Source organism: Cryobacterium sp. CG_9.6 (assembly GCF_029893365.1).
In the GTDB taxonomy this organism is placed as follows: domain Bacteria; phylum Actinomycetota; class Actinomycetes; order Actinomycetales; family Microbacteriaceae; genus Cryobacterium.
In genome coordinates this window covers 1,497,698-1,613,040 of record NZ_JARXUZ010000001.1, presented here as the reverse complement: position 1 = coordinate 1,613,040, position 115,343 = coordinate 1,497,698, and the positions used below count along the sequence as shown (strand labels likewise).

The window sequence follows — 115,343 nt, the reverse complement described above, 5'->3', positions numbered from 1 at the left end:
GGTGCAGGGTGATCCTGCGTGCCGAGGTGGAGATGCGGGCGGGGATGCTGATGAGTTTGCGACGAATGGTGCCGCTGCGTGCCTTGCCGAGATCGCTGCCGGCCAGCGAACCAACGGCGCGCGAAAGGTTGAAGGCGATCGTGGCCAGCACGAGCCAGGCCGCGTTGGCCGTGAACACACCTGATGGCAGGTGCGCCAGCGCGCTGTCCTTAAGGTCGGCGTTAATCTGCTCGATGATGGCGTGCTGCCGGTGGGTCTGGTCCGCGGTGACAGTGTCCAGGTCGCTGGTGGTGAAGAACGCATGAAACCGATGCGTGTCAAACAGGGTCGGCTGCCCTTCGGTCGCCTTCTGATTCAGTTCCGGGATCCGGCGCACGACCAGGCGCCCCACGATGCGTTCGGCCTTCTTGCGCGAGCTGAACGCGGTGAACACGACTTCCGCGACCTCGGCGGACGATATCCACGCGCCGGTGGCCTCGTCCCGGATCGCATCGGTGTAGTTGATGGTCGTCCATTGGTCATCGGTGATCGTGCCGATGGCGCGCTTAACGGCCGGGTCCATGCGTGCCGTGATGGACACTTTTGCGCCAGCCCGGTGCGCGGCGGCGACGACCGCGTGCCCATAGAACGCGCTGTCCGCGCGCAGCAGCACGAGGCCGGTGGCCGTCTGGCTGCGGAGGCGTTTCACGGTGGCGAGGACATCCCCGACGAACTTTCCCGCGCCGCGCGGGGAACCTGCCGCGCCTTTCCGCAGCCGGGAGCCGACGATGATCGGTGCCGCCTGGGGTGTGGAGACGATGCCGATCAGAGCGTTCAAGCCGCGCACTCCGGAGTAGCCGTAACCGGAGCCTTGCTTCTGATATCCGTGGACTTCCTTGATCGTGTCGTCGATGTCCACAAGGGCATAGTCGTCGATGCCCGCCACGATCGGGGTGTGTGCGGCGACGTTGACCAGCCACCGCCAGGCGACGGCGTCCAGCTGCCGGACGTGACCAAACGTGAACGACCGCAGGAACGACCCCAACGTCGACGGGGCATACGTCCCGACGAAGAGTTTCTTCATACCGCCGTGCCGCAGCAACGCCATGTCATCGATCGAATCGGCACCAGCGAGCATCCCCGCGACCAACGCGGTGACTTTCAACCCCGAGTTCGCGCCGAAGTACCCCGGCAAGGTCAGCCATGCATCGGCGAGGTCGCTGAGGCCGGTTTTCACCGCCAACGCCATCGCGGGGACAAGCCCCGCGGCCGACACGAGATTCGTGTCATCGAAGGTGGCTGACAAGCGGCTGGAACTGTGGAAAAGTTGCATCTACGAGATGCCTCTCGAATCGGTTGAAATGAACCCTAAGTAAGTTCTATTTTTCCTGATCCGAGTGGCATTCTCTGTTTAACGCGCCGCTACGACCCTAACTCGACCGGTGGATCGAGGGTAAAGGATTGCAATGATCCCGAATGCTAGTCCCAGCCCGATCGTATCGGCGGCAATGCCGCCGAGCAAAGCTCCGAACGGCACACCGGCCCAGCTGCCGGCATTGATGAGTCCAAAAACTCGGCCGTGCATGTGTGCGGGAACGCGTTCGAGCTGCACGGTACCGAGGATGGGGTTGATGGCCCCGGCTGCGAGGCCAGAAATGGCCGTCATTGCCACGAGCATGGGCAGTGGCGCCCCGAGGGCAAAGGCTGCACAGGAGGGGCCGCCTGCTAGCGCAAAACACACGGCCAGAGTGACGCGTCGAGGAACTTTGTGCGCAACGAAGCCAAAGGCGATGTTACCTACGAGCGCACAGCCCCCCATGACCGCGACAAGAAGTCCCAATGCAGCCGCTCCGCCCAACCGGTCATTGGCGTAAAGCGGCATCAGCGTGGACATGCGGGCGGCATCGAGGAGGTTGGTGAAGAGCACGAGCCCAACAATCAGTCTCATCAGCGGGTCACTGATAACGAATCGAAAGCCCTCGGCTAGGTCGGACCAGTACGAGGCGCGGGGTCGCACCACGCTGCGTTCGATTCCTTGCGTGTCGGCCGATGCTGGAATAGCGGTCACGAACGCCCCGGTCAAAATAGCCGAAACAGCGAAGGTGGCCGCATTAACAAACAGCGCCGCGATCGGTCCCACGAATGCCACGAGCAATCCAGCAATCGAAGCGCCGATCAATTTCGCAAAGCGTTCCGAACCGTCAAGGAGACCAACACTCTGCTCAAGTCGAATGCCCGCACGGGCTGTCAGGTTGGGGAGCATGACGCGTCGTGCCGTTTGGCCAGGAGTGTCGAGCAATCCGCCGGCGAACACCAGCATAAGTAGCGCCCAGAACGGGAGACCCACGGTGAAAGCCAGAATTGGAATGGCGAGAACGGCTACGCCGCTGACAATGTCTGCAACTATTGCTGCCTTGCGATGGCCGACTCTATCGATGACGACACCACCGAGGGCTCCACCAATGACCACCGGTGCCGTAGCGAAAAACGCTGCGATTCCCACCTCAGTGCCCGAGCCACCGAGACCGAGGACATAGAACGGAACGGCAAATGCGGTGACTACATTGCCCGTTTGCGAGATCGCGTGGGCGGCGAGGAGAGCGGAAAGAGAGGCGGTAGCCCTGCGGTGACCCCGGTCATGGTCCATGGTTTCTTTCCCCATTAGCGTGTTGGCTCAGGGACGGCGATAGGCCTGATAGACGAGAACAACCCGCTCGGCACCATCTGCTCTGGCCGCGTCATGCGCGTCGCTCTTATCAAGCCACCGGTCAACGAGTGCCTCGAGCTCAGTGCGCATGGCGGTCATCTCGTTGACGGTGAGAAGCAGGCTGCGGTCACCGCTCGCTCCGGCCGCGATCCACTCGCGTGGGAAGGTTGGGGCCGCATCAACATACTCAGTGAAGCGCGCAGCGTAGGCCTGGGCTATCGATTTTTGCAAAGTGGATGATGCTGCGAGCTTGTCGGGATCGTCCAGCAGCTCGGCCGGGTCCCAATTTGTGAGCAAAGTGGCGGCCTTCCACCAACGTTCGCGTTGGTCGGTACTCCGAGTGACCGCGGGCTCGATCAAACCGATCGATGCAAGTTTGCCGAGATGGTAACTGATGGTGCCGGGCGCTTCGTCGATGACTTCCCCGAGCTGCGCCGCAGTCTGTGGTCCACTTTCGCGCAGCAGACCCAGAAGACGAAGACGAGTCGGATGGGCCAGGACGCGCATCGAGGCCGCCGAGGTGAGCGTATTGAGCGAATCGTTGCGGGATGTCATGGACACCATGATATATGCACAAGACTTCTTGCGCAATGCTTATTGTGCAACAAATGTTGTGCTTATCGATGTAGTCGGCAGATGACCGTAATGCTGAAGGCCTCGACAATTTTTCAGACGAATCCGCGCCGCAACCGAAGAAAGTGGAATCCTACGTCAGCTGTAATCGGCGCTGACCGTTTGGGTACTGCCGTCCAGGCGAACAGTGCCGCCGTGTGGAACGATCCATTGCGGTCGGGTGTGTCCGAATGGCACTCCAACACAGATGACGGTGTCCGGGTTGTATCTGGTGACCTGGTCGATGATGGTGTCGCGCTGAACTTCGCGAAGCCGCACGCGTTCGTCCGCCGACGGGACGGCTGAGTTCAGTCCGCTCACGGGCGGGCGGGCGACAAGAACGCCGGCAACGGATGCGAGGATGCCCCGCTCTCCGAGAGCGCGCACCCAGCGTTTCACGTCGTCCGCCGCGGGAAGCTCCTCACTCGTTTCGAGCAAAAGAATAGCCCCCGCGAGATCGGCGACGCTGGGCATTCGGCCAGCGAGAGCGATCTGATCAATGACTTCGATACAACCACCCCAGGTGCGCCCTTCGACAACGGCGTTCGGCCCGACCCATGTCCACGGTTCGGTCGGTTCCCGCACTCCAAACTCCGTCAGTGCACGCGGATCGGTCCACGGCAGTCCAAAGTCCTCCGACTCCCCCGGATCGGTGATCGTCATGACGCCGCCCGACAACAGCGCGGCACGAAGTGATGCGAGGTGCACGTCATCAAGGTGCGGGCCAGGCCCGAGATGCACCTGCGTTGATCCGCCGTAGAAGCTGGGCACCCCGAGACTCCACAGGAGATTGTGCAGATTCATATTGTCGCTATAGCCGAGGAACGGCTTCGGGTTTGCAGCGAGAACATCAACGTCAATGTGCGGGATGACGGTGATCTGGTCGTCGCCACCAATCGTTGCGAGCACAGCCCGGATAGTCGGGTCGGCAAACGCCGCCGTGACATCCGCGGCCCGCGCCTCGGCACTGGCTCCGAGCTGCCGCGTCGTCTCGTACTCCACCGGTACCAGCCCGGTCACTTCGTTCAGCCGTCGCATCGCCTGCTCGTGAACACCCTCAGACACCGCGGGTGCCGCGAACGCGGGCGACAAAATCGCGACTCGATCACCGGGCTGGGCCTTCGGAACGCTGGCGAATGTAAGGACTGTCATTTCGGTACTCCAGCTGCCTTCCAACACAGAAACTCCGCTAGAAAATCTTCTTTCGGAACCAATGGTTTGCGTATGGGTCGTCGTTGTGTGCTGCCCCTTCGATGAAGCCCAACGACCCGTACAGGCCTCGCGCTTCGAAAAGATCAGAGCGTGTATCCAACCGTAGGGTTTTGATGCCGAATCCGCGCGCCCTCTGTTCTAGGTCTCCCATGAGCAGCCTGCCCACACCCTGCCCCCGACAGTACTGCGGGCGCAGCCGAGCACAATGAACTACCGGCAGACGCCGCCACAGAACTTTTCAGCGGATGCGCTCAAGGATCTCCCTTTCCTCGGATACGGTCAGCCCCGATCGGCGATCGCGGTCCAGCCCGCGCATCTGCTCGTCCTGAAGAATCTGTGTCATCGAATCCCGCAGCGGACGGATGAGTCCACCGGCGGCCAGGAAGGCGGCATTGCTTCGCAGGCTGAACGCTGCGTCGGAGGCAGGCAGCCACAGCGGAAGGGATCGTGGTCCGGCCCAATAACGAACGTCGTTCTCACGCAGCAATTCGTCGCTGACATGCACGGCTTCACCCTCAAAATCGGTGATCTCAGCGGCCCACGCGAAGAACTCCTCAAACGCATGGGCATGGCCCACAGCGTTCACCGTCCCCGAAAGCCTGTCACGGCCGGCGCTGACGATAAACGCCGCCAGATCCAAGACGTCAATCACCTGCACGAACCGCCCCACACTCTTGGGCATGAGCACCTGGCCGCCGCGCCGCAGTCGAGCCAGCCAATACCCGAATCGATCACTGGCATCGCCCGCACCCACAATCAGGCCCGGTCGCATGACAAGCAGGCGTTCGCCAAGACGCTCTCTGCTTGCGAGTTCGGCCGCTACCTTCGCATCCGCGTACTCGGTCAGCTCTTGTGGTTTCACAAGCGCAGCACTCTCGTCTGCTCCAGGTTCGTCGTTGCGCTGATAAACGGAGACGGTCGACACAAGAGTCCAGTGCCGCGCTCTGCCTGCCAGAGCGTCCAAGGCGGATCCAACTATGTCAGGGTCATATGCAAGTTCAATGACCTTATCCCAGTCACCGTCCACCTGCCCGTATGCTCCCGGCACTGTTCGATCCGCCCGAACAAAGCGCGCCCCTTCGGGCGCAGTACCAGAGACGCCTCGCGCAAGACACACCACGTCCGCACCAGCTCTCACCGCTTCCCGTGCAATCGTGTTTCCGAGCCAGGCAGTTCCTCCGAGTATCAGCACACGTCGCATGACCTCATGCAACCACACGTCAGCTGATCCTGCATCGCTCCCGGTTGGCGGCGCAGCGAGCCCTGTTCATCACTGCAATCGGTCTTGACCTGCCGCAGAGGACGGTGACCGTCAAAACGGCTCGGGGACAGTGACGGACATGGGAGGCTCGTGTCATGCTTCGGAATCTTGCACTCCCCGTCATCCTTCAATCGCGTGTGGGGCCGGTGACGCTGCGTCGCGCATCACCAGGCGATCTGGATTCGCTCATGATGCTCCTGTCCGATGACCCCGTGAGCGCCTCTCGGGGCGACACGGCCGCACTGGCCGATCGACCCGCGTATTTATCGGCGCTCACGCAGATTACCGCTGACCGTTCTAACGATCTACTTATCGCTCTTGACGGGGAGCGACGCATTCTGGGAACGATGCAATTGACCCTGATCCCGGGAATGGCCCGGCGCGGCAGCACACGTCTGCTCATCGAGGCCGTCCGAGTTCGCAGCGATACCCGCTCCTCGGGCATCGGGTCTGCCATGATGCGCTGGGTCACAGATATCGCTGCCCCGTCCTTGGACGCGGGCCTCGTGCAGCTCACTTCTGATGCCGTGAGAACGGATGCGCATCGGTTCTACGAACGTCTTGGTTTCGTCAAATCGCACGTCGGATTCAAGTACCAGGTGTTGTCGGACGCCGAATAGCGCCTACCTACCCACTGCCTTCCGAGACAGAAACTCCCTCGCGCAACGTTCACCTCCGCGAGTACTGCAAATGCCCCTATCGTTTAGGGATGCGACACCTCCTGAGACTTGACGACTGGACGCAGACGGACCTGCAAGACATCTTCCGCCTCGCCGATGCCTACGGTGCGGGAGACGGCCCGCAGGTCGTCGGATGCGCGGCGCTGTTCTTCCCTCCATCGAGTTTGCGCACCAGAGTGTCATTCGAACGAGGTGCCGCCCTCATGGGATTGCAGCCGATCTCGTTTCCACCAGAAACGCTTGACAAGCCCGAAGCTCTCGAAGATGTTGCGGGCTACCTAGCCTCTTGGGTCGATGTGCTCGTGGTGCGGCACCCGGATCTGGAGGTTCTCGAAGGGTTAGCAGCATCGAACGCCCTTCCGGTCGTCAATGCTATGACTGCCGACAACCATCCCTGCGAGGTTCTAGCCGACCTTTACGCGATCTCGCGCACGCGCGATCCGCTCCAACTTCGTTTCCTTTTCGTCGGTGCGGATGGAAACATCGCCAGGGCTTGGTCCGAGGCCGCCCGGGCTTTCGGCTTGGATCTTGTTCAGTGCTGCCCCGAATCCCTGGCTACCCCCGGCATGCTGTGGACGGATGATCTTGACACGGCGGTTGCCTCGGCCGACGTTATCCTCACGGATGCGCCTGGCACGCACGCCGACCAACTGGCACCGTTCATCGTCACGGCTTCATTGCTCAAACGTGCCGCACCCGGCGTGCAGTTCGCCCCGTACCCACCCTTCCAACGCGGTCGCGAAGTGTCCTCCGACGCCATCGCGAGTACCGCCTTCGTCGGCTACGGATTCAAGGCAGCACTTCAACCTGTACAGCAAGCCGTCCTCGCCCGTGTTCTCGGGAAAGCATGAACAGCAGCTGCCAGCGAGGGTGACAAAAATCGCTCTATTGTGAGCGGTCCGGCATGAGCATCAACGAGGCTCACCGCCGCCGCTCCAGGCTGGACGCTGGCGCTTGTCCTCTTTGTCATGAGGTTCTTGTCGGTCTACAAGCCTCGCGGGCGCACCAGGTACGGGCTGCGCGCCACACGAGTGAGCTGACACGGCGCCATCACTCGCTCAAGCAATTTCGCCGGAGATTTGCCCAAATTCGATCGTGACAGCTACACAGCTGATGTCACGTCCGCGGTCCAATCCGATCGAACCGCAATACTCTTCGCCAGTTCAATCGCTGATGTCGTGGCGCTCGCGTGCCAATCGGGCGACATGTCCATCGGTTCGGCGTTGACAAAGTCGAGTGCAGTGATGCCGACAAAGCCGAATATGGCGCGCAGGTACGGCTCTTGAAAGTCATATGCATGCATTGGACTCAAAGCCGAATAGTCACTCCCGCGAGAGGTAATGCACAACATTTTCTTTCCGTTTACGAGCGGCACCACGTGTCCGAGCTCGTTGTACTGGAACAAGTAGCCAGGCTGCACGATGCAGTCGATGTAGTACTTCAACGCGTAGGGGATACTGAAGTTCCACATGGGCGAAGACACCAGATAGGCATCCGCTGAGAGGAAATCTGCGATCAGCAGCTCGATCTGCCTCCAGGAGGCCTCGTGGCTTTTGTCGATGGGCTGACCCATCATCAACGTGTACTTGGCTTGAATATTATCGCCCGCCAAAGCTGGCAAGTTGTAGTTGAACAAATCAATTTCGTGGATAGCGAGGTCAGGAACGGCACCCGACAGAGTCTCGAGAAATGCGCTCGAAATTCGGAGAGTGTTGGACTGGCCGCGTGGACTAGCGATGATGTGGAGAAGTTTCACTGTGTCCCTCCCGGGGCCTGATAACGCACGTGTGAATCACGTCACTGACATTTAACACTCGTCAGAGCGCAGGTCAAGAAAATATCTATCGCTCAAACAACGGCAGACCGTTACCCCGCGTGTCGGGGGTCGCGTCGCGGATGCGGCGAGGTGTCACTACCGCGCTGATGCTGGCAAAGAGGATTCACGTCGTTCAGCTTCTCCACGTCAACCGTCGATCGGTCGGCGAGGCCGCAGAACACGTAACTGCCTATCTAAAAGAGAACAACCTGACCTGGGCGATCGTTGTCGCCCACAGCAAGGGCGGACTCTTCGGAAGGTAGGTCATGCTTCAGCCCGCCGCGACGAACCGCGTGCGAGGAATGGTTACTGTTGCCGTGCTCTTCGGAGGTTCGCTCTAGGCCCATTTCATGCTCCCTCTCATCTTCGGATCTCCTCGCCAAGCAACGCCACAATCCGTGCCCTAACCCGTGAAGAAGCGATCAACGTCCGACTTGTTTACGTTTATGGCCTGGTCGATCCACACATTGCTGGCGGGAGCTCACTTCCGAGTGCGAAGAACGTGCGCTTGGACACCGGCGGCCACTACCGTGGCCAACCGGTATCAGTCCAGGCCGAGGTAGGCCTCGATGACCTTCTCGTCGGCAAGCAGTTCGTGGGCCGGTCCCGAATGGGTGATCTCTCCGGTCTCGAGCACGTAGCCGTAATCCGCTGCTGCCAGGGCACGCCGGGCATTCTGCTCGACCAGCACGACCGTCGTGCCGGTGCTCCGAATCTCTTCGATCACCGCGAACACTTCATCGACGATCAACGGTGCGAGCCCCATGGAGGGCTCGTCGAGCAGCAGGATTTCAGGTTCGGCAATGAGGGCGCGCGCGATGGACAGCATCTGCTGCTCACCGCCCGAGAGAGCGCCCGCCTGCAGCTTGCGTCGCTCAAACAGCACTGGGAACCGGTCATACACACTCGCCACATTTTTTTGCAACGTGCTGCTGCGATGCCAGCCACCAAGACTCAAATTCTCGGCCACCGTGAGCGTGCCAAGAATCTCCCGACCCTCCGGCACCTGAACCAGCCCCGCCTTAACCAAACGGTGGGCAGGCCACTTCGTGATGTCCTCGCCCTTAAACCGAATGACACCGGAACGCGCACGCAACAGACCCGAGACAGCGTTCAAAACGGATGTCTTACCAGCGCCGTTCGCCCCCACCAGCGTAACCAGAGAGCCCGTTGGCACGTCGAAAGAAACGTTGCGCACGGCCTCAATGCGCCCGTAGTTCACCTGCAGGCCTTCCACACTCAGGATCGTTTCACTCATCGCTTGTCCTCCGGCTCAATCGTTCCCGTGGGCTCCGCCTGATTGACCGTCTCGTCGTGCGTGTCATCGTCGTGCCCCAACTGGTGGGTACGAGAAGTTTCTATGACAGCCTCGGCAAGATCCGCACTCGCCAACGCGGCTGCACCATCGGCATCCGCATCGGAGCCGCTGGAACCGAGGTAGGCCTCGAGAACCTTCGGGTCGCGGGCGATATCTCCGGGCGTGCCCGATGCGATCACCTCTCCGAAATTCAGCACCATAATTCGGTCACAGGTAGCCAGCATCATGCGCACGTTGTGCTCGATCACCAGGACAGCGATTCCATCGGCGGCGAGCGAACGAATCAGCTCAGACAACCGACCAGCCTCAACGTGGTTCATGCCCGCCGCTGGCTCGTCCAGCACCAACAGGGACGGATGCGAGGCCAACGCTCGAGCGATCTCCAATCGACGCTGGTCGCCATAGGAGAGGTCCCCCGCGGCATTGGCCGCTTTGTCTCCCAGTCCCACTCGAATCAGCTGAGCGGATGCCATGGCCACGGCCTCCCGCTCAAAACGACGCGCTGAGGGGAGAAAAATGAGGCGGCGCAGCAGTGTGTCCTGCGTGATGCGATAGCCGCCGACCAGCACATTCTCCAGCGCGGAGAGCCGGTTGAAGAGCTTGATCTGTTGAAAGGTTCGCGCAACCCCGGCCTGGGCAAGACGGTGTGCCTTCGTGTTCTCGGTGAGGGAAATACCCACCACGGTGCCGCTCCCAGAACTCGGCGGTGTCAACGCGGTCACCATGTTCACGAGCGTCGTCTTGCCGGCGCCATTGGGACCGATCAGCCCGAGAACCTCACCGGCTGCCACGGTGAGATCAACCGAGCGCACCGCGTGCACTCCACCGTAGGACTTGCCGAGGCCCTGCAGGCGAACGAGCTCGGTACCCATTTCGGGCAACGGCGGCAAGGTGGGGCGTGCGGCTGCATCGACAATGAGACGCGTGGCGGATTTCCTCCGCGGGATGAGCCCGGACAGCCCTCCCGGCAGAAAGAGAATAACGACCAGCAGCAGCACTCCCGACACCGTGGGACGAATCCAGCCAGCATCAATGCCAATCACGCGCTGCACCTCGGGCAGCAGGGAGAGAAATATCGATCCCAGAACGGGGCCCACGAAGAATGTCACGCCGCCCACGACCGCCGTAACCAGACCGTCGACGGCGGCAACGAAGGAGAATTCGTTGGGGTCGGCAAACCGGGAGAAGTAGGCCAGGAGCACGCCGTAGAGGCCGGCAACGGCACCCGCAATAACGAAGGAGGCCATGCGGTAGCGGGGCACGTCGATGCCCATGGTGGAGGCGGCTAGTTCGTCTTCACGGATCGCCGCGAAGGCGCGTCCCATCCGGGAGCCGGAGAGGCGCCAGAACCAGAAGGCCACAACAGCAAGGGCAATCCAGGCAATTTGTATGCCCACGAGCTTGGGAAAGCTCATTCCCTGCGCGCCGTTTGTCCACGATTGGTTGATCAGAAAGATTCGCACCATCTCACCGAAAGCGAGGGTAGCGATGGCAAGAAACACCCCGCGCAAACGAATGACCGGCAGGCCCAGGATAAAGGCCGCAATGATGCCGACCCCCATGCCGAAGACGATACCGATGATGAGCGGCGGGATGAAGCCGAACAGTGGTTCGGCTGGAACGACGAGTGAGGAGGTGAAGGCGGCTAGCGAGGCTAGGCCCACCTGGGCGAGGCTCAATTGCCCGGCGATCAAAACGGCATAGAAACTGAAGGCGAGGATTGCCGTCAATGCGAGCAGGGTGATCAGGGAGCTGTACTCGGTCAGCATGATCAGACCTCCCGCGTCTTGCGGGCGCCGAAGAGGCCCTGCGGTCGAAGGATCAGAATGAGAAACAGCAGCCCAAACGCCACCATGTCGCGCCAGGAACTTCCGATGTAGTTCACGGCGAGAACCTCAGCCACGCCAAGGATCAAACCGCCGATCAGGGCGCCGGGCAGGGACCCCATTCCGCCGACCACGATGACGGCGAGGGCTTTGAGTTCGACGGCGTGGCCAATTCCGAGCGAGGCTGCGTTGACGTTCAGGGTGAACAGTACTCCGGCTACCGCGCCCAGCGCCGAAGACAGGGCAAACGTCGTGCTGCTGATGCGACCCACGTTGAGCCCCAGCACTGCGGCGGCGTGCGGATTTTCGGCGATGGTGCGCATGCCGCGACCGAGCTTGGATTTAGCGACCAACCAGGTCAGCACGATCATCAGCGAGACGCTGATGATGAGAATAACGACCTGCAGAAGAGATACCGTCGCGCCGAGAATCTCCACGCGCGTGCTCGGAAACGCGTCAGCTGGAAAACGTCTGGTGTCGGCACTGTACAGTGCCTGCAGTACCGAGAGAAGGATGGCCCCGAAAGCGATCGAGGAGATCAGCCCTGCGAAGTGAGCATCGTGCCGCCCAGCCAGCGGGCGGAAGGCGATTCGTTCGATCAGGATTCCGAGCACCGCACCGAACACGAGCACCATGGGGATAAGCAACCAAATCGGTACGCCCAGCCGGGTCACGATCTCGATCCCCACCAGAGCGCCGGCCGTGAAGACCGCAGCGTGGGCGAGGTTGAGCCGGTCGAGAATGCCGAACACCAGGGTGAAGCCGATGGCGAACAGCGCATAGATGGAACCGAGAAAGATCCCGTCCAGAAAGAGTTGCATTGGTGACGTCCCTGTTATTGGCCGTGTGCCGCCCGCGGGCAGCACACGGCCAGTATTTACGTGTGATGCGGTGCGGGCTAGTTCAGAATGGTGAACTTGCCATCCTGAACAATCTGAACAAGCGCATCGTGCACGGCGTCGCGGTTCTCGTCCAGTCTCACGTTGCCCAAAACGGTTGCAACGTCGGTCACGTTGCCAAGGCTCGCCTTGAGGTCTTCACGCTCGCCCGAGCATCCCGAGCGAACGGCGTGGTCGATAATCTGCATGCCGGCGTAAGCCTGCGCGGCGAACTGGTCGGGGGCGGTATCGTACGCGGCCGTGTAATCGGCGATGAATTTCACGTTTTGCTCGTTATCGGAAGCCGAGTTCCAGGCGGCTCCCACAATCACACCCTCGGCGGCGGCGCCGGCGCCGGCGAGCAGCGCCGGTGAGTTAAAGCCATTCCCACCAATGATGGGGGTGTCGATGCCGATTTCACGGGCCTGGCTGACGAGCGGGACGGCGGCATCGATCAGGCCAGAAACCACGATGGCGTCGGCAGCGGACTGCTTGGCCTTGTTCAGGAGGGCACGGAAGTCGGTGTCTGACTTCGAGAACGTCAGGGTGTCGACCACCTCAACATTCTGGTCCTCCAACGCCGCAGCGAACGCCTGGTAACCGGACTCCGTGAAAGCGTCATCGTTGCTGTACATCACAACGACCTTTTTCACGCCGAGAGTGTCGACAGCAGCCTTCACGGTCTGCGGAATGACGGCGTCTTCGGTCAGGGAATTACGGAAGATATAGTCGCCAATTTCAGTGATGCCGGCTGCCGTGTTCGACACGCCGAGCACAGGAACCTGAGCATCTTGCGCGATTGGGTCCGTCTGCTTCGCCGTGTTGGAGAGGGTCGGGCCGACGATAATACTGGCATCCGAGGCGATGAAGGAGTCAAATACCTGGATGGCTTGTTTGGGGTCGGTCGCGTCATCCTCGATGGTGAGTTCGTAGCTGACGCCACCGACCTTGTTCAGGTCAGCAGCAGCGAGTTCGAGTGCGTTCTGCTGACCGGCGCCGTACTGGGCGGCAGCTCCGGTGAGGCTGAAAGCGGCGCCAATGGAAACGGGGGAATCGATGATGCAGTCCGCCCCGGATCCCGAGCCGGTCAAGCCGCCGCTGGTGGTTGAATCCGTGGAGCTGGTGGCGGTGCAACCGGTGATGGCCAGCAACAGTGCTGAACCGCAGACTGCAGCAGAGAGCAGTTTTCTTCTCATTAGGTGGACCTCCTGGACCAAGTGGAGCGATGGTGCCACTTGGTGTTCAAGCGGTGATCCCTTCCTCTTGATGGAGACTACCGTTCCGGCACAACCCCGGCAACCGTTCATGCTCGGTGTGACGGCGCCCCGCTTCTGTTCCTGCTCGGAGCTACAGGCCCCAGCCGCGGCCGAACATCCCGTCGAACTCGCCAGAACCTGCACTTGCCGGCCCCTGTCGAGAGCTGAGGTAGGAACCGACCACTGCGGCGCCAAGATCGTCGAGCTCCGGTGCCACGACGGTACCGCCCACGCGCCTGGCCATCGAGTCGATGAATCTGGCGAGGCCGGCATCGTCCCCGAGTCGGAAGAACGTGGTCTGGGCTCCGAGCCGCATCGATCCGTCGAGCTCGCGCACCGAGTGGGCGATGGTGAGCGGATCGGGTGGGTAACGGAAGTAGACCTCGCCGCCGGGTTCGATATGGGAGGTGGGCTCACCGTCGGTGACGATGAGAAGCACCGGCTGCGCAGTCGGGTTCCTGCGGAAGTGACGGTTAGCGAGCATCAATGCATGGTGCAGATTGGTGCCCTTCTCGTAAGCGGCGTCCAAAGCGGTGAGCTGCTCGATATCGAGCTCCTGCGCGTGACGGCCGAACCCGATGAGGGTGAGGTCATCCCCGCGGAACCGCGTGCTGATGAGGGTGTGCAGCGCGAGTGCCGTTCGCTTCATCGGCACCCACCTGCCATCCATGGCCATGGAGAAGGAGGTATCCACGAGCAGGGCGACACAGGCCTGAGTGCGGGCTTCGGTCTCGTGCACCTCCACGTCGCCGATCTCGATCCTGACGCCCGATCCGGTCACGCTGCCCTGCCCGGCGATGCGCGTGATCGCGTTGGTGATAGTGCGCGTCACATCCCACGGCTCGGTGTCGCCGAAGTTCCACTCTCGGGTGGCACCGGAGCGCTCTCCCGCACTCCCCGCCCGGCGGAGGTCTCTGGCACCCTGGTGACCCGACATCCGCTCGGCAACGTCTCTCAATAGCACCTTGCCGAGCTGGCGCATCGCCTTCGGCGTGAGCCGCAGCGAACCGTCGGTTCCGCGTTTCAGGGTGCCCGAATCGCGCAGCGCTTTCTCGAGCTGTTGGAGTGCGCGGGCGTCGGTTCTGGCCTCGTCTCCGAGCTGACGGGCCAGGAGGTCAAGGTCAAGATCTTCCATGCCCGAACCGGCATACGACTGAGAGAGTTGCTCGGAGAGATCGTCAAGGTCGGCGATGTCCTGGAAGACCCCGGTGCCGTCTCCGAGACCGAGGCCATCGGTGCCGTCCATCCGCTCTCCTCCTCCCCAGTCCTCGCCCGGGCGCAGGGACTGGAGCGCCCCGTCGAGTCGGGAGAGCGATTGCATCAGCTCGGGAGAGCCGAAAGCCTGTTGAGAGAGAGCGTCGAGTTCGTTGCGCTGCTCCTCGGTCATCGAATTGCGCATGCGCTGGGCGGCAGCAGCCCGTTGGGCGAGCGAATCGAGAAGCTCGTCGACGTTGGCCGGATTCTCGGGAAAGTTCTGCCCGTGCTTGGCCATGAACTGCTCAAACTGGGCGGTGGTGTCCTCCCCGCGCCCGTGGGCCTCGAGCAGGTCGTTGAGGTCGTTGAGCATCTCGGTGATGGCCGCGCGGTCGTCCTCGGTGGCGTTCTCGAGGGCCGTTTTCATGCCGGCAAAACGCTGGTCCAGCATTTCTCGACCGAGTAAATCCTTAATCTTCTCGAAGTCGGCGCGGGCTTCAGCACTCTGCCAGTCGTAACTCCCGAGTTCGCTCACGGCCGCCGCGGGCGAGGCCGGGAGGTTGTCCAGCTGCATTTCGGCGAGCGCACGGTCGACGTCGTCGAGATCGACGTCACGGGCGAGCTGGGCACGCTCGGCCCGCACCGCCTTGTCGAGCAGTTCACGAATTTCCTGCAGAGTGCCGTCGAGGTTGTGTTTGCTCGTCAGCTCGCGGCGGCGCTCTGCGACGCGACGGGCGAGGTCATCGAGCCCGGGGCGGTCCGCGCCTCCGCGGCGCAAAAACTCGCGCATGGCACGTTCGGGGGAATATCCGGCCATCACATCCTCGCCGATGGCGTCGAGGGCTTCGGCGATGTCGACGGGCGGGGCGAGCGGATCGGGACCGCCCGCGTACTTCCCGTAGCGAGAGGAGTGGGTGAGTCGGCGATTCGTCCTAGCCATAGATAACCTCGCCGCTGACGGTCTCCTTGCTGATGCGGCGCGTCAAGTAGAGCCCCTCGAGAGCAAGTTCGATCGCGCCGGCCCGCTGCCCGTCGTTGGTGGCGCCGAGGCGGGCGAAGATCTCGTCGTACAGTTCGGATTCGCCGAGAACGGGCAGCCCGGCAAGTAGGGCACTGGCCGTAACCTGCTCACCGGTGACAACCATCACCCCGCTCTCGATCGCCTCCACGAGAGGATCGAAGTCGAGCCCGCGCAGGTGAGCCCTTACCGTCTCCACCGTGGCCGAGCGCAACAGGTGGTCGAGGATCTCGTCTTCCCGTCCGTCTTCGCCCGACTCGAGTTCGATTTTGCCGCCGAGCACATCGACAGCCGTTTCGAGGTCGACGGGGCGCGCAACGGCATCCGCTTCTCCCTGACGAGTGGCCCGGTGGATCGCCGACGCCGCAATGGTCTCGGCGGCCGCGATGGCGACTCGTGCGCTGACGCCACTTCGCTGGTCGACTGCAGAAGACTCGCGCAGTCCCCGTGTGAAGCGGGCGAGAATTTCGATGAGGTAGTCGGGTACCTGAGCCATGAGCTCCGATTCCTGGCGGATGATCGCAACTTCATCGAGAAGGTCGATTGGATAGTGGGTGCGGATCTCAGCACCGAAGCGGTCTTTCAGCGGCGTGATGATGCGGCCGCGGTTCGTGTAGTCCTCGGGATTCGCGCTCGCGACGACGAGCACGTCGAGCGGGAGGCGCAACACGTAGCCGCGAATCTGGATATCGCGCTCCTCCATCACATTGAGCATCGCCACCTGGATGCGCTCGGCGAGGTCGGGGAGCTCGTTGATGGCCACGATGCCGCGGTGGCTGCGGGGGATCATTCCGAAGTGGATCGTTTCGGGATCGCCGAGGCTGCGTCCCTCGGCAACCTTCATCGGGTCGACGTCGCCAATGAGATCGGCAACGCTCGTGTCGGGGGTCGCGAGCTTCTCGGCATACCGCTCGTCGCGTCCGCGCCAGGCTACGGGCAGGTCGTCGCCGAGCTCTTCAGCACGGCGAATGCTCGCCGCGGTGATCGGAACGTACGGATGCTCACCGAGCTCGGATCCTGCGATCACCGGCGACCACTCGTCGAGCAGACCCACCATCGTTCTCAGCAAGCGGGTCTTGCCCTGGCCTCTCTCACCGAGAAGCACGATGTCGTGGCCGGCGATGAGCGCCCGCTCCAGCTGCGGGATCACGGTGGTGTCGAACCCGTGCAGTCCCGGCCACGGGTTACGGTGCTCGCGCAGGGCACCGAGCAGGTTATCGCGCAGCTCGGCGCGGAGGGTCTTGTGGATGTGCCCCAACGCTCGCAGGTCACCCACCGTTGTCGCGGTTGGACGGTTCATCCTGCTGATGGTACGCCGCAAGGAGATCATCCCGTGAGTGCGCATCAAGATGGTCAGGCAACTGCCAGCGCCGCCACGATGGCCCCTGTGAATGAGGCCAGATTCACTGTGCTCGCTGCGCCAATTCTATGAGCAGGGTTGATGTCGCAAGGGATGGGCACTAGGGTTTCGATTCCGTGCACAATCCTCGTCTCAGCAGATGTCGTCAGTTCAGCCGGTCCGTATTCACCCTCACTCCCAACGAAGGGGATGCTCCGTGTATTCATTGAGAAGGCTCACAACCGTCGCGTTGGCGGGAATATCCTTATTCGCTCTGACCGCCTGCGGAACCGGCACAGCAGTAATCCCCAAGTCGTCCGGTGCGTTCGGTGAGACGGCGCAGGTCTCCCTCATAAATGAGGGCGCGAGGTTCACGGCCGGTGCGGCTGGAAGCGGTGACGAGTATTTCCCCAACGCCGGCAACGGCGGGTACGACGTGCAGAACTACGACCTCGCCCTGCGCTACCTGCCGCCGACGGAGCCCACGGTTCTGACAGGGCGCCTCAGCGGCGTCGCCACCATCACCCTTCGCGCGAAGCAAGATCTGCAGTCGCTGAACTTCGACTTGCGTGGCCTCGACGTCTCCTCGGTGCGCGTGGACGGCAAGGCCGCACCACACGGGAATGCGCAAGGCAAGAACAGCGCCGTGTGGTCACAGAAGCAGGACGATGAAAACCGATACTGGGAGCTCACCGTTGGGATGCGGCCGAAACTCAAAGCAGGACAAACGACGACCATTGTGATTGAGTACGGTGGGGCAACCGGGCAACCACTCGACACCACCGGAGCCCTGTATGGGTGGGTCACCACTGCTGATGGAGCGATGGTGGTCAACGAGCCCGATGGCGCGGCGACCTGGTATCCCGTGAACGATGACCCGGAAGACAAGGCCACCTACACGTACCGCATCACGGTGCCGGCCGGTAAGACAGCTGTGGCAAACGGGCTGCCCGTCGGGGCACCGACGACGAAGGCCGGCTGGACAACGTGGACGTGGCGGGCATCCGACCCGATGTCCAGCTACCTGTCGACGGCAAGCGTAGGCGACTACGCCGTATCCCGCGACGCGGGCCCGAATGGTCTGCCGATCATCAATGCGATCGACAATGCGGTGACAGGCGCGGCCCTCACAGAGACGACGGCGGCACTCGCACTGCAGCCCGAGATGATCACCTTTCTTGAGACCCAATTCGGGCGTTACCCGTTCGAGTCTTTCGGCGCCATAGTCGACGACGACTCGGTCGACTACGCCCTGGAGACCCAGACCCGCCCGGTGTACTCCGAGGTCGCGGACGAAAGCACCGTGGTGCACGAGCTGGGGCATCAGTGGTTCGGTAACTCTGTGACCCCCGCGGACTGGAAAGACATCTGGCTGAACGAAGGCTGGGCCACCTATATCGAGTGGCTGTGGCAGGAACATCAGGGCACCGCATCGCTTCCCAATCAGTTTGCCGACACGGTGGCATACCTCGACGAGAACGACGGCTGGGCACTCAGCATTGCAGACCCAGGTCGCGACAATCTCTTCGCGGATCCGGTCTATCTGCGTGGCGCAGCGACCCTGTACGCATTACGCGCAAAGATCGGTGACGACGCTTTCTTCGCCGGCGCCCGCTTGTGGCTGACTCAGTACGACGACTCGAATGCAACCACTGCGGACTTCGAAGACGTTATGGAACAGACCTCGGGCCAGCAACTCCACACGTTCTTCGACGACTGGTTGCGCGAAGCAGACCGCCCGGCCATGCCCTAGCCCTCAGCGCATCTCCCTGCAAGGAGAACCCTACGTTCACGGCACGGCTTGCCCTTAGCAGTGCTCCGACGATCATCAGGCGTCGCAGCCAACACCATCCCCGTCGCGGTCAAACTTGGGTTGGAAGCCCGGTGATCCCGCGGAGAGCGGTGCCGCTCCCGCAGCGCGCACAGCGTCGCAGTTCTCGTAGTAGACCTCGGCTGGTGCAGGTGCCGGTGCAGGTGCCGGTGCCGGGGCTGGTTCAGGGGCCACGACGTCAGGGACCGGGGCTGGCGCCGGAGGGGCAACAACAACTGGAGCTGGTGCCGGCGTGAACGAGGACGTCAGCGCCATTTCACCCGCACAGGAACCGAGGATGCGGGCCATGGCGTCGTGCTCGGCCTGAGTGACCCACAGACCATACGTTGCTTTGACGGATATCTGACGAGCAACGTAGCCGCAACGGATTGCTTTATTGGACGGCAGCCACGTTGCAGTGTCGCCGTCGCCCTTCTGCGCGTTGGAGCGACCATCGACGGCGAGGAGGTTGAGGGGATCGTTTGCCAGGGAAACGCGCTGAGCTTGCGTGAGCTGCTGGGCACCCGTCTGCCATGCGTTCGACAGGGCCACGACGTGGTCGATCTGCACGAGAGCTGACGTGTCCTGTCCACGCACGAAGGCGATTGACGTGGCCGTGTACGGCGAGACGAGATAACCGGTCATCACGCGGCAGGTTCCCGACTTCGTGATGGGGTTCAGATCCCGGGCGAGAATGTCGTTGCGGGTGTCGCATCCGTTTCGGTCGACGTCGATCCAGGCGGAGCCGAACATTCCGGTGCGCTCGTAGCCGGTCTTGACTGCCTTGCCCTTCACGGGGATGGTCGCGAGCAGCGCGACCGCCGTCGTCTCGGTGGAGCTGGTGTCAGCAGCTACGACTGATGCGGCTTCAGTCGGAGTAGAGACTGTTGAGGGGTCGACCGGTGCTTCTTCAGAGAATTCCGGACCAGGCGTTGGAGTCGGTGTGGGGGTTGGGGTTGGCGTGGCACTTGCTGACACGCTGGCCGTGGGCTGCCCAGCCAGGGCAGTTTCACCTGCATCTGGTGCCGCAGAAGCGACCCCACCCGAGATGAAGAATACGAGGCTGGCTGCGAGCGCAATCGTCGTTGTCTTGCGGGCTGAAACGGATGCCCACGGTCGGCGACCAGAGATTGTGTAGACGCCCGTCACTAGGGCAGTCATTCCGAGAATGACGAGAACAGCGGGGAATCCACCCACGATTGCATACATCAAAGCAAAAAAGGCCACCGTGCCGCCGAGGATCCAGATACTAAACGTCGGCTTGGACCACGTCGTTGTGGCGCTGGATGCCGGGACGGGAGGCGCTTTCACTGGCTCGGGCTTGTTCTTGCCAAATTTCATCATCTGATCCCCCATTTCACTGCACTCACCCCTGAATGCATACAAGAATGATCTAAATGTACGGGAGCCAAGGCCGGGTCAAAGACCGAGCGCACACCCCAGAACAGGGAACCTTACTGATATTGCGGTCTGCCGCCGCGCCCGTCGCAAACGCACCCTAAAAATCCCCCATTGACAGCACTGCGTGGGCGTTGCCCCATGCACGGAGATCACAAATCAGTCGGGCCCAAAGGGACCCGATTCGGATGCCACCCAAATAAGGGTAGACAGAAGTGAGAATTTGTTAGATATTTGACGCCGTCCACAGTTACGATGAGAGAGCCGGGACAGGGCAGCATCTGCTGGTCAACTTTCTAGGGACGCAGATGGATATCCACGCAGGCCCTCAGACTCCGCCGCGCCCCCGCAGCCCCCATGGCCTGCGCAGAGCACTGACCGCCCTACTGACAGCCCTCGTTCTCGTCGCTTCAGTACTCGTAGCAGCCCCCGCCGCCTACGCTGGCACCGACGACTACCCGGCCAAATGGCGCGATATCCCTATCGACTCCGTGTTCGACACCTGGCGCATGTACAACCGCGAGTGCACCTCCTTCGTGGCCTTCCGGCTGAGTTCCCGCAACGGCTTCGAGATGCCGTTCTACAACGATGCCAGCAGGTGGGGCGCGGATGCCCGCGCTCGCGGCTACACCGTCGACACCACTCCAGCGGTGGGCGCCGTTGCCTGGTGGGAATACGGCCACCTGGCCTGGGTGGAGGCGGTGAACAGGGACGGCACCATCGTCACCGAAGAGTACAACTGGCGCATCAACGGCGTACCCGACGGCGCCTATCACCGGCGTACGATCAAGGCCTCCGCCCCCACCGGCTACATCCACTACAAGGATGCCGGGTCGCCGCTCTCCCCCGGCGTCTTCGTGCTGTACGGCGGCCACGTCTACCGCATCGTCGGCGGCGCCCCCGTCTACGTCTCCGACTGGGCGGTCTTCGGCGGGCCGCAGCCGCTGATCACCCTCTCCGACGCCCAGTGGGCCAAGCTGCCGCAGCATCCCGCCGACGGCACCTTCGTCACCGCCAAGCCCAGCGGTGAGGTTTACCGCGTCGCGGGCGGCGCCCCGATCTACGTATCAACCTGGGCAACCTATAGCGGCGAGCAACCGACCGTTGCGATTGGCGACGACGCCATCCGCAAAGCCGGAACACCGGATGCCGCGGGCCGGTGGAGCCACCTGCGCCGATATCCTGCAGACGGCACCTTCGTCACCGCCAAGCCCGCCGGTCAGGTCTACCGGGTGGATGGTGGCGCACCAAGCCCGGTGACCGACTGGGCCAGCGTTGGCGGGGTTCAGACCACGGTAATCATCGGCGACGACAACATCCAGAAGGCCGGCACGGTGGACTCGGCCAGCCGGTGGAGCCACCTGCGGGCCCGCCTGGCGGGCAGTGACCGCTTCGCCACGTCTGCGGCCATCTCCGCCGCGAACTTCAGCCCGGGAGTCTCTGTGGCGTACGTCGCCAGCAGCACCAATTTCCCGGATGCCCTCTCGGGCGCCCCGGTCGCGGCCAAGAACAGCGCCCCCGTGCTGCTCGTGCAGGCCGACAACATCCCCTCCATCATCCAGGCCGAGCTATCCCGCCTGAAACCCGGGCGCATCGTTGTGCTGGGCGGCGAGAACTCCGTGAACGTCACGGTCGCCGAGCAGCTGGCCACCTTCTCCCCCACGGGTAACGTAACCCGGCTCTTTGGCCCTGACCGCTTCGCCTCCTCAGCTGCCATCTCGTCCGCCAGCTTCGCCCCGGGCGCGCCAGTGGTCTACGTGGCGAGCGGACTCAGCTTCCCCGACGCCCTCTCCGGCGCCCCCGTCGCGGCCACGAACGGCGCCCCGGTGCTGCTCGTGCAGCCCGACGCCATCCCGACCGAGATCCTGACCGAACTCGAGCGCCTGAGCCCGACGCGCATCGTGGTGCTCGGCGGAGTGAACTCCGTGAACCAACTGGTCGAGGCGCAGCTGGCGACTCTGGCCCCTCAGGGGGTCACCCGCCTGCACGGGCCCGACCGGTTCGCCACCTCCGCCGCGATCTCCGCCGCAACATTCGCCCCCGGCATCCCGGTGGCCTACCTGGCCAACGGCCACAACTTTCCCGACGCCCTCTCCGGCGCCCCCGTCGCGGCCAGGAACGGCGCCCCTGTGCTGCTGGTTCAGGCTGGCGACATCCCCGCCGTCATTCAGGCCGAGCTGAACCGGCTGCGCCCCACCCGCATCATCGTGCTGGGCGGGGAGAACTCCGTGAACAGCGCCATCCTGCCGTAAGACGAGTCCGTAACCCTGAACTGGGGCAGACCGCATGTTGAACAACACGACACTCCACTCGATTGCGTCGGGCCGTGAGTATCCGACGAAGAAGCTCTCGAGTCTGCCGTTGGTGGCGACGCCACTAAAGCCACACCTAGCTTCATCCATAAGAGCAGCACGGTCACGCAGCAGCTCCGTCACGGATCAGGGTGTGAATCGTTGTCGGGGGTTCCGGGACCAGGAGAACTGCTTCGGTCGCGGCCTGCACCTCGTCCACGGTCACCCCAGGCGCAACCTCACGCAGCACCAGACCTTCGGGCGTCACGTCGATCACGGCCAGGTCGGTGATGATGCGGGTGACAACCGCCTTGCCCGTGAGTGGCAGGTCACAGACTGTCTTGATCTTGAGGTCACCGGTTTTGGTCACGTGCTCCATCACCACGATCACGGTGTCAGCACCGTGCACGAGGTCCATCGCTCCGCCCATGCCCTTGATCATCTTGCCGGGCACCGCCCAATTGGCAATGTCACCGGCCATCGACACCTGCATCGCACCGAGCACAGCTACATCGATGAGGCCACCCCGAATCATGCCAAAACTCTGCGCCGAGTCGAAATAGGCCGCCCCCGCATTCACGGTGACGGTCTCCTTACCGGCATTGATCAGCTTGGGGTCCTCCTCACCCTCCCCGGGGTAGGGCCCAACGCCGAGCACACCATTTTCGGAGTGCAGCACCACATGAACCCCGTCGGGTAAAAAGTTGGGAATGAGCGTCGGCAAACCTATGCCCAAAGTGACATATGAATCCGGTGCAAGTTCCTGCGCGGCGCGCGCAGCCATTTCGTTGCGGGTCAGGGCCATTAGTGTGCTCCAGTTTCGCTGGCGGATGCCGCTGGTCGCGGCCGAGTCGTGGTCTTCTCGATCGGCAGGTCGGCGGCATCCGCTGCCCCGAGCTGCACGATGCGATTCACATAAATGCCGGCGAGGTGCACCTCGTCGGGGTCGATTTCACCCGGTTCGACGAGCTCACCGACCTCGGCAATGGTGATGCGACCGGCCATGGCCGCGACCGGGTTGAAGTTGCGGGCCGATTTCTCGAACACGAGGTTGCCGTGACGATCCCCCTTCGCAGCGCGCACGAGGGCGTAATCGGTGACGATGGCCTCTTCAAGCACGTACTCCGTCTTCCCGCCGCCGAGCGATGAGAACAGCCGGGTCTCCTTCGGCGGCGATGACACGGTCACCTCACCGTCGGGTCCGTAACGCCACGGCAGGCCGCCCTCGGCAACCATGGTGCCCACGCCACTGGCGGTATAGAAGGCGGGGATACCGGTTCCGCCTGCACGAAGCCGTTCGGCCAAAGTTCCCTGCGGGGTCAGTTCGACTTCGAGTTCCCCGCCGAGGCCCGCCGGGCGAAGTCCTTGTTCTCACCGATGTAGGAGGCAATAACCCGGCTGATGCGCCCCTCCTGCAACAGCTCACCGAGGCCCCACCCGTCAACGCCGCAATTGTTTGACGCGACGTGCAGGTTGGTACTGCCGAGGGCGAGCAGTGCGCGAATGAGCACAATGGGAACACCCACCAGGCCGAAACCACCTACCGCGAGCGAGGCACCGTCAGGAATATCGGCCACAGCGGCCGCTGCAGAGGGGTAGGTCTTATCCATGGTGCAAATCCTTTAGCTGGGACGAATGGCAGTGTCGGCGGTGGGGTACTGCTTCGCTTCGCTGCTTTCGGCGCGGGTGAGTCCGTTGGTCAGGGCAGCGATGGTGAGGCAGCTGCGGGTGCGGCGGTCGCAGCATCCACGTGTTGATCACCGAGAACCGCCCGTCGTATGGCCATACCGTCAGCGTAAGCGGATGCCGCGGTGAGGTACGTCAGCAGCGCCGGGTCGCGTGAGGACGAGCGCCGCGAGTCCCGCCCGGGCGAGCTCGATGGCCGCGGTAATCCCGGCCGGACCGGAACCCACGACAACGACGTTCTCGATGGTGCTCAGACGTTGAGGCCCGTCGGTTCGACTCCGAGGAGGGTCAGCATCTCGATCACGTGCGCCGTGATCTGGTCTCGGACCGCGCGAACGTCGTCGAGGGACAGGTCTGCGGGATCCGCGAGATTCCAGTCCTGATACCGCTTGCCCGGGTAGATCGGGCAGGCGTCCCCGCAGCCCATCGTGACGACGACATCTGCTGCTTGCACCACGTCATCGGTGAGTGGCTTCGGGAAGGCCTCGCTGAGGTCGAGCCCAAGTTCCGTCATCACGTGCACGGCAGCCGGATTCAACTCATGCGCTGGCGACGAGCCGGCCGAGCGCACGTGCACGGCACCATTCGAGAGCGCGCTGGTCAGCACGGCCGCCATCTGCGAGCGACCCGCATTCTCGACGCATACAAAGAGCACCTCCGGAACGGGACGAGCGACCGCGCCTTTCGCCTGCGCCAGGGCCGTCAGACGGTCTGTAGCAAAGCGGATGGTGTTTGTCGCCAGATGCGCCTTAACCGTCGCCGTGCGGAGGAGTGCGGTGTAGGACTCGAGCACGTAGCGCTCGACTGTCTCGCTGCCGAAGACTCCCGCGAACTTGCGGGCCAGATCCTCGGCGAGACGCTTGAGATACTCCTCTGGATAGGCCAGTCCGGACAGGCTGCGACGAGCACTCAGATCTGTCATGACCTAAACCGTTTCGACGGCGGCGGGGAGGATCTCCGCGAGGAGCGCCTCAACACGAGCCTCGATATTGTCGCGAATCGGACGCACGTCATCGATCCCCCGGCCGGCGTTGTGAATGCAGACGAACAGGACGGTGGACTTGAGGGACATGACGAATTCCTTAATCTCGACGTCCTCAAAGCATAGGTGAGCGTCTATGCTTCGACGGGCAATCGGACCCGGAATTCACACCCCGTTCATGTAGAGGCGCCAACACCCCGGTCGAATTCGGCTCACAGCGCCTGCACAAGCACGTCGATCTGTTCGCCGTGTCGATGAGCGGAGACGCGACTCTAGGCTCATCGACCACGGATACCTCAGGCGGATTGGTGCGTGTCTGCCGTCAGGCCCGCGAGCCGGTCCACTCCAATCGGTTCCTGGGCAAATAACGGCACGACCGCCACCCGCCCGGACCGCGACCGAACCCGATCAATGAGTTCTCTCTCACTCGCGGCGCGCTGTTTCAGAAATGGAGACTCTGGACGAGCCGCGGCCACAGATCCGTTCACGACCCAGCCCCACGGGTAGATGCCCGCACGCTTGAGGTCATCCGCTAAGCCCTCGGCCTCAAGAACCGGTGTCGTCTCGGCGAGAGTGACCAGAACGACCTTGGTGAGAGCCGGGTCTTGCAGACGCATCAGTGGCGTCGTGAAGTTCAGCGAATCGCCAATCTGCCGAGCCATCTCGCGGTGATACGACCCGGTCGCGTCGAGAAGAAGCAGAGTGTGCCCGGTCGGGGCCGTGTCGACCACGACGAATGTGCGGCGGGATTCGTGCACGATCCGGGAGAACTGCTGAAACACCGCCACTTCTTCCGTGCACGGCGACAGCAGGTCTTCGGCCAGGGCAGCCCTACCATCCGCATCGAGTGCCTTGCCCTTGGTTGACATGACGTGTTCGCGGTACGCCTGAACTGCTTCGAGCGGGTCGATCCGCGAGACCGCGAGACCGGGAACGCTGCCGTGGAGAGTCTCGGTGAGATGCGCGGCGGGATCCGTCGTGGTCAAGTGCACGGCGTGCCCGCGACGGGCCAGCGCCACGGCGATCGCAGCAGCGACGGTCGTCTTTCCCACACCGCCCTTCCCCATGCACAGCACAAGTCCGTGACCGTCCAGTTCGAGCTCGTCCACGAGCGCCGCCAGTGGAGCATCAACCAGGTCATCATCGCCAGACACATCCGGGAGGCCCGTATCCGGCGCACTCACACTCCTGGTGAAGAGCGATTCGAGGGCACCGATACCCACCATGTTGAAGGCCTTCAGTTCCAGCTCATCGAGCGGCAAAACCGACAACGTCTCCGGCAGAGCGTCGAGGACAGCACGTTCACGGGCGCGAACGGCCATCGTGAGCTCATCGTCCCCGACCATGTCGGGCAGCACCCCGTTCACCACGAGGGAACCACTGGTGATCCCGATCTGGTTCAACTCACCATACGTACGTTCCAGCTCGGCAAGAGCGGATGCCTGAGCGCGGGCAACGAGAACCAGTCGAGTACGAGTCTGGTCGGTCAGGGCATCCACTGCGGCAGCGTACATCGAACGGTGCTTGTCGAGTCCAGACAGCGGGCCGAGGCAGGACGGGTCCCCCTTGCCGGCCTCCAGAAAACTCGTCCATGAGCCGGGCAGCTGGAGCAGACGAATAGTGTGCCCGGTCGGGGCCGTATCGAAGACGATGTGGTCATACGCACCGAAAACGGTCTCATCGGCGAGCAGGCTCGTGAACTCGTCGAACGACGCGATCTCCGTCGTGCAGGAGCCGGAAAGACTCTCGACAATGCCCGCAATCTCCTCAGCGGGCAGCAGGTCACGCACCGGTGCGATGATGCGCTCCCGGTAAGCCGCGGCCGCCTGCTCGGGGTCGATTTCGAGGGCAGACAAGCCGGGAGCGAGGGGAATAGGCGTTACGGTGTTGCCAATCGTGACACCGAAGACCTGCCCCACATTGGACGCGGGGTCGGTACTCACCAACAGGACGCGCTTGCCCTCCTGGGCAAGCGTGAGGGCGGTGGCGCACGCGACGGAAGTCTTGCCGACCCCGCCTTTGCCCGTGAAGAACAGAAAGCGGGGTGGGTTCTCGAGAAACTTCATGACCGTTAGCAGCAGCCTGCCGGGCCGCCACAGCATCCGCTGGCGTCCGCGGAAGCCGGCGCAGCCGTTGCACTGGTCAGACCCAGATCGACTCGGCCTGATTCTGGCTGCAGACTGGCTGCAAGACCCGCAAAATCAAGCAGCTGCTCCCGGTCCAGGTAGCGGCCAGTGGCGACGGTAACGCCATCGACCACGGTTAGAGGAAGGCCCTTGGAACCGACCGTGTGCATAAAGGCACGCACCCCCACGTCATCCGTGAATGCCGTCGGGTCGGTGGCCAGATTGTGGCGTTCGATGTCGGCACCAAGGTCTTTCAGACGTCGCACGTCGGCAGTGACGGTCACGAGCGACGCGTCAGAGTCGGGGCCACACACCCCGGATTCGCAGCACAGGGCCGGTTCGTAGATCCGAATGGACGTCATTTCGTTTCCTCATCTCACTGTATTGATTTCTATCGATATTTAAGTATGGTGCTCTGCATCGATGGAAGTCAATACAAGAGCAGGCGACAACTCTGCGCACACGCACTGTCTGCAGGTCGAAATTCGGAGAGCGGATGTCCGTGGCCAAGACCTCGACCATGCTCGCGGAAGCGGTGATTTGGTGACAGGTACGTGCCCAGAGAATAATGCGCGTATGCGCATTTCGGACTTCCCCTTTCCCGACACCCCTGCCGTACGCGGGGCACTCGAGGTCGTCACGAACTATGGCACGAGCGCCATCGTGAATCACAGCATCCGCTCCTGGCTGTGGGCCTGTGCTTTCGGAGTCGTGGAGAACCGCGATCAGTTCGACGCGGAGCTGCTGTGCGTGTCCGCGCTTCTTCACGATGTGGGTCTCTCCGAGGAGTTCGATAACGACCGTCTTTCCTACGAGCACTCTGGTGGGCACGTTGCCTGGGCAGTGACCGCTGGTGCAGGCTGGGATAGACACCGACGGACGCGGGCTCTCGACGTGATCGTTCGCCACAACTGGCCCTCGGTCGACCCCGTGCAAGATCTGGAGGCGTATCTGCTCGAGATCGCGACCAGCCTCGACATTTCGGGCGCTCGTCCCGATGCCCTGCCCGAGCCATTCCTGCGCGACGTTCTCGCAAAGCACCCCCGACTCGACCTCGCACGCGACTTTGGCACCTGCGTCCACGACCAGGCACTCCGCAAGCCGGATACCGCAGCGGCTCGTCTCATAGCGGGAGGCCTTGCCGCCAAACTGGCGAGCCATCCGTTTGAAAAGCTCTAAACATCACGTCGTAACCGCGCCACCGTTGAGACGCTATGGCCTCAGGCAAGTCTCACTTGCTCGTGCTGCTTTCCCCTGGTCGTCGCAGACCGACCACAATCAGGATGACGCCAATGATGACGACAATGAGTCCGATGGAGAACCACATCTGGCTACCCGTCATGAAGCTTCCCGGGATCAGATTCAGACCCTGCCCGACCCAGGTTCCACCAAGAATGAGTGCAATCACGCCGACGGTGATCAGGGTGCTGCGTCCAATACGACTCATCATGTTTCTCAACATACCCTGACCGACATACGTGTCGGCCGATAGAACCCCCGCGAGGCGTGTCAGTGGTCGGAAATAGACTGAATGCAAGATCAGAGCGCGAGGGCGGGCTGGTCGCCGGCTTGCGCGGGGGCAAAATCATCTACCAAAGTAACTAACTTTAAAGTGAGCAACCCTCGTCTTTATGTGCCATTCAGGGTAAAATGGTGTCATGTATACGACGATGAAGTCCGGATCCGGGGTGGTCGCCCTGTTGGGGCAGGCCCGAAGCCTCGTGGCGGATGCTGTCGCGGGTATGCAGTTCGGGCTCTTGGATGACGCCGACGCGCTGAGCGTGATGGACGCCATTGAGACGTTGGGTCGTCAGATTGATGGGGCCCGAGTGGGTTCGGCGACTGATGTGGGGGTGAGGGCAGATCGAGGCTTGGGGCATGAATCCCTCGCGTGGAAGAACGGATGCCGCGGCGCATTCGACCTCATCACCGCCGTCACCCGCATCTCCCACTATGAGGCGAAGCGGCGGATGCGCCTTGGCGGCCTCATTACCGGGGTCTCAGCTGCTACGAGCGGGTTGGTGGGGCTGCAGGTTCCCGTGCGTCACCCGGCCGTCGCCGACGGTCTGTCGTCCGGGCTCCTCGGTGTGGATGCGGCTGAAATCATCGTGAACGTGCTGGAGCAGATGAGCTCCCGTGTCTCCCCCGATGACGTGGACCGGGCCGAACGCGCCCTCGTGGCATCGGCCACCGGGGCGATCACGCCCGAAACCGACGGACTGCCCGGAGCAGGCATCCCGTTCCCCGCCGATCTGATTCGGGAGCAGGCTCACCAGTGGGAAGCAGTCCTAGACCCCGACGGCGCCGCACCGGGTGATGAGGCGACGTCCTCGAGAAGCACCCTCACGTTCGGGCGCTTACGCAACGGACTCCACCCGTTACGGGGTGGTGTCACCCCCGACCTGCTCGGCGTGATGACCGGCATCTTCAACACCTATACGTCCGCTCATGCCACGCCCGCCTTTCCCTCTGCAAACGATCAAGCCCGCATGGACGCCGGGGAACTCATCCCCGGCGCTGAGGAGGCCGTCGATGACCGCACCGGCGGCGAGAAATGGGCCGACATCCTCCGCGCAATCTTCGACAAGACCGCCCGTGACCCGCAGACCCCGAGCATGGGCGGCGCAGCCCCCACCGTCATGGTGCACGTGAACGCCCGCGATCTGAAGAACGGTCGCGGCGTCGGCTGGATCGACGGCGTCGAAGCCCCCATCAGCCTCCGCGCCGTTCAACACAAGCTCTGCGCGGGCGGCTACCAGCAGGTCATCATCGGCGACAACGGGCACATCCTCCACCTCGGCGGAAAAGAACGCTTCTTCAGCCCCGCACAACGACGCTCCATCGCCTCCCGTGATGGCGGATGCGTCATCCCCGGATGCCAAATCCCCCCAGCCTGGTGCGAAGTGCACCACGTCATCCCCTGGAAACTCGACGGCCCCACCAATATTGAGAACGGTGTTCTGCTCTGCTGGTTCCACCACGCCACCATCGACACGGCCGGCTGGGAAATCACAATGGTGCAGGGCCGGCCCCACGTTCGAGGCCCCGTGCTCTTTGACCCCACCCGAACCTGGCGACCCGCCAGAAGCCACCGAGCCAACACCCCCAGCACCGACCCACCATGGCACACGTCACAACAATAGAGCCAGGTCTGGCAGAGCCAGCTGCAGCAGGCCGCTCACACTACCGAGCGCACGCTGGCGTCGAGCACGTTCCGGTCGCGTCCAGACCGGGCTCGCCGCCGCTGGGGAGGACTCCGAGCTCGGGCAATGCGCCGTCTAAACTTGGTCTGGTACCCACGAAAGGAACCACCATGAGCATGGAAGGCGCGGCCTGGAGCTCGCTCTACAAAATCTCGACCGTCAGGGACGGCAAGCACGGCATCTCCGGTGAATCCGTTCGACGAATCATGACGTTCGCGGTCCCCTACCGGTCCAAACTGCTGATCTTCATCACCCTCTCCATCGTGGGAGCCTTCCTCGCGGTCGCGACACCGGTACTCGCCGGCCAGGTGGTCGACGTTATCGTTGCCCAGGGCGAGGTCACGACAATCGTGTGGATCGCCGTCGTCATCGCCCTCGTGGCTGTGGCCGATGCCGCCGTCTCACTCGTGACGCGCTGGTACTCGGCGCGGATCGGCGAAGGCGTGATCCTGGACCTCCGCACCGCCGTCTTCAACCACGTGCAGAAGATGCCGATCGCCTTCTTCACCCGCACACGGACGGGCGCCCTCGTGAGCCGCCTCAACAACGATGTGATCGGCGCTCAGCAGGCCTTCAGCGGCACGCTGTCCGGCGTGGTCACGAACCTCGTGGCGCTGATCCTCACCCTGATCGTCATGCTCAGCACGTCCTGGATCGTGACGGTTCTCGCCGTGATCATGCTCCCCATCTTCCTGGTACCCGCCCGCCGCATGGGCAGCCGCCTCGCCGCGCTGCGCCGCGAGGCCGCCGATCACAACTCCGCCATGAGCACGCAGATGACCGAGCGCTTCTCGGCGCCCGGCGCCACCCTGGTGAAGCTGTTCGGCCGGCCCGACGAGGAGGCCGAGGAGTTCCGCGTCCGCGCCGCCCGTGTCCGCGACATCGGGGTCCGAACCGCGATGCTGCAGTTCGTCTTCTTCACCGCCCTGATGCTCGTCTCCGCTCTCGCCCTCGCGCTCGTGTACGGCCTCGGCGGCTTCCTCGCACTCGCCGGCCAACTGAACACCGGTGACGTGGTCACCCTGGCGCTCCTCCTCACCCGCCTCTACGCGCCGCTCACCAGCCTCGCCAACGCACGGGTGGAGATCATGAGCGCGGTGGTCAGCTTCGAGCGCGTCTTCGAGGTGCTGGACCTCGACCCGCTCATCAAGGAGAAGCCCGACGCCATCGCCGTCCCCGAGGGCCCCGTGGCCGTCGAGTTCGACAACGTCCGCTTCGCCTACCCGTCCGCAGACAAGGTCTCTCTCGCCTCTCTCGAGGAGGTTGCCACCCTCGATACCCGTGGCGGCGAGGAAGTGCTGCACGGCGTGTCCTTCAGGATCGAGCCGGGGCAGACCGTGGCCCTCGTTGGTTCGTCCGGTGCCGGCAAGTCCACGATCGCGCAGCTCCTCTCGCGCCTGTATGACGTCGACAGCGGTGCCGTGCGCCTCGCCGGGACGGATGTTCGCGACGTCACCTTTGCCTCCATGCGGTACTCCCTGGGCATGGTGACGCAGGACGGCCACCTGTTCCACGAGACCATCCTCTCCAATCTGCGCCTCGCGAGGCCGGAGGCGTCCGACGATGAGGTGTGGGACGCCGTCCGCCGTGCGCGGCTCGAGCCGCTCATCCGGTCTCTGCCGGACCAGCTGGACACCATGGTAGGAGAGCGTGGCTACCGGCTGTCCGGAGGTGAGCGCCAGCGGATGACCATCGCGAGGCTCCTGCTCGCCCAGCCGCGTGTCGTCATCCTCGACGAGGCGACGGCGGCGCTGGACTCGACGTCTGAGGCCGCCGTGCAGGCGGCGCTCAGCGAGGCCCTCGAGGGACGGACGGCGATGGTGATCGCACACCGCCTCTCCACCATCCGCAGCGCGGACCTAATCCTTGTGGTTGAGGATGGCTCGATCGTGGAGCGTGGTACGCACGAAGAACTGCTGGCTATGGGTGGCCGGTACGAGGAATTGCACCGCACCCAGTTCGCCGTGCAGAAGAATGCTGTGGCGGATGAGGAAGCGCTGAGCGGGGTCTAGTCACTGAGCTCGGTGCCTCCGCCCCGAGCGTCTCGGAAAGACGTTTCATCACGTTTCGTGTCTCACCTCTATATATGGGGTTCTTCGAAGCGGAACAAAATAGAGACGTCCGACGCCCAATTGGGCCGCGCGCGGGCATCTGAAACACTCGACGTCCACGCGCATCATCGGCCGCTGTGGGGCCCTTCCGAAGGATCACGTCTCCGGAAACAGCGTGGGAGCTCGCTCACCCGCACGTGACGCAGCGACTCGTAATCGAATCAACTCGACTGTGGTCTCGGCGTCCCTCATAGCTTGAAGAATGGCCGCATGGTTGCGCCAATGTTCGTCCCACAGTCGCTCACCGACAACAGACGCAAAGTCGATAAGGGTAGGTGTCTCCCAATCTTCGTAGTCTGCGAGGCGGTTCGCCCTCTGCTCTAGCCCGGCGACACCACGGGACTCAGGTGAAAGTCGTGCCGAGCTGAACATCCATGTTCGCCATGGCTTATTGCCCTTGCTCTGATTGCATTTGCCGCAGGCTGGCACAAGATTATGAATCTCCGAGATGTAACCCGTTGGTTGCTTGCCTATGACGAGGGGACGCAGATGGTCCCATTCTGATGCGGGATCGCCACAGTACGCGCAAACCACCGTGTCCTCCATGCCAAGGATTCGCAGAGCTTCATCAATCTGCTCAAGAGTCGGCGGCACGACCGGAATGATGCCATTCACGAAAGAATTTGTGATGCTCGAAGAACGACCAGAAATGCGCACCGGCTTGGGCATAGCGAATCGAAACACAGCAAGGTGGTTCATAAGGTTGATCTTAGGTGACGGCCCCCAACGCAAGCCCGACTGCCACCACTCCCAACGAGTGGCTGAAGGTCATGTCCCGATCAGTGGTCCTATCCCCTATACCGTTCAGGTAGGCGTTTCGGACTGTCTTCTAAAAGGTGTTTCCGGACTGACGCGCTGGACGAGGGTCTGGCGGGAGTGGCGTCGCAACGACGTCAGCCTCGTCGCCCCAGGACTCAACAAGCGTGATTCGCCCGCGCGAATCGCGAATCGAAAGCACGAGAGCAATGATCGCTGTCGCGATGCCGATAACGCCCAGGGGGTTCGCGATACCGATAGCGATATCCAACGCAGGCTGTGTGGGGCCGGTGATGATTGTCTGCAAACCGCGAGGTGTTGAATCTGGAAGCGTGAGTCCCAACAAGAGTCCGATAACGCCTGATGCAATGAGAAATGCGTGTGTGACCCCGCGATTTTCAAACCCTCGACGTGCCGTGCGTCGTACCGCGAGCCCTGTGAGCGACAGCAGGGTGGCAAAAATCACGCCCAGCGTTGTCGCGTAGATGATGGTGAGGTCGCCACCGATCCCGAAGAGGTAGCGGCCGAAAGAGATCCACGCGGCCACCGCGATACCAGCAGCCACCACCACCACGCCTCTGTGCCCGGAGCGCGAGGCACTAGGCGTCGCGCGAACTCGAATTACGCTGTACGTCATCACGCTCTCTCAATCACTGTGCTCTCCACAATCGTATGGCCTTGACCGCATTCAAGCGGCGTCGGCGGCACGCTTACCAGTGCGGCGGGCACGGTGGGCGAGAGTTTCGCGGGGGTTATTCAAGCCGAAGAAGCGCGGCTAACTGTACCCGGCCAGGACGTCCGTGGCGTTTTCGTTCTTGACGTGAGGCGGCCACGGTCGAGTGTGTGATTCGTTCACAACCGACACCCACCAGAGGCACTCGTGTCCCGGCGATTCACGGTCACGACCGGGTGCGGAAGCCGCAGAAAACAGAAATCGCTCCTGAGAATCCACAAGAGCGATTTCTTCTTGTTCCAACCGGACCGTTTCGTGAACAGTTTCGCGAACGGCCTTTCGGTCGGGCTGACAGGATTTGAACCTGCGACCCCTTGCTGGGCCGACCCCTATAAGGGTCCATGTCGAAAATCGCGGAATCTCGCGGATTCCCCCGTCTTGGAAGAGAACCGACCGGTCCACACAATTTGATCATAACCGGATTATCTTGGTCTATCCCGACCGATTTAGGTAGGTAAATGGTGGGCACCCCAATCACGAACTGGTCTGACCGCGTTGCCTCACCCAGGGACGAATCGACTGCTGCTTAACGAATGTTCCCGAGGACGAATGACGTGACGGACGCAGGCTCCGTGACAAAATTCTGTGCGCTCTGCTCGTTTCGTCGGCTAGATGAACGCGGACATCAATCCGCCCATCGTATTCACCGGCCGCCATCACTTCACGTGGATGGCGGCCTCTCCGTCATTCGCGGCTATTTCTGCGCGTTTGCCGTCGAAGCGGATGCCGGCTGAGCCTCGGCTGTGGATCTCCTCCATACTGGTGCGGGTGCAGCCACCTCGGAATGCGTCTCCGGTCTCAGTACGAATCAGGACTTCGCACGGGTGCGACGATGGTGTCGGCAAGAAGAGACTGAAGGTCAACGACAGTGTCGTCATCGACAGGCCGCACGATCAGGCTTCCGACAAGGGCGGGCGCGAACGTCACCCTCAGAATCGTCCCGGCATGCAGGAGAGCAACCTCATATGCGCGAACTGTGAAGCATCTCGTCAGGCCGCGGGAGACCCCGACGCCTGCCACCTCGCGCCTGGCCAACCGAGCGGCCACGAACGGTGCTTTCACGGGGCCGTCCCAGAATGTGATCGCATCGGCGTCGATCATGACCACGGCGTAGACCGTGCGTTTGCTCCACGGTGCGCCCCGCAGCTCGGGAGTCAGGGTTGCTACGTCTGCTTGCAAACCCTCGGTTTTCAAGATGGCGAACGCCTGGCCCTGGTGTTCCTCTTCCAGCACCGTCAGCAGGCGCTGGGTGGATGTCGACGCGGCACGATACGTCAGCACCACGATGGCAGCCACCACGCACAAGGCAATAATCAGACTGCCAAAGAACACCAATGCCTTCAGAGGATCGTCGCCCGAGGCCCGCAGGATCCGATGGATGCTGAGGCCCATCATGGCCGCGCCGAACACAGCCCCCGGTGCGATCACCGCCCAGCGCGGCGAACACGCCTTCACGAGTCCACGAGGCTTGCCTTGTATGCCTGAACTCGAGTGCGGTGCTCCTGCCGCGATATCAAGGGTTCCCCGGCGGCACGCACTATGAGACCGGTCGACTCATCCACCTGCTCCAAATTCGGATACCCCAACCGACTGGTCGTGTACCCCGCCGCAAATTCCCGCTTCATCTGCTTACCCAAAAGAAATACCGTCAGGAAAGACCAAATAAGGCTTGCTGATGCAGCGCCCCAGAACGCCACCAACCAAGGGTTCTCAAAAAGCACACCCGAGACCAGGATCATCACTGAACCCGAAATACCTCCCACAACCGTTACAGCAGCGAAAAATAGTGCGCTGAGGGCCAAGTGCCACATGGAGATCCCTGCAACCCTCGCGCGAACACGAAACTCGTCGGATTCACTCACTGTGACCACCCGCTGTATGCCCCGCCGGCCGAGTCGACCGAGCCTAAGGTACCACCCATCGTCTGCCCGACGCCGAGTCCCCCGGACTGCCGCTCGACCGGCCGAGCGAGTTCCTACTACCTCCCGGGCGGCCTTACCAACTATCTTTCCAGCGGCACCGAATTGGCCAAGTCCCGCAATATTTGGGAACTCCTCGCAACCGTCCTCAAGAACGAGGCGCAACTTTATGAGGGAGCAGGCATGGAGGAATTTTCTGTTCAACTAGGTTCACCTGGCCGATTCTGCACCCGAATTCTTTTGCCGGCTTCCTGTAGGTCGGCTGCGGACAGGTTGTGGTGGTGGAAGTCTCGGAGATTGAGTTGGAGTCGGTTACTCCGATTCGCCGTACGGAGCGTGAGCTCGATCGCGGGATGACTCCTGTAGCCGTCGCTGACGGTAGCGACAGTCGCCGCTGTGAAGTTAGACGCAGTCAAAGTGAGCGTCGGGCCTTCCACACCCGCCTCCCAAAAAGTCACGCCGGTATCGCCAATACCGACTCCAATCGCAGGTACAGAAAGATATGCCGGCCCGTGAAGACGCCAACCAAACCTAACGAGTTGATCCTTGACTGTTGGATACACAAAAGTAATGAAAAGGGTTGAATCCGGATCAGTCTGCGCCATCAGGCACCACGTGCGGCGCGACTTCCGACGGCGTAGCCACGCTGCAAGCGCCATGAGACTCAGCAGCACAACCAGTCCCGCCAACACCCGGAAAAAGAACGACCGGACTGCGCTCGATGCTCGAGGAAGCATGACAGCGCCGAGCCAAACTAGAAACGCACCAAGTAGCAGCATCGGGGTCACGGCCCGCCAATTTAGGCCTCTCATTTGCCAGTCTTAACGTAGGTGTACTGGCCGGCGTTGCTGACGCCTCCTTCAACCGGGTCAACGGAGAGGAACCGTCCGAGCGCAGGAACGTACTGCCTTGCCCCCATTTCGATGGTGGCGATGTTCCCCGTGTGTTCGGTGAGTTTGCTGGCACCGCTCACACCGCCCCGCGGGACGTGACCGGTATAACGTGACCAAGGTGCACCTGAATACTGACTTTGATGGGCATGAGAGGTGGCGTCCACAAGAGCCAATATTCAAATACTCGGCGACCCAGAAACGGTCCGCGAGTCACAAGGGGTGCAGGATTTCACACCATGTTCCATGGAAAACAAATCGTTTCAGATCCCACCTCATTCTCTCCTCCGCGTGTTTTCGTTGCGATCGAACCTGATGCGATCTCCATGGTCACGAACACGCAGGTCGTCATGGAGGTCACCGCGGGGCGGTCAAGAGCGAATCGCTAGACCGAGCCGCGTCGCATCTCGTTGGGATCATGCACCTTGATAATTTCTGCTTCCTGGGTTTTCTTGTTGAGCCAAGGATCGAGCAAGTGTGTCACGGCCAGGACGACGATGAAGAGGAATACATAGAAGACTGGAATTTGGAAACCGAATGCACAGGAAATGAGCAGGCTGACGAGCAGACTTGTCAAGCTGGATGAACCGGCAATGATCACTCTGACCTGACCGCGCCGACGAAATGAACGTGCAACGACCAGCTTGGCGAGACCAAAAGCAGCTTCAGCGCTGAGCGCTCCAGCCACCAGCCCGAAGGGCACAAGAAACACTCCGTACCCGGCACCCCAGAGTGACGCATTCAAGATATCCACGGGCTTTGGTGATCCGTTGTCATCGAAAAGAACCATCACGAATCCGATTCCGTAGAAACCGGATAGGACAACCATGAGGAACACGCCAACACACGGGCCGAGTACGCGGTAGCGCCACCCGGAAGGCTTAATAAATTCGGCCGCTCTCATATGCTCACAGCGATGTCCATAAATTCAACTCCAACTGGGAAACTACCCGTGGTGGTCCGTGTATGGTGCCTTAGCGTGTCCCGCGGGATGTTCTCGACGGCGTCAAGTCCAGCTGAATTCCTTGACGGCCAAGTCCTTGCTCGTATGACTCTCTGGGCAAGGACTTGGCCGTCATGGGAGCGCTGATGGTGAAAGACACACACCCCACAATTTCAATGAATCCAGCATCCGCGTGTGCCGCGATTGCTCACCTACACGTTCAACCCAATTTCGAACGACAAGGTGTTCAGAATTGCGCGTTAACCACAGCTTTGCAGATGAATCGAGGGAAGCCACTCAAACACACTGGGTTATAGAAATCGTTCCTGTAAATCAGGTAGGCCTGGGACGCATAGGCACCATACCAAAGCTGATGAACAGGCATCCTGTCGTGCGTTCCAACCACGCTGGAACCACCCTGTCGAATATTCCACTCCATCGTTCCGTTGATGGCTGGAGCCGGGAAGAGTGGGATCGTCGAGTCCACAACCATGGTTGCCGTGGCACTATTTGGATACGATGCGAATGTGCCAGAGATGGAGTCAAGTGGTGCACTCGCACTGTCGGTTTGGGTGCAATTTTGGAGTGCCATATCCGCGCACTTGTATTTCAGAGTCTCCCCAATCTTCTTGTAGAGGCTCCCCGTGTGCGTAGAGCCGAACGTAAAGAATTGATTCAGGAGAGTCCGAGCCTTATTATTTTCCATGCCCCCGTCAAGTGAATACCATGCCCTGCCATCACCGTGAAAGGCAATAATCGGTTTGGCCCAGTCACCGGTGAATCCCGGAACGGCGATCATGGGCTCTGGAATGTACGTTTCATAGATCAAGACCAGCGCAGACCCTGACTCAGCGGAGTTCCGAGCCGTTGAGTCAGTCGTTGCGCTTCCTCGCACAACTTGGGGGTCCTCTGACGATCGCGAAAGAGCTCCCGCTGATGATTCAGATGTTGACATAGAACGAGCAATAATCGTGTCAGCGACGGTGTAACCCGGGCGGGCCGCAAGGCTGTCAGGACTGGACGATCTTGAGTATTGAGACCAATCCGGAAGTTCTGTAGCCGGGAGAGTGACAACGGACCTCGGCAAGTCCACCAAACCAGAATCAACCTGATCACAGCTTCGCCCGGACGAGCTCATCACGTCAACTTGGTAGATCCATTGTTTCGTCTTGTCTGCCGGCCCGTCAAAGTACTCCGTCCCACATGTGATCGCTACAACCTCTCGCCTTTCGGGGTCCCCAGGGGGATTGAACGGATCGTCGGCGAATGGATCCACCATAATCCGAGAGACAAGCCTGGGGACTGACTCTGTACTCTGCCATTTTAAGTGGTGGTATCCGGCACGAACTGAACCAGAGAGCGCCGTGGCTCCTGAATTGGCGTCGCCAAACTCGTTCTGACGAAAGACGAGAGTGTCGAGTTCTGTACCGGCACTGTCTTTGGCAATGAAATATGTTGGAACCCCTGCACTGCTGGGGATAGATATGTCTGCGGATGTAGAAGAGCCGAGCAAATCAGTGTTCCATGCTTCGTAAGTCGCGGCTCCTGCAACGCTCACTAGTCTGTAAAGGGAATCTGTGCCAACAACTTGTAGATCTTTCACGTGCCAGCCAGTTGCGGTAGCACGGGTGACTCGCGCAGCGCTGGCGAGAGACTCAAGCATCGTGCCGGTCACCTGAACTCCCGCAAGAGTAACCGATTTCAACTCCGGTCCCCAGGCGGCGAGATACTCATGAGCAGCGCTCTCGGAGGCGAAGGAGGCTGAGGTGCCAGCCGCTATGAAGGTTCTACCCGACGTCGAGGCTGCTAGTGCGGAAACCGAAATGTTCGAAATGGAGTCGCCGACGGCCACGATAGTTTCAGTTCCGTCAGCGCCTCCTGCCACAGCCTGTACTGCCGCTTTCCAGAAGGATTCCTTGAGTGAGTCCGTGCGTAAGTACCCAATACTTTCTGCCAGTTGGGTCGGCAGCAGAGATACATCGAAAGATTCCAATCCACCCGCCACGGTGACCATTTGTTCGCTTCGACTTTCGAAGAAGCTTGATATGGACGCGTCGGTTTCCGTACCGTTCGTAAGGATAAGAGGAGTTCGCGCAGCAATGGCGAAGGCCGTAGCGTCAGCGAGGGTCCCTACCCCGGATACCACGCTGGGTCGCTGTTCGATGAGATTGGCGGCAGCGACCGATCGCTCGAATGGACTTGAACTTGCGATTTCCTGTGAAACAACGACCGTTGACGTGAGGTTGGAGCGAAACTCGGAAGTGAACGATCCCTCTGCGCCAAACAGATAGACACTGGTCGCGCCGAGCGAGCCTAGCCATGTGTTAATCATTCCAGGATCTGATCCTGAAGGCGACACCAGCACGGCGGCATCCATGGTCGCAGCAAGGACAGAGGCTTGGGCTATAAGTTGGTCGTCACCATCCGGAACAAGAACCACTTTCTCGCTTCCCGAAGGATGACCTTCATTTGCCAAGGAGGCAGAAAGGTCTGGCAGAGATTCCTCTGTAACAAGTTTCTGTGTCACTAAGGCGTCGGCACCCTCAGCCTCAATTACGGAAGTGATGCCGGATGCCAAGAGAACACCGACCCCCACCATCCCGACCAGCAGATTTCTCAAGCGTCCTATTCGTTGGTAATGCAAGAACTCCCCCTAGTTTCGTAGCAATACATAGCCTTTTGATATCTAACGTAGCAGAATGGCTGGCTAACGACGGATTCCGTCCGAGAGTCTGGAGGTTCCCTCACTAAACGCGGTGCAGCTGCCCGAGCGCGGCTACCATTTCGGCGTGCACGATCACACGACTGCGAGCGACGTGAGCCACAAAGAGAGGACTGATCGACAGTGCTCAGGACTCGAATTGCAGCTCATCGTGCGGTCTGCCTCGACCCCCTCGAGACAGAGCATGCCGGGGTGCAGCGCCCCCAAACGTGTCGACAGTAGGAAAGGCGATGATATGTCGAGGGTTCCGTGAAGGATATGCGATGGCACGATTAATTCGAAAGTGGTCCAACTCCAATTGAGCCACGGTCGCGCATCCGAGACGCTTGACGTCTAAGCGCAACTCTGGCCGGATCGACTGGATGGCATTTCCGACGCCGTAGAACGGGCCCGGAACATTACATTGAGTACGTAGTTCCCATTGACATCATGACTCAATCATGACTCCATCGAAAAAAACAAAACCCCGGACCACGCGAGTTCCGCGTGATTCCGGGGTAATTTGTCGGGCTGACAGGATTTGAACCTGCGACCCCTTGACCCCCAGTCAAGTGCGCTACCAAGCTGCGCCACAGCCCGCCGCTTCCACAATACGATTTCAACCTTCAAAACCTGCGGAAGACAACTTTAATAGCTTACCGCCTTCTGTGAGCCGTCACTGACACAACGCCCCCTTCGCGCACACATCCGTTCAGATTCCGTGGAGCTCGGAGCGGCGAGAAATGCCTGACCGAGCAGCATGCCAGCAGGTTATTCGGCGCTTGGGGGCCGCACGCCGGCATCCGCTGTGGGCGAGGCCGAACAGCATCGCCCACCGCAGGTCACACGGCCGGTGGCCTCGTTTTGCCGAGGTACATGAGCTCCCACAGACCGGTGGATTGCGTGTATTCCTCCACCAACACTCCATCAACGTAGTGGCGCAGCACGATGGTTCCTGCAAAACGTAGATAGGCCGCATCGAATCGGGCCAACCGGGCCAGAATCCGCGTGAACCGCGGCACAACATTGATGAACTTGGTTCGAAGGATCGTCTCGGCACGCTCAAAGGAGATCTCGAAATGCTCGCTCCCGTTCCGGTAGTCGTAACTGAGCACATCCGCTACCGGCTTACCGGTGATGGTGTCGGTGACCACACGCGCGGTGCGCACCGTCACTTTGGTGCCGTCCTCGGCGACCACCACCCCGTCACGCGCCAACAGCAGCGTGGTGAACGACTGGTAGTCATAGGATTTCTCGCCCGTAATGTGCGCGGCAATGAGGCTGTACGGCCCAACCTGCGCTCGACCCCAGTACCAGTCATGCATGAGCTTCATCATGGGCGCATCGCCCCAGTTGTGATCGTGATAGCCGATGCCGGACGCGGTCGTGAGCTCACCGTCCACGGTGTACTCCACCTCTGCGTGCCCCACCGGCACCGCCACGAACCACGCGAACGTCTTCTCCTCCCCCGCTTTCTCAAACATTTCATGCCCGGTTTCGGGTCGCCAGGCCGGCACTGTGCCGGTGAGGGTCACGTCCACGCTGACGTTGTCGATCGTGGCCTGAATGCGATAGGTATGCAGGTCACCTGCGAAGGTGTTCTTGCCAATCGTCACGTCGCACCGCTCCGACGCCGCCGAGAACAGCGCCGGCGTGGTCGCAAAGGTCTTGTCGAGCGAACGCCCGTCGGGAAGATCCAGGTTGATGGTCACGAACGGGGCCAGGCCCGCTTTGGGTGCGGCCGGATTCTTGGTGTAAAAACCGACCACAAGCTTGGCACCGTTGTCGAGGGTGGCGTCGAAATACCACCACTCGTACGACCCGGCCCGCGCCGGATCACTCCGCAGTCCATCTTCAAACGGCGCGATCGCCGTGGAGTCAAGACCGAGGCGGGTGTAATCCGCCGGGGTGTTGGCCAAACGGATGCGAGCCGGTGTGGATTGGGTGCGTGCAACAGGCATGACTACCTCTTCAGAGAGCGTGTTTAGGTTCTCCCAACAGTCTGGCCGATCTTCTTGGACTATTTCTGTGCCGAGTGTTGCCGCGGGTCACTGACTCACTGTGAAGCGGATGTCCCCACTCACCCACGCGCAACACCCCCGAACGCGCCCCCTCGCGATCGCTCCGCGCGGCGTATGCTCTGGGCAACGAGTCGCTTGGGGGACGCAGATGTCACGACGGCTGTTTAGCAACATCTCCCCATTCACCTATCGCCTCTCGGTGCGCAAGATGATCGCCCTACGACAGCTTCGCAATCTGATGCACCCGGTGCGATTTGCCACGAGCCGCGCAGATCTCCTGCCGGTCATTTTGTACCGACACAATTCCTTGATTCGGCGAAAACTCGGCAACGTCGACGGCCAGCTCCAGGAAAACAAGGCCGTGAACCTGAGCATTGCGGCTCCCCTGGTGTGCGGAATCGTGATTCGGCCGGGAGAAACATTCTCGTTCTGGAAGCTGGTGGGGTCCACCACCGCGGCGCGGGGGTATCGAGACGGGCTCACGATCAGCTCCGGCCGGGCAACGTCCGGCATGGGTGGCGGAATCTGCCAGTTCACGAATCTGCTCCACTGGATGGTGCTGCACAGTCCACTCACCATCGTGGAACACCATCACCACGACAACATCGACCTGTTCCCGGATTTCAACCGACAGATTCCGTTCGGGACCGGAACCTCGGTGATGTACAACTATCTCGACTACCGCGTGCGCAACGACACCGAACAGGACTTTCAGTTTTCGGTCACCACCACCGCCGAGTATCTCGTGGGTGAGCTGCGCACCACGCGCGCGCTTGACGTGAAATTTCACATTCAGGAAGCTGATGCGTATTTTTACGAGCGCGACGGCGACGTGTATCGACACAATCGCATCTATCGGAGCATCCGCTCAAAGGCCACGGGGCTCGAGGTGGAGCGCACGCTCCTCGGCGAAAATGATGCGCGCGTAGCCTACGACCGTGCGCTGATCACCGCCGAGATTCTGCCCGCACGCCCGGTGGCGTTGGAGGCCAGGTAGCGGCTCGCACTCCGAGACGGATGCTGCCGCCCCGCCCCGCCCGCGGCATCCGCTGGTCATCGTGTTGGGCATCGTGTTGGGGAACCTGCCGCTGGCTCGCCCAGGCTCGCGGCAATTACACCCTCCCCTACCCCGGGAAGGTGTAAACGACACCAGGCAATGCCGCCGGCCAGCCACTCACGTTCTGACTCGCGCCAAACACACCCTCCCCAGCCTCGGGAAGGTTCAAACGCCACCACGGATGCTCGCGGCCAGGCTCACCTAACCCGACTCGCGCAGAACACGCCCTCCGCGATACCACCTGGGGATCCCGCCAACCGAGCCCCCGGCAGGCTCGCGCCAAACACACCCTCCCGGGTATCGGGAACCTGTAAACGACACCAGAGGATGCCGCCGACCGCACGCACCGACCCTGACTTGCGCCAATTACACCCTCCGGAGCCCCGGGAACGTGTAGAGGGCACCACGTGGCGAGTAGGGCTTGTGGGTAGCGCCAGTCCGGCGACCTGGTAGCGCGATTCCGGTTACACGGTAGCGCGGGCCGGGGTGATCTGCTCTGCTGTGAGAGGGCCACGCATCAGGCGTGGTCCTTTTCAGTAAGGGGCGGGTTATGGCGGACTATCGAAGAATCTTGGGGTTGTTGCTGGAGGGGCGGAGTTACCGCGAGGTCGTGGAGATTGCGGGGTGCTCCCACCGCGACGTGGCCCGGGTCCGGCAAGAGGTCCAGCGACGCGGTTTGATCTCGACGGTCGCGGTTAGCGACGCCGAGCTGGCCGAGTGGTTCCCCGACGGTCGCCGGAACGTGTCGGAGGAGTATGACCAGCCCGACTTATCGCGTGTGCTTGCGTCGATGAAATCGAACCGGCACTTCACGTTGCTGTTGGCGTGGCGTCGTTACGTCGACACCAAGGACGCGGGGAAGAAGTATGGGTATTCGCAGTTCTGCGCCCTGTTCACCGACTACCTCCGCACCCATGACCTGGTCGCGGTGCTGCGCCATGAGCCTGGTCGGGCGATGCTGGTGGACTGGGCCGGCGACACGATGGACGTCGTCGACACCATCACCGGCGAGGTCGTCAGAGCAATTCTGTTCGTCGCGGTGCTGCCGTATTCGGGACTGATGTTCTGCCGCGCCTACGCGGATATGAAGTCTCCGGCGTGGCTCGACGCGCACGTTCAAGCGTTCGCGTTCTTCGGCGGTGTGACGCAGATCGTCGTGCCGGATAACCCAACAACGTCCACCCACCAGACTCATAAGGGTGATGCGGAGCGGATCGTTAACGCCAGGTATCAGCAGCTCGCTGATCACTACCAGACAGCAATTGTTCCGGCCAGAGTGAAAAAGCCCCGCGATAAAGCGGCTGCCGAGAATGCGGTGAACGTGGTCAACAAACGCGTCATCGGCTACCTCGAGGACGACGTCTTCACGACGCTGGGCGAGTTGAACGCGGCGATTGAGGAACGGGTGCGGGAGATCAACCATGACATCCGCCGCGCTGACGACACCACCCGGTGGGAACGCTTCGACAGCGAGGAGCGGGAGCTGCTGGGCCCTCTTCCAGATGCGGGGTTCGAGGATGTCGAGTGGAAGGAGCTGAAGGCGGCCCGAAATTACCATGTCACCGCGGACACGCAACGGTATTCGGTGCCGTTCGCTCTGGCGGGCAAGCTGCTGCGGGTTCGGCTGACGTCGTCACGGGTGACGGTCTTCGACGGGCACGAGAGCATCTGCGAACACCCGCGGCTGACGGGCCGCAAAGGCCAATACTCGACCCTGCCGGACCATGTCCCGCCGCAGCACCGCGATATCGACGGGCTGTGGTCGAGGCGCTGGTTCACCGACCGGGCGCGCAGCGTCGGGCCGGCCACCGTCACCGTGATCGAGCAGATCCTGGACAGCCAGGCGATCGAAGCGCAGGGCTACCTGTCCTGCCAGAACATCCTCGACGGGCTTGGCAAGAACAACCGGGAACGGCTGGAGGCGGCCTGCCAGGAGCTCGTGAACCGCAGCGCGCATCCGACCTATTCGACGCTGAAACGGTTGATGGCGGCCATCGACAGCGACACGAAAAAGCCGCGGGCGAAGGTCCCGGCCGCCTCCACGCGCAAACACGTCAGTACGGTCGTGTTCCGCGACACCATGCCGGATGTTTATGTGCGTGACGCCTCGCACTATGCCCGCGACGAGGAGGTCAAGTGATGTTCACCAGCGTTGATTACGACAAGTTCCGGGCCCTGCGGGTGACCCATGTTGCGACTCGGCTGGAGGAACTCATTCAGGACGAAGCCAACGACATCCTCACCCCCGAGCAGCTGTTCCTCACCGCGGTCGACGACGCGTTGGAGTCTCGCCGGATCAATAAGGTCGACAAGCTCATCCGCCAGGCTGCGTTCCCGATCCCGGGCGCCACCATCGCCGAGGTCGACTATCGCGAGGGACGCGGCATCACCCAGGTCAGGATGCGACGCTATGCCGCTCATGACTGGCGCTCCGATGCGACGAATCTGCTGATCATTTCACCCACCGGAGGCGGGAAAACCTATCTCGCCTGCGCGTTGGCCATCGGCGCCTGCGAGAGCGAGCATTCGGTGCTCTACTACCGGATGGACGACCTCGCCCGAAAGCTCGTCATCGCTCGCGGTGATGCCATCGCTCACCAGAAGCTGTTGAACGAGCTGTCGAACGTCGACCTGCTCATCATCGATGACTTCCTCACCGTCGGCATCGACAGCGACGCTGGCAACGACCTATTCGCGATACTCGCCAACCGGGAACACCGCCTCCCGACGATGATTGCCTCGCAGACCGGACCCGCGCACTGGGTCGTCGAGCTGCCCGACCGCGTCGCAGCGGACTCGATCGTGAACCGCCTCGCCAACAACGCCCGCATCATTAAGCTCGGCCAGATCGACATGCGCCAGCAGCGCAACGACCAAGCCCGCGCCCACGAGAGCTACTGGGAATAACACCAAAGCGGCCCGGGCACCACTCCCGGGCCGCTACCACCTCGTCAGAAATTTGTTACCAACTACCTGGATGTGTTCACGCATCAGGTTGTTTACTCATGCTCTCATGAGGTTGTTTACAACGTGTCTTACGACGTTGTTTACACTCGTGCTCGCGACGTTGTTTACATCCGATCTCATGACGTTGATGACACCCGGTGGCGGGCCGCGCAGCCGCCGGGTGCGACCGGGCGGTGCGGCTATTCCTCGGGGAAGTGCTCGAGTTCATACGACAAATGCTTGCTCAGCCATGCTGGTTTGGGGTCACGTATTTTGGCTCCTCTCACCTGCCAAAGCGCGACCTGGTCCCGCGTGGACGCGGTCTGCAACGGCAACGGGAAATAGATGCTCTCGTCGCCGCTGCTCCTGTCGAACATCGCGTATTCAGTCTCGGAGCTGACAACCTCGTAGCTGCCCACCAGATGGGTCGGGACCTTGATTCTCAGGCCCCGGAAGTAGATCTGCGGGTTGGTGCGGGTGATGACGACCTCGTCGGAGCCGTCACGCAGTCTGCCGCCGCGCGGCGCCAGCTGTTCACTCTGCGCGAGTGTGGCCGCGGGCAGAGCCTCGGCACTGTTACTGTCGGGTTCAGCTGCCTGCTTGGCCAGTGATTTGTCCCGGTAGGCGTCGGCACGCGCTTGAAGTTCCTTATGACTGATCGGTGTTCCGTCCGAGGGCTGGTGTTCGGCCGCGTCCCAGGCCTGGCCCGGTGTCATAGAGCCGGGCAACGCTTGGTGCCGGCGACGGTAGTTGTAATAGTTGCGGTAATCCACGATGAGGGTGGCGAGCTGTTCGAGGCTCTCCGGGGCGCGGGCATCGAGGAACCGCAGCAGCGTTTGGTGGCTGCGTTCGTTTTTCCCTTGCGTCTGCGGGTGGCCGCCCCGGCCGCTGATCCCCAAGCACCCACGGTCGGCCAGGAAGCGTTCCGTCGCCGAGATGTTGCCGCGCCGGCTCTGGTTGAAAGCGGTCCCGTTGTCGCTGAGTAACTCTTTGGGCACGCCGTGATCGTCGATCGCGGCGCTCAGGGTGATGATGGCGTCGGTGCCGTTCTCGGGCTCGGCGAAGCACATACTGCCCACGTCGAAACGGGTGGAATCATCCAGCAGCTGGTAGACCGTCACTTTCGGGGCCAGCTTGGTCGCCAGGCGATACTCGAATGCATCCAGCTGCCACATCTCCATCGCCGGCGAGCGCGCGAAGCGCAGCCAAGCCGTCCGTGGCCGTTTACGCGGGTTGGAGTTCGTCACGCCGGATGATGACAGGATCCGGGCGATGGTCGCCACCGACGGAACCGGTTGACTGAATTCATTCGTGTCCACACCGGTGAACCAGATCGATTTGGGACCGTTATCCCAGCCCTCCTTTTTCAGCCGAGCACGGATGCGCAGGACAATTTCCGTCGTCTTCTTGTCGAACGTCCGCACGGGATTCTTCGGGGCCGACGAGTGCGGATTCAGCGCCTTATTTCCCTCCTGGAGGAAGCGTCGCCGGATGTTATAAAACGACGGCCGGCTGATATTCAGGCGTTGGCAGAGTTCGGAGATACTGGGGCCATCGGCGGCAAGAGGATCAAATTCGATGATCTGGCGGCGGACGGAAGGTGGAAGAGATTTGGGCACTCTCCATCAAAACCGAGGCCACGTGAGGATCCCGTCCACCGCTCAACGTGTATGCAAAGTCGTGAGACATCCTGTAAACAACGTCCTGAGACATAGTGTCAACAAGGTGGTGAGACAGGCTGTAAACACTGTGCTGAGACAACACATACCAACTACCTGGACTGGCGCTACCATAAAGCGCTACTCGCCAACCACGGAACACCGCCGGCCGAGCGCATCCACCCTGACTCGCGCCAATCGCACCCTCCCCCGCCCCGGGAACGTGTAAACGACACCGGACGATGCCGCCAACCGCACGCACCGACCCTGACTCGCGTCAAACGCACCCTCCCGGGTCTCGGGAACGTGTAAACGGCACCACGGGACGCCGCCGGCCGAGCCCCCGCAGGCCGACTCGCGCCAAACGCACCCTCCCGTGCCCCGGGAAGGCGCTAATGGCACCGGTTAACGGGAGAGACCCCCCACGCACCGAAGTGTGTGAGGGTCTCGACCACCGAAGGTGGTGCAGGCGACTAGCGCTTGCGCTTCTCGCGCACGCGCATGCTGAGGTTGATCGGGCTTCCTTCGAAGCCGTAGATCTCGCGCAGACGACGCTGAATGTAACGACGGTAACCCGGGTCCAGGAAGCCCGTGGTGAACACCACGAACGTGGGCGGACGGCTCGAGGCCTGCGTTCCAAAGAGGATGCGAGGCTGCTTACCACTGCGCACAGGGTGCGGGTGGGCTGCAGCCAGCTCGGCGAGGAAGGCGTTGAACTTGCCGGTGGCGATGCGGGTGTCCCACGACTCGAGCGCGAGCTCGAGGGCCGGAACCAGCTTTTCCATGTGGCGACCGGTGAGGGCGGAGATGTTCACGCGCGGAGCCCAGGACACGTGGGCCAGGTCCTGCTCGATCTCACGCTCCAGGTAACGGCGACGGTCGTCGTCGATCTGGTCCCACTTGTTGAAGGCGAGAACCAGGGCGCGGCCCGACTCGATCACGAGGTCGATCACGCGAATGTCCTGCTCGCTGATGACCTCGGTCACGTCGAGGAGAACCACGGCGACCTCGGCCTTTTCGAGGGCAGCACTGGTGCGCAGCGAGGCGTAGAAGTCGGCGCCCTGGGCGAGGTGCACGCGACGGCGAATACCGGCGGTGTCCACGAAACGCCACACCTTGCCGCCGAGCTCAACCTGCTCGTCAACCGGGTCGCGAGTGGTGCCGGCGAGGTCGTTGACGACCACGCGCTCTTCACCGACAACCTTGTTGAGGAGGCTGGACTTGCCCACGTTCGGGCGGCCGAGGATAGCTACGCGGCGGGGGCCACCGACTTCCTGCTTGGCGACAGCGGAGACCTCGGGGAGAACCGTGAGGATCTCGTCGAGCAGGTCGGCCACACCGCGACCGTGCAGCGCGGACACCGGCCACGGCTGGCCGAGTCCGAGGGACCACAGGCTGGCCGATTCGGGCTCCTGGCGAACGTCGTCCACCTTGTTGGCGATGAGGAAGACCGGCTTGCCGCTCTTACGCAGCATGCGCACAACGGCTTCGTCAGTGGATGTGGGCCCCACGTTCGAGTCCACGACGAACATCACGAGGTCGGACAGGTCGATGGCGATCTCGGCCTGGGCGGCAACGGACGCGTCGATGCCCTTGGCGTCGGGCTCCCACCCGCCGGTGTCGACGAGGCTGAAGTAGCGTTCGTGCCACTCACCCTTGTAGGTGACGCGGTCACGCGTCACACCGGGGGTGTCTTCAACGACGGCCTCGCGGCGGCCGAGAATACGGTTGACGAGGGCCGACTTGCCCACGTTGGGGCGGCCGACAATCGCGATGACCGGCAGAGCCGGCAGGTACTGAATGGCGCTCGGGTCGTCGGTGATCGTCGACAGTACGTCGAAGTCCTCGTCGTCCAGATCGTATTCGTTGAGGCCGGTGCGCAGCGCTTCGGCTCGTTTGGCGGCCAGCTCCTCGTCGAGGTTCGCCAGCCTTTCCGCCAACTCATTATCGAGCGCGGAGCCCGTGTCGTCGTATTCCTCAGTCATGCGATGCCCTAGCCGTGCGTGTGTGGATGACGTCGATGACCGCAATAATGGTCTGTTCTAAGTCAAGGTGGGTGGAGTCAACGGTGGTGACACCGTCTGCGGCGCTCATAAAATCGACGACCTGTGAGTCAGCACGATCTCTCGATCGCAACTGATCTGCCACGGTTTCGGCCGACTGGGTGGTTATTTCCGCAGAGCGCCTAACCATTCTAGCCTCTTCCGATGCCGTGAGTAGAATGCGCACCTCGGCATCGGGTGCCACGACGGTGGTGATGTCGCGTCCCTCCACCACAACACCGGGCCGATCCACGTTGCTGGCCAGGCTCTGAAAGAGCTCGGTCAGGTGCGCACGCACTTCGGGAACCCGGGCCACGGCGCTGACAGCCGCCGATACTTCGGGCGAGCGGATGGCGTCGGTCACGTCGGTCTCCCCCACGAGAACGAAGTATTCGTCGGGATCGGTGCCGATGGAGTAGTCAAAGTCGGCCAGGGCCGCTGTCACGGCGGCCGCGTTCTCGGTATCGACCTTGCGGTCGAGCACCAGCCACGCGAGTGCGCGGTATGCGGCACCGGTGTCGAGGTAGGCGAAGCCGAGGCGGCGGGCGGCAGCGCGACTAACGCTCGACTTTCCGCTGCCGGCGGGTCCGTCGATGGCCACGACGGTGGGAAGAGAGTGACGTGCCATGTTTTAACCAGCAATCCGCCAGCCGCGGGCGGCCAGCTCAGTGGTGAGGCGAGAAACGGCCTCGGGAAGAACGGATATTTCAGCAAGTCCTAGTTGAGCACCCGGTGAGTGCTCGAGCCTCAGGTCTTCGACGTTCACGTCGAGGTCACCGATGTCGTTGAGCAGAGCCGCGATCTGTCCGGGGCGGTCGTCCACCATCACGGTCATCGACACGAAACGGCGATCCTGCCCGTGCTTGCCGGGCAGGCGCGCGACTCCGGCGTTACCACCGGCAAGTTCCTCGGCGATGCGACGCTTTGCGCCGGGGGCTGCCGGGTCGGTGAGGGCTCCGATGAACCGGTCCAGGTCTTCCCGGTACGCCACGAGGATCTCGCGAACCGGCGCCGCGTTGGCGCCCAGAATCTGCACCCAGAGGTCCGGGTCGCTCGCGGCCACGCGCGTCACGTCGCGCAGACCCTGGCCGGCGAGATTCAGGGACGAGTTGGCGGCATCCGTCAGTCGCCTGGCCATGAGAGTGGCGATCACCTGCGGTACGTGGGAGACGAGAGCCACCCCGCGGTCGTGCTCCTCGGGGGTCATCTCCACCAGCACGGCGCCGAGGTCGAGAATGAGGTCGTCGATGGCGCCGGCCTGCTGATAGCTGATGTCGTCGTGGGCAGCCACCACCCAGGGACGCCCAATGAACAGGTCGGCACGGCCCGACAGCGGCCCACCCTTTTCCCGACCAGCAAGCGGATGCGAGCCGATGTAGCGGCTGACGTCGGCTCCCCGAGCGCGCAACTCGGCCAGCGGCGCGAGCTTCACGCTCGCCACATCCGTGACGATGGCGCCCGGAAAGTTCGCGAGTTCGCGGGCGACAACCTCGGCGGTCACGTCGGGCGGAACGCACACGACGATGAGCTGCGGGGCATCATCGGCGGCGGCGGCGCGACCGGCGCCGTAGTCGATCGCAATGCTGAGGTGCGTGGGCGATGCGTCGGCCAGAATCACCTCGATGCCGCGATTGCGCAGGCCAAGACCCACGCTGGTGCCGAGCAGGCCAACGCCCACGATGCGCACCGGGCCGACGAGTCGGCTCTCACTGGGCGCGCTCACGCCGGGCCGCGCGTCGCGCTCGGGCGACAAAGCGCGTGCGTCAGTGAGCTCGGTGTCAGTGAGCTCGGTGTCAGCAAGCTCGGCGGGAGTGGGCATTAGCGAGCATCACGACGGTCATCACGCGAATCCCGGCGCTCGTCACGGTCATCGCGCGAATCACGGCGGTCATCACGGTCATCACGGTCATCGCGCTGCTCGGCGGCGGGCTCGTCAACCGAGGGGCGCTTGCTCGGCGCCTGACGCGACACGGTGAGCAGCAGTCCGAGCTCTTCCCGGGTGAGTTCGCGCAGCGCACCCTGGCGCAGCGTGCCGAGGTGCAGGGGGCCAAACTGGCGACGCACCAAGTCGATGACGGGATGACCCACGGCCTCCAGCATCCGTCGCACAATGCGGTTACGCCCCGAGTGCAACCTGACCTCAACGAGACTCACGCCCTCACCGGGAGGGCTCGTGAGGATACGTGCCTTGTCGGCCTTGATGGGGCCGTCTTCCAGCTCGATACCGGTCTGCAGCATGCCGATCGTCTGCGCCGACACCCGGCCCTCAACCTTGGCAATGTAGGTCTTCATCACGCCAAAGGACGGGTGCGCGAGCACGTGTGCCATGTCGCCGTCGTTGGTGAGAATGAGCAGACCACTGGTCTGGGCGTCCAGCCGGCCAACATTGAACAGGCGCTCGTCAAACTGGTCGGTGAATTCGCGCAGGTCGGGGCGGCCGTTTTCGTCCATCATGGACGACACCACACCCACGGGCTTGTTCAGCATGATGTAGCGACGGGTCGTGTCCAGCTGCACGGCCACGTTGTCCACAGCCACCTGGTCGGTGTCCGGGTGCACCCGGCGTCCGAGCTCGGTGACAACCTTGCCGTTCACGCGCACGCGGCCCGACGTGATCAGGTCTTCCGACACGCGGCGCGACGCAACGCCCGCCGCAGCAAGCACCTTCTGCAAGCGGATGCCGTCGGCCGCCGCCTCGGGGTTCGTGCCCGCGTCGGGATTGTTCGTGAATTCAAAGTGGTCATTCGTCATCGCAGATCCTCGAATCCGTCGGAGCCGTCGTCGAGCAACGGCGATATGTGTGGCAACTCGTCGAGCGAGTTGATTCCGAGCTGGGTCAGCAGCAAGTCTGTGGTGGCGTAGTTGATCGCGCCGGTTTCCGCGTCGGTGAACGCTTCGGTGATGAGTCCGCGGCCGAGCAGGGTGCGCACGACGGAGTCAACGTTCACCGCGCGAATCGACGCCACCGCACCGCGCCCGATGGGCTGCTTGTAGGCAATCACCGCGAGGGTCTCGAGCGCCGCTTGCGAGAGGCGACTCGGATTCTGGGTGAGCACAAAGTCGGCCACGAGTGGGTCGTGCACGGCACGCACGTAGATGCGCCACCCGCCGGCCACCTCACGAAGCTCAAAACCGCGCCGCACGGTGTCAAATTTTCCATCGAAATCGTCCACAAGTCGCGAAACGGATGCCGCGACATCCGCTAAGGGTCGACTCACCGCGGTGGCGAGGTGCACGAGGCTCTGCGGTTCATCAGCCACCATGAGGATGGCTTCCAGGTCACGGTCGAGCGCGAACCCGTCCGCGTCGGGAGTTGCAGCAGCCGCAGTGTCGGTGGGTCGCGCCGTGCTCTCGGTCAGCGACTGCGTGTCAGGTGTCATAGTCGGCTCCCAGAGTCAGCAGGTTCTCGTCGGACCAGTTGTCGTCGTTCCAGCGCAGGGTGAGTTCCCCGAGCGGTTCGATCTGGTCGAAGGACAGCGCCCCGTGGCGGTACAGCTCGAGCACCGCGAGAAAGCGCGCGATAACGACGCCCTTCTCGGTGGAACCCACAATGAGCTGGCGAAAGGAGAGCGGGTCCCCCGGTCGGAGCATGGCCACAACGTACGCCGCCTGCTCGCGGATGCTCACCAGTGGCGCGTGCAGGTGGTCCACACCCACGCTGGGTAGCTCGCGTGGTGTCAGGGCGAGGGCTGCGAGAGCACCGAAATCCTGAAGCGAGAGGGTCCACAAAAGTTCCGGAGTCTGCTGACGATACTTCTCCTCGAGCCGCACCGACCGCACGTGCCGGGCCGACTCGGTGTCGAGGTGTTCGCCAAACCAGGTCGACGCCTGCTTGAACGCCCGGTACTGCAACAGTCGAGCGAAGAGCAGGTCGCGCGCTTCGAGCAGTGCCACGTCCTCGGCATCGACCAGTTCTCCCTGCGGCAGCAGGCCGGCCACCTTGAGGTCGAGCAGGGTGGCTGCCACAACCAGAAACTCCGTAGCCTGATCGAGCTCCTCCGGGCCCGTGAGCCCGCGCAGGTAGCCAATGAACTCATCGGTGACCTGACTCAGGGAGATCTCCGTGATGTCGAGTTCGTGGCGCGAGATCAGGTTGAGGAGCAGATCGAATGGGCCCTCGAAGTTGCCGAGGGCGACCGAAAACGCGGGCTTCTCGGCCGCGCTAGGCGACTGCGCCACGCTGAATCAGTTCGCGTGCCACCGACAGGTACGCCTTGGCGGCCGGATGTTCCGGGGCGAATTCGGTGATGGGTATTCCGGCAACGCTGGCGTCGGGGAATTTCACGGTACGGCCCACGACGGTTTCCAGGACACGATCGCCGAACGCATCCACGACACGCTCGAGCACCTCACGCGAGTGCAGGGTTCGGGAATCGAACATGGTGGCCAGGATGCCGTCGAGCTCGATGGCAGGGTTGAGGCGATCACGCACCTTGTCGATGGTTTCAATCAGCAGGGCGACGCCGCGGAGGGCGAAGAACTCGCACTCGAGCGGAATCAGAACACCGTGCGCCGCGGTGAGCGCGTTCACGGTGAGGATCCCGAGGGAAGGCTGGCAATCGATGAGGATCACGTCGTAGTCGGGCGTCACCTTGCGCAGCACGCGCGCCAGAATCTGCTCGCGGGCCACCTCGTTCACGAGGTGCACCTCCGCGGCCGAGAGGTCGATGTTGGCCGGAATGACGTCGAGGCCCTCAACGGATGTGGGCTGGATCGCGTCTTTCGGGTCCACCTTGCTGCTGAGGAGCAGGTCGTAGATGGTGGTGACGTCGTGCGTCGGAACGCCGAGTCCCGCCGACAGGGCGCCTTGCGGGTCGAAGTCGATGGCCAGAACGCGGCGGCCGTAACTGGCCAGGGCGGCACCCAGGTTGATGGTGGTCGTGGTCTTGCCCACGCCGCCCTTCTGGTTGCAGAGCGCGATAATGCGCGCCGGGCCGTGGCTTTTCAGCTCGTCGGGGATGTCAAATTCGTGCTTTTCGCGGCCGGTAGGGCCCACAGGGGTCTCGTCGAATCCGGGTAGCGATACGCGGTCACTCGGTCTACGCGCCACTGATATCCTCGATCCGTCATTTGCCACCTGTCGATTCTACAGATTGCAGGGCCGATGCGTGGGCCGCCGTGCCGAAAGCAGCGTTTCTCGGGTTCGGCGGGCGTTATTCCTGCGGTTGACGCAGGTTCGAGAGTGATCGTGACAGGCACACCACGGCGGCGAAGGCAGCCACGCTGGCCGTTACGACCGTGTACACGTCGAAAGCACCCAGGAACAGCACCACACTCGCGAGCGCCAGAGCCAACGCGCCCACCATCCACATCAAAGCGAATGTCTTGTGGCGGTTACGGGTCGGTTTCTCGGGAGCCATGCTTCTACGGTATCCGGTCGGTGTCGCAACTCTGCACCCGTGGTGCAAACTGACAGGCCCGGTGACGATGATGCTGGCGAGGACGAGCAGACTCCCCGTGTCAGCGCGCGCGTGGGTGGGCGGTCGTGTACATGTCGCGCAGCGTATCGATGGTGATGAGGGTGTAGATCTGCGTCGTCGCCACGGATGAGTGGCCCAGCAGCTCCTGCACCACGCGCACGTCGGCGCCTCCGGCAAGCAGATGCGTGGCAAACGAGTGCCGCAGCGTGTGCGGGGACACCGAGGCGGTGAGGCCCGCCCGCTCGGCGGCCGCGCGAATGATCAACCAGGCGTTCTGACGACTCACGCGCTGTCCGCGCACCCCCAGAAACAGTGCCGGTGTCGCCGTGCCCCGCCCTGACAGCAGGGGTCGAGCGCGCACCAGGTAGGCGGAAATCGCGGCACGGGCGAAGCTTCCCACGGGCACAATGCGCTGTTTATCGCCCTTGCCGGTGAGACGCACCACCTCCTCATCGAGCACCTCCGCGAGCACGTCATCCACGTTGAGACCCACAACCTCGCTCACGCGCGCGCCCGTGGCGTAGAGCAGCTCGAGAAGCGCCTTGTCGCGCAGCTGCAGCACGTCGTCGCCATCCGTTGCCGCAAGCAACGCTGTTACCTGCTCAACCGAAATCGCCTTGGGTAACCGCATGGCCAGCTTGGGCGGCTTGGTTTCGTGGGCCACATCCACGTCGACCAGCGCCTCATCGAGCAGAAACCGGTGCCAGCCGCGCACGGTGGAGAGCACCCGGGCAATGGACGCCGAGGTCAGCGGTGATTCCTCCCGCGTGCCCAGATACCGCACAAAGGCAGAAACGTGTGCCGAGGTGATCTCGGACAACGCCACAACCGGCAGCTGCTCGAGCCACGCAACGTAGAGCGTGAGGTCACGCCGATACGCGGAAACGGTGTTGGCCGCCAGGCCGCGCTCAATCGAGACGTGCCGCAGGTACGCATCCACAGCCGACTCGATCACGCCACTCACTCCGAGTGCTGCCAATTGAGCGGATGTCCCGGCCACGCCGCATCGCCGGCCGCCAGCGAACTCCACCCGCGCGACCGGGACACCTGAGCCGCCAGCACGCCGATCACGAGCGACGGATTCTGCACGCGGCGCGCGAGAACGGCATCGACGCACTCATCGAGCGGAACCCAGCGCAGCTCAATGTCGGCCTCTTCTTCGGTGCGGGCAAAGACTTCGGCGCTAGCCGAGATACCGCGGGCGAGGTAGATGCGGATGGCTTCGCTGCTGCCGCCCGGCGACGTGTAGAAGTCGCTGAGCACGTTCCATTCGTTGGCCACAACATCGGCTTCCTCGGCCAGTTCACGGTGAGCACCCACGAGCGGGTCCTCACCGGCAATGTCCAGCAGCCCGGCGGGGAGCTCCCACTCCCGCATGCGCACCGGGTGCCGGTACTGCTTGATCAGCAGAACGCGGTCGTGCTCATCAAGCGCCAGCACCACGACGGCACCGGTGTGATCCACCAGTTCGCGCACAATGGTACCGCCGTTGTACTCAAACGAGTCCCGGCGAATGCTCCACACCTTGCCGTCGAACACCTGCTCCGATGCGGTCACCGTAAACTGCGCGGTGTCGTCCTGCAGCAGCGTCCCAGAAACCGGCACCGGAGCGTCGGTCATGAGTGGTTCCGTGCCGTTGCAGCGGGCGTCGCGACATCCGCTGCGTCTGCGTCTGCGTCTGCGGTCGATCGCGTGGCCCCAGCACGCGCCGCGGCAGCATCAAGCCACGTGGCGCGCTCGAGAGGAGACGTCCAGGGTGCCGGTCCGTCAAAGGGTGACATGCCCAGCAGGCTACCCGAGAGGTCAGACATCCGCGTCTTCTTTCACCTCGAAGAGGCGGCTCGACTGCTGGCGATCCAGGGCTGCGGCGATGAGGCCACGAAAGAGCGGATGCGCGTGGTTCGGACGCGAGCGCAGCTCCGGGTGGGCCTGAGTTCCCACGTAGAACGGGTGCACGTCGCGGGGAAGCTCCACGTATTCCACGAGCTTGCTGTCGGGAGACACTCCGGAGAACGACAGGCCGGCGAGGGCGATCTGATCGCGGAACGCATTGTTCACCTCATAGCGGTGACGGTGGCGTTCGGAGGCAACGTTGGCGCCGTACAGCTCGGCGACGATCGATCCCTCGGCGAGGTCGGCCGGGTAGAGTCCGAGGCGCATGGTCCCGCCGAGGTCTCCGCCGGCAATGATCTCAATCTGCTCCTCCATGGTGGCAATCACGGGGAACTCGGTTTCGGGGTCGAACTCGCTCGACGAGGCTCCGGGCAGGTCGGCCTTGTCCCTTGCGTATTCGATGACCATGCACTGCAGGCCGAGGCAGAGGCCGAGGGTGGGGATGCCGTTCTCGCGAGCAAATTTGAGGGCGCCCAGTTTGCCCTCAATGCCACGGATGCCGAAGCCACCGGGAACGCAAATACCGTCGAGTTCTCCGAGCAGGCGCGCGGCCCCCTCTTCGGTCTCACAGTCGTCGGACCCGATCCAGACGATCTTCACCTTGGCTTGGTTGGCGAAACCGCCCGCTCGGAGCGCCTCGGTGACCGAGAGGTAGGCATCCGGAAGGTCAATGTACTTGCCGACGAGACCGATGGTGATGTCGTGCTTGGGGTGACGCACGGCTTCGAGCAGGTTTTCCCACCCCGACCAGTCAACGCTATCGGCGGTGAGGCCGAGGGCATTGACGATGTAGCCATCGAGACCCTGGTCGTGCAGCATGGTGGGGATCTCGTAGATGCTCGCCACGTCGACGGCGTTCACGACGGCGTCTTCGTCGACGTCGCACATGAGGGCGATCTTCTTCTTGTTCGACTCCGACACGGGACGGTCGCTGCGCAGAACGAGCGCGTCCGGCTGGATGCCGATGGAACGCAGGGTGGCCACCGAGTGCTGGGTGGGCTTCGTCTTCTGCTCACCGGCGGCGCCGAGGAACGGAACGAGGGACACGTGCACGAAGAACACGTTGTTGCGGCCGAGTTCGTGGCGCACCTGACGTGCGGCCTCGATGAACGGCTGCGATTCGATGTCACCGACGGTGCCACCGATCTCGGTGATGATCACGTCGGGGCGCAGATCGTCACTTGCCTGCAGGCGCATGCGGCGCTTGATCTCGTCGGTGATGTGCGGAATGACCTGCACGGTGTCGCCGAGGTACTCGCCGCGACGTTCCTTGGCGATCACCTGCGAGTACACCTGTCCGGTGGTCACGTTGGCGCTCTGGCCCAGGTTGATGTCGAGGAATCGTTCGTAGTGACCAATGTCGAGGTCGGTTTCGGCACCGTCGTCGGTGACGAACACCTCGCCGTGCTGGAACGGGTTCATCGTTCCCGGGTCCACGTTCAGGTACGGGTCAAGCTTCTGCATAACGACGCGCAGGCCGCGTGCAGTGAGAAGGTTGCCGAGGCTTGCTGCCGTCAGGCCCTTGCCCAGAGAAGAAACAACACCACCGGTCACAAAAATGTGCTTCACAGTTTTGTTGAGGTCGTTGCTGTCTGACATGTCCGCGTTTATATTATCCACCACGGGCTTCAATGCTATCAGGAGATCGGCGCACCCTGTGCGAGCGCCATGAGTTCCCGGGCGTGCTCGAGACCACTCTGCGAGTCGGGGAGGCCCGACAGCAGCCTCGCCATCTCGGCGGCGCGGGCGTCACCGCGCAGCTGGCGCACGCTGCTCGCCGTCACCGACCCGTCGCTGTCTTTCACTACGCTCAAATGGTTGCCGGCAAACGCGGCCACCTGCGCCAGGTGTGTCACCACAATCACCTGGGCGGTTTCGGCCAGGCGGGCGAGACGTCGACCGATCTCAATCGCTGCGGCGCCGCCCACTCCAGCGTCCACCTCATCGAACACGAAGGTGGGAACGGGGTCGGTCGCGTTGATGACCACCTCGATCGCGAGCATGACCCGCGACAGTTCACCCCCCGACGCGCCTCGGCCGAGTGCACGGGGTTCGGCGCCGGCATGCGGCTGCAGCAGGATCTTCACCAGGTCATGACCGCTCGTGCTGAATTCGTCGCGCGCTTCAATCTGCACCAGCAGGCGGGCATCGGGCATCGCCAGCGCGGCGAGCTCCGCGGTCACGAGGGTGCCGAGCGACACTCCGGCAGCCTCACGCAGAGACGTCACCGTGGCGGCCAGGGTCGTCACGAGTTCGAGGTCTGCCTCAGCGTCGGCACCGAGTTGTTCGATCCGTTCGGAGTCGCCATCAAGCTCCAACAAGCGGATGCTTCCACTCCCCAAAAACTCGATCGCCTCCTCGAGCCCACCCGCGTACTTGCGGGCCAAAGCGCCGAGTTCTGCCCGGCGCTCCTGCACGATCTCGAGTTCCCGTGCGCCGTCCACGTCCACGCCCGCGAGGTAGGTGGAGAGTTCCGCAGCGATGTCCGCCATCACAAAGCCGGCATTGGCGAGGGCCGCCACCAGCGGCGGCAGGGCGGCGTCGTGCGTCGCAACCCGGTCGAGGGCGCGGCGTGCGCCCTCGAGGAGACCCACAACATCCGGGGCGTCGTCGGGATTCTCTTCGGACGACAGCAGCTCGCGGGCCTGGGCGGCGGCAAGTCGGAGTTCTTCAAGATTGCCGAGTCGTTCGGCACGTTCGGTGAGTTCCACGTCCTCGCCGGGCTGCGGCGCCACGGTCTCAATGAGCGCGAGGGCCACGCGCAGGTCTTCGGCTTCGCGTTCCCGCAGGTCGTGCTCGGCAGTGAGTCGATCCAGTTCAACCTGGTTGGCCTGCCAGCGGTGAAAGGCGTGCTGGTAGAGGCCGAGAGCCTCGGCCAAGGCGGGTCCGGCAAAACGGTCGAGGGCGTCCCTCTGGGCCACGGCGGAACGCAGGCGCACCTGGTCGGACTGACCGTGCACCACCACAAGGGCGCTGCGCAGGTCGCTCAGAACCCCGGCCGGTGCACCCCGGCCGCCCACAACGGCCCGGCTGCGGCCCTCGGCGGACACCGTGCGGCCCAGAATGAGCTCGGGACCATCGAGGTCTCCCCCGGCTTCACGCACGCGCTCGGCCACGGCACCCGCGGGGTCAATCACCCACCGTCCTTCGACGGAACTCTGCGGCTGACCCTGACGCACGGTTCCGGCATCCGCTCGATCACCGAGGAGGAGGCCCAGGGCGGTGACCACCATGGTTTTACCCGCTCCAGTCTCACCCGTGACAGCGGTGAAACCCGGTCCCAGGGGCAGTGTCGCCTCGGCGATTACGCCCAGGTCGCGAATGACTAGTTCCTCGATCATGCGGGTGCCTCACTCACGCCCGACAGGGCCTCGCCAGCCCGTCACGGGCAGGTTGAACTTATTGACCAGACGGTCGGTGAACACTCCGCTGTGCAGGCGCGCCAAGCGCACCGGCACCGGGGAACGGCGCACAATAACGCGCGCTCCCGGCGGGAGATCAAACGTACGTCGGCCATCGGCACAGAGTACCGCCGATACTCCCGTGCGAGCCAGTACCTCGACGGCCAGCGACGAATCGGGGGCGACAACAAGAGGCCGGGCGAAGAGTGCGTGTGCGCTCAGCGGCACCAGCAGGAGGGCGTCGAGCGTGGGCCACACGACGGGACCGCCCGCCGAGAAGGAGTACGCCGTAGAACCGGTGGGTGTTGACATCACCACACCGTCACAGCCAAACGAGGAGAGCGGCCGGCCATCGACCTCGATGACGACCTCGATCATCCGCTCCCGGCTGGCCTTCTCGACCGTGGCTTCGTTGAGCGCCCAGGTTTCGTACACCACCTCGTCCAGCACCTTGACGCGCACGTTCAGCGTCATGCGCTCTTCCACGGCGTAGTCGCGACTCAGGGCGCGGCGCACCGCGGAACCGAGGTCGTCGCGCTCGCTTTCGGCGAGGAATCCCACGTGCCCGAGGTTGATCCCGAGCAGCGGAACCGAGCATCCGCGCACGAGTTCTGCGGCGCGCAGAATCGTTCCGTCACCGCCGAGCACGATGGCGAGTTCCATGTCACTCGGGTGCACGGTGTCGCCGAGGATTTCGAGATACCCCTCGAGGTCGGGGCAGGCTGCCAGCACATCCAGGCGCTCATTGGCGGCGAGCACGGGGATGGCGCCATCATTGATGAGCTGTCCGGCTACGGTGACCGCGGCCGTGAGAGAGTCGGCGCGACCGGTGTGGGCGACCACAAGAATGTGGCGCAGGGCTTTCGTCATGGTGTCACGCACCGACCAGCGCTTCGATCCGCTCGATCCATTCGGTCGGACTGCTGCCCACGTTCACACTCATCCAGCACAGGTACTCCCGGTTGCCGGCACCACCGGCAATGGGCGAGGCAATGAGTCCGTTGGTGCGCAGACCGAGGTCCCAGCCGGCCCACAACACACCCGCCACCGCGTCCGAGCGCAGGCCCGCGTCGTGCACCACACCTTCGCGAATGCCGCCGCGTCCCACTTCGAACTGCGGCTTGATGAGCAGAACGAAATCCGCGCCATCCGCTGCCGTCGCCAACAGGGCCGGCAGCACGGTCGTGAGCGAAATGAACGAGAGATCGGCAACGACGAGATCCGGGCGAGTGGTAATTCCAGATGCCCCGGCGAGCTTGTCCGGCGTGGCGTAGCGAAGGTTGAACCCCTCCACGAGGGTGAGCTTGGGTTCAGTCTTGAGCTGCGGTGCCAGCTGGCCGTGACCCACGTCAACCGCAATAACCTGTGCGGCACCGCGTTCCAGCACCACCTGGCTGAATCCTCCGGTGGAGGCGCCGGCATCCAGTACCGTGCGTCCCGTCACGGGAATCTCGAACGCGTCCAGGGCGGCGATGAGTTTGTGGGCGCCTCTGCTCACGTAGTGATCCGTCGCCGCAACTTCCAGGACGGACTCGTCGCTGACGCGGTGTGAGGATTTGACCACCGGCACGCCATCAACGGTCACGAGGCCACCGGTGATGAGCTTGGCCGCTACCGTGCGCGAGCGCACCAGACCACGCTCGGTGAGTGCCGCATCGAGGCGCAGCATGACCGGTGGCTCCAGGGCATGCAGGGCGACTTCGGCGAGCTCCTCCTCGGTGAGGTCGGGCTCCTCGAACCCGGCCCGATCGGGCAACACGGGTTCGCTGTTAGCGGCCTCACGTTCTTCGTTCGATCGGTAACCGCTCGTGTCGGTGTTGCTCATTCGTGAAAGTCCTTCGTTGTGGCAATCGCGTCGGCGCCTGCAGGCGCGTCTGCACCCTCGAGGCGAGCCAGCAGCTCCTCGTGCAGCTGCACGAAGGAGGCTGCGCGCGCCTCGAGGGGTTGTTCGTCAATCACGCTGAGGCGAGAACCGAGGGTGGTCCCGTCTGAAGCGTCGGAGTGGGTGGGCTGAGAAGTCACATACCTAGGCTACTGCGCGAGGTAGAGACGCTCGGGAACGTTGAGGCCATAAATTGGGCGCCCCGAGTTCCAGATCACTGCACACGCGGCGCGGAGCAGGTTGATTCCGTTATCCCCGTCCTCGGTGACCACCACATCATTTCCCCGGATGACAACGGTTGCGCCGGCAACGGTGGCCGACGTGCCGTCGTTCGAGAACACCGTTACCGGGTAGGGCTCGTGCAGTTGGCGCAAATCGTCCACGAGAAAGGTCGGCCGGGAATCGGCATCCGCTGCAAGCGCTTGCTTGGCTCGATCAATCCCGGTGAGAACCAGCACGGCCGGGATTCCGGCCCGATTCGCCCCAAGAATGTCGGTGTCCAGCCGGTCACCGATGAAAAGGGCACGCTCAGCGCCGAATCGATTGACGGCCTCCACAAAGATGGCCGCTTCGGGTTTACCCGCCACAACCGGCAGACGTCCCACCGCGGTGTGCACCGCCGAGACGAGGGTGCCATTTCCGGGAGCGATCCCTCGCGCCACGGGGATGGTCCAGTCCGTGTTCGTCGCGATCCACGGAATACCCGCTGTGGGTCCCGTGGGGCTCAGAGCAAAGGCGGCTTCGGCGAGCTGAGCCCAGCCCACATCCGGAGCGAAGCCCTGAATAACAGCGGCGGGGTTGTCGTCCGCGGATCGAGTGACGACGAACCCGGCCTTTTCCACCTCGACGACCAGGCCCTCTCCCCCGATCACCAGGATGCGCGATCCAGCCTCGACCTCCGCGGCCAAAAGGCGCACGGCGGCCTGCGGCGAGGTCACAACATCCGTTGCCTGAACGGTGAGCCCGAGCTCGGTGAGATGATCCGCCACGGACTGATCCGTGCGGGACGCGTTGTTGGTGATGTAGCCCACCCGCATCGTTTCCGCGGCGCGGTTCAGGCTTTCCACGGCAAACGGAATCGCGGCAGGTCCGGCGTACACAACCCCGTCGAGGTCTGCCAGAAGTACGTCTACGCCCTCAAGCGGCGTGACTGCCACCTGCGTCACGGCAGGCGCAGCGAAGCCGGCCAAGCCCACCTCGCTGCTCGACCCCAGCTCGCCGGTCGAGCCCACACCGCTCGTCGAGCCCTTCTCGCCGGTCGAGCCCCCCCTCTCGCTGGTCGAGCTTGTCGAGACCCCCCGACCAGCTGCACCCGCTCCGCCGCCCAAAATACCGCGAACGAAGCCGCCCAACCCGCCCTTAGCGGTCACGCTCAGTGCTCTCCACAGTGCTTTCCACAGCGGATGCCTCATCGGAGTCCACCGGGTCGGCCTCGTCCGTCACGAGATCCGTGGCGTCATCGACGTCGACCATGTCATCATCATCATCGTCGTCGTCGTCGCCAGCGTCCGCAGCATCCTCAGCCAGGGCCTCGTCGTCGTCTTCTTCGATTTCGTGAATCTCGATCGTTTCGTCCACATCACCGTTGGATCCGAGAGCCGCGTCTGCGCGCTCGGCGCGGTCGAGCCACTTCTCGGCTTCTTCCTCGCGGCCGAGCTCGGTGAGCACCTCGGCATATGCCACGAAGAGTTCCGGGCTGTAGGAGAAGGCCGTGTTCGGATCGAGCTGCGGAATCTCCAGCTCGCCGAGAGCGGCATCCGTTTCACCCAAATCAAGACGAGCGCCAGACATGGCGATGGCCAGGGAGACCTGCACGCCGGCCGGCAGTGTGCTGCGGTCAACGGACCGGCCGAGCTCGAGAGCACGGTCAGGACGCCCCACGCCTCGTTCGCTGTCTACCATCAGGGCAAGCTGGTCGTTGGATCCGGAGATACGGCGATATGTGCGCAGCTCACGCAGAGCGAGCGCGAAGTCACCCGTGGCATAGGCCGTGATCGCGAGGCTCTCACGAACAACGCCGATGCGTCCGGCGCGGCGGGCAGCGCTCATCACGTGGCGGTGAGCAAGCTCAGGGTCTTCGTCAATGACGCGCGCAGCCATTGCAAGATGGCGCCCCACGGTCTCGGCATTTTCCTTGGTCAGCGTCTTGAGCTCGTTGCGCGCGATGCGATCGAGGTCCTGCGCCGAAATGTCATCGGGCAGATCGGGGTCGTCGTGGCGAGGGCGAACGGAACGCAGCTCGCGCTGCATCCGCTGCTCTTCAGTCATTTCCTCTTCGACGACCCGGGCATCACGGTCGTTACGTGCCGGGGCACCATCACGGGTCCACAGCTTCTTACCGGCATCGCGGGGCGCACCGGCACGGTTCGGGTTGCCGCCACGCTGGGTCGCCATACCGCCGGGACGGCGATCGCTGTCTGAACGAGGACGCTCGGAACGCTCACCAGAACCGGACGGGCGATCAGAGTTGCCTCGGTACGGAGGACGCTCACCCTGCTGCGGACGATCGGAGTTGCCACGGTATGGGGGACGATCGCCCTGCTGCGGACGGTCCGAGTTGCCACGGTACGGAGGACGCTCACCCTGCTGCGGGCGATCGGAGTTACCGCGGTAGGGGGGACGCTCTCCACCCGAGGATGGGCGATCAGAGTTGCCACGGTACGGGGGACGCTCACCCTGCTGCGGGCGATCGGAGTTACCGCGGTAGGGGGGACGCTCTCCACCCGAGGATGGGCGATCAGAGTTGCCACGGTACGGAGCGCGTTCGCCACCGGTCGACGGGCGATCAGAGTTGCCACGGTAGGGAGCGCGGTCACCCTGCTGCGGACGGTCGGAGTTACCGCGGTACGGAGGACGTTCGCCACCGGTTGTCGGGCGGTCAGAGCCACCACGATACGGTGCGCGATCGTTGCCGCCGGACGGACGATCCGAGTTACCGCGGTACGGAGGACGCTCGCCACCAGTGGACGGACGATCGGAATTGCCACGGTACGCAGGACGCTCGCCCTGCTGGGGCCGATCATTCCCGCCACGATAGGGAGCCCGATCCCGGTCGCCGCCCGTGGACGGGCGATCAGAGTTGCCACGGTACGGGGGACGTTCGCCCTGCTGCGGGCGGTCAGAGTTGCTACGGTAGGGCGCGCGATCGCTTCCACCGGACGGACGGTCACTGTTACCGCGGTACGGAGCACGCTCACCACCGGTGGTGGGGCGATCAGAGTTTCCGCGGTAGGAGGGCCGATCGCCCTGCTGGGGCCGATCAGAGTTACCGCGGTACGGAGCGCGGTCGTTGCCACCGGACGGACGATCGCTGTTTCCGCGGTAGGGGGCACGATCGCCACCGGTGGAGGGGCGGTCCGAATTGCCACGGTAGGGAGCGCGGTCACCCTGCTGAGGGCGATCGGAGTTGCCGCGATAAGGAGCGCGGTCGTTGCCGCCGGCTGCACGATCGTTGCTTCCGCGATAGGGCGCACGCTCTCCACCCTGGCTGGGACGCTGTGAGCGACCCTCATAACCTCCGGATCGGGGCGCACCCGTGGCTCCGTCGCGCGCCCCTTGGGGGCGTCCGCTCTGGTTTCCGCCTGTGCGGCGGTCGTCTCGGCCGCCGTTACGTGCATCGTCGCCGTAGTTTCCTGAAGGGCTCACTGTGTCTCCTGTGTAATTAATTCGTCTGTTCGACGACATTCAATAGCCTAAGCCTTAACGCAAAATGGCCACCTATTGGTGGCCATTTTGTGTTTTTCTAAGTTAAGTCCGGCGGTGTCCTACTCTCCCACAGGGTCCCCCCTGCAGTACCATCGGCGCAAAGAGTCTTAGCTTCCGGGTTCGGAATGTGACCGGGCGTTTCCCTCTTGCTATAGCCGCCGAAACATCTTTCGATGGTTCGAACCTATATTTTTTAGTTATAGAACACTCCCGTGGGAGTGTGTTTGTTCTCGACCGTACATCGAGAACCACATAGTGGACGCTAAAGCAGCTTCTTCAAACTCAAGTGTTATCAAATTATCGGCTTATTAGTACCGGTCAGCTTCATGGGTCTTTAGTCCCCACTTCCACATCCGGCCTATCAACGCAGTAGTCTAGCTGCGAGCCTCTCCCCCGAAGGGATGGAAATCTCATCTCGAAGCCGGCTTCCCGCTTAGATGCTTTCAGCGGTTATCCGTTCCGAACGTAGCTAATCAGCGGTGCTCCTGGCGGAACAACTGACACACCAGAGGTTCGTCCATCCCGGTCCTCTCGTACTAGGGATAGATCTTCTCAAATTTCCTGCGCGCGCAGCGGATAGGGACCGAACTGTCTCACGACGTTCTAAACCCAGCTCGCGTACCGCTTTAATGGGCGAACAGCCCAACCCTTGGGACCTACTCCAGCCCCAGGATGCGACGAGCCGACATCGAGGTGCCAAACCATGCCGTCGATATGGACTCTTGGGCAAGATCAGCCTGTTATCCCCGAGGTACCTTTTATCCGTTGAGCGACAGCGCTTCCACAAGCCACTGCCGGATCACTAGTCCCGACTTTCGTCCCTGCTCGACTTGTCAGTCTCACAGTCAAGCTCCCTTGTGCACTTACACTCGACACCTGATTACCAACCAGGTTGAGGGAACCTTTGGGCGCCTCCGTTACTTTTTAGGAGGCAACCGCCCCAGTTAAACTACCCACCAGGCACTGTCCCTGAACCGGATCACGGTTCGAAGTTAGGTATCCAATATGACCAGAGTGGTATTTCAACGATGACTCCACCTGAACTAGCGTCCAAGCTTCACAGTCTCCCACCTATCCTACACAAGCCACACCGAACACCAATACCAAGCTGTAGTAAAGGTCACGGGGTCTTTCCGTCCTGCTGCGCGTAACGAGCATCTTTACTCGTAATGCAATTTCGCCGAGTTCGCGGTTGAGACAGCTGGGAAGTCGTTACGCCATTCGTGCAGGTCGGAACTTACCCGACAAGGAATTTCGCTACCTTAGGATGGTTATAGTTACCACCGCCGTTTACTGGGGCTTAAATTCTCAGCTTCGCCTTGCGGCTAACCGTTCCTCTTAACCTTCCAGCACCGGGCAGGCGTCAGTCCGTATACATCGTCTTGCGACTTAGCACGGACCTGTGTTTTTAGTAAACAGTCGCTTCCCACTGGTCTCTGCGGCCTTCGAACGCTCCCGGAGCAAGTCCGTTCACGCCTCAGGCCCCCCTTCTCCCGAAGTTACGGGGGCATTTTGCCGAGTTCCTTAACCACGATTCTCTCGATCTCCTTAGTATTCTCTACCTGATCACCTGAGTCGGTTTGGGGTACGGGTGACTAAAACCTCGCGTCGATGCTTTTCTTGGCAGCATAGGATCACTGATTTCACCCTTACGGGCTACCCATCGGGTCTCAGGCATCATGAACGACGGATTTGCCTATCGTTCGCCCTACATCCTTAGACCGGGTCAACCATCGCCCGGCTCAGCTACCTTCCTGCGTCACACCTGTTAATACGCTAACCGCACCAGAATAGGGTCGTACGCTAGGCCCCACGCCTCACCCCGAAGGGATTGGTCTAGGGGATTCAGATACTTAGCATTACTGGATTAGCTTGGGCGGTTTTTCGTCAGTACGGGAATATCAACCCGTTGTCCATCGACTACGCCTGTCGGCCTCGCCTTAGGTCCCGACTTACCCAGGGCGGATTAGCCTGGCCCTGGAACCCTTGATCTTTCGGAGGACGGGTTTCTCACCCGTCTTTCGCTACTCATGCCTGCATTCTCACTCGTGTAGCCTCCACGGCTGGTTTACACCGCCGCTTCGCTGGCCACACGACGCTCTCCTACCCATCAACACGGCTGAACCAACCACACAAGGTGGCGGCTTACCAAAAATATCAATGCCACAACTTCGGTGGCGTGCTTGAGCCCCGTTACATTGTCGGCGCGGAATCACTTGACCAGTGAGCTATTACGCACTCTTTCAAGGGTGGCTGCTTCTAAGCCAACCTCCTGGTTGTCTGTGCAACTCCACATCCTTTCCCACTTAGCACGCGCTTTGGGACCTTAGTTGGTGGTCTGGGTTGTTTCCCTCTCGACGATGAAGCTTATCCCCCACCGTCTCACTGCTGCGCTCTCACTTACCGGCATTCGGAGTTTGGCTGACGTCAGTAAGCTTTTGGGCCCCATCGGCCATCCAGTAGCTCTACCTCCGGCAAGAAACACGCAACGCTGCACCTAAATGCATTTCGGAGAGAACCAGCTATCACGAAGTTTGATTGGCCTTTCACCCCTATCCACAGCTCATCCCCTCCATTTTCAACTGAAGTGGGTTCGGTCCTCCACGACGTCTTACCGTCGCTTCAACCTGGCCATGGATAGATCACTTCGCTTCGGGTCTAGGACATGCGACTGAATCGCCCTATTCAGACTCGCTTTCGCTACGCATTCCCCTCTCGGGTTAAGCTCGCCACATATCACTAACTCGCAGGCTCATTCTTCAAAAGGCACGCTGTCACCAGAACAGAGCTGGCTCCAACGGTTTGTAAGCAAACGGTTTCAGGTACTATTTCACTCCCCTCCCGGGGTACTTTTCACCTTTCCCTCACGGTACTTGTTCACTATCGGTCATGTAGGAGTATTTAGGCTTATCAGGTGGTCCTGACAGATTCACACGGGATTTCTCGGGCCCCGTGCTACTTGGGATACTCTTCGGGCGATTACTGCATTTCGACTACGGGGTTCGCACCCTCTATGACCAGGCTTTCAATCCTGTTCGTCTATACAACGCTCTAACCCTTACCATTCGGTAGAATTGGCTGAAAAGTCCCACAACCCCGACCATGCAACGCCTACCGGCTATCACACATGATCGGTTTAGCCTCATCCGGGTTCGCTCGCCACTACTAACGGAATCACTATTGTTTTCTCTTCCTGTGGGTACTGAGATGTTTCACTTCCCCACGTTCCCTCTACCCGCCCTATATATTCAGGCGGGAGTCACCAGGTCACCTCACGGGCCTGGCGGGGTTTCCCCATTCGGACATCCTCGGATCACAGTTCGTTTATCAACTCCCCGAGGCTTATCGCAGATTACTACGTCCTTCTTCGGCTCTACATGCCAAGGCATTCACCGTTTGCTCTTAAAAATTTGAAATCACATGAGTTTGAATCGATTAAGTGCCGCGAATAAATTCGCGACCGAAATTGACCAATGACCTAATTGCTTAGATCTTTGTAATTTGCTCTCCTAAGAGAGTCAAATTTAAGATGCTCGCGTCCACTGTGTAGTTCTCAAAGTACGGGCGGTACCCCTACCTGCTAGCGATTGATGCCAACAGAAAAGGATCCAGAGGAAAGGTCCACCCCGGCCAAAGCCAGGAATGTTCCGGTCCCTCAGGACCCAACAGCGTGCATATGCAAGTCTCTCAACCCACCACATTTCCAACCATCAGTTGTAAACAACCAAGGCGTACCGTGCGGCGTGAAGCCGTTCTTACATCAATGTCAATGTTCCACCCATGAGCGCCACCCAACCCGTTCGGGTTGGTGTGACTGGCAGCCTGATTCCGCTGTATACAGACGGGACTGCACGTGCTCCTTAGAAAGGAGGTGATCCAGCCGCACCTTCCGGTACGGCTACCTTGTTACGACTTAGTCCTAATCACCGATCCCACCTTCGACAGCTCCTTCCCACAAGGGGTTAGGCCACCGGCTTCGGGTGTTACCGACTTTCATGACTTGACGGGCGGTGTGTACAAGGCCCGGGAACGTATTCACCGCAGCGTTGCTGATCTGCGATTACTAGCGACTCCGACTTCATGAGGTCGAGTTGCAGACCTCAATCCGAACTGAGACCGGCTTTTTGGGATTCGCTCCACCTTGCGGTATCGCAGCCCTTTGTACCGGCCATTGTAGCATGCGTGAAGCCCAAGACATAAGGGGCATGATGATTTGACGTCATCCCCACCTTCCTCCGAGTTGACCCCGGCAGTATCCCATGAGTTCCCACCATTACGTGCTGGCAACATAGGACGAGGGTTGCGCTCGTTGCGGGACTTAACCCAACATCTCACGACACGAGCTGACGACAACCATGCACCACCTGTATACCGACCTTGCGGGGCGACTGTTTCCAGCCGTTACCGGTATATGTCAAGCCTTGGTAAGGTTCTTCGCGTTGCATCGAATTAATCCGCATGCTCCGCCGCTTGTGCGGGCCCCCGTCAATTCCTTTGAGTTTTAGCCTTGCGGCCGTACTCCCCAGGCGGGGAACTTAATGCGTTAGCTGCGACACGGAGACCGTGGAATGGTCCCCACATCTAGTTCCCAACGTTTACGGCATGGACTACCAGGGTATCTAATCCTGTTCGCTCCCCATGCTTTCGCTCCTCAGCGTCAGTTACGGCCCAGAGATCTGCCTTCGCCATTGGTGTTCCTCCTGATATCTGCGCATTCCACCGCTACACCAGGAATTCCAATCTCCCCTACCGCACTCTAGTCTGCCCGTACCCACTGCAGGCCCGAGGTTGAGCCTCGGGTTTTCACAGCAGACGCAACAAACCGCCTACGAGCTCTTTACGCCCAATAATTCCGGACAACGCTTGCACCCTACGTATTACCGCGGCTGCTGGCACGTAGTTAGCCGGTGCTTTTTCTGCAGGTACCGTCACTTCCAGGAAAACCCAGTCACTTCTTCCCTACTAAAAGAGGTTTACAACCCGAAGGCCTTCGTCCCTCACGCGGCGTTGCTGCATCAGGCTTGCGCCCATTGTGCAATATTCCCCACTGCTGCCTCCCGTAGGAGTCTGGGCCGTGTCTCAGTCCCAGTGTGGCCGGTCACCCTCTCAGGCCGGCTACCCGTCGTCGCCTTGGTGAGCCATTACCTCACCAACTAGCTGATAGGCCGCGAGCTCATCCTTGACCAAAATTCTTTCCACCCAAAGAGATGCCTCTAAGGGTCGTATCCGGTATTAGCTACAGTTTCCCGCAGTTATCCCAGAGTCAAGGGCAGATTGCTCACGTGTTACTCACCCGTTCGCCACTGATCAAAGAAGCAAGCTCCTCATCACCGTTCGACTTGCATGTGTTAAGCACGCCGCCAGCGTTCGTCCTGAGCCAGGATCAAACTCTCCGTAAATGTTTGAATAGCTACCCAACAAGTTGAGCGCCCATCTAGTGCAGAAACCCGCCGGAATAGGCGAAGAAACTACAAGTTTGAAACTAGCAAGAACAAATCATTACTGACTTGCTCTGTCATAATGCCTGATCGAAACCAGGACTTTCAATTCATATTCCAAAGGAATCTCACTGACTGCAATCGGCTAGAAACCGACCAACAATCACGAGGTTTTTGGCATTTGACATTGTGCACGCTGTTGAGTTCTCAAGGATCGGACGCACCCAGCCGCCGACCCAAAGGCCATTGCACTGGAGCACTTCACTCACTAAGTAAGAGGCACGATAATATCGCGTTGTCTTGACTTAGGATTTGTCCCGCATGAGGCCGGCTAGCTGATCAGCTTTCCGAACCTGTGGGGTGACTTAGATGACATTACGGTGAATCCCGGGGGGCCGCAACTCCCTATCTCATCCCGGGCGTGTCGCGTTGGCAACCCGCCCGAAACATGCCCGAAACGTGACTTTTCCGCCCCCCGCACCTCGCCGAAGCCCGTGGCCGCTACCGTTTTCGGTGACCGCGCCCGAACTCGAGCAAGGCCGCACCCCAAATCGGAGGCCGCTACGCCGATTACCGTAGCGCCCACCGATTCACGGCGCGGGCTCGGGGCCGCCCACCGATTGAGGGCACGGGCCGTGAGGTCGCACTCCAACTACCGCGCGCACCCGGACGGCTCGCAGTAAGACCCGCGTGAGACAGCGGGCAGGCACCGCCTATTCGACGAAGACTCCGGCGAGGGTCTTCTTGCCGCGGCGCAGCACGGCTACTCCCCCGCTCAGCACATGGCCTTCGATCGTGGCGTCCTCGCTGGCGACCTTCACGTTGTTCAGGTACACCCCGCCCTGCGCAACCGCGCGCCGCGCTTCGCCGAGGCTCTTGGTCAGTCCGGTGTCGAGCAGTAACTGAACAACCGTCGCGTGGGGCGCAGTCGTGGTGTTCGGCAGTTCACGCAGCGCCGCCTCGAGCGTCGCCTCATCCAGGTCGGCGAGATCGCCCTGACCGAAGAGGGCCTGCGCGGCGTTGATCGCGGCATCCGTTGCGGCACTGCCATGCACGAGACTCGTCACCTCGTACGCTAACGTGCGCTGCGCCTCGCGCTTGAAAGGTTCCGTCTCGACGACGGCGGCAAGACGTTCAATGTCCACGCGGCTCAGGAAGGTGAACACCTTGAGCCGAAAGATCACGTCCGCGTCATCGGTGTTGAGCCAGAACTGGTAAAACGCGTAGGGGCTGGTGAGTGTGGGATCCAACCACACCGCGTTGCCCTCGCTCTTGCCGAACTTGGTACCGTCCGAGTTGGTGATAAGCGGCGTACCAATGGCGTGCACACTTCCCCCCTCGGCGCGGCGGATGAGGTCGGTTCCGCTTGTGAGGTTGCCCCACTGGTCGCTCCCCCCGGTCTGCAACACGCATCCGTAGGTGCGGAACAGTTCGAGGTAGTCCAGACCCTGCAGAATTTGGTAGCTGAACTCGGTGTAGCTGATGCCGGCATCCGAGTTGAGCCGTGCACTCACGGCATCCTTCTTGAGCATGGTGCCAACGCGAAAGTACTTGCCGATTTCGCGGAGGAAATCGATCGCGCTGAGCGGCGCGGTCCAGTCCAGGTTGTTGACGAGGGTGACGGCGTTGTCACCCTCGGCACTGAGAAAGCGCGACACCTGGGCCTGCAGGTAGCCGACCCATTCGTTAACGGTGTCGGCCGGCGTCAGGGTGCGTTCGGCTGTGGGCCGCGGATCGCCGATCAATCCGGTGGAGCCGCCGACGAGTCCCAGCGGGCGGTGGCCGGCCAGCTGAAGGCGGCGCATCAGCAACAGCTGCACCAAATTGCCGAGGTGCAAGCTCGCCGCCGTGGGGTCGAAGCCGCAGTAGTACGTGATCGGGGGGCCAGAGAGCAGGGTGCGCAGTTCGGCCTGGTCGGTGGAGACGTGCACGAGGCCACGCCAGTTGATTTCCTCCCACACGTTGTCGAAGGAGGAATCATTGGTCTGCTGGGTGAGGATTACGGGGTCTGACACAGGCCCAGAGTATCAGCGCCCACCGCTGACCCCTGATGAGGCTTACGGACTTAGCTGCAGGGAGTTCAGCTTGAAGACTTGATTATGAATAATAAAGGGTAGAGACTTATATCTATGTTCGTCATCACCGCAGACCAGATCGACAGTCGCAACGACCGTGACCGCGCCGGCGACATGATTGATGCCCTCCGCGAGCGGTTCGGTAGCTTCTTCGCACTCCCCGCTGACCAGACCGCGGGTGACGAGATTCAGGTGATCCTGACCGATGCGCGCGCCGCCCTCGACGCTCTCCTGCTGCTGCACCGCTCCGGACATTGGAGTATCGGGCTCGGCGTGGGCAGCGTACGCACGCCGCTCCCCGCTTCCACCCGTCAAGCCGCGGGCGCGGCCTTCATCTCCGCCCGTGATGCCGTAACTCGGGCCAAGAAAATGGATGCCCACGTGGCGGTCGCAGCGCCGTCCTCCGACGAAGCGTCCCCACTCGATCCCGCGGCGGGCAGCTTCAGCCTGACGGCGGACCAGGTGGAGGCGCTGCTCACCATGCTGCTGCTCCTGCGCCAACGCCGATCCGCCCAGGGATGGGAGGCCGTAGATTTGCTCGACCGCGGCCTGAACCAGGTTGATATCGCGGCAACCCTGCGCATTTCGACGGCGGCGGTGAGCCAACGGGTGAAAGCCGCGCACTATCGGCTGGAACACACAGTGTCGCCGGCGATCGTTAGGCTGCTAGAGCAACTCGACCGGGCCACGAGCGAAACGGACATCCCCGCATGAACACCTTCAGCATCCTGACGTTCCTCTACTGGGTGATCCTTCTGCTCACAACGCTGGGCTCCCTCGTTTTCGCGGCCCTCGCCTTCAAACTGCAGCGGCACGCCTTCACCATCGGCTCAATCGCAGCCCTCGTCGCGGCACTGGTGATCGCGAGTGTGCCCACTCTGGCCGGGCCGTCCTCTTTCGGTATTGTGCTGGGCATGCTCGCTCTTGCCCTGTCCGTGCTCGGCGGTGGTCCCATGGCCGTCTTCGCCCTCAACCTGGCTACTCGGGGTAGCGTGGCACCCGGTCAGCACGGTGGAATTCTGGTGGGAAACCCGCCCAGTGCGCTCGACTCGGCCGAGGCAGCCGTGCACGAAGTGCTCCGCGGCGGGCTCGCGATTGGCATGCTCGAACGCTTTGCCGTAACAGGCGCCATTCTTGCCGGATTCCCCGAGGGCATCGCTGTGGTCGTCGCCATCAAGGGTGTCGGTCGCTTCACGGAACTGTCGTCCGCCGAGTCGCGCGAACGCTTCATCATCGGCACGTTTGCGAGCCTCATCTGGGCCTGTGCGTGCGCCGCCCTCGTGAGTCTCGCCATCAGCTAGTCACGCCCGCCATCGGGCACGCCCCCGGTCAGGGTGCGGCGTGGGGGTGTCGCCGATACGGTGAGACGGATGCCTCCCCCGGCATCCAAAATCGCCACGGAAACGCCGCGCCTCCGCCGGCTCCGCCCACGCCGGTGCGGGGTCCGGTCACAAAAGCCACGGGTTGTTCCGGCAGCACGAGGCCGAACGGATCCTCGGTCACGCACGCCCCATCATCGGTCAGCAGAATTCCGAGCGCCTGAGTCAATCGCGCCGGGCCGCGAGCGAGGTCCCGATCACGAATTGCCGCCGGCCGGCGTTCCCGCGCGAGATCGCGGCCCGCCACAATTTCCCCCGCACGCAGGAGCACAGCGGATGCCTCCCCCTCTGGCGAGCAGACCACATTGGCACACACGTGCATTCCGTACGTAAAGTACGCATACACATGTCCGGGCGCCCCGAACATGGTGGCGGTGCGCTTTGTCATTCCCCGAAAGGCATGTGACCCGGGATCGGTTGAGCCCAGATACGCCTCAACCTCGGTGACCCGCAGCGACACGTCGCCTCGGGTGAGGAGCGCCCCCAGCAGCAACGGGGCCATCTCAAGAGATGACCGGGCAAACTGCCGGAGGTCTGTCGTCACGCGGTGAGAGCGACCGCGAGCTTACGAACGCGTTCCACGAGGGCGGCGCGCTGTTCGGCGACCCGCACGGGGGCCGTTCCGCCCACGCCGTCTCGGCTTGCGGTCGATCCGCGAATGGTGAGAACCTCGCGCACCTCGGGCACCAGGTGGGGTGAGATGGTCTGCAGCGCAGCGTCGTCCACCTCGTGCAGGTCGAGGCCGTTTGTCTCGGCGAACTTCACCAGAGAACCGGTGATTTCGTGCGCATCTCTAAACGACACGTGGCGCTTCACGAGCCACTCCGCGACATCCGTTGCAAGGGAGAACCCCTGGGGGGCGAGCTCGGCCATGCGATCGGTGTGGAAGGTGAGCGTGGCGATCATTCCGGCGAAGGCGGGCAACAGCACTTCGAGCGTTTCGATCGAGTCGAAGACCGGCTCTTTGTCCTCCTGCAGGTCGCGGTTGTACGCGAGCGGCAGTCCTTTCAGCGTGGTGAGCAGACCGGTGAGGTTGCCGATCATCCGGCCCGACTTACCGCGCGCGAGCTCGGCAATGTCGGGGTTCTTCTTCTGCGGCATGATGGACGACCCGGTGGAATAGGCGTCGTCGAGGGTGACGAAGCCGAACTCCTTGGTGTTCCACAGAATGATTTCCTCGGCCAGACGCGACATATCGATGCCGATCTGGGCGGTGATGTAGGCAAATTCCGCAACCAGATCACGGCTCGCCGTGCCGTCAATGGAGTTCTCGACCACGGCACCGAAGCCGAGGTCGAGCGCCACGAGGGTGGCGTCGAGGCCCAGGGTGTTTCCAGCGAGAGCTCCCGACCCGTAGGGCGAGAAGTCGGCGCGCTTTCCCCAATCGACGAAACGATCGAGGTCACGCACGAGCGGCCAGCAGTGGGCGAGCAGGTGGTGCGCGAGCAGCACCGGCTGAGCGTGCTGCAGGTGTGTGCGCCCCGGCATGATGGCGTCGGCGTGGGCCTCTGCCTGTGCGGCCAGCGCATCAATCAGCTCGATGACGTTGCCGGCAATGATTGCCGCGTGGTCACGCAGCATCATGCGCACCAGTGTCGCCACCTGGTCGTTGCGGCTGCGTCCGGCACGAAGCTTGCCGCCCACCTCAACGCCCACCCGATCAATGAGGCCGCGTTCGAGCGCGGAGTGCACGTCTTCATCGGACTCGGCCGGCGTGAACCGGCCTTCGGCCACGTCGAGGGCGAGAAGTTCGAGGGCCGCAACCATCTGCTCGAGTTCGTCAGCGGTCAGGTAACCGGCCGCCGCGAGGGCTCGGGCGTGTGCCCGCGAGCCGCGCAGGTCGTACTCGGCCAGCTGCCAGTCGAAGTGCGTCGACTTGCTCAGTCGCGCCAACTCCGGCGACGGTCCCCCGGCGAAGCGACCGCCCCACAGGGCGCCCGCCTTTCCGGCGCGGTTCACGTTCTTCTCACCCGACATGGATGCCCTACTTTGCGGCGGCGTCGCGACGTGCGGCCACCTTGCTCGGCAGCGACCACAGCTCAATGAATCCCTTGGCCATGGACTGGTCGAAGGAGTCACCCGTGTCGTACGTGGCGAGGTTGAAGTCGTACAGGCTCGTCGTGCTCGAGCGACCCGTGACAACGGCGGAACCGGCGTGCATTTTCAAGCGGATGTCGCCGGTCACGTACTTCTGCGTGTCCTCGATGAACACGTCGAGGCTGCGCTTGAGGCCGGAGAACCAGAGGCCGTCATAGACGAGCTCGGCCCACTTGCTCTCGACACCGCGCTTGTAGCGAGCAACGTCGCGTTCGAGGGTCATGTTTTCGAGCTCTTCGTGTGCGGCAATCAGGGCGATGCCGGCGGGGGCTTCGTACACCTCACGGCTCTTGATGCCCACGAGGCGGTCTTCGACGATGTCGATGCGTCCCACACCCTGGTCGCCGGCGAGACGGTTCATGAGCTGAATGACCTGCAGCGGGGTGACCTTCTTGCCATCAATGGCAACGGGCACGCCCTGGTCGAAGGAGATGACGACCTCGGTGGGTGCCCGGGTGACCGACGGGTCCTGGGTGTAGGTGTAAAGATCCTCAATCGGTGCGTTCCACGGGTCCTCGAGGAACCCGGTTTCGACGGCGCGACCCCACACGTTCTGGTCGATCGAGTACGGGCTCTTCTTTGACTGCACGATGGGCAGGTTGTGCGTGGCGGCGTACTCGATGGCCTTGTCGCGGGTGAGCGCGAAGTCACGCACGGGGGCCAGCGACGTGAGCTCGGGGGCCAGAGCTGCGACGGCCGCTTCGAACCGAACCTGGTCGTTGCCCTTGCCGGTGCAGCCGTGGGCAACACTGTCGGCGCCGAGCTCGATGGCGGTGGAGGCCAGGTACTTGGCGATCAGCGGGCGGCTGATGGCCGACACCAGCGGGTAACGCTTCTGATACAGGGCGTTGGCCTTCAGTGTGGGCACGATGTAGTCGTTCGCGAATTCTTCCTTCGCGTCGATGACGATCGACTCCACGGCACCACAGTCGAGTGCGCGCTGGCGGATGACCTCCATGTCCTCGCCCTCTTGTCCCACGTCAACGGCGAGGGCCACAACCTCTTTGCCGGTGGCGTCCTTCAGCCAGCCGATACCCACCGAGGTATCAAGTCCACCGGAGTATGCGAGCACAACACGTTCAGCCATGGTTCTCCCTAAAATCTTTGATCTGGTTCAAGTTTACGTAAATGCGTGGGGTGAGCGTGCGAGACCGCACACCCTCGACCAGCCCGACACCGCCGGGCTCGTCGAACTTCGGTGCGGGTTAGGCCGCGTTGTGCGCGAGCAACCACACGAGCAGAGCCTTCTGAGCGTGCAGACGGTTCTCTGCCTCGTCCCAGATGATGCTCTGCGCCCCGTCGATCACGTCGGCGGTCACTTCGTACCCACGGTCGGCCGGCAGGCAGTGCATGAAGTGCGCGCCGGGCTTGGCGAGCGCCATCATGGCCGCGTCCACGCGGTAGTGTCCGAGGTCGCTCAGGCGGGTGGCCTTTTCCTCTTCCTTGCCCATCGACACCCACGTGTCGGTGACAACCACGTCAACACCGACAACGGCTTCGAGCGGATCGGTGAAGAGTTCAACGGAACCGCCGGTGCGCAGGGCGATGGCCGTGGCATCCGCTACAACTGCGTCGGTGGGCGTGTAGCCGGCCGGCGACGCGATGCGCACGTGCATGCCCGCGGTCGCACCGGCGAGCAGGTAGGACTGGCCCATGTTGCAGGCGCCGTCGCCGAGAAACACGATGGTCTGACCGGCGAGGTCGCCGCGGTGCTCGCGAATGGTGAGCAGGTCGGCGAGCAACTGGCACGGGTGAAAATCGTCGGAGAGTGCGTTGATGACCGGAACGGTGGTTCCGTGGGCCATCTCCTCGAGGCCGGCCTGGCCGTAGGTGCGCCACACGATGGCGGCCACTTGGCGCTCGAGCACGCGCGCCGTGTCGGACGCGGTTTCTTTGCCGCCCAGCTGACTGTTGGCGGTGCTGATGATGAGCGGGCTACCCCCCAGATCGGCGATGCCGACAGCAAATGACACTCGGGTGCGCGTGGACGACTTGTCGAAGATCACGGCGACGGTCTGTGGGCCGGCCAGGGGTCGAACCGCGAATCTGTCTCGCTTGAGCTCCAATGCCAGATCAAGAATTTCGGCCTGTTCGGCCGGGGAGAGGTCATCGTCGCGAAGGAAATGGCGGGTCACGGTGTCACTTTCGATCGTTTGTGTAATTGGTCAACTCTAGAGCGTGGCCAGTGCCTGCCCGAATCGGTGCCCAAACTGCTCGATCTCGGCGTCTCCCACGATGAGCGGCGGCGCCAGCCGGATGGTGGTTTCATTCGCCGCGTTCACAATGAGTCCAGTCTGCAGAGCGGATGCCGCAAGCCTCGCCGCGACCGGCTCGCGGAGCGCAATGCCGAGGAGCAGACCCTGCCCCCGCACCCCGTCAATCAGTGGCGATCCGAGTCCCATGATCAGCGCGCGCAGCTGGTCGCCTCGGCGCGCAGCGTTGGCCACGAGGTCGTCGCGCTCGATCGCGTGCAGCACCGCGTTGGCGCCGGCGGTCACGAGCGGGTTGCCGCCAAAAGTCGACCCGTGCTGTCCACGCTGAAACAGGGCGGATGCCGCCCCAAAGGTTACGAGGGCCCCAATGGGCAGTCCCCCGCCCAACCCCTTGGCCAGGGTGACGGCATCCGGTGTCACGTTCTCGTGCTGGTACGCGAACCAGGCGCCGGTGCGGCCGACGCCGGTCTGGATCTCATCAACGATGAGCAGCACGCCGTGTTCGGTGCAGAGTTCGCGGGCGCGGCGCAGAAAACCGTCGGGTAGCGGGAGCACGCCGGCTTCACCCTTGATGGGTTCGAGCACGAGCGCGCACACGGTGTCGTCAATGTTGGCGTTGAGGGCGTCGATGGTGCTGTCGATGTGCTCGACTCCGCCGGGCATCGGGTCGAACGGTGCCCGCATGGCGGCCTTGCCGGTGAGGGCAAGGGCACCCATGGTGCGGCCGTGGAACGCGTCGGTCAGCGCGAGGATGCGGGTGCGCGTGCCGCCGCCGGCGTTGAGGCGGGCAAGTTTGAACGCGGCCTCGTTGGCTTCGGTGCCGGAGTTACAGAAATACACGCGACCGGCGGTCCCGGCCCCGGTGAGACGTTGCAGGCGTTCGGCGAGTTCGATTTGCGGTTCGCTCGCAAAGTAGTTGGAGATGTGGGCGAGCGTACCCACCTGGGCGCTGACGGCGGCCACTACGTCGGGGTGAGCATGACCGAGGGAGTTGACGGCAATTCCGCCGAGGAAGTCGAGATATTCCACTCCCGCGTCGTCCCAGGCGTAGCAGCCCCAACCACGCACGAGTCGGGCGAGCGGCGGCGCAAAGGTGCCCATCATGGCGGCGGCATAGCGGTCCGACCAGGACGTCTCGTCCGCGGGGCTGCCCGTCGTGTTCGTGCCGGTGTTCGTCATGCTCATGCGGGAACTACCTCCGTACCAATGCCATTTCCGGTGAAAATTTCGAGCAGAATCGAATGCGGCACGCGACCGTCAATGATCGCGGCCTTGGCAACTCCGCCCTCAACAGCGTCGAGGCACGCCGTCATTTTGGGGATCATCCCCGATTCCAGGTCGGGGAGAAGGTTCCGCAACTCGGGAACGGTGATCATCGACACGAGGGACTCCCGGTTGGGCCAGTCGCTGTAAAGACCGGCCACATCGGTGAGAATCACGAGCTTGGCGGCGCCGAGTGCAATGGCCAGGGCCGCGGCCGCGGCATCGGCGTTCACGTTGAGGGACTGACCCGGAACCTCCGAGTCCGGCGCAATGGACGACACCACGGGAATGCGCCCGGCGGCGAGTTGCGCGTGCACGGCCTCCGGGTCAACCCCCACCACGTCGCCCACGAGACCCAAGTCCACAAGCTCCCCGTCAATCATGACGCCGCGGCGCTTGCCCCGAAACAGCCCCGCGTCCTCGCCCGAGAGCCCGGCGGCGAGCGGACCGTGCTGGTTGATGTTGCTCACCAGGTTCCGGTTGATCTGCCCGGTGAGCACCATGCGCACCACATCCATCGCTTCCGGGGTCGTCACCCGGTAGCCGCCACGGAACTCGCTCTCGATACCCAGGCGGGCGAGCATTGCCGAGATCTGCGGGCCGCCTCCGTGCACGACAACGGGGCGGATGCCGGCATAACGCAGGTAGACCATGTCCTCCGCGAAGGCCCGCTGCAGTTCTTCACTGACCATGGCGTTGCCGCCAAATTTGACGACAACGATCTGGTCATGAAAGCGCTTCAACCACGGGAGCGACTCAATGAGGGTCGCGGCCTTCACCGCAGCCTCGGCCGGGCTGCTGGCCGGGCTGCTGGCCGGGATGCTCCCCGTGTTCGCCGTCAGGGCATCCGCTGTCGACATCAGCTGGAGTACGCGCTGTTCTCTTCGACGTACTCGTGGGTGAGGTCGTTGGTCCAGACGGTGGCTGATTCGCTGCCCTCGTGCAGGTCGATGACCACCGACACCGCTCGTGGGGTGAGGTCCACCAGTTCCCGGGGCTGGTCCGGCTCGCCGGCCGTGCACACCTGAACGTCATTGATGGCCACGTCGATACCGTAGGGATCGAACGCGGCAGCGGTTGTTCCCACGGCGGCGAGGACGCGTCCCCAGTTGGGGTCGTTGCCGTAGATAGCCGTCTTGAACAGCGCACTGCGGGAGACGGCCCGGGCCACGGTCACGGCATCCGCTTCGGACGCCGCATTGCGCACTTCGATGGCCACGTCGTGCGCGGAACCCTCGGCGTCACCCTGCAACTGCAAGGTGAGGTCCTGGCAGAGGGCAACGAGCGCGGCCGTGAACTCGGCCAGGTCGGGCTCGATGCCGCTCGCGCCGGAGCCGAGCAGGCTCACGGTGTCGTTCGTCGACATGCAGCCGTCGGAGTCGAGGCGGTCGAAGGTGAGGCGGGTGGCCTCGCGCAGCGCGGAGTCGAGCTGTGGCGAGGACAGCACAGCGTCGGTGGTGATCACGACGAGCATCGTGGCCAGCCCAGGCGCGAGCATGCCGGCTCCCTTGGCCATTCCGCCCACGGTCCAGCCGGCATCCGCTGTGATGAGCGACTGCTTCGGGGTGGTGTCGGTGGTCATGATGGCCCGGGCGGCCAGGAGGCCGGCGTCGGGCATGGTGGCAGCATCCGTTGTGAGAACCCGGGCGGCATCGAGCACGCCGGCCGTCACGAGGTCAAGGTTGAGCTGCTCGCCGATGAGGCCGGTGGAGCACACGAGCACATCACCCGAGGCGACACCCAGCTCGGTGGCGACCGTTTCGGCGGTGGCGTGGGTGGTCTGGAACCCGATCGAGCCGGTGTAGCAGTTGGCGCCGCCCGAGTTCAGAACGATGGCGCTCACCACGCCGTCTTTCATCACCTGCTTGCTCCAGATCACCGGGTTGGCCTGGCAGCGGTTGGTCGTGAACACGGTGGCACAGCTGGTGAGCGGGCCCAGGTTCTGCACGATGGCGAGGTCGAGCCCGCCCGACTTCTTGAGGCCGGCGGTGACACCGGCTGCGGCGAATCCTGCCGCTGCGGTAACGCTCATGGGGCAACTCCATTCGTGGTGAGACCCAGCGTCTGAGGCAGACCGAGGGCAATATTGGCCGATTGGATGGCAGCGCCAGCGGTGCCTTTAACAAGATTGTCGACGGCGGTGATGGTGACGACGCGACCGGCCGCTTCGTCAACGGCGAGGCCGATGAGCGCGGTATTGGCCCCCAGCACGTCGGCGGTACGTGGAAAGTGACCGGCGGGAAGTACGTGCACGAACGGTTCGTTCGCATAGGTCTCTTCCCAGGCCGCACGCACGGCGGCCGCCGAGGTACCGGGAACGAGTCGAGCGGTGGCGGTAGCGAGAATGCCGCGGGCCATGGGCACGATCACCGGGGTGAACGAGATTGTCGGTTTTGCGGCCCCCGCCCAGCGCAGGCTCTGCTGAATCTCGGGGATGTGCCGGTGCGTGCCGCCCACCGCGTAGGGGTTGGCGGAGCCGAGGATCTCACTCGCCAGGTTGGGGAGCTTGAGGCTCTTGCCCGCCCCCGAGGGACCCACGGCGAGAACCGCCACCAGGTCGGCCTCCTCGATGACTCCCGAGCGGATGCCGGGCGCAAGCGCCAGTGCCACCGTGCTCGCGTTGCAGCCGGGGGCTGCGATGCGCCGGGCGTTCGCCAGCGTGTCGCGCAACCGGCCGGAGGCGGTGGGCAATTCGGGGACACCGTACGCCCAGGCGCCGTAGTAGTCGCCGCCATAGAAGGCGGCCCAGTCGTCTTCGCTCTGCAGACGGTGGTCGGCACCGCAATCAACCACGAGGGTGTCGGCATTCAGGTGAGCGGTGAGCTCCCCCGACTTACCGTGCGGAAGCGCGAGAAACACCACATCGTGACCACTCAGCGTCTCGGGTGTGGTGTCCACCAGCGTCAGGTGTGCCAGCGATCGAAGGTGCGGCTGAACGTCAATGAGTGGTTGGCCCGCGTTGCTGTGTGCGGTGACCGTTTGCACATCAAACTCGGGATGTCCGGCCAACAAACGCAACAATTCTCCGCCCGCATAGCCACTTGCGCCCGCTACCGCCACCGAAAATACCATGCGTCAAACTTAGCGCGCCCCTGCCATCCCTCATTTCCCGGCGGCATCCGCCCTCGCAGCATTCGCCCCTGCGCCAGTCGCCCCCGGTATTCGACTCGCCGAGTCTCGCGGCACTCCTCTGATCGCACGGCACTCATCCAAACAAGTGCCCGCCCAGCAAACGCGCGCCACGAGAGCCGCAACCTCTCCCCGAGCGGACGCCCGCCCCTGGTCCGCTCGCTGCTCTCCCGCGCAGCTCCCCGCTCGCCGCTCCCCCGCTCCTACCGTCGCGGCACTCCTTTCGCCAGAGGGCACTCATCCAAACAAGTGCCCGCCCAGCAAACGCGCGCCACGAGAGCCGCACCCTCTCCCCGAGCGGACGCCCACCCCCGGTCCGCGCGCGGCTCTCCCGCGCAGCTCCCCGCTCCCTATTCCCGCGCTGCTCCCCCGCACCGCCCGTCACGGCACTCCTTTCACCAGACGGCACTCATCCAAACAAGTGCCACCCCGCCAGACACACGCCACGAGAGCCGCAACCTCTCCCACAGCGGATGCCCACCCCCGGCCCACCGCGCAGCTCCCCGCTCCCGGTCCCCGCACCGCTCCCCCGCACCACCCGTCACGGCACTCCTTCCGCCAGACGGCACTCATCCAAACAAGTGCCACCCCACCAGACACGTGCCACGAAACCCGCAACCTCCCCCACAGCGGATGCCCGCGGCCAGTTCTGCACAGATCGTGCGCCGGCCCGCATCCAACGGGTCGACGGGGACAGAGTATGGGGATGCTGGACATACTGGAAACCTACGATGGACTCAACGACGGACTCATCCCGGCCGAGGCGCTCCGCGCGTCAGGGATGAACTCCTACACCGTCGGCGTACTGGTGCAACGCGGCCAGCTCTGGCGTGTACGAACAGGCTGGTACGTCCTCGGCCCCAGGTGGAAGGCCGAGAACCACGCCGGGCGGTACCGGTTCGTTGTACGTGCCACGGCAGCTCATGCCAACACCGAGCTCCTCCTTTCCCACCACTCAGCGGCGGTCATGCACGGATTGCCACTTATCGGCGCGTGGCCCGCCACCACGCACGCACTATTTCCCGAGGCCCGTGGAGACAGCAGCCACCGACTGCTCACGGCACATCGCGGGGTGCCCGATCCGAACTCGACACTCGTCGCGGGCGTGAGGGTTACCAGCCTGCCCCGCACCCTCATCGACATGGCAGCGAGTTCGAGTTTTCTGGTCGGGGTCGCCATGGTCGATCACGTGCTCCATCATGAGGCTCTGCGCATGAAGGCGGAGAGTAAAGCGGGCAGCCAAGCGGCATCCGCGATTACGAAGGATGCCCTCCTCACCGAATTAGCGATGGTGCACCCTCGCGCGGGATGGCGTGCGGCACATCGAGCAATTACCTTCGCGAATGGCCTCTCGGCCAACGCCGGAGAATCACTTAGTCGGGTTCGTTTCGACGAGCTAGGCTTCGAGATTCCCGAATTGCAGGTGCGCTTCGACGTGAATGGGCGCACGTTCTTCGTGGATTACTTCTGGCGCGGTGTCCGCAAAGTCGGCGAGTTCGACGGTGATATCAAGTACACGCGTGCGGAGGTCATGAAAGGCAAGGACATCGTCGGCGTGGTCAGGTCCGAGAAGAAACGGGAAGACCTTCTCCGCCCGCTCGTGAACAGCTTCGACCGCTGGGACTGGGATCTCGCGTTCAATTCCCCAGATTTCTATCGGTTCTTGTGCGAAAAGGATGTACCCCGCGCGCGTAATCGGCGACCAAGCAAGCGTCTCCCAACCACGGCACTCATTTGAACACGGCGCACTCGTCTGAACACGTGCCCGCCAATCAAACGAGTGCCGCGAGGGGAGGGATCACGTCACCGCGGGCGAACGACCAAGGAATCCAGTCGGCGTCCAACGATCGTTCCGGCGGGCATGGCAGCGGCTAACCGAGCCATGGTCAGAACGTGCTGTCGGAACTGAACGCTCGGGCACCTCGAGCACCAACCATGCGCGTCGAATGTCGCGCGCAGGGCCATTTCGTATGATTGGCGCGTGAGCCCGGGGAGCTCTCTGACCAGAGCGATCGTGGTTTCCTTGTCGGAACTCATCCCAAAGAATGTCCGTGCGCATGCGCACATTCCCTCGGGATCGTGCGTTCCGAACTCACACGGATCTTTCATCCACACCAACTCGCCCTCGATGCAGTCAGCCTGATCGGTCGTCCACAGCCCCTGCGTTGCGCGGGTAGCTACTAGAACCTTCATGTTCTTCTCCATGTTCTCGGCACGAGATTCACTGAGTAAGTACCACACACGCTACGGGCACCCACTGACATTGGCGCGCGGCGTCGTGTCCCCGCGGTCGCGGCACTCTTTTAGCCCGGCGGCACTGGGCTGCGTGCGCAGGGTCGCGCCAAAGACAGCGGATGCGCGCAGGGGCAGCCAGACACGGCAATCGCTCGGACGAACGGCAGTCATTCAGTCGAGCGGTCAGTCGCTACTGGAGTGCCACGAGGCGATGAGCGCCCGACGAATGCGGGCGCAAGATCGCGCCGAGGACAGCGGACGCACGCAAAAGGTCCACCGGGCACGGCACTCGTGTGGCCGGACGGCACTCGATCAGACGAGTGCCCGGTCGCCAAACGAGTGCCACGAGGCGGTATGTGCCCGGCGGATGCGGGCGCGACGCAGAGCGGGCGCGAAGTCCACCAGGGACGACGGCCGGGAACGAGCAGGTGCCAAGAGGCGGTAAGTGCCCGGCGGATGCGGGCGCGACGCCAAGCGGGCGCAGAGTCGCGCCGAACAGAACGGATGCGTACAGGAGGCCGTCGGCACGGCACTCGTTTGGGCAGGCGTCACTCATTCAGACAAGTGCCCGGCGACCAAACGATTGCCGCAAGCCGGTGACGAGCCCACGGATGCACGGGCACCCCCAGACGGCTGTCGCCGTTGGCCACCGCGAAGAGAGAGCGGTCACTCTGCAATCCGCGCGCACGGCACTCGTTTGGGCAGGCGGCACTCATTCAGACGAGTGCCCGGCGACCAAACGATTGCCGCAAGCCGGTGACGGGCCCACGGATGCACGTGCACCCCCAGACGGCTGTCGCCGTTGGCCACCGCGAAAAGAGAGCGGACACTCTGCAATCCGCGCGCACGGCACTCGTTTGGGCAGGCGGCACTCATTCAGACAAGCGCCCGGTGACCAAACACGTGCCGCAAGCCGGTGACGGGCCCACGGATGCACGTGCACCCAGACGCCTGTCGCCGGTAGCCGCTCCGATAAGTCTGCAATCCGCGGGCGCGGCACTCGTTTGGGCAGGCGGCACTCGTTTGGGCAGGCGGCACTCGTTTAGACGAGTGCGCGGTGACCAAACGAGTGCCGCGCGCCGTTGCGCGAAGCGAGGCGCGGCGCGCGGCAGCGCGGCCCGGCGGCGCGCTACTCGCGCAGGGTCGCCCCGAAGCGAGCGGATGCGAGCGCCACGCCGGCCAGGCGCGCGTCGCTCGCCTCGGCCGCGGTGAGCGTTCGATCCGGCGCCCGGAAGCGCAGCGCGAACGTGAGCGACTTCTGGCCGGGCTCGATGCCCGCGCCGCGGTAGTCATCCACGAGGTCGATGCGCTCGAGCAGCGCGCCCGCACCCTCAATCACGGCGGCGCGCAGGTCGCCGGCGGCAACCTCCACACTCACCACGAGCGAGAGGTCCTGGGTGGCCGCCGGCTTGGTGCGGATCTCCGTGGCCGAGACCACCGAGGTTGCCTGCGCGATAACAGCATCCAGGTCAATTTCGGCAACCGCCACGACCGACGGAAGGTCGTAATCCTTGGCGACAGAGGGCAGCAGCTCGCCGGCGAAGCCAACGACCAGCTCGGCGGCATCCGTTGTGACAAACAGCTCGGCGGTGCGGCCCGGGTGCATGCCCGGGCGCGAGCCCTGACGCACCTGAATCGAAACGCCGGTGGCCAGCGACACCTGCGCCACGGCGGCGAGGGCGTCCTGCCAGCCGGCGGGCGTGGCCGGGTGGCCGGGCTGGTGGCGGCGGGTGTTGCCCACGAGAACGACACCGAGGTGGAGCGGCTGCGGCGGGATTCCGGCGTTCAGTGCGGCCTGCACCTCCACGCTCGGCTTCTCGGCGCCCGGCGGCACCACGGGAATACCGTAGGTGACGCCGGCTTCGGGCAGGAAGACGAGCCCCTGCTCGTAGATCGACACGTCAACGAGACCGCGCGAGCGATTGCGGTGCGCGAGCTGCAGCAGCCCCGGCAGCAGGGTGGTGCGCAGCACGGGAGCGGCGCCGTCCATCGCGTTGGCGAGACGAACCTGATCGGTCCCGCCGAACACAGCGTTCGCCGTGGAAGACACAAACGGATACGCGAGCACCTCAGTGTGGCCGGTGGCCGCAAGCGTCTGCGACACCGTGCGACGCAGAGTCTGCGCGCGAGTGAGGCCACGTCCGGGCGGGGCGACCGGCAGCACAGACGGAATGCGGTCGTAGCCCACAATGCGGGCAACCTCTTCGGCCAGCGTCCACTTGTCGGTGAGGTCAGGGCGCCAGGTGGGCGGGGTGACCGACAGGTCGCCGTCCGCCTCCACGAGTGTCGTGCCGATCTCCAGCAGCGAGTTGCGCACCTCGTCACCGGTGTACTCGAGGCCAATCAGCCCCGAGATGAAGCCGGTGGGCAGGTGAATCGCCACGGGCGCAACGCTGTCGTCATGGACGGAGCCGAGGCCATCGGCCTCTCCCCCGGCGAGATCCACAAGCAGCTGCACCACGCGTGCCGCAGCCACCGCGGCAATGGCCGGGTCGACGCCGCGTTCGAAGCGGCGTGACGCCTCACTCGGCAGCTTGTGACGACGAGCCGACCGCGCGATCGACACCGGGTCGAAGTTCGCGGCCTCCACGAGCACATTCACGCTCGTGGACGAAATCTCCGTCGACGCGCCACCCATCACGCCGGCGAGGCCGATCGGACCGGATTCGTCGGTGATCAGGAGGTCTTCCCGCACGAGGGTGCGCACGACGCCATCGAGCGTGGTGAACTTCTCGCCCGCCTCGGCCCGACGCACCAGAATGCCTCCGGTGAGCGTGTCTAGGTCGTACCCGTGCAGCGGCTGACCCAGCTCAATCATCACGTAATTGGTCACATCCACGGTCAACGAAATAGAGCGGATGCCGGCCAGCCCGAGCCGAGCCACCATCCACGCCGGCGTGGGCCGGGTCGGGTCGATGCCACGAACAGTCCGGGTGGTGAAGACCGTCGAGCCGATGCGGCCGCGAATCGGGGCTGCATCGTCAATCACCACGGGGAAGATGGTGCTGGGCGAGAACGAACCCGAGGTCAGCGCCGGGTCGCGGAAAGCGGCTCCCGTGGCGTGGGCGTACTCGCGGGCAATGCCGCGAATGGAGAAGGCGTAACCGCGGTCAGGGGTGACGTTCACCTCAACGGCTGAGTCGTCCAGCCCCAGCAGCGCAATCGCGTCGGTTCCCACCGGGGCGTCGAGGCCGAGGGAGGAGAGCAGCAGAATGCCGTCGTGCTCATCGCCGAGGCCCAGCTCACGAGCGGATGCGATCATGCCGTCGGACACGTGGCCGTAGGTCTGCCGCGGAGCGATCGGGAACGGGCCGGGGAGGACTGCGCCGGGCAGGGTGACAACCACCTTGTCGCCCACGGCGAAGTTGTGTGCACCGCACACGATGCCGTGAATGGCCGGTCCGCCGTCGGCCGCGAGCTCGCCGTCGGCGGCGACACGCACCTGGCACCAGTTGATGGTCTTGCCGTTTTTCTGCGGTTCGCCCACAAACTCCAGAACCTCACCCACGACGATGGGGCCGGACAGCTCGAAGCGGTGAATCTCTTCCTCTTCGAGTCCCACGCTCACGAGGGCGGCGTGCACGTCTTCGGGCGTGGTGCCCGGGGCCAGGTCAACGAATTCGCCCAGCCAGCTCAGTGGTACGCGCATCAGATCGTCATCCCATACTGCTGGCTGAACCGGGTATCGCCCTCGACCATGTCGTGCATGTCCTTTACATCGTTTCTAAACATCAAAGCTCGTTCCACACCCACGCCGAACGCAAACCCGGAGTAGACCTCGGGGTCGATTCCAGCGGCGCGCAGCACGTTCGCGTGCACCATGCCGCAGCCACCCCACTCGATCCACCGTGCGCCGTCCTTAAACGTCGGGTGCCACACATCGAGCTCGGCGCTCGGTTCGGTGAACGGAAAATAGTTGGGGCGCAGGCGCACCTTGGCTTCGGGGCCGAACAGCGCCTGCACAAAGTGATCCAGCGTGCCGCGCAGGTGCGCCATGGTGAGTCCCTTGTCGATGGCGATGCCCTCGATCTGGTGGAACACCGGCGTGTGCGTGGCGTCGAGCTCGTCGGTGCGAAACACGCGCCCCGGGGCCACGACATACACGGGCAGCTCCCGAGAGAGCAACGCGCGCAGCTGCACGGGTGAGGTCTGAGTGCGCAACACGAGGTGAGCATCCGTTGGCTCGACAAAGAAGGTGTCCTGCATGGCGCGCGCCGGGTGATCCTCGTCAAAGTTCAGGCCATCGAAGTTGAACCACTCACTTTCGAGCTCGGGCCCTTCGGCCACTTCCCACCCCATGGCCACGAACACATCGCTCGCACGTTCGGTGAGAAGCGAGATCGGATGCCGCGCTCCCGGCTTCCAGGTTGACGCTGCGGCGGTGACATCAACGGTTTCAGCGGCGAGCTGGGCAGTGGCCTCGGCCTCGCCGATGGCGCTCTCCCGCGCAGCAAACGCCTGGGTGACGCGACCCTTGGCTTGACCGAGAAGCTTCCCGGCGGCCGCCTTTTGGTCGCCGGGAACCGTGCGCATCAGGCCGTTGAGCTTGGCGAGGGGGGATGACTCCCCCACGTGCTCGCTGCGCACGTTCTTGAGGTGCGCGGAGGTCTCGGCAATGGAAATGGCGGTGAGTGCTGCGTCAACCGCAGCGCTCACCGCCGATTCAGAAATTTCAGTGGGTACAGGCACAAGGCCCAAGTTTAGCGGGCGAGCGGATGCCGTCCACTCGATCGCGCATGCGACCCCCGCTAGGCGGTCTCGTTCACCAGCTCTTGAACCTTCACATTTTTGGCGTAGCCGCGCTTGGTGCGCACCTCAACGATCTTCGCCACTCCCGCGAGTAGAAGGCACAGCGCGATGTAAATCGTGGCGACAATGATCGCCGCAGGAATGATCGGCGAGTCGTATCGGGACTGCGTTCCGTAGAACTTGGCCAGATAGAGCAGCTCCTGGTACGTGACGATGAAGCCGAGGGCGGTGTCCTTCAGCACGACGACAAGCTGCGACACGATGACCGGCGCCATGGCACGCAGGGCCTGCGGAAGCAGGATCATGCGCATGACCTGTGTCTTTCGCATGCCAATGGCATACGCGGCTTCAGACTGCCCCTTGGGAAGAGACTCAATCCCGGCCCGAAAGACCTCCGCCAGGACGGATCCGTTGTACAGGGTCAGTCCGGTGACCACGGCGACGAACGGGGTGACGAAGGTCACACCGAGCGGCGGGAGTCCGTAGTACATGATCATCATCAGGATCAGGAGCGGGATGGCCCGGAATAGCTCAATAAACAAGTATGTCGGCCGGCTGATCCAGCGATGCTGGGAGACCCGGCCGATCAGCAGGAGCAGGCCCAGCGCCAGACTCAGCACAGCAGCCACACCGAATGCTTGCAGGGTCGCTAGCAGTGCCTTGAAGATGGCGACGTGCACGAGTGGGAACGTGAACAACTCCCACTTTGCGGCCGTGAACTGATCGGTTTCAATGAACCGAAAGATGATGAAGCCCAGGAGTCCGGCGACGACCAGAAGTGTCAGGACACCGATGTACTTGTGGCGCAGAAGGGCACGGGGGCCCGGTGCGTCGAACAGCACGTTACTCATCGAGCCACCTTCAGACGGTTTTCCAGAATCCGCTGTACGTAGGAGAGCACGCCTACGAGCAGCACGAAGAAGAATGCGACCCATAGAAGCACGACGATGGCGGGCTCACCGCGCTCCGAAAGATTCGCCCGAATGTATCCCGCTTCAGCGACGGAGAACCCGGCCGCAACAGTAGTGTTCTTCAGCAATGCGATGAATACACTCATCATGGGCGGAATCACCGCTCGAAATGCTTGCGGGAGCAGAACGAACGACATGCTCTGGCCGAACGTGAGGCCAATGGCTCGCGACGCTTCTGCCTGCCCAACGGGCACCGTATTGATTCCCGCGCGGAGAGTCTCGGCAACGTAGGTAGCGGTGTACAGGCTGAGCGCCATGATCGCGAGCTGGGTGTAGCCCACGCTCGGCAGATCCAACTTGGGATAGCCGAAAGCGAAGAAGAACATGAGCAGAGTGAGTGGGGTGTTGCGAACGAGGTTGACGTATCCGGTTCCCACCCAGCGCATCGGTGCGATGGGGGAAACGCGCATGGCGCCAACGATGGTGCCGAGAATCAGGGCGAAGAGGGCGGCCCAGAGAAACAGCTGCAGCGTCAAAGTGAATCCGTCGACGAAGACGTCAAGGTTATTAAGCAGTGTGTCCATGGGCCGAGCCTCTCCTTTCCGTGTAGGGAATTGTTACTGTGCGCGTGAGTCGGTGGCCCGCACAGGCAGGCCACCGACGGTGTTCTTTAGTACGCGTCGACCGTGGGCTGCTCAACAACGGTGCCCGACAGTCCGAGCGTCTCGTCATAGATGGTCTGCCACGTGGCATTGCCATTGGTGAACATGTCGTTCACGAACGTACGCAGTGCGGTGTCGCCCAGGGGCATTCCCACGCCGTAGTTCTCAACAGAGAAGGGCTCGCCGACGACCTTCAGGGTGTCGGGGCTTTCCGAGGCATAGCCGAGCAGGATCGCCTGGTCGGTTGTGACCGCATCCGCTGAACCGTCCTTGACTGCCTCAACACACTGCGAGTACGTGTCGAACTCGACGGTCTTCGTGTCGGGGTAGTTGTCCTTGATGTTCTGGATGGGGGTGGACCCGGTCGCAGAACAGACGGTCGTGCCGGCGAGGTCTGCTTCGCTCTCGATGGTGGTGTTGTCGGCAGCGACCAGGATGCCCTGTCCGGTGACGAAATAGGGGCCAGCAAAGTCGATCTGCGTCTTGCGCTTTTCGGTGATCGAATAGGTTCCGACGTAGTAGTCGATGTCACCGTTCACGATGGCCGACTCGCGGTTCGCACTCGGGATCGCCACGAACTCGATCTTGTCGTCTGCGAAGCCGAGCGAGGCGGCAACCCAACGAGCGATTTCGATGTCGAAGCCGGAGCGTTCTCCGGTTGCTGCGTCGAGGTAGCCGAGGCCGGGCTGGTCTTCCTTGACGCCGATACGCACCTTGTCCGCCGCAACCATCGCGTCGTACGTGGGGCTACCGGTGAGGGACACGTCGGTGGCCACATCGAAGGCCCCGGCTGACGGTGCATCGCCCGAGCCCGTTCCAGCGGTGTCTCCGCCGGAACAGCCCGCGAGAAGCAGTGCCGCTGTGGCTGCTGTGGCCAGGAGGCTGAGTTTCTTGCGCATTGTGATTCCTTTTCTTGATGGGAATGGATTGGTCACGGACAAATAATGGTCCGGGTGAAAGTCACACGGTCAGGATTGTTTAATGGTTGATGATTTTCGACAGAAAGTCTTGGGCGCGGGCGCTCTTCGGGTTGGTGAAGAACTCCTCCGGGGTCGTCTCTTCAACGATTTCACCCTCAGCCATGAAAATGACACGGTCGGCCGCCTTGCGGGCAAATCCCATCTCGTGGGTGACAACGATCATCGTCATACCCTCATTCGCGAGGTCAATCATGACTTGGAGAACTTCATTGATCATTTCGGGGTCAAGCGCACTGGTGGGTTCGTCCAACAAAATCAGCTTCGGGTCCATGGCGAGTGCACGGGCGATCGCCACGCGCTGCTGCTGGCCACCGGAGAGCTGCGCCGGCATTTTTTCGGCTTGATTGGCCACGCCTACGCGTTCGAGCATGATCATGGCTTTCTTATCGGCTTCAACCTTGGACATGCCGCGCACCTTGATGGGGCCCAGAGTCACGTTCTGCAGCACGGTCTTGTGCGCAAACAAGTTGAATGCCTGAAAAACCATGCCGACGTCGGCGCGCAGGGCAGCCAGTTCTTTGCCCTCGGCTGGCAGGTGAACGCCATCGATGGTGATCGCACCGTCATCGATCGTTTCCAGGCGATTGATCGCCCGGCACAGCGTGGACTTCCCGGAACCACTCGGCCCGATCACCACGACAACCTCGCCGCGGTTCACCACGGCATTGATGTTTTTGAGAACGTGAAGCTCACCATAGTGCTTATTAATATCTTTGATCACAACGAGGGGTTCACCCCGACGAACGGTGATGTTCGACGTAGCTGGGGACGAATCTGAAGGCTCCATACCCCCTAACTTAGGCGAAAAAGTGCCCTATGACGCACCAAACCCCCGACGGTAACCCATTTGTAACACTGGGAACCATCAGGGGTAGGGGTGAATTAAACCGGTCAGGACCGGCACTTTTAGTGGCGAGGCTAGCTGCGCTGGGCGAAAGCACTTTCGTATAGGCAGACGGATGCCGCGGTGGCCAGATTCATGGACTCAGCGTGCCCGTAGATGGGAACGCTGATGGCACGGTCTGCCTTGGCGAGGTCCTCATCGGTAAGGCCACGAGCTTCGTTACCAAACAGCCACGCCGTGGGCGCGGCGAGCAGTCCCTCGTTGCGCGCGGTGAGGAGGTCGTCGCCCTTAATGTCGGCGGCCAGCAGCTGCAGGCCCGAGGTGCGAACGCGGTCACGCACGTCTTCGAGGCTCGCGGCAATGGCCACAGGAAGGTGGAAGATCGATCCGGTGGAGGAACGAATCACCTTGGGGTTATAGAGGTCAACGCTGCGTCCGCAGAGGATCACGGCGTCGGCGCCTGCGGCATCCGCTGCGCGAATGATCGTTCCGGCGTTGCCCGGGTCGCGCACCTCTTCGAGGATGACCACGAGCTTGGGGTCGGCGTTGAAGATCTTCTTCACCGAGGTGGGGAACTGGTGGCACACGGCCACGAAACCCTGCGGTGTGACCGTGTCGGCCATGGCGTCAAGGACTTCTTCGGAGACGAACTCCACCTCGATCCCGGCGGCCGTCGCCTTCTCGGCAATGTCGGTGTAGCGATCGAGGGCGGTCGGCGTGGCGTACAGCTCCACGACGAGCTCTGGACGGAACGTGAGGGCCTCGGAGACGGCCTGCGGACCTTCGAGAAGGAACAGCCCCGTCTCGGTGCGCGCGTCGCGCTTCGCAAGTTTCGCGACGGCTCTAACGCGCGGTGAACGTGGGTTATCAAGCATGTATCAAGCCTACTTGGAGAAAACGTCAGTGTTTGCAGGCACGACGGCCGCGATGTGGTGCAAAAAAGGGAGTGGACGCTGTCGCGGCCACTCCCTTTTCGCTACTCGAAACTACGCTGCTGCGACCTTCGGTGCCGACGTGTCGGCGGGAAGGGCACCCTTGGCGGACTCGACGAGTGCCGCGAAGGTGGCGGGCTCGTTGACGGCCAGCTCGGCGAGCATACGACGGTCAACCTCGATGCCGGCCAGGCCGAGGCCCTGGATCAGACGGTTGTAGGTGAGGCCGTTGGCGCGCGATGCAGCGTTGATGCGCTGGATCCACAGGCGACGGAAGTCACCCTTGCGTGCACGGCGGTCACGGTAGCTGTAGACGAAGGAGTGAGTGACCTGCTCCTTGGCCTTACGGACCAGGCGCGAACGCTGGCCGCGGTAACCCTTGGCGCGGTCGAGAATAACGCGACGCTTTTTGTGGGCGTTTACAGCCCTCTTGACTCTTGCCATTTTTCCGGTTCCTTAAAAGTGTGTGCGGTCGTCGGTTGCTTAGAGACCGAGAAGCTTCTTGATGACCTTGGTGTCCGACTTAGCCAGAACCTGGTCCTTGTTGAGGCGAGACTTGCGCTTGGTGCTCTTAACCTCGAGGTTGTGTCGCATGCCGGCCTGCTGCTTCATGATCTTGCCGCTTCCGGTGACCTTGAAACGCTTCTTCGTGCCAGAGTGGGTCTTCATCTTAGGCATCTTTATCCTCCAGTTTCGCTGCCTTATCGGCGGCCTTGTCTGCCTTTTCAGCAGCCTTATGTGCGTTAGTCTCCGCCTTGGCCTCTGACTTGTTCTTCAGAGGTCCGATGACCATGACCATGTTTCGTCCGTCAATGGTCGGAGTTGATTCCACGGAACCAAATTCGGACACATCCTCGGCAAACTTTTTGAGCAGTCGTACGCCCTGGTCGGGACGGGACTGTTCACGACCACGGAACAAAATCATGGCCTTGACCTTGTCGCCGGCCTTCAGGAAGCCTTCGGCGCGTTTGCGCTTGGTTTCGTAGTCGTGAGTATCGATCTTGAGACGGAAACGAACCTCTTTGAGGATCGTGTTCGCCTGGTTGCGCCGGGCCTCTTTGGCCTTCTGCGCAGCCTCGTACTTGAACTTGCCGTAGTCCATGATCTTCGCCACGGGAGGCTTAGCTTCAGGGGCAACTTCGACGAGGTCGAGGTCGGCGTCCTGGGCCAGTCGCAGGGCAACATCTATGGCCACGACCCCAACCTGCTCGCCGTTGGGACCAACGAGACGAACTTCGGGGACGCGAATACGGTCATTTGTACGGGGATCGCTGATGCGTCTCTCCTCCTGGATATTCAGGGTCACAACCAGACAGCGGATGCCGACTGGGGACGAGAGAGGAAATCACGAGCGTTTTTTCGAGCGTACTGCTCGCCTAACCACACGGCACCCTAGCTGCCTTCACCCTCTGGAGACCAGCGGACGACGACGGAGTGCAAACTACCCGGTAACCTTTATGAAGCGGTCAAGCGCGGGTGGGAGATTTTCCACTTTCGTACCGAGACTAATGTCTCGGAACCGACATAACACTAGCAGAGGATGGCAGTGAGTACCAATTACGACGAGGAAACCGCTCAGGCAACGCGAGACATCGCAGACGTGGGAGCCGTGGAGATCATCACCACCGCCGCCGTGCACCTGTTGAGCGCGGCAGCCGTGAAGTGTGGTCTGGCAGACGACCCCACGGTGCAGATGGATCTCGATGAGGCCCGCAAGCTCATCACGGCTTTGGCTGGCCTGGTGACGGCAGCTGCTCCCGAGATCTCCGACATGCACGCGCGCAGCCTTCGGGACGGGCTGCGTTCCGTTCAGCTCGCGTTCCGCGAGGCATCCGCGATTCCCGACCCCATCGGCGAGGGCCCCGGCGAGAAGTACACCGGACCCGTCAACTAGCTCCACCGGCTTCCGACCGGCTCGACCAGCAGCTTCCCTCCCGCTGGTCGAGCCAGTCCCGCTGGTCGAGCCTGTCGAGACCCCCCGACCGCCCGGTCAGGTTTGGCAGCGCGGACACCAGTACGTGGCCCGTTCCTGCATTTCGTTTCGCCCCAGCGCAGACGTGACAACTCGCGTGCCGCATCGCCGGCACGGCTGCCTCTGCCGCGAATACACCCACAGCCTTTCCCCCCGGCGCGTGTTTCCCGTTGTGGTGCGTTCAACCCGGTCGCGGTTGGCCGTGATCAGTCGATGCGCCAGGCGCACGAGCCCCGGAATATCGGCCACCGCGCCGATCGGTCGGGTGGGCAGAAGACCGCGCAGAAAGCACAGTTCGTTCACGTACACATTGCCGAGGCCGGCCAAATTGCGCTGATCTGCCAGCGCCACGGCCACCGGTACCTCGGGCTGTGCGCCCAGTCGCCGCACCGCTTCGGCCAGGTCCCAGTCGTCGCCGAGCAGGTCGGGGCCCAGATACGCGAGCTCGGTGTCCTCTGCCGTGCGCGACATCAGCTCGAGCAGGCCGAGTTCGAACCCCACCGCGGTCCACTCGAGCGTTTCGAGCACGATTCTTGCCTGGAAGGCCGGTCGCTGCCAGGCACTCCCGTGGCGGTAGCGGTGCCAGGACCCCTCCATCTTGAGGTGGGAGTGCACGCTCACGCTGTCGGTGCGAATGAGCAGATGCTTACCGCGGCTGGCCACCTGCTGCACGGTCTCCCCGGTGAGGTCGACGGTAGCCCACTGTGGAACCCGAATGTCGCAGCGAGTCAGTACCGCCCCGGAGAGGGCCTCCCCAAGTGACTGTGCTTCTCGAAAAACGGTATCGCCCTCAGGCACTGAACCTCAACCCCTTCGGGGTGTGCGTGAAGCCAGCCCCCTGCAGGTGCTCGCCCACGGGTGTTCCGATCACGAAGATTCCGTTGATGGTTTCCACGGCAATCTTGTCGATGCGTCCGGCTTTCACCACGGCGGCGAGGCTTGCCGCCGCCGCGGCGAGTGAGGCCTCATCTGTCACATACGAGAGCATGGTCTTCCCACCGCGTTCGATGTACAGCACGAGCACGCCATCCACGAGCACCACAACGGCGCCCGATTTACGGCCCGGGCGGTGTCCGGTGCCTTCCGCCAGCGGCGGCCACGGCAAGACGGCACCGTACGGGTTGGCCGGGTCCGTGGCAGCCAGAGTCAGCGCCACGGGCCGACGGTTGTCCGTGCCGTCGACCGCCGCAGCGAAGGACCGCAGCCGGTCGATGGTTCCTCCGCTGGCGAACTGGGCGGCGCCCAGACCCTCCACGAAGTATCCGCGCCGGGCACGTCCGGTCTCTTCAAAACCGCTCAGGGTGCGGTACACCAGGGCAAAGCCACCGATCACACCCTCTGCCTGCACCGCGCCGCGGGTGACGACCCCGTAACGTTCCAGCAGGGTCTCCCCGAGCGCGTGGGCTCGCCGTGTCGCCACCGAGTCGGCAAGCTGCAGGATGGACCAGCGACCAGACACCGTGGGTGGGCCACCACGCGTGGGAAGAGCCGAGCGGGGTACGGACCCACCGCGATGCATGGACCCGCCGCGGTGCAGGCGAGCGCGCGGAGCGGAGCGGCTGGGTTTGTGGGCCGTTCGCCCGCCGTTCAGCCGGGACCGCACCGGGGCGAATGTATCGTTGCTGATCAGTCCGGCCCAGACCAGGTCCCACAGCGCCTCCGTGAGGTCGGCGTCCACGGTACTGCCCACCGCATCAGATAACTGGCGGAAGAAGTAGCCGCCTCCACCGCCGAGTGTCGTCAGCACCTCCTTCTGCAGGTCAGAGAGATCATGATCGAGCGCGGGTGGCAGGGTCAGCGGCGCGGTCTCCGCCAAGTGCAGACTGATCCAGCCGTCATTTCCGGCCAGAGACCCGGCTCCCGCCCACACGACCTCCCCGGCGTTGGTGAGTTCGTCGAGCATTCCGGGCACGTACCCGGTTATTCGTGCGGGCAGGATGAGCGACTCCCAGGCCGAGGCGGGAATGCGGGCGCCTTCGAGCTGCTCAATCACCGCTGCGACACCATCGACTCCCCGAAGCCGCCCGCCCACGTGTTGCCATTCCGGGAGAAAACGGGCCATCGTCACCTGGTCAACGGGTTCGACCTCATGGCGCAGTGCCGCGAGGGAACGCCGACGCAGGCGGCGCAGCACCTCCGCATCACACCACTCGCTTCCGGTGCCGCCCGGTCGAAATTCACCTTCCAAAACCCGTCGTGAGTCGGCCAGACGTCGGAGCACCTGCGCCATGACGGCGGTACCGAGTCCGAAGCGGTCAGCCGCAGCCGCTGTCGTGAATGGTCCGTGGGTGCGGGCGTAGCGGCTCACCAGGTCGCCGAGGGGGTCAGCGACGGATTCGCTGAAGACGCGTGGTATCCCCAGCGGGAGGGGAATACCGAGGGCGTCCCGCAGCCGACTGGCGTCTTCAATCACAGCCCACCCGTCGCGGCCCACGACGCTGGTGCGCACAATACGTTTGGTCTCAACGAGCGCCGCGAGGTGGGCGACCCAGTCGGCCTCGACGCCCTCGGACATGCGGGGGCCGAACTCGTCGAGCGTGAGGGGGCCCAGCCCGCGCAGCAGATCAAAGATGCCCTCAAGCCCGTTCGCCTGCCGATCCGGGGCGAGACGCTGCAGCTCCCGGTCGGTCTCATCGATGACCACCGGGTCGAGGAGTTCGCGCAGCTCCACCCGACCGAGTAGTTCGGCCAACAGGCTCGAGTCGATGGACAGGGCCGTTGCACGGCGCTCCGCGAGCGGAGTGTCGCCCTCGTACATGAAGGCGGCCACGTAACCGAACAGCAGGGTGCTCGCGAACGGGCTGGCGGCATCCGTTTGCACCTCCATCAAACGAATCGCGCGGGATTCGATCTGAGAGGCGAGCCTGGCGAGAGCCGGGAGGTCGTAGACGTCTTGCAGGCACTCGCGCACGGTCTCAAGAATGATGGGGAAGGTGGGGTATTCGCGGGCCACGTCGAGCAGTTGCGCGGCCTTTTGCCGTTGCTGCCAGAGCGGGGACCGGGCGCCGGGGTTGTACCGCGGCAGAAGTAGCGCACGGGCGGCGCATTCCCGGAACCGCGCCGCGAACAGGGCCGATCCGCCCACCTGTTCGGTGACAATTTCTTGCAATTCGTCGGGATCAAAGACGAACAGTTCGGCGCCGGGCGGCTCGGCGCCGGTATCGGGGATGCGCACGACGATGCCATCATCGCTCGCCACGCAGTTGCCGTCGAGCCCAAAGAGTTCGCGCACCCGGGCGCCCACGGCGAGGGCCCACGGCGCGTGCACCTGCAGGCCATACGGGGAATGCAGAATAACCCGCCAGTCGCCCAGCTCATCCACGAAGCGCTCCACGACCAGGGTGCGGTCGGTGGGCAGGTAGCGGGTGGCAGCCTTCTGCTCGTTCACGAAGGCCAACAGGTTGTCGATTGCCTGCTCGCCGAGACCCGCTGCCGCGCATCGGGCGCGAGCTTCCGGGCCGGACAGCGCGGAGACGTCGCGGAGGAACACCCCGATGGCCTCCCCCAGTTCGGCGGGGCGGCCCAGCCCATCACCCTTCCAGAACGGCAGCCGACCCGGTTCCCCGAACGCCGGCAGCACGAGCACCCGGTCGTGCGTGATCTCCTGAATCCGCCAGCTGGTGGTACCGAGCGCAAAGACATCGCCCACCCGGGACTCGTACACCATCTCCTCGTCGAGCTCGCCGACGCGCTTGCCCCCCACCTCGTCGCCCCCCACCATGAAGACGCCGAACAGACCACGGTCCGGAATGGTTCCGCCGCTGGTCACGGCCAGACGCTGTGCTCCCGGACGCCCGGTGAGGGTTCCGGCCACGCGGTCCCAAATGATGCGCGGGCGCAGCTCGGCGAACCGATCGGACGGATACCGCCCCGCCAACAGGTCGAGTGTGGCCTCAAACAGTGAGCGCGGCAGGCTAGCGAACGGGGCGCTGCGACGGAGTGTCTCAAACCACTCCTCCACATCGATCTCATCGAGGGCCACGGCGGCCACCGTCTGCTGCGCCAGGATGTCGAGCGGATTCGCCGGAACCCGCAGGGCTTCGATCTGACCCGTGAGCATGCGTTCGGAGGTGACGGCCGCGTGGATCAGATCGGCTCGGTGCTTGGGATAGATCACTCCGCGGGAGATCTCCCCCACCTGGTGACCGGCGCGCCCCACGCGCTGCAACGCACTGGCGACCGACGGCGGCGACTCCACCTGCACCACGAGGTCGACCGCACCCATGTCGATACCGAGCTCGAGCGTCGATGTTGCCACCACGCACCGCAGTCGTCCGGACTTCAGGTCGTCTTCAATGAGGGCGCGCTGTTCCTTGCTCACCGATCCGTGATGGGCGCGCGCGAGCACGGGGTCGGCGCCCATGGTCTGCCCGCTCGCGCCGAGCAGTTCGGCCGGTGGGCGCGTGGGGGCAGCGGATGTCTCGGTGCCGGCGAGCGCATCCGCTCCCCCGGCCGTGTCAGTTGCGGCCAGACGTTCACTGTAGATCTCGTTGAACCGGGCGGTGAGGCGTTCGGTGAGGCGGCGGGAATTGGCGAAGACGATGGACGAGGAGTGCGCGAGAACCTCGTCGACAATGGCTTCCTCCACGTGGGGCCAGATCGACCCGGTCTGCGCCGCGGACGCCGACGTGGAACCTTCCCGGGGTGCCACGGCACCCAGGTTGCTCATGTCATCCACGGGCACGACAACACGCAGGTCGAACCGTTTGGGTGAGGCCGGAGCGACGATCTGCACCGGGGCGCTCCCGCCGAGGAAACGCGCCACCTCCTCGTGCGGCCGCACGGTGGCCGAGAGCCCAATGCGCTGCGCGGGAGTGGTCAGGAGCGCATCGAGCCGTTCCAGAGACACCGCAAGGTGCGCGCCGCGCTTGCTGGCCGCGACGGCATGCACTTCGTCAATGATGACCGTGTGCACCCCGCGCAGGGACTCGCGGGCGGCGCTGGTCAGCAGCAGGAAGAGTGACTCCGGCGTGGTGATGAGAATGTCCGGCGGTCGCTTGAGAAAGCTTCGGCGCTCGGCGGCCGGCGTGTCCCCCGAACGCACGCCCACACTCACCTGCGGAACCGGAAGACCCAGGCGTTCCGCCGCCCGAGTGATGCCCACGAGGGGCGCACGCAGGTTACGTTCCACGTCGACGCCGAGGGCTTTGAGTGGCGAAATGTAGAGCACGCGGGTGGAGGCCGGCTCCTCCGAGGCTCCCGGCGATGGTGTGAGTGCGAGCCGGTCAATCGCCCAGAGGAACGCGGCCAGGGTTTTACCGGAACCGGTGGGTGCCACCACAAGGGCGTGAGCACCACCCGAAATGGCCTCCCAGGCGCCCAGCTGGGCCGCGGTGGCGGCCGGGAATGCCGCGTCAAACCACGCCCGGGTTGCGGGCGAAAAGCGATCGAGCACCGTCATTGTTCTATTCTCTCCTGCACCCCTGACACTCAGCGACAGCTCCCAGGGGCGCCGGGCGACGGGTCCTAATCGGAGACGACGAGTTGAACCTTCAGCGAATCGACCCCGGTGGCAATCGCGTCGTTCGCGGCCCAGCGGGTGGCCAGACGAGACAGGATCGCGTCGAGTTCGCTCTGCGTCAGCCCGCTCACGAGTTCAACCCGCACGATCAGTTCGGGTCCGCTCAATCGCCCCTGGGGATCGCCGGCCACGAGCTCGAGGCCGAGCACCGACAGTTCGGTCAGAACGGATGCGTCGAAGGCGGCTCGAACCGGCGCGCTCGCGTAGCTCGGGGTCCACGGCAGCGACTGCGCGATCGCCCACAGTGCGGGCCTGCGAATCACAAATTCGGTTGCTGCCATGGGGTCAACGACCACGAGGTCGGTGTTCTCCTGAGCTGCGGCCAAAGCAACCCGCACCGCGTCGGAGGGGACCGGTCGAGCCGCGGGGTTCCACACCGTCATGGCCGCCGCAGAGGTGAAGGCCGGGAGCACGTCGCGCCCGTCTGGCCCGGCAACCGTGATGATGGAGAGTTCCTGGGTTTTGTCGATCAGCACCCCGTGGTCATTGGTGCCAGCCTCGCCGAGTGCGGTCACGAGGGGAATCAGCAACCGTGACGAGCGGATGACGTCAATGACGCTCTCCTCACCCACCTCACCGGCCTGGAATTGACGCAGTGCCGACAGCAGATCCTCCGGGGCCAGCCCGTCGTCGTCGGCACTGTCGTTCGACTCAAAACGCCGACCCGCCCAGGGTTGGCCGGCCGAGTCGGCCGGTCCAGACGGGAGGCCGGTGGACCCGAGATTACGAGCCCGAGACATCCAGTGCCTCGGGGAGGGTGAAGGCTCCCGCATAGAGGGCCTTGCCAACGATGGCGCCTTCGAGTCCGAGCGGCACGAGCTCCCGCAGGGCGATGAGGTCGTCGAGGCTGGAGACACCGCCGGAGGCAATGACCGGTCGGCGCGTCTTGGCGAGAATCTGACGCAAGAGGTCGATATTCGGTCCCTGCAGGGTGCCATCCTTGGTGACGTCCGTGACGACGTAGCGGGAACACCCGGCGGCCTCCAGCCGTTCCAGAACCTGCCACAGGTCACCGCCGTCCTTCGTCCAGCCGCGGGCGGCCAGAGTGGTTCCACGCACATCAAGCCCCACGGCAACGGCCTCACCGTACTGCGCGATCACGCTAGCCGCCCACTCCGGGTTTTCGAGCGCTGCCGTACCGAGGTTGATGCGCTCGACGCCGGTGCTGAGTGCAGCCTCCAGCGATTCGTCGTCGCGAATTCCGCCCGACAGCTCGATGTTGACGCCCTTCACCTGCTTGATGACCTTCTTGATGATGGTGGTGTTGTTGCCCCGACCAAAGGCCGCGTCGAGATCGACGAGGTGAATCCACTCGGCGCCCTGACGAGCCCAGTCTGCAGCCGCATCTTCCGGGGTCCCGTAGCTGGTTTCCGTGCCAGCCTGTCCCTGCGTCAAACGCACGGCTTTTCCGTCGGCAACGTCGACGGCCGGCAGCAGAACGAGACGCGGGGTGTGGTTGAACTCACTCATGAATTTCCTCGATTGGTGGGGCTACAACACGGCAGCCGAATTGAACACAAAAATATGTCGGGTCTGCGTTAGTCACGCAGGGTGGCAAGCCAGTTCTTCAACAAGCGGATGCCGGCATCGCCGGATTTTTCCGGGTGAAACTGTGTCGCCGACAGCGGTCCGTTCTCGATGGCGGCGAGAAATGGTCCACCGTGCTCGGCCCACGTGAGTCGGGGCTGCGGAAACGGCGGCTGCACGTCGAGCGTCCACGACTGCGCGGCGTAGGAGTGTACGAAGTAGAACCGTTCCTCCTCGAGACCTCGAAAGAGTACGGAATCAGGGTCCGTTTTCACGGTGTTCCAGCCCATGTGCGGCAGCACCGGTGCGGGAAGTTCTGTGACCGTTCCCGGCCATTCTCCGAGCCCCGCGGTGTCGATACCGCGTTCCACGCCATGCTCGAACATCACCTGCATACCCACGCAAATTCCGAGCACGGGACGGCTTCCCGCAATGCGGCGGTCGATGATTTCATCGCCGCGCACGGAGGTCAGTGCCGCCATGACGGCACTGAAGGCACCCACGCCGGGCACGACAAGACCGTCAGCCTCCAGCGCCAGTTTGCGGTCGTGGGTGAGCGTCACGTCGGCGCCGGCCAATTCCAACGCTTTCACAGCGGAGTGGACGTTACCGGTTCCGTAATCTAAGACGACGACCGAGGTCACAGGGCGCCCTTCGTGGACGGAATACCAACAACAAGCGGGTCGAGCGCTTTCGCCAGGCGGAACGCGCGGGCAAATGCCTTGAACTCGGCCTCCGCAATGTGGTGCGGGTCGCGCCCGCCCATGACCGTCACGTGCACGGTCAGTCCGGCGTTGAAGGTGATCGCTTCAAAGACGTGACGCACCATGGAGCCGGTGAAGTGCCCACCGATAAGGTGGAATTCGAATCCTGCCGGTTCACCGGTGTGCACGAGATAGGGGCGACCCGAGATGTCCACAACGGCTTGGGCAAGTGCTTCGTCCAGGGGAACCAGCGCATCGCCGTATCGAGAAATACCGGACTTGTCGCCGAGGGCCTGCTTGATGGCCTGACCGAGAACAATCCCAATGTCTTCGACCGTGTGGTGCACATCGATGTCGGTGTCGCCGTGAGCGCGCACCGTGAGGTCGGTCAGTGAGTGCTTTGCAAAGGCCGTGAGCAGGTGGTCAAAGAACGGGACGGTGGTGTGAATGTCACTCACCCCGGTTCCGTCCAGGTTGAGCGTCAGCTCGATGCTCGACTCACTGGTCTCGCGCTGCAGGTGGGCGACGCGCGGTGCAACCGGCGTGGAAGAAGAGCTCATGACCCTAGTTTATTCGGCTCCGGCCGCAGTCGGCCGACCGAGACGCTCCAGTGCTTCGAGGAAGACCGTGGTCTCGGCCGCTGTTCCCGCACTCACGCGCAGGTGCCCGGCGATCCCCACGTCTCTGATCAGGATCCCCTGGGCGAGAAGCGCTTCGAACAGTGCGTGCGGATCGGCCACTCCGCCGAAGAGAACAAAGTTGCTCCCACTCTCGTACGGTGAGTACCCCAATCGGGCGAGTTCGACCACCAGACGGTCGCGCTGACCGCGGATATCGTCGACCATGGCAAGCATCTCATCCGTGTGCGCCAGTGCCGCGTTGGCGGCTGCCTGCGTGAACGCCGACAGGTGATACGGCAGCCGAACGAGACGAAGCGCGTCGGTGACGGCCGGATCGGCGGCGAGATAACCCACTCGCGCCCCCGCAAATGCAAAGGCCTTGCTCATTGTGCGCGATACGATCAGCCGCTCGCGGCCGGGAAGGAGCGTCAGAGCGCTGGCCGTCCCCGCCGGCTCGAACTCGGCATAGGCCTCGTCCACAACAACGATTCCGCGACTGGCCTCGTAGACAGCGGTGATCGTCTCGAGGGAGAGTCTCGTTCCGGTGGGGTTGTTGGGCGAGCAGAGAAACACCAGGTCGGGGTCTGTGCGGCTCACCCAGTCTGCGGCCGTCTGAGGTGATACCTCGAAGTCGGCATCACGGGTTCCCGCGATCCATTCCGTTCCGGTGCCTGATGCCAGGATCGAGTACATGGAATACGTGGGTGCAAAACCCAGGACGGAACGCCCCGGACCACCAAAGGCTTGCAGCACCTGCTGCAGCACCTCATTGGACCCGTTCGCAGCCCAGATGTTGTCGCTGGTCAGTCCGTGACCCAGGTAGTGGGCTAGCCGCTCGCGCAGCTCCAGAAATTCGCGGTCCGGATACCGATTCACGGTGAGAACAGCCTCAGCCAATGCCCGCACAATGTCGAGGGCCACGGGTTCCGGGATTGGGTGCGTGTTTTCGTTCACGTTGAGCGCTACCGGCACGTGCAGTTGCGGGGCTCCGTAGGGAATTTGACCACGAAGGTCGGCGCGGAGAGGAAGATCACTGAGACTGGTCACTAACCAATGGTACGGCGGGGACGGGTCACAACCCCAACCGGGCATCTCACGTGCTGCACCGGGTGCGCAGGCGGGCGCCGGGTTGGCCCGATCAGTATCCTGCAGGAAGGGCGAGGCGCTGGCCAGGCTGAACCGAATCGCCCTGCAGCTGGTTGAGACTCACGATGTCGATGATGACGTCGCGAGGGTCGGCGGCCGGCGCGATGGCCTGCGCTATGTCCCAGAGGGTCTGGCCGGCGTCGACGGTCACGTAGCGGAACGATACGAGTTCCGTGTGCAGGGTGGTACCCGAGGCGGTGCTGGGTGCCGCGGCCTCCGCCATGCCACCACTCAGTGCCACCGTGATGGCCACGATGACTAGCGGGGTGGCCGCAAGGGTCGTGAGTGTCAGTCGCCCCCGGCGCGTGAGGCGCAATCTGGTGTGAACGGCTCGGGCATCATTGCCAGCTGCGGCCCTCGGGTCTATGGTTCTTGCGTTTGGTGTGCGTGCGTTCACGTTGCTTGACTGCAGTGTGCGTGTTCCAACCGTCTTAACGTCTACTGTGCTCATGTCGAACCTCCGGGTGATGTTATTCGGCGAGTTCCGCACTCGACTCTCGGCCGGGAGAGCCGAATGCGAAACTATGTTCCGAATATAACTTCGAATATTCGAACAATCAACCCTTTGCGGCTACTTTTTCTAAAAAATTCTCGCGACACCCTCGAATAGATGTTTGTTTTGGCCACGTGAACTGGATAAAGTTTCGATAGAGGAAATTGTTCATTCCGAACTCAACCAGACACCACCGACATTCCCGTTTTTGGCTCAGCAGCCGCTGCGGGACCGACTCGAGGAGCGAAAGCGTGACGAAAGACACCAGCGGGTCCCGTGAGAAGGGCGGCACGCGACGCCGCAAGAGCCTGAGTGAGCGACAGCTCGCCATCCTCGACGTGATCCAGCGCTCGGTGAGCCAGCGTGGCTACCCGCCGAGCATGCGCGAGATTGGTGATGCGGTGGGACTGGCCTCGCTGTCGAGCGTCACCCACCAGCTCAATCAACTCGAATTGAGCGGGTACCTACGCCGCGACCCTAACCGGCCACGTGCCCTCGAGGTTTTGATCGAAGTCCCCCGGTCCACCGAAGCGCCTGCTGTGCGTGAGGGTGAGACCTTTTCGAGCCCCGTTCAGATTGGCGATGCAGCCATGGTGCCGCTCGTTGGTCGGATCGCCGCCGGAATCCCCATCACGGCCGAGCAGCAAATTGATGAGATCTTCCCTCTCCCCCGTCAACTGGTGGGCAAGGGAGAACTCTTCATGCTCAAGGTCATTGGTGAGTCCATGATCGACGCGGCCATTTGCGACGGTGACTGGGTTGTCATCCGCCAGCAGAAGACTGCGGAGAACGGTGAGATCGTGGCGGCAATGCTCGACAACGAGGCCACGGTCAAGGTTTTCCGTCAGCGTGATGGCCATACCTGGCTTCTGCCGCGTAACTCGAACTTCGAACCAATTGTGGGCGACTTCGCTGAGATCCTCGGTAAGGTTGTCGCCGTTCTGCGCTCCGTGTAAACACCGAAAGCCACCGCACAGCACAAAGCCGCCCAACACAGAGCCGCCCAGCAGCCGGATTTTCCTTCCGGCGGTTGGGCGGCTTTGTGCGTGAGCGGACTAGCCCGTAATGGCGGGGGTGACTACAAAGGCGGTGAACTGCGGTTCGATCTCGGGAGTCACGAACGCGGTCACGAGCGTTCCCGCCTCCACGTACTCGGTGGAGACAACGCGACCCTGATCGTGCAGCACGGCCACGAGGTCTCCGCGCTCGTAGGGGATCAGCAGGTTGAGTTCAATCTGCGGGGTCGGGAGCAGCGCCGAGATGGCCGCCAAAACGGTGTCAATGCCTTCTCCGCTCCGCGCAGAGACGAAGGTGGCCCGCGGCTCAAGGCCACGAAGCACGAGTCGGTCGTCGTCGCTGATGAGGTCACTCTTGTTGAAGACCACGAGTTCCGGAATGTGCCGGGCACCCACCTCGGAGATGACGTCACGCACGGTTGAGAGCTGGCTCACCGGGTCGGGATGGGACCCGTCAACAACGTGCACGATGACGTCCGCGTCGGCAACTTCTTCGAGCGTGGAACGAAACGCTTCCACCAGTTGGTGAGGCAGGTTGCGCACGAATCCCACCGTGTCGGTGAGGGTGTACAGCCGGCCGTCCTCGGTGGTGGATTTGCGCACGGTGGCGTCGAGGGTGGCGAACAGGGAGTTCTCCACCAGAACGCCGGCGCGGGTGATGCGGTTGAGCAGACTCGACTTGCCGGCGTTGGTGTATCCCACGATGGCCACGGACGGGACCGCGTTGCGCTTGCGGTTGGCCCGCTTCGCGATGCGCGCCGGCTTCATTTCGATCATCTGCTTGCGCAGACGCGACATGCGGGTGTGAATGCGACGGCGATCGAGTTCGATCTTCGTCTCACCGGGTCCACGCGAACCCATTCCCGCTCCTGCGCCACCGACCTGGCCACCGGCCTGGCGGGACATGGAGTCACCCCACCCACGAAGCCGCGGAAGCAGGTAGGCCAGCTGAGCGAGCTCAACCTGAGCCTTACCCTCCCGGCTGGTTGCGTGCTGGCTGAAGATATCGAGGATGACCGCGGTGCGGTCAATCACCTTCACCTTCACCACATCTTCGAGGGCACGTCGCTGGCTCGGAGCCAGCTCGGTGTCGGCGATCACGGTATCGGCACCCATCGCCTTGACGAGACTCGCCACCTCTTCGGCTTTTCCCTTACCGAGGTAGGTACTCGGGTCTGGTGTGGCGCGGCGCTGGAGGAGTCCATCGAGCACGGTGGCACCAGCGGTCTCGGCGAGAGCCGCCAGCTCGCGCATCGAGTTCTCGGCGTCGTCCACGGTGCCGTGGGTGTAGACGCCCACGAGCACCACGTTCTCCAGCCGAAGCTGCCGGTACTCCACTTCGGTAACGTCTTGCAGTTCGGTGGAGAGGCCACCAACGCGCCGCAGAGCATTGCGGTCCTCGCGCTGTGTTTGTTCACCGTCAAAATCATTGCGGTGTTGATCGCCGGATGCCGGTTCGGCTTGCAAAGCCTGCGCCGTTCCGCTGCGGAAAAGTGAGTAGCCAGCGGCACGTGTTTCAGCGCTTGCAAGAACGCGGGCTACTACATCGTCATCATCATGGGGCACGATTGAATCAATCATTCCTTTAACTCTAGTTCAATGAACTCGGATAGGTTCCATTTATGTCATCCGACCACTACTTCGCCTCCACCCCCGGCACCGAACTTCGTACCCGCACCATTTCGGTCGAGCTCAATGGGGTCACTCACGAGGTGACCACGGCCAACAATGTGTTCAGTCCCGCACACATCGACATCGGTACCGAGGTGCTGATCAAGTACGCGCCCGCACCACCGCTGACGGGTGATTTCCTCGATCTGGGCTGCGGCTGGGGCCCGATTGCCCTCCACCTCGCGCTCGTCTCCCCCGAGGCCACCATCTGGGCCGTAGACGTGAACGAGCGCGCACTCGCACTCGTGCGCATGAACGCCGAGAAGCTCGGCCTCACCAACATTCGCGCGGTTCTACCCGCGGACGTGCCCGACGACATCCGCTTTCGAACGATTTGGTCAAACCCGCCCATTCGCGTGGGCAAAGACGAACTGCACTCTCTCATGCACACCTGGCTCCCCCGTCTCGAGCCAGGTTCGGATGCCTGGCTCGTGGTGCAGCGCAACCTCGGCTCGGATTCGCTCCAGCGCTGGCTAGAGGCCGAACTGACGGACGAGTACGCCGTGTCCCGGGAGTCGATCAGCAAGGGCTTCCGGGTACTGCGCGTGGATCGCGCCGAAACGGCCTGACAAGCCCGCTCACGGTGTCGTCGCTACGGTGATCGGTGGCCGCTACGGTAATTACCGTAGCGGCCACCGATCTGAGGCGCGGCGACGCGCCCGAGGACACTTAGCCGAGGGCGAGCACTCCATCGAAGACGAGTTCCGCCGGACCCGACAGCGATACGTGCTCGCCGTCCTCGGTGGGGAACATGCGCACCCCGAGCGTGCCGCCCGGCACCTCTACGCGCCACTGGTTCGGCGCTCCCGCACCTGCCCAGTGGCGGGTCGCCAGGGCCGCAGCGGCCGCGCCGGTGCCGCAGGAGAGGGTTTCTCCGCTTCCGCGCTCGTGAACGCGCATGCGGATGTGTCCGACACCGCTGATCACCAGCGGGTCGTGGGGAACCACGAGTTCTACGTTGGCACCATCGGCCGGTTCCGGGTCGAGTTGCGGAATGAAGGTGAGGTCGGCGGCTTCAAGTTCGGCGTCGTCGGCGAGAGCCACGACCACGTGCGGGTTACCCACATTGATCCCGAGGCCCGGACGGGCAATCGAGAGGTTCTTCACGCGAACGAGGGGCTCGCCGCCATCCAGGCGCCAACGTCCGAGGTCAACCTGGTATCCGCTGGCGTTGCGCTGCACGTCCCGAACGCCGGCTCGCGTGCCGATCGCCAGGGTGTCGCCGATGTTGAGCGTCGTGAGAGCGTTGTCGAGAAGGTAGCGCGTGAATACGCGGATGCCGTTGCCACACATCTCACTGACCGAACCGTCGGCATTGAAGTAGTCCATGAACCACTCAGCGTGTTCGTCTTCGGCCAGAGCCGCGGCACCGGCGGCGAGGTTGGCGGACTTCACGGCACGAATGATTCCGTCGCCGCCCACTCCGAACTTGCGGTCGCACACCGCGCGAATCTGCTCCGCGCTGAGCTCCATGGTGCCGTCGGGGTCGGCAAACAGAACGAAGTCATTGCCCGTGCCGTGGCCCTTGGTGAAGTTCAAATTGATGCCCATCTGCCCAGTTTAGGCGAACGGCACCGCGACGATCTGGTCCGTTGCCCGCCCAGGGCCGCTCACCCCGGTGTCTGACGGTGCGGTGTCGGTGGGTGCGGGGTTGGTCTCGCCGCGCTGAATGTAGTCGACGGCCTGCTCAAGCCGGTTGGGGGCATCCGCCTCAATCCACGCCGTGGGGTAACGCTTGAACCAACTCACCTGTCGCCTGGCATAGCGGCGGGTGAGCTGCTGGGTACTCTCGATCGCCTCAGCGCGCGTGAGCGTGCCGTGCAGTTCGCCGAGCGCCTGCGCGTAGCCGATAGCGCGACTGGCCGTGATCCCCTGCTCCAGGCCCTGGGCACGCAGTCCCTCCGCCTCCGCGACAATGCCCTCCGCCCACATTGCCTCTACGCGGGCGTCCAGTCTCGGTGTCAGCACCTCTCGTGCCACCCGAAGACCCAGCGTGACGGTGGGTCGCCAATAGACCGGATCCGCTGGCAGAACTGCCGTGTGCGGGGCACCGGTGAGCTCAACGACCTCCAGTGCTCGCACCAGCCGACGACCATTGCTCGAGCCGATGCGGAGCGCCGCCTCTGGGTCAACGAGCTTGAGGCGGGCATACATGCTGCCCGGTCCCGTCTCGGTCAGTTCTGCTTCCAACCGAGCGCGCAGGGCGGGATCCGTCCCCGGAAAGCGAAAATCGTAAATGACGGAGGACACGTAGAGTCCCGACCCGCCCACCAGAATGGGCATCGCTCCGCGCTCCACAATGCCCGTAATGACAGCCCGGGCATCGCGTTGGTAGTTCGACACGGTGGCTTCGGCAGTGACGTCAAGAACATCGAGCATGTGGTGCGGGACACCTCGGCGCTCGGCAACCGGCAGCTTGGCCGTTCCCACATTCATTCCGCGATAGAGCTGCATCGCGTCGGCGTTGACGATCTCACACGGCTGACCGTGTGCGCCCAAATGCTCGGCGATATCCAGAGAGAGCGCCGATTTTCCCGTCCCCGTCGAGCCGACAATGACGATCATCGCGGTGGAGGTGCCACCCGTGACGGGGAAAGAGCTAGCGCTGCCCGTCATTGACGTCGTAAATGGGAACGGTGGACGAGCCGGTCGGGACGGTCGAGGCGGCGGTGTCCTCGCTGGCGTCACGCACCCGCAGGGTCGGCAGCCAGACGGCCCCGGCGGGCGCCGGAGCGTGCGCGGGAACACCGCACGACTCGGCCTCGCCGCGGTCCCAGGCGTCGCCGGCCCGGGTCGCCCGGATGCGCAGGGGTGCCTGATCGGTGGAGTCGGCGATGAGATGGAAGGGGGCGGCTTCCGTAATAACGACGGTCACCATGTCGCCCGGGCGGGGGCGAGAGGAACCGGCAGGTACGTCGAAGTGCACGAGACGACTGTCGGGCGCGCGTCCGCTCATGCGGTGGGTGTCGGAGTCTTTGCGACCCTCACCATTCGCCACGAGCAGCTCGACCTCGGTGCCGATCAGGGCGATATTTTCTTCCCACGCAATGCGATTCTGCAGCTCGGCCAGACGCTCATAGCGCTCCTGCACGACCTCCTTGGGCACCTGATCGGCCATGGTGGCTGCGGGTGTTCCGGGGCGAATCGAGTATTGGAAGGTGAAGGCCGTCGCGAACCGGGCCTCTTCGACTACTCGCAGCGTCTCCTGAAAGTCTTCTTCGGTCTCACCGGGGAAGCCCACGATGATGTCGGTGCTGATGGCAGCGTTGGGCATCTGCGCGCGCACGCGTTCCAGGATTCCGAGGAACTTGGTGGAACGGTACGACCGGCGCATGGCCTTCAGCACTCGATCCGAGCCGGACTGCAGTGGCATGTGCAGCTGCGGCATGACGGCGGGGGTCTCAGCCATCGCATCGATAACGTCGTCGCTGAAAGCGGCCGGGTGCGGGCTGGTGAAGCGGATGCGCTCCAGCCCCTCGATCCTGCCGGCCGCGCGGAGCAGCTTGCCAAACGCCAACCGGTCGCCGAATTCCACTCCGTAAGAGTTGACGTTCTGCCCGAGAAGCGTGACCTCAATGGCACCGTCATCAACCAGTGCCTGAATCTCGGCGAGGATCTCGCCCGGGCGACGGTCCTTCTCCTTGCCACGGAGGGCCGGAACGATGCAGAAGGTGCAGGTGTTGTTGCAGCCCACGGAGATGGATACCCAACCGCTGTAGCTGGAGTCCCGCTTGGTGGGGAGCGTCGAGGGGAAGGTCTCAAGGGACTCGAGAATCTCGAGCTGTGCCTCGCCGTTATGGCGGGAGCGCTCCAGCAGGCTGGGAAGAGCACCCATGTTGTGGGTACCGAAAACCACGTCAACCCACGGGGCTTTGTCGAGGATCGTGTTCTTGTCTTTCTGAGCGAGGCACCCACCAACGGCGATCTGCATGCCGGGATGGCGACGCTTCACCGATGCGAGGTAGCCCAGATTGCCGTAGAGCTTGTTGTCGGCGTTCTCACGAACGGCACAGGTGTTGATCACCACGACATCTGCTTCGGCGCCGTTGGCGGACACATAACCGGCCGCCTCCAGTGATCCGCTCAGGCGCTCGGAGTCGTGCACGTTCATCTGGCAACCGAACGTGCGCACCTCGTACGTGCGCGCGTGCCCATCGTCATCGACCGCTGCCGACGACGGGGTGATCACGGTGCGGCGGGTGAGATCAGGTGCGGTGGCAATACTCATAGTGTTTACAGTTTACGCGAGCAATGTGTGAACTCGTCCAGAGCGAAGCTGCCTGCGCCGCACAAAGCCGCTCCTCAGCGAAACCGAACCCCGGAGGACCCGCCACCACGCGAGTCCATGGCAGCCTTGACGGCCTCACGAACGACTCCAAAGTTGTACCCCTTGCGCTGCAGAAACGCGGTGAGACGACGATCAATCGTCTGATTGTCAAAGCGACTGAGTTGCTGGATGCGCTTGATGGCTTCCTCGTTCGCTCGCTCCTGCTCATCGTCGGGGAGCTCTTCGAGCTTGTCGAGCATGACGCTGGGGTCGAGCTTGCGACGACGCATTTCGGTTTCGACGCCTGCGCGCCCCTGACCCTTGCGCTCATGGTGGGTGTGAATGATCTGGTCGGCGAGTTTGACGTCGTCGAGATATCCGAGTTCGACAAAGCGTGCGATGAGATCGTGCGCTTCCCCATCGTTCAGATCGGTTTCCTTCAGCGCGGAAAAGGCCTCCACGAGCGACAAAGAGCGTGCGCGCAGTCGGTGCAGCAACATGGCCTCTGCGTGCTCCAACATTTCTGCGAGTGCTGCCTGTTCGGACGCCTGAGCCTCCTCTGCCGTGGGCTCGGCAGAATCAGCCACAGAATCGGCTTCAAAGTCATCCGAGGCCGCATCCCGCTGGTTCGGTGCTGCCCACGGATTCGGCTCTTCGCGCGTGCTCCCGATGTCAACCGGAGCGGGCGATGTGCGCTCAAACACGGTTTTCTCACGTGGTTCTCCCCCGGAGGTACGTGAGTCAAGGGGCGATCGACGTTTCATGCCCGGTGCTGCTCCGGGAAGATAGGTCACGGGGGCCACGGCTTCCGTGTCTGATGTGGCTGCCT

95 protein-coding genes, 1 tRNA gene, 3 rRNA genes and 1 pseudogene (2 of these 100 running past the window's edge) are annotated in these 115,343 nt (G+C 63.0%); 16 read left to right on the top strand and 84 right to left on the bottom strand.

Translation table 11 applies throughout. The features are described 5' to 3' along the window. From H4V99_RS07275 to H4V99_RS07255, 5 genes are all read right to left on the bottom strand, one after another. Positions 1 to 1,312, bottom strand: the 5' portion of a protein-coding gene (locus H4V99_RS07275) for an IS1380 family transposase (RefSeq protein WP_280676864.1). It extends 83 nt beyond the left edge of the window; only the first 1,312 of its 1,395 coding nucleotides appear in the window; the start codon lies at positions 1,310 to 1,312; its stop codon lies off the left edge, out of view. A gap of 78 nt (positions 1,313 to 1,390) precedes the next feature. Further along, a complete protein-coding gene (locus tag H4V99_RS07270) occupies positions 1,391 to 2,626 on the bottom strand; it encodes an MFS transporter (RefSeq protein ID WP_280676862.1) in 1,236 nt (411 codons plus the stop codon). Between the two features lie 27 nt (positions 2,627 to 2,653). Beyond that, positions 2,654 to 3,241 carry a helix-turn-helix domain-containing protein gene (locus H4V99_RS07265; protein WP_280676860.1) on the bottom strand — a complete coding sequence of 196 codons (588 nt, stop codon included), beginning with the start codon at positions 3,239 to 3,241 and terminating at the stop codon, positions 2,654 to 2,656. 156 nt (positions 3,242 to 3,397) lie between these two features. Beyond that, positions 3,398 to 4,450 (bottom strand): LD-carboxypeptidase, encoded by a 1,053-nt coding sequence (locus tag H4V99_RS07260; RefSeq protein ID WP_280676858.1) that lies wholly within the window; start codon positions 4,448 to 4,450, stop codon positions 3,398 to 3,400. A gap of 298 nt (positions 4,451 to 4,748) precedes the next feature. Next, positions 4,749 to 5,558: an NAD-dependent epimerase/dehydratase family protein gene (locus H4V99_RS07255; protein ID WP_348522358.1), complete on the bottom strand. Its 810-nt coding sequence runs from the start codon at positions 5,556 to 5,558 to the stop codon at positions 4,749 to 4,751. 308 nt (positions 5,559 to 5,866) lie between these two features. On the opposite strand from H4V99_RS07255, the gene H4V99_RS07250 reads away from it, so the two are divergent. Next, positions 5,867 to 6,391: a GNAT family N-acetyltransferase gene (locus tag H4V99_RS07250; RefSeq protein ID WP_280676854.1), complete on the top strand. Its 525-nt coding sequence runs from the start codon at positions 5,867 to 5,869 to the stop codon at positions 6,389 to 6,391. A gap of 89 nt (positions 6,392 to 6,480) precedes the next feature. Continuing rightward, positions 6,481 to 7,302, top strand: a complete 822-nt coding sequence (locus H4V99_RS07245; RefSeq protein ID WP_280676852.1) for an ornithine carbamoyltransferase — start codon at positions 6,481 to 6,483, stop codon at positions 7,300 to 7,302. Between the two features lie 251 nt (positions 7,303 to 7,553). Here H4V99_RS07245 and H4V99_RS07240 read toward each other — a convergent pair whose 3' ends face one another. The 8 genes from H4V99_RS07240 to H4V99_RS07205 all read right to left on the bottom strand — a co-directional run bounded on the left by H4V99_RS07240 (position 7,554) and on the right by H4V99_RS07205 (position 17,057). After that, on the bottom strand, positions 7,554 to 8,207 hold the full coding sequence (locus H4V99_RS07240; RefSeq protein ID WP_280676850.1) for an NAD(P)H-dependent oxidoreductase: 654 nt from the start codon (positions 8,205 to 8,207) through the stop codon (positions 7,554 to 7,556). Between the two features lie 254 nt (positions 8,208 to 8,461). Further along, positions 8,462 to 8,614: a hypothetical protein gene (locus tag H4V99_RS07235; protein ID WP_280676848.1), complete on the bottom strand. Its 153-nt coding sequence runs from the start codon at positions 8,612 to 8,614 to the stop codon at positions 8,462 to 8,464. A 197-nt stretch (positions 8,615 to 8,811) separates the two neighbouring features. Next, a complete protein-coding gene (locus tag H4V99_RS07230) occupies positions 8,812 to 9,525 on the bottom strand; it encodes an ABC transporter ATP-binding protein (protein ID WP_280676846.1) in 714 nt (237 codons plus the stop codon). Next, the gene (locus H4V99_RS07225) at positions 9,522 to 11,354 is read right to left on the bottom strand and encodes a branched-chain amino acid ABC transporter ATP-binding protein/permease (protein ID WP_280676844.1); all 1,833 of its coding nucleotides are present in this window, start codon (positions 11,352 to 11,354) and stop codon (positions 9,522 to 9,524) included. The genes H4V99_RS07230 and H4V99_RS07225 overlap by 4 nt, the downstream gene beginning before the upstream one ends. A gap of 2 nt (positions 11,355 to 11,356) precedes the next feature. Next, the gene (locus H4V99_RS07220; RefSeq protein ID WP_280676842.1) at positions 11,357 to 12,232 is read right to left on the bottom strand and encodes a branched-chain amino acid ABC transporter permease; all 876 of its coding nucleotides are present in this window, start codon (positions 12,230 to 12,232) and stop codon (positions 11,357 to 11,359) included. Positions 12,233 to 12,309: 77 nt separating this feature from the next. Beyond that, complete coding sequence (locus H4V99_RS07215; protein WP_280676840.1) at positions 12,310 to 13,485, bottom strand: ABC transporter substrate-binding protein; 1,176 nt, start codon at positions 13,483 to 13,485, stop codon at positions 12,310 to 12,312. 151 nt (positions 13,486 to 13,636) lie between these two features. Continuing rightward, positions 13,637 to 15,679, bottom strand: coding sequence for a VWA domain-containing protein (locus tag H4V99_RS07210; protein ID WP_280676838.1), 2,043 nt, complete (start codon positions 15,677 to 15,679; stop codon positions 13,637 to 13,639). Continuing rightward, the gene (locus H4V99_RS07205) at positions 15,672 to 17,057 is read right to left on the bottom strand and encodes a magnesium chelatase (RefSeq protein WP_280676836.1); all 1,386 of its coding nucleotides are present in this window, start codon (positions 17,055 to 17,057) and stop codon (positions 15,672 to 15,674) included. Before H4V99_RS07205 ends, H4V99_RS07210 begins: the two co-directional genes overlap by 8 nt. Before the next feature lie 256 nt (positions 17,058 to 17,313). Between H4V99_RS07205 and H4V99_RS07200 the strand changes: the two genes are divergently transcribed. Further along, positions 17,314 to 18,849: a M1 family metallopeptidase gene (locus H4V99_RS07200; RefSeq protein WP_280676834.1), complete on the top strand. Its 1,536-nt coding sequence runs from the start codon at positions 17,314 to 17,316 to the stop codon at positions 18,847 to 18,849. A gap of 75 nt (positions 18,850 to 18,924) precedes the next feature. Here the strand turns inward: H4V99_RS07200 and H4V99_RS07195 are convergent, their stop codons facing one another. Then, the gene (locus H4V99_RS07195) at positions 18,925 to 20,250 is read right to left on the bottom strand and encodes a DUF1524 domain-containing protein (RefSeq protein ID WP_280676832.1); all 1,326 of its coding nucleotides are present in this window, start codon (positions 20,248 to 20,250) and stop codon (positions 18,925 to 18,927) included. A gap of 362 nt (positions 20,251 to 20,612) precedes the next feature. On the opposite strand from H4V99_RS07195, the gene H4V99_RS07190 reads away from it, so the two are divergent. Continuing rightward, positions 20,613 to 22,556 (top strand): cell wall-binding repeat-containing protein, encoded by a 1,944-nt coding sequence (locus H4V99_RS07190; RefSeq protein WP_280676831.1) that lies wholly within the window; start codon positions 20,613 to 20,615, stop codon positions 22,554 to 22,556. Between the two features lie 163 nt (positions 22,557 to 22,719). Here H4V99_RS07190 and H4V99_RS07185 read toward each other — a convergent pair whose 3' ends face one another. The 7 genes and pseudogenes from H4V99_RS07185 to arsD form a co-directional block, all read right to left on the bottom strand. After that, the gene (locus H4V99_RS07185; RefSeq protein ID WP_280676829.1) at positions 22,720 to 23,400 is read right to left on the bottom strand and encodes a 3-oxoacid CoA-transferase subunit B; all 681 of its coding nucleotides are present in this window, start codon (positions 23,398 to 23,400) and stop codon (positions 22,720 to 22,722) included. After that, positions 23,400 to 24,205: pseudogene (locus tag H4V99_RS07180) on the bottom strand (CoA transferase subunit A). The gene H4V99_RS07185 and the pseudogene H4V99_RS07180 overlap by 1 nt, the downstream one beginning before the upstream one ends. Before the next feature lie 180 nt (positions 24,206 to 24,385). Further along, on the bottom strand, positions 24,386 to 24,508 hold the full coding sequence (locus tag H4V99_RS07175) for a hypothetical protein (protein ID WP_348522357.1): 123 nt from the start codon (positions 24,506 to 24,508) through the stop codon (positions 24,386 to 24,388). Between the two features lie 23 nt (positions 24,509 to 24,531). Then, positions 24,532 to 25,203 carry an arsenate reductase ArsC gene (locus H4V99_RS07170; RefSeq protein ID WP_280676827.1) on the bottom strand — a complete coding sequence of 224 codons (672 nt, stop codon included), beginning with the start codon at positions 25,201 to 25,203 and terminating at the stop codon, positions 24,532 to 24,534. A gap of 3 nt (positions 25,204 to 25,206) precedes the next feature. Further along, positions 25,207 to 25,353, bottom strand: a complete 147-nt coding sequence (locus H4V99_RS07165) for a hypothetical protein (RefSeq protein ID WP_280676825.1) — start codon at positions 25,351 to 25,353, stop codon at positions 25,207 to 25,209. A gap of 206 nt (positions 25,354 to 25,559) precedes the next feature. Further along, entirely contained in the window at positions 25,560 to 27,329 is a 1,770-nt protein-coding gene (gene arsA, locus H4V99_RS07160) for an arsenical pump-driving ATPase (protein WP_280676823.1), read from the bottom strand. Between the two features lie 5 nt (positions 27,330 to 27,334). Then, on the bottom strand, positions 27,335 to 27,751 hold the full coding sequence (arsD, locus tag H4V99_RS07155) for an arsenite efflux transporter metallochaperone ArsD (protein WP_280676821.1): 417 nt from the start codon (positions 27,749 to 27,751) through the stop codon (positions 27,335 to 27,337). 214 nt (positions 27,752 to 27,965) lie between these two features. On the opposite strand from arsD, the gene H4V99_RS07150 reads away from it, so the two are divergent. After that, positions 27,966 to 28,568, top strand: coding sequence for an HD domain-containing protein (locus H4V99_RS07150; RefSeq protein ID WP_280676819.1), 603 nt, complete (start codon positions 27,966 to 27,968; stop codon positions 28,566 to 28,568). Positions 28,569 to 28,620: 52 nt separating this feature from the next. Here H4V99_RS07150 and H4V99_RS07145 read toward each other — a convergent pair whose 3' ends face one another. Further along, on the bottom strand, positions 28,621 to 28,839 hold the full coding sequence (locus tag H4V99_RS07145) for a hypothetical protein (RefSeq protein ID WP_280676817.1): 219 nt from the start codon (positions 28,837 to 28,839) through the stop codon (positions 28,621 to 28,623). Between the two features lie 208 nt (positions 28,840 to 29,047). Between H4V99_RS07145 and H4V99_RS07140 the strand changes: the two genes are divergently transcribed. Beyond that, the gene (locus H4V99_RS07140; protein ID WP_280676815.1) at positions 29,048 to 30,532 is read left to right on the top strand and encodes an HNH endonuclease signature motif containing protein; all 1,485 of its coding nucleotides are present in this window, start codon (positions 29,048 to 29,050) and stop codon (positions 30,530 to 30,532) included. 170 nt (positions 30,533 to 30,702) lie between these two features. Then, complete coding sequence (locus H4V99_RS07135; RefSeq protein WP_280676813.1) at positions 30,703 to 32,604, top strand: ABC transporter ATP-binding protein; 1,902 nt, start codon at positions 30,703 to 30,705, stop codon at positions 32,602 to 32,604. A 195-nt stretch (positions 32,605 to 32,799) separates the two neighbouring features. Here H4V99_RS07135 and H4V99_RS07130 read toward each other — a convergent pair whose 3' ends face one another. The 8 genes from H4V99_RS07130 to H4V99_RS07095 all read right to left on the bottom strand — a co-directional run bounded on the left by H4V99_RS07130 (position 32,800) and on the right by H4V99_RS07095 (position 42,606). After that, the gene (locus H4V99_RS07130) at positions 32,800 to 33,402 is read right to left on the bottom strand and encodes an HNH endonuclease (RefSeq protein WP_280676811.1); all 603 of its coding nucleotides are present in this window, start codon (positions 33,400 to 33,402) and stop codon (positions 32,800 to 32,802) included. A 130-nt stretch (positions 33,403 to 33,532) separates the two neighbouring features. Then, positions 33,533 to 34,024 (bottom strand): hypothetical protein, encoded by a 492-nt coding sequence (locus H4V99_RS07125; protein ID WP_280676809.1) that lies wholly within the window; start codon positions 34,022 to 34,024, stop codon positions 33,533 to 33,535. 966 nt (positions 34,025 to 34,990) lie between these two features. Beyond that, on the bottom strand, positions 34,991 to 35,647 hold the full coding sequence (locus H4V99_RS07120; protein WP_280676807.1) for a hypothetical protein: 657 nt from the start codon (positions 35,645 to 35,647) through the stop codon (positions 34,991 to 34,993). Next, the gene (locus tag H4V99_RS07115) at positions 35,644 to 36,054 is read right to left on the bottom strand and encodes a hypothetical protein (RefSeq protein WP_280676805.1); all 411 of its coding nucleotides are present in this window, start codon (positions 36,052 to 36,054) and stop codon (positions 35,644 to 35,646) included. The genes H4V99_RS07120 and H4V99_RS07115 overlap by 4 nt, the downstream gene beginning before the upstream one ends. Before the next feature lie 1,332 nt (positions 36,055 to 37,386). After that, a complete protein-coding gene (locus H4V99_RS07110) occupies positions 37,387 to 37,794 on the bottom strand; it encodes a hypothetical protein (protein WP_280676803.1) in 408 nt (135 codons plus the stop codon). A gap of 397 nt (positions 37,795 to 38,191) precedes the next feature. Next, on the bottom strand, positions 38,192 to 40,588 hold the full coding sequence (locus H4V99_RS07105) for a hypothetical protein (RefSeq protein WP_280676801.1): 2,397 nt from the start codon (positions 40,586 to 40,588) through the stop codon (positions 38,192 to 38,194). A 583-nt stretch (positions 40,589 to 41,171) separates the two neighbouring features. Continuing rightward, positions 41,172 to 41,245: transfer RNA gene (locus H4V99_RS07100), tRNA-Pro, on the bottom strand. 242 nt (positions 41,246 to 41,487) lie between these two features. After that, positions 41,488 to 42,606, bottom strand: a complete 1,119-nt coding sequence (locus H4V99_RS07095) for a hydroxyneurosporene dehydrogenase (protein WP_280676799.1) — start codon at positions 42,604 to 42,606, stop codon at positions 41,488 to 41,490. A gap of 208 nt (positions 42,607 to 42,814) precedes the next feature. Between H4V99_RS07095 and H4V99_RS07090 the strand changes: the two genes are divergently transcribed. From H4V99_RS07090 to H4V99_RS07080, 3 genes are all read left to right on the top strand, one after another. After that, positions 42,815 to 43,663: a VanW family protein gene (locus H4V99_RS07090; RefSeq protein WP_280676797.1), complete on the top strand. Its 849-nt coding sequence runs from the start codon at positions 42,815 to 42,817 to the stop codon at positions 43,661 to 43,663. Between the two features lie 610 nt (positions 43,664 to 44,273). After that, positions 44,274 to 45,863, top strand: a complete 1,590-nt coding sequence (istA, locus tag H4V99_RS07085; RefSeq protein WP_280676795.1) for an IS21 family transposase — start codon at positions 44,274 to 44,276, stop codon at positions 45,861 to 45,863. Further along, positions 45,863 to 46,630, top strand: coding sequence for an ATP-binding protein (locus tag H4V99_RS07080; protein ID WP_280674606.1), 768 nt, complete (start codon positions 45,863 to 45,865; stop codon positions 46,628 to 46,630). The genes istA and H4V99_RS07080 overlap by 1 nt, the downstream gene beginning before the upstream one ends. Positions 46,631 to 46,869: 239 nt before the next feature. Here the strand turns inward: H4V99_RS07080 and H4V99_RS07075 are convergent, their stop codons facing one another. The 23 genes from H4V99_RS07075 to tyrS all read right to left on the bottom strand — a co-directional run bounded on the left by H4V99_RS07075 (position 46,870) and on the right by tyrS (position 74,123). Next, positions 46,870 to 48,288 (bottom strand): integrase core domain-containing protein, encoded by a 1,419-nt coding sequence (locus H4V99_RS07075; protein ID WP_280676793.1) that lies wholly within the window; start codon positions 48,286 to 48,288, stop codon positions 46,870 to 46,872. Between the two features lie 512 nt (positions 48,289 to 48,800). Next, positions 48,801 to 50,312 carry a ribosome biogenesis GTPase Der gene (gene der, locus H4V99_RS07070; protein WP_280676791.1) on the bottom strand — a complete coding sequence of 504 codons (1,512 nt, stop codon included), beginning with the start codon at positions 50,310 to 50,312 and terminating at the stop codon, positions 48,801 to 48,803. Further along, positions 50,305 to 50,997 (bottom strand): (d)CMP kinase, encoded by a 693-nt coding sequence (gene cmk, locus H4V99_RS07065; protein WP_280676789.1) that lies wholly within the window; start codon positions 50,995 to 50,997, stop codon positions 50,305 to 50,307. Before cmk ends, der begins: the two co-directional genes overlap by 8 nt. Positions 50,998 to 51,000: 3 nt before the next feature. After that, the gene (locus H4V99_RS07060) at positions 51,001 to 52,188 is read right to left on the bottom strand and encodes a prephenate dehydrogenase (RefSeq protein ID WP_280676787.1); all 1,188 of its coding nucleotides are present in this window, start codon (positions 52,186 to 52,188) and stop codon (positions 51,001 to 51,003) included. Continuing rightward, on the bottom strand, positions 52,188 to 53,120 hold the full coding sequence (locus H4V99_RS07055) for a pseudouridine synthase (RefSeq protein ID WP_280676785.1): 933 nt from the start codon (positions 53,118 to 53,120) through the stop codon (positions 52,188 to 52,190). Before H4V99_RS07055 ends, H4V99_RS07060 begins: the two co-directional genes overlap by 1 nt. Beyond that, positions 53,117 to 53,749, bottom strand: coding sequence for an SMC-Scp complex subunit ScpB (locus tag H4V99_RS07050; RefSeq protein ID WP_280676782.1), 633 nt, complete (start codon positions 53,747 to 53,749; stop codon positions 53,117 to 53,119). Before H4V99_RS07050 ends, H4V99_RS07055 begins: the two co-directional genes overlap by 4 nt. After that, entirely contained in the window at positions 53,739 to 54,548 is an 810-nt protein-coding gene (locus H4V99_RS07045) for a ScpA family protein (protein WP_280676780.1), read from the bottom strand. The genes H4V99_RS07050 and H4V99_RS07045 overlap by 11 nt, the downstream gene beginning before the upstream one ends. After that, positions 54,532 to 55,419, bottom strand: a complete 888-nt coding sequence (locus H4V99_RS07040; protein WP_280676778.1) for a ParA family protein — start codon at positions 55,417 to 55,419, stop codon at positions 54,532 to 54,534. The genes H4V99_RS07045 and H4V99_RS07040 overlap by 17 nt, the downstream gene beginning before the upstream one ends. Positions 55,420 to 55,522: 103 nt before the next feature. Next, positions 55,523 to 55,729: a hypothetical protein gene (locus tag H4V99_RS07035; RefSeq protein WP_280676776.1), complete on the bottom strand. Its 207-nt coding sequence runs from the start codon at positions 55,727 to 55,729 to the stop codon at positions 55,523 to 55,525. Between the two features lie 100 nt (positions 55,730 to 55,829). Then, a complete protein-coding gene (xerD, locus tag H4V99_RS07030; protein ID WP_280680009.1) occupies positions 55,830 to 56,741 on the bottom strand; it encodes a site-specific tyrosine recombinase XerD in 912 nt (303 codons plus the stop codon). 8 nt (positions 56,742 to 56,749) lie between these two features. Then, positions 56,750 to 57,409: an NUDIX hydrolase gene (locus tag H4V99_RS07025; RefSeq protein WP_280676774.1), complete on the bottom strand. Its 660-nt coding sequence runs from the start codon at positions 57,407 to 57,409 to the stop codon at positions 56,750 to 56,752. Then, entirely contained in the window at positions 57,406 to 57,600 is a 195-nt protein-coding gene (locus H4V99_RS07020; RefSeq protein WP_280676772.1) for a hypothetical protein, read from the bottom strand. Before H4V99_RS07020 ends, H4V99_RS07025 begins: the two co-directional genes overlap by 4 nt. Next, positions 57,593 to 59,281, bottom strand: a complete 1,689-nt coding sequence (locus tag H4V99_RS07015) for a CTP synthase (RefSeq protein ID WP_280676770.1) — start codon at positions 59,279 to 59,281, stop codon at positions 57,593 to 57,595. Before H4V99_RS07015 ends, H4V99_RS07020 begins: the two co-directional genes overlap by 8 nt. A 38-nt stretch (positions 59,282 to 59,319) precedes the next feature. Beyond that, positions 59,320 to 61,023, bottom strand: coding sequence for a DNA repair protein RecN (gene recN, locus H4V99_RS07010; protein ID WP_280676768.1), 1,704 nt, complete (start codon positions 61,021 to 61,023; stop codon positions 59,320 to 59,322). 9 nt (positions 61,024 to 61,032) lie between these two features. Further along, entirely contained in the window at positions 61,033 to 61,953 is a 921-nt protein-coding gene (locus H4V99_RS07005; RefSeq protein ID WP_280676766.1) for an NAD kinase, read from the bottom strand. Positions 61,954 to 61,957: 4 nt separating this feature from the next. After that, positions 61,958 to 62,752, bottom strand: coding sequence for a TlyA family RNA methyltransferase (locus tag H4V99_RS07000; protein WP_280680007.1), 795 nt, complete (start codon positions 62,750 to 62,752; stop codon positions 61,958 to 61,960). A 152-nt stretch (positions 62,753 to 62,904) separates the two neighbouring features. After that, a complete protein-coding gene (locus H4V99_RS06995; RefSeq protein ID WP_280676764.1) occupies positions 62,905 to 63,105 on the bottom strand; it encodes a hypothetical protein in 201 nt (66 codons plus the stop codon). 9 nt (positions 63,106 to 63,114) lie between these two features. Further along, positions 63,115 to 64,131, bottom strand: a complete 1,017-nt coding sequence (locus tag H4V99_RS06990; protein WP_280680005.1) for an HAD-IIA family hydrolase — start codon at positions 64,129 to 64,131, stop codon at positions 63,115 to 63,117. A gap of 193 nt (positions 64,132 to 64,324) precedes the next feature. Next, positions 64,325 to 66,610, bottom strand: coding sequence for a primosomal protein (locus tag H4V99_RS06985; protein ID WP_280676762.1), 2,286 nt, complete (start codon positions 66,608 to 66,610; stop codon positions 64,325 to 64,327). 106 nt (positions 66,611 to 66,716) lie between these two features. After that, a 5S ribosomal RNA gene (gene rrf, locus H4V99_RS06980) occupies positions 66,717 to 66,833 on the bottom strand. Positions 66,834 to 66,958: 125 nt separating this feature from the next. Continuing rightward, positions 66,959 to 70,086 (bottom strand): 23S ribosomal RNA (locus tag H4V99_RS06975). 448 nt (positions 70,087 to 70,534) lie between these two features. Further along, positions 70,535 to 72,069, bottom strand: a 16S ribosomal RNA gene (locus H4V99_RS06970). Together the 16S, 23S and 5S rRNA genes form the textbook arrangement of a ribosomal RNA operon. A 752-nt stretch (positions 72,070 to 72,821) precedes the next feature. Further along, the gene (gene tyrS, locus H4V99_RS06965) at positions 72,822 to 74,123 is read right to left on the bottom strand and encodes a tyrosine--tRNA ligase (protein WP_280676761.1); all 1,302 of its coding nucleotides are present in this window, start codon (positions 74,121 to 74,123) and stop codon (positions 72,822 to 72,824) included. A 114-nt stretch (positions 74,124 to 74,237) separates the two neighbouring features. On the opposite strand from tyrS, the gene H4V99_RS06960 reads away from it, so the two are divergent. Then, positions 74,238 to 74,897: a DNA-binding protein gene (locus H4V99_RS06960; RefSeq protein WP_280676759.1), complete on the top strand. Its 660-nt coding sequence runs from the start codon at positions 74,238 to 74,240 to the stop codon at positions 74,895 to 74,897. Beyond that, a complete protein-coding gene (locus tag H4V99_RS06955) occupies positions 74,894 to 75,484 on the top strand; it encodes a hypothetical protein (RefSeq protein ID WP_280676757.1) in 591 nt (196 codons plus the stop codon). Before H4V99_RS06960 ends, H4V99_RS06955 begins: the two co-directional genes overlap by 4 nt. Before the next feature lie 28 nt (positions 75,485 to 75,512). On the opposite strand, the gene H4V99_RS06950 is transcribed toward H4V99_RS06955, so the two are convergent. From H4V99_RS06950 to argC, 8 genes are all read right to left on the bottom strand, one after another. Then, the gene (locus H4V99_RS06950) at positions 75,513 to 76,106 is read right to left on the bottom strand and encodes a DNA-3-methyladenine glycosylase (protein WP_280676755.1); all 594 of its coding nucleotides are present in this window, start codon (positions 76,104 to 76,106) and stop codon (positions 75,513 to 75,515) included. Beyond that, the gene (gene argH / locus H4V99_RS06945; protein WP_280676753.1) at positions 76,103 to 77,539 is read right to left on the bottom strand and encodes an argininosuccinate lyase; all 1,437 of its coding nucleotides are present in this window, start codon (positions 77,537 to 77,539) and stop codon (positions 76,103 to 76,105) included. Before argH ends, H4V99_RS06950 begins: the two co-directional genes overlap by 4 nt. A 7-nt stretch (positions 77,540 to 77,546) precedes the next feature. After that, positions 77,547 to 78,746: an argininosuccinate synthase gene (locus H4V99_RS06940; RefSeq protein ID WP_280676751.1), complete on the bottom strand. Its 1,200-nt coding sequence runs from the start codon at positions 78,744 to 78,746 to the stop codon at positions 77,547 to 77,549. A 118-nt stretch (positions 78,747 to 78,864) separates the two neighbouring features. Further along, positions 78,865 to 79,794, bottom strand: a complete 930-nt coding sequence (gene argF / locus H4V99_RS06935) for an ornithine carbamoyltransferase (RefSeq protein WP_280676749.1) — start codon at positions 79,792 to 79,794, stop codon at positions 78,865 to 78,867. A gap of 36 nt (positions 79,795 to 79,830) precedes the next feature. Beyond that, complete coding sequence (locus H4V99_RS06930; RefSeq protein ID WP_280680003.1) at positions 79,831 to 81,051, bottom strand: acetylornithine transaminase; 1,221 nt, start codon at positions 81,049 to 81,051, stop codon at positions 79,831 to 79,833. A 2-nt stretch (positions 81,052 to 81,053) separates the two neighbouring features. After that, positions 81,054 to 81,995 (bottom strand): acetylglutamate kinase, encoded by a 942-nt coding sequence (argB, locus tag H4V99_RS06925; RefSeq protein WP_280676747.1) that lies wholly within the window; start codon positions 81,993 to 81,995, stop codon positions 81,054 to 81,056. Then, positions 81,995 to 83,167: a bifunctional glutamate N-acetyltransferase/amino-acid acetyltransferase ArgJ gene (gene argJ / locus H4V99_RS06920; protein WP_280676745.1), complete on the bottom strand. Its 1,173-nt coding sequence runs from the start codon at positions 83,165 to 83,167 to the stop codon at positions 81,995 to 81,997. The genes argB and argJ overlap by 1 nt, the downstream gene beginning before the upstream one ends. Continuing rightward, positions 83,164 to 84,207 (bottom strand): N-acetyl-gamma-glutamyl-phosphate reductase, encoded by a 1,044-nt coding sequence (gene argC, locus H4V99_RS06915; RefSeq protein WP_280676743.1) that lies wholly within the window; start codon positions 84,205 to 84,207, stop codon positions 83,164 to 83,166. The genes argJ and argC overlap by 4 nt, the downstream gene beginning before the upstream one ends. A 763-nt stretch (positions 84,208 to 84,970) precedes the next feature. Between argC and H4V99_RS06910 the strand changes: the two genes are divergently transcribed. Continuing rightward, positions 84,971 to 86,002, top strand: a complete 1,032-nt coding sequence (locus tag H4V99_RS06910) for a hypothetical protein (protein ID WP_280676741.1) — start codon at positions 84,971 to 84,973, stop codon at positions 86,000 to 86,002. 1,626 nt (positions 86,003 to 87,628) lie between these two features. Here H4V99_RS06910 and pheT read toward each other — a convergent pair. The 10 genes from pheT to infC all read right to left on the bottom strand — a co-directional run bounded on the left by pheT (position 87,629) and on the right by infC (position 96,883). Beyond that, positions 87,629 to 90,148 (bottom strand): phenylalanine--tRNA ligase subunit beta, encoded by a 2,520-nt coding sequence (gene pheT / locus H4V99_RS06905; protein WP_280676739.1) that lies wholly within the window; start codon positions 90,146 to 90,148, stop codon positions 87,629 to 87,631. Continuing rightward, positions 90,148 to 91,188 carry a phenylalanine--tRNA ligase subunit alpha gene (gene pheS / locus H4V99_RS06900; protein WP_280676737.1) on the bottom strand — a complete coding sequence of 347 codons (1,041 nt, stop codon included), beginning with the start codon at positions 91,186 to 91,188 and terminating at the stop codon, positions 90,148 to 90,150. Before pheS ends, pheT begins: the two co-directional genes overlap by 1 nt. 59 nt (positions 91,189 to 91,247) lie before the next feature. Next, the gene (locus H4V99_RS06895) at positions 91,248 to 92,099 is read right to left on the bottom strand and encodes an amino acid ABC transporter permease (RefSeq protein ID WP_280676735.1); all 852 of its coding nucleotides are present in this window, start codon (positions 92,097 to 92,099) and stop codon (positions 91,248 to 91,250) included. After that, on the bottom strand, positions 92,096 to 92,743 hold the full coding sequence (locus tag H4V99_RS06890) for an amino acid ABC transporter permease (protein WP_280676733.1): 648 nt from the start codon (positions 92,741 to 92,743) through the stop codon (positions 92,096 to 92,098). Before H4V99_RS06890 ends, H4V99_RS06895 begins: the two co-directional genes overlap by 4 nt. A gap of 86 nt (positions 92,744 to 92,829) precedes the next feature. Next, positions 92,830 to 93,720, bottom strand: coding sequence for a glutamate ABC transporter substrate-binding protein (locus tag H4V99_RS06885; protein ID WP_280676731.1), 891 nt, complete (start codon positions 93,718 to 93,720; stop codon positions 92,830 to 92,832). 79 nt (positions 93,721 to 93,799) lie between these two features. Then, a complete protein-coding gene (locus tag H4V99_RS06880) occupies positions 93,800 to 94,588 on the bottom strand; it encodes an amino acid ABC transporter ATP-binding protein (protein ID WP_280676729.1) in 789 nt (262 codons plus the stop codon). A 131-nt stretch (positions 94,589 to 94,719) separates the two neighbouring features. Then, on the bottom strand, positions 94,720 to 95,520 hold the full coding sequence (locus H4V99_RS06875) for an RNA methyltransferase (protein WP_280676727.1): 801 nt from the start codon (positions 95,518 to 95,520) through the stop codon (positions 94,720 to 94,722). Between the two features lie 111 nt (positions 95,521 to 95,631). Then, complete coding sequence (gene rplT / locus H4V99_RS06870; RefSeq protein WP_280676725.1) at positions 95,632 to 96,021, bottom strand: 50S ribosomal protein L20; 390 nt, start codon at positions 96,019 to 96,021, stop codon at positions 95,632 to 95,634. Between the two features lie 39 nt (positions 96,022 to 96,060). Continuing rightward, entirely contained in the window at positions 96,061 to 96,255 is a 195-nt protein-coding gene (gene rpmI, locus H4V99_RS06865; protein ID WP_280676723.1) for a 50S ribosomal protein L35, read from the bottom strand. Continuing rightward, the gene (infC, locus tag H4V99_RS06860) at positions 96,248 to 96,883 is read right to left on the bottom strand and encodes a translation initiation factor IF-3 (RefSeq protein ID WP_280676721.1); all 636 of its coding nucleotides are present in this window, start codon (positions 96,881 to 96,883) and stop codon (positions 96,248 to 96,250) included. Before infC ends, rpmI begins: the two co-directional genes overlap by 8 nt. Before the next feature lie 240 nt (positions 96,884 to 97,123). On the opposite strand from infC, the gene H4V99_RS06855 reads away from it, so the two are divergent. Next, positions 97,124 to 97,471: a DUF1844 domain-containing protein gene (locus H4V99_RS06855; RefSeq protein WP_280676719.1), complete on the top strand. Its 348-nt coding sequence runs from the start codon at positions 97,124 to 97,126 to the stop codon at positions 97,469 to 97,471. A gap of 96 nt (positions 97,472 to 97,567) precedes the next feature. On the opposite strand, the gene H4V99_RS06850 is transcribed toward H4V99_RS06855, so the two are convergent. From H4V99_RS06850 to H4V99_RS06815, 8 genes are all read right to left on the bottom strand, one after another. Next, entirely contained in the window at positions 97,568 to 98,347 is a 780-nt protein-coding gene (locus H4V99_RS06850) for a DNA-formamidopyrimidine glycosylase family protein (RefSeq protein ID WP_280676717.1), read from the bottom strand. Next, positions 98,340 to 102,950 (bottom strand): ATP-dependent helicase, encoded by a 4,611-nt coding sequence (locus H4V99_RS06845; RefSeq protein ID WP_280676715.1) that lies wholly within the window; start codon positions 102,948 to 102,950, stop codon positions 98,340 to 98,342. Before H4V99_RS06845 ends, H4V99_RS06850 begins: the two co-directional genes overlap by 8 nt. Positions 102,951 to 103,015: 65 nt before the next feature. Then, positions 103,016 to 103,810 carry an SseB family protein gene (locus tag H4V99_RS06840; protein ID WP_280676713.1) on the bottom strand — a complete coding sequence of 265 codons (795 nt, stop codon included), beginning with the start codon at positions 103,808 to 103,810 and terminating at the stop codon, positions 103,016 to 103,018. Next, entirely contained in the window at positions 103,794 to 104,540 is a 747-nt protein-coding gene (gene priA / locus H4V99_RS06835; protein ID WP_280676711.1) for a bifunctional 1-(5-phosphoribosyl)-5-((5-phosphoribosylamino)methylideneamino)imidazole-4-carboxamide isomerase/phosphoribosylanthranilate isomerase PriA, read from the bottom strand. Before priA ends, H4V99_RS06840 begins: the two co-directional genes overlap by 17 nt. Positions 104,541 to 104,608: 68 nt before the next feature. Beyond that, positions 104,609 to 105,241, bottom strand: a complete 633-nt coding sequence (hisH, locus tag H4V99_RS06830) for an imidazole glycerol phosphate synthase subunit HisH (protein ID WP_280676709.1) — start codon at positions 105,239 to 105,241, stop codon at positions 104,609 to 104,611. Further along, positions 105,238 to 105,861, bottom strand: a complete 624-nt coding sequence (hisB, locus tag H4V99_RS06825; protein ID WP_280676707.1) for an imidazoleglycerol-phosphate dehydratase HisB — start codon at positions 105,859 to 105,861, stop codon at positions 105,238 to 105,240. Before hisB ends, hisH begins: the two co-directional genes overlap by 4 nt. 9 nt (positions 105,862 to 105,870) lie before the next feature. After that, positions 105,871 to 106,968 carry a histidinol-phosphate transaminase gene (locus tag H4V99_RS06820; protein WP_280676705.1) on the bottom strand — a complete coding sequence of 366 codons (1,098 nt, stop codon included), beginning with the start codon at positions 106,966 to 106,968 and terminating at the stop codon, positions 105,871 to 105,873. A 91-nt stretch (positions 106,969 to 107,059) separates the two neighbouring features. After that, complete coding sequence (locus H4V99_RS06815; protein ID WP_280676703.1) at positions 107,060 to 107,518, bottom strand: LysM peptidoglycan-binding domain-containing protein; 459 nt, start codon at positions 107,516 to 107,518, stop codon at positions 107,060 to 107,062. 293 nt (positions 107,519 to 107,811) lie between these two features. Here H4V99_RS06815 and lexA point away from each other — a divergent pair, with 293 nt between their 5' ends. Beyond that, the gene (gene lexA / locus H4V99_RS06810; protein WP_280676701.1) at positions 107,812 to 108,516 is read left to right on the top strand and encodes a transcriptional repressor LexA; all 705 of its coding nucleotides are present in this window, start codon (positions 107,812 to 107,814) and stop codon (positions 108,514 to 108,516) included. Positions 108,517 to 108,615: 99 nt separating this feature from the next. Here lexA and hflX read toward each other — a convergent pair whose 3' ends face one another. Continuing rightward, on the bottom strand, positions 108,616 to 110,157 hold the full coding sequence (gene hflX / locus H4V99_RS06805) for a GTPase HflX (protein WP_280676699.1): 1,542 nt from the start codon (positions 110,155 to 110,157) through the stop codon (positions 108,616 to 108,618). Positions 110,158 to 110,198: 41 nt separating this feature from the next. Here hflX and H4V99_RS06800 point away from each other — a divergent pair, with 41 nt between their 5' ends. After that, entirely contained in the window at positions 110,199 to 110,816 is a 618-nt protein-coding gene (locus tag H4V99_RS06800) for a methyltransferase (RefSeq protein WP_280676696.1), read from the top strand. Between the two features lie 100 nt (positions 110,817 to 110,916). Here H4V99_RS06800 and dapF read toward each other — a convergent pair whose 3' ends face one another. The 4 genes from dapF to H4V99_RS06780 form a co-directional block, all read right to left on the bottom strand. Next, on the bottom strand, positions 110,917 to 111,798 hold the full coding sequence (dapF, locus tag H4V99_RS06795) for a diaminopimelate epimerase (RefSeq protein WP_280676694.1): 882 nt from the start codon (positions 111,796 to 111,798) through the stop codon (positions 110,917 to 110,919). A gap of 9 nt (positions 111,799 to 111,807) precedes the next feature. Beyond that, positions 111,808 to 112,863 carry a tRNA (adenosine(37)-N6)-dimethylallyltransferase MiaA gene (gene miaA, locus H4V99_RS06790; protein ID WP_280676692.1) on the bottom strand — a complete coding sequence of 352 codons (1,056 nt, stop codon included), beginning with the start codon at positions 112,861 to 112,863 and terminating at the stop codon, positions 111,808 to 111,810. Further along, on the bottom strand, positions 112,847 to 114,475 hold the full coding sequence (gene miaB, locus H4V99_RS06785) for a tRNA (N6-isopentenyl adenosine(37)-C2)-methylthiotransferase MiaB (protein ID WP_280676690.1): 1,629 nt from the start codon (positions 114,473 to 114,475) through the stop codon (positions 112,847 to 112,849). Before miaB ends, miaA begins: the two co-directional genes overlap by 17 nt. Before the next feature lie 74 nt (positions 114,476 to 114,549). Continuing rightward, positions 114,550 to 115,343 carry the 3' portion of a regulatory protein RecX gene (locus H4V99_RS06780; RefSeq protein ID WP_280676688.1) on the bottom strand. The gene runs 25 nt beyond the window's last position, so 794 of the gene's 819 nt are visible here — the last part of the coding sequence; its start codon lies beyond the right edge, outside the window — the gene reads right to left on this strand; it ends in the stop codon at positions 114,550 to 114,552.

Bases quoted from the DNA above. Each gene is read 5' to 3' on its own strand.
- H4V99_RS07260 (WP_280676858.1), bottom strand. From the start codon at position 4,450: ATGACAGTCCTTACATTCGCCAGCGTTCCGAAGGCCCAGCCCGGTGAT.
- H4V99_RS07015 (WP_280676770.1), bottom strand. From the start codon at position 59,281: ATGTCAGACAGCAACGACCTCAACAAAACTGTGAAGCACATTTTTGTG.
- H4V99_RS07250 (WP_280676854.1), top strand. From the start codon at position 5,867: ATGCTTCGGAATCTTGCACTCCCCGTCATCCTTCAATCGCGTGTGGGG.
- H4V99_RS07170 (WP_280676827.1), bottom strand. From the start codon at position 25,203: ATGACAGATCTGAGTGCTCGTCGCAGCCTGTCCGGACTGGCCTATCCA.
- H4V99_RS07220 (WP_280676842.1), bottom strand. From the start codon at position 12,232: ATGCAACTCTTTCTGGACGGGATCTTTCTCGGTTCCATCTATGCGCTG.
- argH (WP_280676753.1), bottom strand. From the start codon at position 77,539: ATGTCGGGTGAGAAGAACGTGAACCGCGCCGGAAAGGCGGGCGCCCTG.
- arsA (WP_280676823.1), bottom strand. From the start codon at position 27,329: ATGAAGTTTCTCGAGAACCCACCCCGCTTTCTGTTCTTCACGGGCAAA.
- rpmI (WP_280676723.1), bottom strand. From the start codon at position 96,255: ATGCCTAAGATGAAGACCCACTCTGGCACGAAGAAGCGTTTCAAGGTC.
- H4V99_RS07090 (WP_280676797.1), top strand. From the start codon at position 42,815: ATGTCACGACGGCTGTTTAGCAACATCTCCCCATTCACCTATCGCCTC.
- H4V99_RS07145 (WP_280676817.1), bottom strand. From the start codon at position 28,839: ATGATGAGTCGTATTGGACGCAGCACCCTGATCACCGTCGGCGTGATT.
- H4V99_RS07205 (WP_280676836.1), bottom strand. From the start codon at position 17,057: ATGAACCGTCCAACCGCGACAACGGTGGGTGACCTGCGAGCGTTGGGG.
- H4V99_RS07135 (WP_280676813.1), top strand. From the start codon at position 30,703: ATGAGCATGGAAGGCGCGGCCTGGAGCTCGCTCTACAAAATCTCGACC.
- pheT (WP_280676739.1), bottom strand. From the start codon at position 90,148: ATGCGCGTACCACTGAGCTGGCTGGGCGAATTCGTTGACCTGGCCCCG.
- H4V99_RS07005 (WP_280676766.1), bottom strand. From the start codon at position 61,953: ATGACGAAAGCCCTGCGCCACATTCTTGTGGTCGCCCACACCGGTCGC.
- priA (WP_280676711.1), bottom strand. From the start codon at position 104,540: ATGAGTGAGTTCAACCACACCCCGCGTCTCGTTCTGCTGCCGGCCGTC.
- H4V99_RS07215 (WP_280676840.1), bottom strand. From the start codon at position 13,485: ATGAGAAGAAAACTGCTCTCTGCTGCAGTCTGCGGTTCAGCACTGTTG.
- H4V99_RS06815 (WP_280676703.1), bottom strand. From the start codon at position 107,518: ATGAGCACAGTAGACGTTAAGACGGTTGGAACACGCACACTGCAGTCA.
- hflX (WP_280676699.1), bottom strand. From the start codon at position 110,157: ATGATTGATTCAATCGTGCCCCATGATGATGACGATGTAGTAGCCCGC.
- H4V99_RS07265 (WP_280676860.1), bottom strand. From the start codon at position 3,241: ATGACATCCCGCAACGATTCGCTCAATACGCTCACCTCGGCGGCCTCG.
- H4V99_RS07130 (WP_280676811.1), bottom strand. From the start codon at position 33,402: ATGAACCACCTTGCTGTGTTTCGATTCGCTATGCCCAAGCCGGTGCGC.
- H4V99_RS07020 (WP_280676772.1), bottom strand. From the start codon at position 57,600: ATGTCTGACCTCTCGGGTAGCCTGCTGGGCATGTCACCCTTTGACGGA.
- H4V99_RS06940 (WP_280676751.1), bottom strand. From the start codon at position 78,746: ATGGCTGAACGTGTTGTGCTCGCATACTCCGGTGGACTTGATACCTCG.
- H4V99_RS07035 (WP_280676776.1), bottom strand. From the start codon at position 55,729: ATGGCTCCCGAGAAACCGACCCGTAACCGCCACAAGACATTCGCTTTG.
- hisB (WP_280676707.1), bottom strand. From the start codon at position 105,861: ATGAGCTCTTCTTCCACGCCGGTTGCACCGCGCGTCGCCCACCTGCAG.
- argC (WP_280676743.1), bottom strand. From the start codon at position 84,207: ATGGTATTTTCGGTGGCGGTAGCGGGCGCAAGTGGCTATGCGGGCGGA.
- H4V99_RS06910 (WP_280676741.1), top strand. From the start codon at position 84,971: ATGCTGGACATACTGGAAACCTACGATGGACTCAACGACGGACTCATC.
- rplT (WP_280676725.1), bottom strand. From the start codon at position 96,021: ATGGCAAGAGTCAAGAGGGCTGTAAACGCCCACAAAAAGCGTCGCGTT.
- H4V99_RS07025 (WP_280676774.1), bottom strand. From the start codon at position 57,409: ATGACCGACGCTCCGGTGCCGGTTTCTGGGACGCTGCTGCAGGACGAC.
- H4V99_RS07140 (WP_280676815.1), top strand. From the start codon at position 29,048: ATGTATACGACGATGAAGTCCGGATCCGGGGTGGTCGCCCTGTTGGGG.
- istA (WP_280676795.1), top strand. From the start codon at position 44,274: ATGGCGGACTATCGAAGAATCTTGGGGTTGTTGCTGGAGGGGCGGAGT.
- H4V99_RS07235 (WP_280676848.1), bottom strand. From the start codon at position 8,614: ATGGGCCTAGAGCGAACCTCCGAAGAGCACGGCAACAGTAACCATTCC.
- H4V99_RS06880 (WP_280676729.1), bottom strand. From the start codon at position 94,588: ATGGAGCCTTCAGATTCGTCCCCAGCTACGTCGAACATCACCGTTCGT.
- H4V99_RS06890 (WP_280676733.1), bottom strand. From the start codon at position 92,743: ATGGACACACTGCTTAATAACCTTGACGTCTTCGTCGACGGATTCACT.
- arsD (WP_280676821.1), bottom strand. From the start codon at position 27,751: ATGACGTCCATTCGGATCTACGAACCGGCCCTGTGCTGCGAATCCGGG.
- H4V99_RS07185 (WP_280676829.1), bottom strand. From the start codon at position 23,400: ATGGCCCTGACCCGCAACGAAATGGCTGCGCGCGCCGCGCAGGAACTT.
- H4V99_RS07190 (WP_280676831.1), top strand. From the start codon at position 20,613: ATGGATATCCACGCAGGCCCTCAGACTCCGCCGCGCCCCCGCAGCCCC.
- der (WP_280676791.1), bottom strand. From the start codon at position 50,312: ATGACTGAGGAATACGACGACACGGGCTCCGCGCTCGATAATGAGTTG.
- H4V99_RS06895 (WP_280676735.1), bottom strand. From the start codon at position 92,099: ATGAGTAACGTGCTGTTCGACGCACCGGGCCCCCGTGCCCTTCTGCGC.
- argB (WP_280676747.1), bottom strand. From the start codon at position 81,995: ATGTCGACAGCGGATGCCCTGACGGCGAACACGGGGAGCATCCCGGCC.
- H4V99_RS06930 (WP_280680003.1), bottom strand. From the start codon at position 81,051: ATGACGAACACCGGCACGAACACGACGGGCAGCCCCGCGGACGAGACG.
- H4V99_RS07050 (WP_280676782.1), bottom strand. From the start codon at position 53,749: ATGACACCTGACACGCAGTCGCTGACCGAGAGCACGGCGCGACCCACC.
- H4V99_RS07195 (WP_280676832.1), bottom strand. From the start codon at position 20,250: ATGATGAAATTTGGCAAGAACAAGCCCGAGCCAGTGAAAGCGCCTCCC.
- H4V99_RS07000 (WP_280680007.1), bottom strand. From the start codon at position 62,752: ATGCTGCGCCTCGATGCGGCACTCACCGAGCGTGGTCTGGTGCGCTCG.
- H4V99_RS06800 (WP_280676696.1), top strand. From the start codon at position 110,199: ATGTCATCCGACCACTACTTCGCCTCCACCCCCGGCACCGAACTTCGT.
- H4V99_RS06955 (WP_280676757.1), top strand. From the start codon at position 74,894: ATGAACACCTTCAGCATCCTGACGTTCCTCTACTGGGTGATCCTTCTG.
- recN (WP_280676768.1), bottom strand. From the start codon at position 61,023: ATGATCGAGGAACTAGTCATTCGCGACCTGGGCGTAATCGCCGAGGCG.
- H4V99_RS07060 (WP_280676787.1), bottom strand. From the start codon at position 52,188: ATGCCCACTCCCGCCGAGCTTGCTGACACCGAGCTCACTGACACCGAG.
- H4V99_RS07225 (WP_280676844.1), bottom strand. From the start codon at position 11,354: ATGCTGACCGAGTACAGCTCCCTGATCACCCTGCTCGCATTGACGGCA.
- H4V99_RS07210 (WP_280676838.1), bottom strand. From the start codon at position 15,679: ATGGCTAGGACGAATCGCCGACTCACCCACTCCTCTCGCTACGGGAAG.
- H4V99_RS07080 (WP_280674606.1), top strand. From the start codon at position 45,863: ATGTTCACCAGCGTTGATTACGACAAGTTCCGGGCCCTGCGGGTGACC.
- H4V99_RS06885 (WP_280676731.1), bottom strand. From the start codon at position 93,720: ATGCGCAAGAAACTCAGCCTCCTGGCCACAGCAGCCACAGCGGCACTG.
- H4V99_RS07245 (WP_280676852.1), top strand. From the start codon at position 6,481: ATGCGACACCTCCTGAGACTTGACGACTGGACGCAGACGGACCTGCAA.
- H4V99_RS06960 (WP_280676759.1), top strand. From the start codon at position 74,238: ATGTTCGTCATCACCGCAGACCAGATCGACAGTCGCAACGACCGTGAC.
- H4V99_RS07095 (WP_280676799.1), bottom strand. From the start codon at position 42,606: ATGCCTGTTGCACGCACCCAATCCACACCGGCTCGCATCCGTTTGGCC.
- H4V99_RS06840 (WP_280676713.1), bottom strand. From the start codon at position 103,810: ATGTCTCGGGCTCGTAATCTCGGGTCCACCGGCCTCCCGTCTGGACCG.
- H4V99_RS07055 (WP_280676785.1), bottom strand. From the start codon at position 53,120: ATGACGAATGACCACTTTGAATTCACGAACAATCCCGACGCGGGCACG.
- H4V99_RS07270 (WP_280676862.1), bottom strand. From the start codon at position 2,626: ATGGACCATGACCGGGGTCACCGCAGGGCTACCGCCTCTCTTTCCGCT.
- dapF (WP_280676694.1), bottom strand. From the start codon at position 111,798: ATGGGCATCAATTTGAACTTCACCAAGGGCCACGGCACGGGCAATGAC.
- miaA (WP_280676692.1), bottom strand. From the start codon at position 112,863: ATGACGGGCAGCGCTAGCTCTTTCCCCGTCACGGGTGGCACCTCCACC.
- H4V99_RS06875 (WP_280676727.1), bottom strand. From the start codon at position 95,520: ATGCTTGATAACCCACGTTCACCGCGCGTTAGAGCCGTCGCGAAACTT.
- argJ (WP_280676745.1), bottom strand. From the start codon at position 83,167: ATGAGCGTTACCGCAGCGGCAGGATTCGCCGCAGCCGGTGTCACCGCC.
- miaB (WP_280676690.1), bottom strand. From the start codon at position 114,475: ATGAGTATTGCCACCGCACCTGATCTCACCCGCCGCACCGTGATCACC.
- H4V99_RS07165 (WP_280676825.1), bottom strand. From the start codon at position 25,353: ATGTCCCTCAAGTCCACCGTCCTGTTCGTCTGCATTCACAACGCCGGC.
- H4V99_RS07230 (WP_280676846.1), bottom strand. From the start codon at position 9,525: ATGAGTGAAACGATCCTGAGTGTGGAAGGCCTGCAGGTGAACTACGGG.
- cmk (WP_280676789.1), bottom strand. From the start codon at position 50,997: ATGGCACGTCACTCTCTTCCCACCGTCGTGGCCATCGACGGACCCGCC.
- H4V99_RS07150 (WP_280676819.1), top strand. From the start codon at position 27,966: ATGCGCATTTCGGACTTCCCCTTTCCCGACACCCCTGCCGTACGCGGG.
- H4V99_RS06845 (WP_280676715.1), bottom strand. From the start codon at position 102,950: ATGACGGTGCTCGATCGCTTTTCGCCCGCAACCCGGGCGTGGTTTGAC.